The organism is Aquimarina sp. TRL1, from assembly GCF_013365535.1.
GTDB lineage: Bacteria > Bacteroidota > Bacteroidia > Flavobacteriales > Flavobacteriaceae > Aquimarina > Aquimarina hainanensis.
In genome coordinates this window covers 2,979,359-3,094,701 of record NZ_CP053590.1, presented here as the reverse complement: position 1 = coordinate 3,094,701, position 115,343 = coordinate 2,979,359, and the positions used below count along the sequence as shown (strand labels likewise).

Annotated in this window: 97 protein-coding genes and 9 tRNA genes (2 of these 106 running past the window's edge); 47 read left to right on the top strand and 59 right to left on the bottom strand. The window is 34.8% G+C overall.

The genetic code is table 11. The annotated features are described in order from the left end of the window. The 3 genes from HN014_RS12465 to HN014_RS12455 form a co-directional block, all read left to right on the top strand. On the top strand, window positions 1–1,481 hold the 3' portion of the coding sequence (locus HN014_RS12465; RefSeq protein ID WP_254883996.1) for a M3 family metallopeptidase. Its footprint begins 754 nt before the window's first position; the window shows 1,481 of its 2,235 coding nt (coding positions 755–2,235); its start codon lies beyond the left edge, outside the window; the stop codon is at window positions 1,479–1,481. Window positions 1,482–1,548: 67 nt separating this feature from the next. Continuing rightward, on the top strand, window positions 1,549–4,413 hold the full coding sequence (locus tag HN014_RS12460) for a pitrilysin family protein (RefSeq protein WP_176029188.1): 2,865 nt from the start codon (window positions 1,549–1,551) through the stop codon (window positions 4,411–4,413). 215 nt (window positions 4,414–4,628) lie between these two features. Beyond that, window positions 4,629–5,030, top strand: coding sequence for a DUF1801 domain-containing protein (locus HN014_RS12455; RefSeq protein ID WP_176029187.1), 402 nt, complete (start codon window positions 4,629–4,631; stop codon window positions 5,028–5,030). 13 nt (window positions 5,031–5,043) lie between these two features. Here HN014_RS12455 and HN014_RS12450 read toward each other — a convergent pair whose 3' ends face one another. Then, complete coding sequence (locus HN014_RS12450) at window positions 5,044–6,015, bottom strand: FKBP-type peptidyl-prolyl cis-trans isomerase (RefSeq protein ID WP_176029186.1); 972 nt, start codon at window positions 6,013–6,015, stop codon at window positions 5,044–5,046. Window positions 6,016–6,103: 88 nt separating this feature from the next. On the opposite strand from HN014_RS12450, the gene HN014_RS12445 reads away from it, so the two are divergent. From HN014_RS12445 to HN014_RS12435, 3 genes are read left to right on the top strand one after another with little or no spacing between them, the layout of a single operon-like run. Next, window positions 6,104–6,505: an RNA-binding S4 domain-containing protein gene (locus HN014_RS12445; protein WP_176029185.1), complete on the top strand. Its 402-nt coding sequence runs from the start codon at window positions 6,104–6,106 to the stop codon at window positions 6,503–6,505. Continuing rightward, a complete protein-coding gene (locus HN014_RS12440; RefSeq protein WP_176029184.1) occupies window positions 6,496–7,083 on the top strand; it encodes a methyltransferase domain-containing protein in 588 nt (195 codons plus the stop codon). Before HN014_RS12445 ends, HN014_RS12440 begins: the two co-directional genes overlap by 10 nt. Window positions 7,084–7,131: 48 nt before the next feature. Next, a complete protein-coding gene (locus HN014_RS12435) occupies window positions 7,132–7,632 on the top strand; it encodes a phosphoribosyltransferase family protein (protein WP_176029183.1) in 501 nt (166 codons plus the stop codon). Here the strand turns inward: HN014_RS12435 and HN014_RS12430 are convergent. Next, window positions 7,619–8,140: a shikimate kinase gene (locus HN014_RS12430; RefSeq protein ID WP_176029182.1), complete on the bottom strand. Its 522-nt coding sequence runs from the start codon at window positions 8,138–8,140 to the stop codon at window positions 7,619–7,621. The two genes, HN014_RS12435 and HN014_RS12430, sit on opposite strands and share 14 nt — an antisense overlap. 133 nt (window positions 8,141–8,273) lie before the next feature. Between HN014_RS12430 and HN014_RS12425 the strand changes: the two genes are divergently transcribed. The 5 genes from HN014_RS12425 to HN014_RS12405 all read left to right on the top strand — a co-directional run bounded on the left by HN014_RS12425 (window position 8,274) and on the right by HN014_RS12405 (window position 12,600). After that, window positions 8,274–8,346 (top strand) — tRNA-Lys (locus tag HN014_RS12425). A gap of 78 nt (window positions 8,347–8,424) precedes the next feature. Beyond that, window positions 8,425–8,497, top strand: a tRNA-Lys gene (locus HN014_RS12420). 63 nt (window positions 8,498–8,560) lie between these two features. Continuing rightward, window positions 8,561–8,644, top strand: a tRNA-Leu gene (locus HN014_RS12415). A gap of 919 nt (window positions 8,645–9,563) precedes the next feature. Further along, window positions 9,564–11,993 carry a TonB-dependent receptor gene (locus HN014_RS12410; RefSeq protein WP_176029181.1) on the top strand — a complete coding sequence of 810 codons (2,430 nt, stop codon included), beginning with the start codon at window positions 9,564–9,566 and terminating at the stop codon, window positions 11,991–11,993. 136 nt (window positions 11,994–12,129) lie between these two features. After that, window positions 12,130–12,600, top strand: coding sequence for a YdeI/OmpD-associated family protein (locus HN014_RS12405; protein ID WP_176029180.1), 471 nt, complete (start codon window positions 12,130–12,132; stop codon window positions 12,598–12,600). A 7-nt stretch (window positions 12,601–12,607) separates the two neighbouring features. On the opposite strand, the gene HN014_RS12400 is transcribed toward HN014_RS12405, so the two are convergent. Next, window positions 12,608–13,438, bottom strand: a complete 831-nt coding sequence (locus tag HN014_RS12400; protein WP_176029179.1) for a sugar phosphate isomerase/epimerase — start codon at window positions 13,436–13,438, stop codon at window positions 12,608–12,610. 4 nt (window positions 13,439–13,442) lie between these two features. Continuing rightward, window positions 13,443–14,168: a phytanoyl-CoA dioxygenase family protein gene (locus tag HN014_RS12395; protein ID WP_176029178.1), complete on the bottom strand. Its 726-nt coding sequence runs from the start codon at window positions 14,166–14,168 to the stop codon at window positions 13,443–13,445. A gap of 105 nt (window positions 14,169–14,273) precedes the next feature. Here HN014_RS12395 and HN014_RS12390 point away from each other — a divergent pair, with 105 nt between their 5' ends. The 3 genes from HN014_RS12390 (at window position 14,274) to HN014_RS12380 (ending at window position 17,893) form a co-directional block, all read left to right on the top strand. Next, the gene (locus HN014_RS12390; protein ID WP_176029177.1) at window positions 14,274–15,152 is read left to right on the top strand and encodes an AraC family transcriptional regulator; all 879 of its coding nucleotides are present in this window, start codon (window positions 14,274–14,276) and stop codon (window positions 15,150–15,152) included. Between the two features lie 431 nt (window positions 15,153–15,583). Next, complete coding sequence (locus HN014_RS12385; RefSeq protein WP_176029176.1) at window positions 15,584–16,270, top strand: ABC transporter ATP-binding protein; 687 nt, start codon at window positions 15,584–15,586, stop codon at window positions 16,268–16,270. 111 nt (window positions 16,271–16,381) lie between these two features. Next, entirely contained in the window at window positions 16,382–17,893 is a 1,512-nt protein-coding gene (locus HN014_RS12380; RefSeq protein ID WP_176029175.1) for a sodium:solute symporter, read from the top strand. Here the strand turns inward: HN014_RS12380 and HN014_RS12375 are convergent. Continuing rightward, window positions 17,870–18,232, bottom strand: a complete 363-nt coding sequence (locus tag HN014_RS12375) for a CoA-binding protein (RefSeq protein WP_176031105.1) — start codon at window positions 18,230–18,232, stop codon at window positions 17,870–17,872. The two genes, HN014_RS12380 and HN014_RS12375, sit on opposite strands and share 24 nt — an antisense overlap. Before the next feature lie 578 nt (window positions 18,233–18,810). On the opposite strand from HN014_RS12375, the gene HN014_RS12370 reads away from it, so the two are divergent. After that, the gene (locus HN014_RS12370; protein WP_176029174.1) at window positions 18,811–21,168 is read left to right on the top strand and encodes a TonB-dependent receptor; all 2,358 of its coding nucleotides are present in this window, start codon (window positions 18,811–18,813) and stop codon (window positions 21,166–21,168) included. 787 nt (window positions 21,169–21,955) lie between these two features. Here the strand turns inward: HN014_RS12370 and HN014_RS12365 are convergent. Beyond that, window positions 21,956–22,963: a 3-oxoacyl-ACP synthase III family protein gene (locus tag HN014_RS12365; protein ID WP_176029173.1), complete on the bottom strand. Its 1,008-nt coding sequence runs from the start codon at window positions 22,961–22,963 to the stop codon at window positions 21,956–21,958. A 331-nt stretch (window positions 22,964–23,294) separates the two neighbouring features. On the opposite strand from HN014_RS12365, the gene htpG reads away from it, so the two are divergent. Next, on the top strand, window positions 23,295–25,181 hold the full coding sequence (htpG, locus tag HN014_RS12360) for a molecular chaperone HtpG (protein ID WP_176031104.1): 1,887 nt from the start codon (window positions 23,295–23,297) through the stop codon (window positions 25,179–25,181). 129 nt (window positions 25,182–25,310) lie between these two features. Beyond that, window positions 25,311–26,162, top strand: coding sequence for a DUF6503 family protein (locus HN014_RS12355; protein WP_176029172.1), 852 nt, complete (start codon window positions 25,311–25,313; stop codon window positions 26,160–26,162). A 303-nt stretch (window positions 26,163–26,465) separates the two neighbouring features. Here the strand turns inward: HN014_RS12355 and HN014_RS22800 are convergent, their stop codons facing one another. Continuing rightward, the gene (locus HN014_RS22800; protein WP_368660057.1) at window positions 26,466–26,981 is read right to left on the bottom strand and encodes a DoxX family protein; all 516 of its coding nucleotides are present in this window, start codon (window positions 26,979–26,981) and stop codon (window positions 26,466–26,468) included. Window positions 26,982–27,079: 98 nt separating this feature from the next. Here HN014_RS22800 and HN014_RS12345 point away from each other — a divergent pair, with 98 nt between their 5' ends. Next, window positions 27,080–27,940 carry an AraC family transcriptional regulator gene (locus tag HN014_RS12345; RefSeq protein WP_176029170.1) on the top strand — a complete coding sequence of 287 codons (861 nt, stop codon included), beginning with the start codon at window positions 27,080–27,082 and terminating at the stop codon, window positions 27,938–27,940. Window positions 27,941–27,942: 2 nt separating this feature from the next. Here the strand turns inward: HN014_RS12345 and HN014_RS12340 are convergent, their stop codons facing one another. Further along, window positions 27,943–28,725: a S1/P1 nuclease gene (locus tag HN014_RS12340; protein ID WP_176029169.1), complete on the bottom strand. Its 783-nt coding sequence runs from the start codon at window positions 28,723–28,725 to the stop codon at window positions 27,943–27,945. 203 nt (window positions 28,726–28,928) lie between these two features. Here HN014_RS12340 and HN014_RS12335 point away from each other — a divergent pair, with 203 nt between their 5' ends. The 5 genes from HN014_RS12335 to HN014_RS12315 are packed head-to-tail and all read left to right on the top strand — an operon-like array spanning window position 28,929 to window position 34,777. Next, on the top strand, window positions 28,929–29,885 hold the full coding sequence (locus HN014_RS12335; protein ID WP_176029168.1) for an alpha/beta hydrolase: 957 nt from the start codon (window positions 28,929–28,931) through the stop codon (window positions 29,883–29,885). A 34-nt stretch (window positions 29,886–29,919) separates the two neighbouring features. Next, window positions 29,920–30,732, top strand: coding sequence for a Cof-type HAD-IIB family hydrolase (locus HN014_RS12330; RefSeq protein ID WP_176029167.1), 813 nt, complete (start codon window positions 29,920–29,922; stop codon window positions 30,730–30,732). A gap of 3 nt (window positions 30,733–30,735) precedes the next feature. Then, window positions 30,736–32,631: a peptidase M61 gene (locus HN014_RS12325; protein ID WP_176029166.1), complete on the top strand. Its 1,896-nt coding sequence runs from the start codon at window positions 30,736–30,738 to the stop codon at window positions 32,629–32,631. Window positions 32,632–32,691: 60 nt separating this feature from the next. After that, window positions 32,692–33,996, top strand: coding sequence for a DUF819 domain-containing protein (locus HN014_RS12320; protein ID WP_176029165.1), 1,305 nt, complete (start codon window positions 32,692–32,694; stop codon window positions 33,994–33,996). A gap of 58 nt (window positions 33,997–34,054) precedes the next feature. Next, window positions 34,055–34,777 (top strand): DUF4369 domain-containing protein, encoded by a 723-nt coding sequence (locus HN014_RS12315; protein ID WP_176029164.1) that lies wholly within the window; start codon window positions 34,055–34,057, stop codon window positions 34,775–34,777. Between the two features lie 121 nt (window positions 34,778–34,898). On the opposite strand, the gene HN014_RS12310 is transcribed toward HN014_RS12315, so the two are convergent. The 8 genes from HN014_RS12310 to HN014_RS12275 form a co-directional block, all read right to left on the bottom strand. Next, window positions 34,899–34,972, bottom strand: a tRNA-Thr gene (locus HN014_RS12310). Window positions 34,973–35,029: 57 nt separating this feature from the next. Next, window positions 35,030–35,296: a hypothetical protein gene (locus HN014_RS12305; RefSeq protein ID WP_176029163.1), complete on the bottom strand. Its 267-nt coding sequence runs from the start codon at window positions 35,294–35,296 to the stop codon at window positions 35,030–35,032. 31 nt (window positions 35,297–35,327) lie between these two features. Next, window positions 35,328–36,308, bottom strand: coding sequence for a type I phosphomannose isomerase catalytic subunit (locus HN014_RS12300; RefSeq protein WP_254883995.1), 981 nt, complete (start codon window positions 36,306–36,308; stop codon window positions 35,328–35,330). Between the two features lie 97 nt (window positions 36,309–36,405). Continuing rightward, entirely contained in the window at window positions 36,406–36,816 is a 411-nt protein-coding gene (locus HN014_RS12295; RefSeq protein WP_176029162.1) for a 6-carboxytetrahydropterin synthase, read from the bottom strand. Between the two features lie 30 nt (window positions 36,817–36,846). Next, a complete protein-coding gene (idi, locus tag HN014_RS12290) occupies window positions 36,847–37,365 on the bottom strand; it encodes an isopentenyl-diphosphate Delta-isomerase (RefSeq protein WP_176029161.1) in 519 nt (172 codons plus the stop codon). Between the two features lie 130 nt (window positions 37,366–37,495). Further along, entirely contained in the window at window positions 37,496–39,457 is a 1,962-nt protein-coding gene (locus HN014_RS12285) for an OmpA family protein (RefSeq protein ID WP_254883994.1), read from the bottom strand. 13 nt (window positions 39,458–39,470) lie between these two features. Beyond that, the gene (locus HN014_RS12280) at window positions 39,471–40,418 is read right to left on the bottom strand and encodes a type IX secretion system membrane protein PorP/SprF (RefSeq protein ID WP_176029160.1); all 948 of its coding nucleotides are present in this window, start codon (window positions 40,416–40,418) and stop codon (window positions 39,471–39,473) included. 59 nt (window positions 40,419–40,477) lie between these two features. Next, window positions 40,478–44,998 (bottom strand): Ig-like domain-containing protein, encoded by a 4,521-nt coding sequence (locus HN014_RS12275; protein WP_176029159.1) that lies wholly within the window; start codon window positions 44,996–44,998, stop codon window positions 40,478–40,480. A gap of 407 nt (window positions 44,999–45,405) precedes the next feature. Between HN014_RS12275 and HN014_RS12270 the strand changes: the two genes are divergently transcribed. Further along, the gene (locus HN014_RS12270; protein WP_176029158.1) at window positions 45,406–46,992 is read left to right on the top strand and encodes a peptide chain release factor 3; all 1,587 of its coding nucleotides are present in this window, start codon (window positions 45,406–45,408) and stop codon (window positions 46,990–46,992) included. Window positions 46,993–47,034: 42 nt separating this feature from the next. Here the strand turns inward: HN014_RS12270 and HN014_RS12265 are convergent, their stop codons facing one another. The 28 genes from HN014_RS12265 to HN014_RS12130 all read right to left on the bottom strand — a co-directional run bounded on the left by HN014_RS12265 (window position 47,035) and on the right by HN014_RS12130 (window position 73,686). After that, window positions 47,035–47,358, bottom strand: a complete 324-nt coding sequence (locus tag HN014_RS12265; RefSeq protein WP_176029157.1) for a DUF962 domain-containing protein — start codon at window positions 47,356–47,358, stop codon at window positions 47,035–47,037. Between the two features lie 38 nt (window positions 47,359–47,396). Continuing rightward, the gene (locus HN014_RS12260) at window positions 47,397–47,705 is read right to left on the bottom strand and encodes a DUF3467 domain-containing protein (protein ID WP_176029156.1); all 309 of its coding nucleotides are present in this window, start codon (window positions 47,703–47,705) and stop codon (window positions 47,397–47,399) included. Between the two features lie 59 nt (window positions 47,706–47,764). Then, the gene (rpoC, locus tag HN014_RS12255) at window positions 47,765–52,066 is read right to left on the bottom strand and encodes a DNA-directed RNA polymerase subunit beta' (protein ID WP_176029155.1); all 4,302 of its coding nucleotides are present in this window, start codon (window positions 52,064–52,066) and stop codon (window positions 47,765–47,767) included. A gap of 99 nt (window positions 52,067–52,165) precedes the next feature. Continuing rightward, a complete protein-coding gene (gene rpoB, locus HN014_RS12250) occupies window positions 52,166–55,975 on the bottom strand; it encodes a DNA-directed RNA polymerase subunit beta (RefSeq protein ID WP_176029154.1) in 3,810 nt (1,269 codons plus the stop codon). A gap of 135 nt (window positions 55,976–56,110) precedes the next feature. Beyond that, complete coding sequence (gene rplL, locus HN014_RS12245; RefSeq protein ID WP_176029153.1) at window positions 56,111–56,485, bottom strand: 50S ribosomal protein L7/L12; 375 nt, start codon at window positions 56,483–56,485, stop codon at window positions 56,111–56,113. Between the two features lie 67 nt (window positions 56,486–56,552). Then, on the bottom strand, window positions 56,553–57,074 hold the full coding sequence (rplJ, locus tag HN014_RS12240) for a 50S ribosomal protein L10 (protein ID WP_176029152.1): 522 nt from the start codon (window positions 57,072–57,074) through the stop codon (window positions 56,553–56,555). A 15-nt stretch (window positions 57,075–57,089) separates the two neighbouring features. Continuing rightward, window positions 57,090–57,785 (bottom strand): 50S ribosomal protein L1, encoded by a 696-nt coding sequence (rplA, locus tag HN014_RS12235; protein ID WP_176029151.1) that lies wholly within the window; start codon window positions 57,783–57,785, stop codon window positions 57,090–57,092. Window positions 57,786–57,803: 18 nt separating this feature from the next. Continuing rightward, window positions 57,804–58,241: a 50S ribosomal protein L11 gene (gene rplK, locus HN014_RS12230; protein WP_176029150.1), complete on the bottom strand. Its 438-nt coding sequence runs from the start codon at window positions 58,239–58,241 to the stop codon at window positions 57,804–57,806. Between the two features lie 78 nt (window positions 58,242–58,319). Further along, window positions 58,320–58,874: a transcription termination/antitermination protein NusG gene (nusG, locus tag HN014_RS12225; RefSeq protein ID WP_176029149.1), complete on the bottom strand. Its 555-nt coding sequence runs from the start codon at window positions 58,872–58,874 to the stop codon at window positions 58,320–58,322. 9 nt (window positions 58,875–58,883) lie between these two features. Beyond that, entirely contained in the window at window positions 58,884–59,081 is a 198-nt protein-coding gene (gene secE / locus HN014_RS12220; RefSeq protein ID WP_176029148.1) for a preprotein translocase subunit SecE, read from the bottom strand. Window positions 59,082–59,218: 137 nt separating this feature from the next. Beyond that, window positions 59,219–59,291: transfer RNA gene (locus HN014_RS12215), tRNA-Trp, on the bottom strand. 58 nt (window positions 59,292–59,349) lie between these two features. Beyond that, window positions 59,350–60,537 carry an elongation factor Tu gene (tuf, locus tag HN014_RS12210; RefSeq protein ID WP_176029147.1) on the bottom strand — a complete coding sequence of 396 codons (1,188 nt, stop codon included), beginning with the start codon at window positions 60,535–60,537 and terminating at the stop codon, window positions 59,350–59,352. A gap of 58 nt (window positions 60,538–60,595) precedes the next feature. Beyond that, window positions 60,596–60,667: transfer RNA gene (locus HN014_RS12205), tRNA-Thr, on the bottom strand. A 126-nt stretch (window positions 60,668–60,793) separates the two neighbouring features. Next, window positions 60,794–60,866, bottom strand: a tRNA-Gly gene (locus tag HN014_RS12200). 115 nt (window positions 60,867–60,981) lie between these two features. After that, a tRNA-Tyr gene (locus HN014_RS12195) sits at window positions 60,982–61,064 on the bottom strand. Between the two features lie 36 nt (window positions 61,065–61,100). Beyond that, a tRNA-Thr gene (locus HN014_RS12190) sits at window positions 61,101–61,174 on the bottom strand. 103 nt (window positions 61,175–61,277) lie between these two features. Continuing rightward, window positions 61,278–61,580 (bottom strand): ribosome-associated translation inhibitor RaiA, encoded by a 303-nt coding sequence (raiA, locus tag HN014_RS12185; protein WP_176029146.1) that lies wholly within the window; start codon window positions 61,578–61,580, stop codon window positions 61,278–61,280. A 69-nt stretch (window positions 61,581–61,649) separates the two neighbouring features. Next, entirely contained in the window at window positions 61,650–62,537 is an 888-nt protein-coding gene (locus tag HN014_RS12180; protein WP_176029145.1) for a tyrosine-type recombinase/integrase, read from the bottom strand. A gap of 102 nt (window positions 62,538–62,639) precedes the next feature. Beyond that, window positions 62,640–62,834: a 30S ribosomal protein S21 gene (gene rpsU, locus HN014_RS12175; protein ID WP_176029144.1), complete on the bottom strand. Its 195-nt coding sequence runs from the start codon at window positions 62,832–62,834 to the stop codon at window positions 62,640–62,642. Between the two features lie 115 nt (window positions 62,835–62,949). Next, window positions 62,950–64,116 carry an acyl-CoA dehydrogenase family protein gene (locus tag HN014_RS12170; protein WP_176029143.1) on the bottom strand — a complete coding sequence of 389 codons (1,167 nt, stop codon included), beginning with the start codon at window positions 64,114–64,116 and terminating at the stop codon, window positions 62,950–62,952. Window positions 64,117–64,260: 144 nt separating this feature from the next. Beyond that, complete coding sequence (locus HN014_RS12165) at window positions 64,261–65,109, bottom strand: helix-hairpin-helix domain-containing protein (RefSeq protein WP_176029142.1); 849 nt, start codon at window positions 65,107–65,109, stop codon at window positions 64,261–64,263. Between the two features lie 17 nt (window positions 65,110–65,126). After that, complete coding sequence (locus tag HN014_RS12160; RefSeq protein WP_176029141.1) at window positions 65,127–66,740, bottom strand: sodium:alanine symporter family protein; 1,614 nt, start codon at window positions 66,738–66,740, stop codon at window positions 65,127–65,129. Between the two features lie 99 nt (window positions 66,741–66,839). Then, complete coding sequence (locus HN014_RS12155) at window positions 66,840–67,790, bottom strand: TrkA family potassium uptake protein (protein WP_368660056.1); 951 nt, start codon at window positions 67,788–67,790, stop codon at window positions 66,840–66,842. Between the two features lie 59 nt (window positions 67,791–67,849). Further along, window positions 67,850–68,080 (bottom strand): PspC domain-containing protein, encoded by a 231-nt coding sequence (locus HN014_RS12150; protein WP_176031100.1) that lies wholly within the window; start codon window positions 68,078–68,080, stop codon window positions 67,850–67,852. A 23-nt stretch (window positions 68,081–68,103) separates the two neighbouring features. Beyond that, complete coding sequence (locus HN014_RS12145; protein WP_176029140.1) at window positions 68,104–69,384, bottom strand: DUF2851 family protein; 1,281 nt, start codon at window positions 69,382–69,384, stop codon at window positions 68,104–68,106. A gap of 369 nt (window positions 69,385–69,753) precedes the next feature. Further along, complete coding sequence (locus HN014_RS12140; protein ID WP_176029139.1) at window positions 69,754–70,728, bottom strand: AraC family transcriptional regulator; 975 nt, start codon at window positions 70,726–70,728, stop codon at window positions 69,754–69,756. 164 nt (window positions 70,729–70,892) lie between these two features. Next, a complete protein-coding gene (locus HN014_RS12135; RefSeq protein WP_176029138.1) occupies window positions 70,893–72,254 on the bottom strand; it encodes a pyridoxal-phosphate dependent enzyme in 1,362 nt (453 codons plus the stop codon). 184 nt (window positions 72,255–72,438) lie between these two features. After that, window positions 72,439–73,686: an ABC transporter permease gene (locus HN014_RS12130; RefSeq protein ID WP_176029137.1), complete on the bottom strand. Its 1,248-nt coding sequence runs from the start codon at window positions 73,684–73,686 to the stop codon at window positions 72,439–72,441. Window positions 73,687–73,694: 8 nt separating this feature from the next. Between HN014_RS12130 and HN014_RS12125 the strand changes: the two genes are divergently transcribed. The 8 genes from HN014_RS12125 to HN014_RS12090 all read left to right on the top strand — a co-directional run bounded on the left by HN014_RS12125 (window position 73,695) and on the right by HN014_RS12090 (window position 80,855). Next, the gene (locus HN014_RS12125; protein WP_176029136.1) at window positions 73,695–74,957 is read left to right on the top strand and encodes an exo-beta-N-acetylmuramidase NamZ domain-containing protein; all 1,263 of its coding nucleotides are present in this window, start codon (window positions 73,695–73,697) and stop codon (window positions 74,955–74,957) included. 69 nt (window positions 74,958–75,026) lie between these two features. After that, window positions 75,027–76,448, top strand: coding sequence for a sensor histidine kinase (locus HN014_RS12120; RefSeq protein ID WP_217704328.1), 1,422 nt, complete (start codon window positions 75,027–75,029; stop codon window positions 76,446–76,448). After that, on the top strand, window positions 76,445–77,089 hold the full coding sequence (locus HN014_RS12115; protein WP_176029134.1) for a response regulator transcription factor: 645 nt from the start codon (window positions 76,445–76,447) through the stop codon (window positions 77,087–77,089). Before HN014_RS12120 ends, HN014_RS12115 begins: the two co-directional genes overlap by 4 nt. A 424-nt stretch (window positions 77,090–77,513) precedes the next feature. Then, a complete protein-coding gene (locus tag HN014_RS12110; RefSeq protein WP_176029133.1) occupies window positions 77,514–77,933 on the top strand; it encodes a hypothetical protein in 420 nt (139 codons plus the stop codon). Window positions 77,934–77,959: 26 nt separating this feature from the next. Next, window positions 77,960–78,574, top strand: coding sequence for an SIMPL domain-containing protein (locus HN014_RS12105; RefSeq protein ID WP_176029132.1), 615 nt, complete (start codon window positions 77,960–77,962; stop codon window positions 78,572–78,574). Window positions 78,575–78,629: 55 nt separating this feature from the next. Continuing rightward, window positions 78,630–79,319 carry a Lipl32 family lipoprotein gene (locus HN014_RS12100; protein WP_176029131.1) on the top strand — a complete coding sequence of 230 codons (690 nt, stop codon included), beginning with the start codon at window positions 78,630–78,632 and terminating at the stop codon, window positions 79,317–79,319. Between the two features lie 271 nt (window positions 79,320–79,590). Continuing rightward, window positions 79,591–79,956, top strand: a complete 366-nt coding sequence (locus HN014_RS12095) for a hypothetical protein (RefSeq protein WP_176029130.1) — start codon at window positions 79,591–79,593, stop codon at window positions 79,954–79,956. Between the two features lie 185 nt (window positions 79,957–80,141). Next, the gene (locus HN014_RS12090) at window positions 80,142–80,855 is read left to right on the top strand and encodes a hypothetical protein (protein WP_176029129.1); all 714 of its coding nucleotides are present in this window, start codon (window positions 80,142–80,144) and stop codon (window positions 80,853–80,855) included. Between the two features lie 31 nt (window positions 80,856–80,886). On the opposite strand, the gene HN014_RS12085 is transcribed toward HN014_RS12090, so the two are convergent. Continuing rightward, window positions 80,887–81,384, bottom strand: a complete 498-nt coding sequence (locus tag HN014_RS12085; protein ID WP_176029128.1) for a YkgJ family cysteine cluster protein — start codon at window positions 81,382–81,384, stop codon at window positions 80,887–80,889. A gap of 76 nt (window positions 81,385–81,460) precedes the next feature. Between HN014_RS12085 and HN014_RS12080 the strand changes: the two genes are divergently transcribed. Continuing rightward, window positions 81,461–82,180 (top strand): bifunctional 2-polyprenyl-6-hydroxyphenol methylase/3-demethylubiquinol 3-O-methyltransferase UbiG, encoded by a 720-nt coding sequence (locus HN014_RS12080; protein WP_176029127.1) that lies wholly within the window; start codon window positions 81,461–81,463, stop codon window positions 82,178–82,180. Here HN014_RS12080 and HN014_RS12075 read toward each other — a convergent pair. Then, a complete protein-coding gene (locus tag HN014_RS12075) occupies window positions 82,155–82,685 on the bottom strand; it encodes a DUF2059 domain-containing protein (protein WP_176029126.1) in 531 nt (176 codons plus the stop codon). The two genes, HN014_RS12080 and HN014_RS12075, sit on opposite strands and share 26 nt — an antisense overlap. A gap of 45 nt (window positions 82,686–82,730) precedes the next feature. Between HN014_RS12075 and HN014_RS12070 the strand changes: the two genes are divergently transcribed. Together HN014_RS12070 and HN014_RS12065 are read left to right on the top strand one after the other, a co-directional pair. Continuing rightward, the gene (locus HN014_RS12070) at window positions 82,731–83,501 is read left to right on the top strand and encodes a hypothetical protein (RefSeq protein WP_176029125.1); all 771 of its coding nucleotides are present in this window, start codon (window positions 82,731–82,733) and stop codon (window positions 83,499–83,501) included. Window positions 83,502–83,709: 208 nt separating this feature from the next. Continuing rightward, window positions 83,710–84,633, top strand: coding sequence for a M43 family zinc metalloprotease (locus tag HN014_RS12065; protein ID WP_176029124.1), 924 nt, complete (start codon window positions 83,710–83,712; stop codon window positions 84,631–84,633). Window positions 84,634–84,771: 138 nt separating this feature from the next. Here the strand turns inward: HN014_RS12065 and HN014_RS12060 are convergent, their stop codons facing one another. The 3 genes from HN014_RS12060 to HN014_RS12050 form a co-directional block, all read right to left on the bottom strand. Next, a complete protein-coding gene (locus tag HN014_RS12060; protein WP_176029123.1) occupies window positions 84,772–86,397 on the bottom strand; it encodes an amidohydrolase in 1,626 nt (541 codons plus the stop codon). A gap of 173 nt (window positions 86,398–86,570) precedes the next feature. Continuing rightward, entirely contained in the window at window positions 86,571–88,313 is a 1,743-nt protein-coding gene (locus HN014_RS12055; RefSeq protein ID WP_176029122.1) for a TonB-dependent receptor, read from the bottom strand. A 33-nt stretch (window positions 88,314–88,346) separates the two neighbouring features. Continuing rightward, window positions 88,347–91,367, bottom strand: a complete 3,021-nt coding sequence (locus HN014_RS12050) for a tetratricopeptide repeat protein (protein ID WP_176029121.1) — start codon at window positions 91,365–91,367, stop codon at window positions 88,347–88,349. A 228-nt stretch (window positions 91,368–91,595) separates the two neighbouring features. Between HN014_RS12050 and HN014_RS12045 the strand changes: the two genes are divergently transcribed. Beyond that, window positions 91,596–92,279 carry a cell division ATP-binding protein FtsE gene (locus HN014_RS12045; protein ID WP_176029120.1) on the top strand — a complete coding sequence of 228 codons (684 nt, stop codon included), beginning with the start codon at window positions 91,596–91,598 and terminating at the stop codon, window positions 92,277–92,279. A gap of 30 nt (window positions 92,280–92,309) precedes the next feature. On the opposite strand, the gene HN014_RS12040 is transcribed toward HN014_RS12045, so the two are convergent. From HN014_RS12040 to typA, 4 genes are all read right to left on the bottom strand, one after another. Beyond that, window positions 92,310–93,551: an O-antigen translocase gene (locus tag HN014_RS12040; protein ID WP_217704327.1), complete on the bottom strand. Its 1,242-nt coding sequence runs from the start codon at window positions 93,549–93,551 to the stop codon at window positions 92,310–92,312. Between the two features lie 113 nt (window positions 93,552–93,664). After that, complete coding sequence (locus HN014_RS12035) at window positions 93,665–94,003, bottom strand: tRNA-binding protein (RefSeq protein WP_176029118.1); 339 nt, start codon at window positions 94,001–94,003, stop codon at window positions 93,665–93,667. Window positions 94,004–94,109: 106 nt separating this feature from the next. After that, on the bottom strand, window positions 94,110–94,334 hold the full coding sequence (locus tag HN014_RS12030) for a uroporphyrinogen decarboxylase (protein WP_176029117.1): 225 nt from the start codon (window positions 94,332–94,334) through the stop codon (window positions 94,110–94,112). Between the two features lie 99 nt (window positions 94,335–94,433). Beyond that, window positions 94,434–96,233, bottom strand: a complete 1,800-nt coding sequence (gene typA / locus HN014_RS12025) for a translational GTPase TypA (protein WP_176029116.1) — start codon at window positions 96,231–96,233, stop codon at window positions 94,434–94,436. A gap of 162 nt (window positions 96,234–96,395) precedes the next feature. Here typA and kdsA point away from each other — a divergent pair, with 162 nt between their 5' ends. From kdsA to HN014_RS11980, 9 genes are all read left to right on the top strand, one after another. Further along, window positions 96,396–97,214, top strand: coding sequence for a 3-deoxy-8-phosphooctulonate synthase (kdsA, locus tag HN014_RS12020; RefSeq protein ID WP_176029115.1), 819 nt, complete (start codon window positions 96,396–96,398; stop codon window positions 97,212–97,214). A 51-nt stretch (window positions 97,215–97,265) separates the two neighbouring features. After that, on the top strand, window positions 97,266–98,111 hold the full coding sequence (locus HN014_RS12015) for a hypothetical protein (RefSeq protein WP_254883993.1): 846 nt from the start codon (window positions 97,266–97,268) through the stop codon (window positions 98,109–98,111). 171 nt (window positions 98,112–98,282) lie between these two features. Further along, window positions 98,283–98,891, top strand: a complete 609-nt coding sequence (locus tag HN014_RS12010) for a hypothetical protein (protein WP_176029114.1) — start codon at window positions 98,283–98,285, stop codon at window positions 98,889–98,891. Between the two features lie 53 nt (window positions 98,892–98,944). Further along, on the top strand, window positions 98,945–99,238 hold the full coding sequence (locus tag HN014_RS12005; protein WP_176029113.1) for a transcriptional regulator: 294 nt from the start codon (window positions 98,945–98,947) through the stop codon (window positions 99,236–99,238). A 57-nt stretch (window positions 99,239–99,295) separates the two neighbouring features. Beyond that, window positions 99,296–99,757, top strand: coding sequence for a hypothetical protein (locus tag HN014_RS12000; RefSeq protein WP_176029112.1), 462 nt, complete (start codon window positions 99,296–99,298; stop codon window positions 99,755–99,757). Next, window positions 99,754–100,041: a hypothetical protein gene (locus tag HN014_RS11995; protein ID WP_176029111.1), complete on the top strand. Its 288-nt coding sequence runs from the start codon at window positions 99,754–99,756 to the stop codon at window positions 100,039–100,041. Before HN014_RS12000 ends, HN014_RS11995 begins: the two co-directional genes overlap by 4 nt. A gap of 12 nt (window positions 100,042–100,053) precedes the next feature. Next, window positions 100,054–100,710 carry a DUF1361 domain-containing protein gene (locus tag HN014_RS11990; RefSeq protein ID WP_176029110.1) on the top strand — a complete coding sequence of 219 codons (657 nt, stop codon included), beginning with the start codon at window positions 100,054–100,056 and terminating at the stop codon, window positions 100,708–100,710. A gap of 12 nt (window positions 100,711–100,722) precedes the next feature. Then, entirely contained in the window at window positions 100,723–102,084 is a 1,362-nt protein-coding gene (gene creD / locus HN014_RS11985; protein WP_176029109.1) for a cell envelope integrity protein CreD, read from the top strand. A 125-nt stretch (window positions 102,085–102,209) separates the two neighbouring features. Next, window positions 102,210–102,692 carry a DUF192 domain-containing protein gene (locus HN014_RS11980; protein WP_176029108.1) on the top strand — a complete coding sequence of 161 codons (483 nt, stop codon included), beginning with the start codon at window positions 102,210–102,212 and terminating at the stop codon, window positions 102,690–102,692. 112 nt (window positions 102,693–102,804) lie between these two features. Here HN014_RS11980 and secDF read toward each other — a convergent pair whose 3' ends face one another. From secDF to gyrB, 4 genes are all read right to left on the bottom strand, one after another. Then, window positions 102,805–105,831: a protein translocase subunit SecDF gene (gene secDF, locus HN014_RS11975; RefSeq protein ID WP_176029107.1), complete on the bottom strand. Its 3,027-nt coding sequence runs from the start codon at window positions 105,829–105,831 to the stop codon at window positions 102,805–102,807. A 217-nt stretch (window positions 105,832–106,048) separates the two neighbouring features. Beyond that, complete coding sequence (locus tag HN014_RS11970; protein WP_176029106.1) at window positions 106,049–106,669, bottom strand: hypothetical protein; 621 nt, start codon at window positions 106,667–106,669, stop codon at window positions 106,049–106,051. Between the two features lie 122 nt (window positions 106,670–106,791). Beyond that, window positions 106,792–107,718, bottom strand: a complete 927-nt coding sequence (mdh, locus tag HN014_RS11965; protein WP_176029105.1) for a malate dehydrogenase — start codon at window positions 107,716–107,718, stop codon at window positions 106,792–106,794. A 254-nt stretch (window positions 107,719–107,972) separates the two neighbouring features. Continuing rightward, window positions 107,973–109,910: a DNA topoisomerase (ATP-hydrolyzing) subunit B gene (gene gyrB / locus HN014_RS11960; RefSeq protein WP_176029104.1), complete on the bottom strand. Its 1,938-nt coding sequence runs from the start codon at window positions 109,908–109,910 to the stop codon at window positions 107,973–107,975. A 634-nt stretch (window positions 109,911–110,544) separates the two neighbouring features. Here gyrB and HN014_RS11955 point away from each other — a divergent pair. Further along, the gene (locus HN014_RS11955) at window positions 110,545–111,558 is read left to right on the top strand and encodes a M12 family metallopeptidase (protein WP_176029103.1); all 1,014 of its coding nucleotides are present in this window, start codon (window positions 110,545–110,547) and stop codon (window positions 111,556–111,558) included. A gap of 105 nt (window positions 111,559–111,663) precedes the next feature. Here the strand turns inward: HN014_RS11955 and asnB are convergent, their stop codons facing one another. Then, window positions 111,664–113,328, bottom strand: a complete 1,665-nt coding sequence (asnB, locus tag HN014_RS11950; RefSeq protein ID WP_176029102.1) for an asparagine synthase B — start codon at window positions 113,326–113,328, stop codon at window positions 111,664–111,666. Window positions 113,329–113,588: 260 nt separating this feature from the next. Here asnB and HN014_RS11945 point away from each other — a divergent pair, with 260 nt between their 5' ends. After that, the gene (locus HN014_RS11945) at window positions 113,589–114,122 is read left to right on the top strand and encodes a DUF2911 domain-containing protein (protein ID WP_176029101.1); all 534 of its coding nucleotides are present in this window, start codon (window positions 113,589–113,591) and stop codon (window positions 114,120–114,122) included. A gap of 1,114 nt (window positions 114,123–115,236) precedes the next feature. Here HN014_RS11945 and HN014_RS11940 read toward each other — a convergent pair. Then, window positions 115,237–115,343, bottom strand: the 3' end of a protein-coding gene (locus tag HN014_RS11940; protein ID WP_176029100.1) for a 7-carboxy-7-deazaguanine synthase QueE. 523 nt of this gene lie beyond the right edge of the window; the window shows 107 of its 630 coding nt (coding positions 524–630); the start codon falls outside the window, past its right edge — the gene reads right to left on this strand; the stop codon is at window positions 115,237–115,239.

The window sequence follows — 115,343 nt, the reverse complement described above, 5'->3', positions numbered from 1 at the left end:
TAGGGGGACTTTCTGAGAGTATGATTAAGGCTGCTGCAAAAATTGCCAGTGACAACGGAAAAGAAGGAGCATACGCTATAACTAATACTCGGTCTTCGATGTCTCCTTTTCTTACGTATTCTACCGAAAGAGAAATCCGAGAAAAAGTATGGAAAAACTATTACTCCAGAGGAGACAATGGCGATACATTCGATAACAAAGAGATTATCAAAAAAATCCTAACATTGAGAAAAGAACGGGTTCAATTACTAGGGTTTGATAATTATGCTGCATGGCGATTGCAAAACCGAATGGCAAAAACGCCGGAAAATGCCATGGAATTAATGAATGCTGTCTGGCCTGCTGCTATTGCCAGAGTAAAAGAAGAAGTACACGATATGCAAAATGTTGCTGACACCAATGGAGATAATTTAAAAATAGCCCCTTGGGATTACCGATATTATGCAGAAAAGGTTCGGAAAAAGAAATACGACTTGGATTCTGACGAAGTAAAACAATATCTACAACTCAATAAACTAACACAGGCATTATTTTATGTAGCAGGAGAACTATTCAATTATGATTTCACTCCTGTTCCAGAAGGGAGTGTTCCTGTATTCCATGAAGATGTCAAAGTATGGGATGTTACGGACCGATCTACCAAAGCACATATTGGTCTTTGGTATTTAGACCCTTTTTCCAGACCAGGGAAAAGATCAGGAGCCTGGGCGACAACCTATAGAAGTCATACTACCTTTGATGGAAAAAAAACAGTACTTGCTTCTAATAATTCCAATTTCGTAAAACCTGCTCCTGGAGAACCTGTATTAGTATCCTGGGATGATGCTACTACTTTCTTTCATGAATTTGGGCATGCATTACACTTCTTTTCCTCTAATGTAAAGTACCCTACACTAAACAGCGGAGTAAGAGACTATACTGAATTCCAATCTCAACTTTTGGAACGATGGCTATCTACCGACAACGTTATCAACAAATTCCTTGTTCATCACAAAACCGGAGAACCTATTCCTGGACATTTAGTAAACAAAATAAAGAAAGCCGCAACCTTTAATCAAGGATTTGCGACAACGGAATATCTCGCTTCTGCTTTAATGGATATGAAACTTCATCTGGCAGATCCTTCAAATATCGACATTACTACTTTTGAAAAAGAGACACTAAAAGAATTAAAAATGCCTAAGGAATTGGTAATGCGTCACAGAACACCTCACTTCGGGCATGTATTTTCTGGAGAAGGGTACGCTACAGCGTATTATGGTTATATGTGGGCTGATGTTCTTACTTCTGATGCTGCAGAAGCATTTGGAGAAGCACCTGGAGGTTTCTACGATAAAGAACTAGCTTCTAAACTCGTTACACATCTATTTTCTCCGAGAAATGCGGTGGACCCCGCAGAAGCTTATAAACAATTCCGAGGAAGAGACGCAACTATTGAAGCATTGATGAAAGACCGCGGATTTCCTATCCCTAAAAAATAATTTCAACACTCCCTTTTCAACAAAAAAAGGGAGTATCCTTTTTAAAAAATCATAAAATTTCTCAATCATGAAAACAACTCGTTATTTACTGATTGCTCTTATCTTTACAACCATCACAACAAGTTGTAAAAAGGAGATTTCTGAAGAAAAAAAACCTCCCACCAGTGAAGAATCCACCTCCAAAGATTTCCATATAGACTACGAAACTTTTTCTTTGGATAACGGGCTTCAGGTAATATTCCACATTGATCGATCTGATCCTGTTGTGGCAGTAGCATTAACCGCTCATGTAGGCTCTGCACGGGAGAAAAAAGGGAGAACTGGTTTCGCTCATCTCTTTGAACACCTTCTGTTTTTGGAGTCTGAAAACCTGGGAAAAGGAGGGCTTGATCAAATGAGCGCTCGAATTGGAGGATCAGGAGCCAATGGATCTACCAGCAGAGATCGCACCAACTATTACCAAACTGTCCCCAAAGATGCATTGGAAAAAATGATCTGGGCAGAAGCGGATAAGCTTGGATATTTTATCAATACAGTTACAGAGCCTGTTCTGGCTAAGGAAAAACAAGTAGTAAAAAATGAAAAACGCCAAAACGTTGACAACCGCCCTTACGGTCACGAATCATACGTGATTGACAAATACCTATATCCAGAAGGGCATCCGTACAACTGGCAGGTAATCGGTTCTCTAGAAGACCTGCAAAACGCCACCCTACAAGACGTAAAAGATTTTTATAACAAATGGTATACTCCTAATAATGTTACCCTGACAATTGCTGGAGATTTTGATAGTAAACAGGCAAAAGAATGGGTTCATAAATATTTCGATGAGATTAAAAGAGGTGAAGATATCGCTCCCTTAGAAAAACGTCCTGTTACATTAACAGCTACTAAAAGGTTATATTACGAGGACAACTTCGCTAAATTACCACAGCTGAGCCTAACCTGGCCATCTGTACCTCAATATCATCCAGATTCTTATCCCCTTCGGGTACTGGCCACTTACCTGTCTGAGGGGAAAAAAGCTCCTTTTTACAAAATTCTCGTCGAACAAAAACAACTCACCTCCGCGGTCAACATGTATAATGAAACTTCTGAATTAGCCGGGCAGTATTCTGTATCTGTCAGAGGTTTTAACAATATAAACCTGAATCAGGTGAATGATGCCATTACAGAAGCATTTCTTCTTTTTGAGAAAGAAGGTATCTCAGAGGAGAGTCTCAACAGAATTAAAGCTGGTCAGGAAACCACCTTTTACAATAGACTGTCTAGTGTTCTGGGGAAAGGTTTTCAATTAGCACAATACCAAATCTTTGCTAAAGATCCTGGGTTTATCAATAAAGACATTAAAAACATTTTAGCTGTCACAACAGAAGATGTCATAAGGGTTTATAATCAATACATAAAAAACAAACCTCATATTGCTACCAGTTTTGTACCTCTGAGACAACGTAATTTAGCCTTAAAAGACTCCAAACTTGCAGCAGTTACAGAAGAAAAAATAATTGCAGGAGCAGAAGATGCTTTTGACCCTACCCTTACTGCTTCTTATGAAAAAACGCCATCTTCATTTGACCGATCTATAGAACCTCCATATGGAGCTACTCCCGAAATTATTGTTCCTCAGGTATGGGAAGATAACCTAACATCTGGATTAAAGGTATACGGAATAGAAACCTCAGAGGTTCCATTGGTTGCTTTTTATATGAATATAAAAGGAGGGCTTCTATTAGAAGACAAAACAAAAACCGGAGTCTCTAATCTTCTTGCTGAACTTCTCAGTAAAGGAACAAAAAACAAAACACCTGAAGCATTAGAAAATGCCATCGAAAGCCTTGGCGCCAATATCAATATATATGCTAGAGATGAAGCAATAGTCATTAGTGGAAGTACCTTATCCCGGAATTACACAAAGACTATGAAACTTATTCAGGAAATTATTCTGGAACCCAGATGGGACGAAAAAGAATTATCACTGATTAAACAAAGTACATTGAGCGACATTCAACAGTTCAAAGCGATTCCCCGAAGTGTTGCCGCCAATCAATATGCAAAGTTAATTTATGGAGAAAATCATATCTTATCTTTTAACAATCTGGGAACTGAGGAATCTGTTTCTTTGATAACAATGGAAGATCTAAAAACGTATTACCAAAAAAACATCTCTCCTTCGATCACTACACTTCATGTAGTAGGAGATATTTCTAAAGCACAGGTAAATTCTTCTATGGTTGACCTAAATAAACAGTGGAAACCTAAAGAGGTTATATTCCCTGAAATCAAGGCTCCTAAAAAAATAGAAAAACCTGCTATCTATTTCTATGATATTCCTGGAGCCAAGCAATCGGTATTGAGATTTGGTGCTCCTGCACTGGCACAAACCGATAAGGACTACTTCCCTGCTACTATCATGAATTACCGTTTCGGAGGAGGAGGGTTTGCTTCAGAATTAACTCAGCAATTAAGAGAAGGCAAAGGATATACTTATGGAATATTTTCTCAATTCTCTGGCAGTACAATCCCAGGTCCTTTTACCATTACCAGTGGAGTACGATCTAATGTAACTTATGAGTCCAGTAAATTAATCCGAGAAATTATGAATAGCTATGGTAATAAATATAGTACAGAAGATCTTAATATCACTAAAAGCTTCTTAACAAAGAGTAATGCCAGAGCATTTGAAACGCTCACGGATAAATTAGAGATGCTTACTAATATCAGCTTATATAATTTCCCTTACGATTATGTAAAGAAGAGAGAACAGATTGTACAAAATATCACAGTAGAAGATATAAAACTATTAGCAAACACCTACCTAAATGGCGATAAAATGCTCTACCTGATAGTAGGAGATGCCAAAACACAATTAAAGCCATTGGAAAAACTTGGTTTAGGGACGCCTGTCTTGCTTAACAGAACTCCAAAGAAATAGAAATAAATTTCTAACAATAAAAAAGGTGCTATGTCAGCACCTTTTTTTATTCGTCACCCCCCTTACTATTAACTAATTTCTCTTCTGGCAGACTTCAACACTTACACACACCTCTAAGAAAATAACCATTTCTTATACGAAATACTCCTTTTTTGCAGTTTACTATAAATACCAACTTTTATAGCATTACATGTTTAATATTCATAGCATACCCAATGACATCTATTTCTCAGTATATACAAGGTATACAAGACAAAGACAGAATTGAAGACTGTAATACATTACTTTCCTTAATGGAATTTATCACTGAAGATCCCCCAAAATTATGGGAACATCATATAATTGGATTTGGAGTCACTACATATAACCACAAAGATGGTTCGGAGACCTCTCAATTCAAAACTGGTTTTTCTTATCACTCCCCTTATATTCGGATTTATATTCTTTCTGGATTACACAACTACCCAGGTTTACTTTCTGATTTAGGAAAGCACAAGAGAGGAAAACACTGCTTATACATCAAGCAAATAAGTGATATCAACATAGCTATTTTACAACAGCTCATCACCGTATCTTATCACAATAGTTTTTCTTATAAAAAAAGGCTTCCCTATTGAAGCCTTCTTAGTATTATTTATTTTTTTCTTCCCGATCGTCAAAATCAAGATGATTCTTCACTCCATCTCCGTCATCATCATAGTACGTAATTTCATCCTCACTAATCTTACCATCTCCATTCTTATCTTCTACGGTAATTTCATTCTTTGTTAATACCCCATCATTATCATCATCATTATCTAAATAGTCAAAAGCACGATCTCCATCTGTATTATCGTCAAGATCGGAAGCTAACAATCGGTCCTTATCTAAATCCTCTAAGAAAGAAGGAATTCCGTCTGCATCATGATCTGCTTGATTTACATCATATAACTGTACTGTAAACATGATAGGGGAATATACAGGTATTCCTGTTCTCGATTCTGAAAAATACGCTAAGCCCGAAGGAATAAACACCGTATAATGCCCAAAATCATTATTATAAGTTACTGTTCCATCTTGATTTTCTACAAAACCAGAAGCTCCTTTAAAGTCTACAGCTGCTTCTCTAAACCCTTCTACAACACCAGGAAGATCAAACCACAAAGGGGTTGCTGTACTATCAAATATCCTTCCTGTAGGATCATCAGGCGCTATGTCTTTTTTATAAAACAGCTCTCCTTTATAATCAATAAATGTAGAATCTGCAAAAGTTGCTTTTCCTCGTTCTCCAACACCTTCATTATAACTAAGAATATACAACGTATATTCTACATCAAATCTTTTAATCGTCTTTTTAATTAGGTTCTTAGAAGCGTATAACGATTCTTTTTCACTATTGACTCCCTGAATCGTATCAAAAAGAACCTCTTTATTATTCTCATCTATAGGATTCACCAAAAAATGAGTTTTCAGATATTCTTGTATTAACTTATCATCTTCTATCTGTTGTTCTCCTCTATCTCGTGGTGGTTGAATGGTGACTCCTCCATCATCATCTTTTTTACACGAATACAAACCACACATAGCAAGTGAAGCTACAAAAACATATTTCTTTAGATTCATCTGATTACTTTTTGAAGGCGCAAGATACAATTTTCTTGTACTTTTGCTTGACAATTATTTGATATAAAACGCATTTTAAAACAAATTTATGCGAGTTGATAAATACTTATGGTGTATTCGATACTTCAAAACACGCAGTATCGCCACAAAAGCATGTAAAGAAGGTAAAGTCAGAGTTAATGGAGACCTTATAAAACCTTCCCGGGAAGTGTATCCTATGGATAAAATATCCGTAAGAAAAAACCAAATCAATTATGAACTAATCGTTTTGGACACTCCCGACAGCAGACTCGGAGCCAAACTTGTCGATATATATCGTAAAGACGTTACTCCAGAAGAATCGTTGCAAAAATTAGACTTATTAAAATACTCGAAAGATTATTATCGCAAAAAAGGAACCGGAAGACCGACTAAAAAAGACCGAAGAGATATTGATGATTGGATGGAAGACCCTAAAGAAGAAAACACAAATAATCAGGAATGGGATTAGATCAAGAATACTGGAACAATAGGTATCAAAATAAATTGACAGGTTGGGATATCGGGCAGCCTTCTCCTCCTATCACTCAATATTTTGAACAGCTACAAAATAAAGCACTAACAATTCTTATTCCCGGAGGTGGTAATGGGTATGAAGCCGAGTTTCTTTATAAAAATGGTTTTAGAAATACTTATTTACTCGATTTTTCTGAAGAAGCACTTTCTAATTTCAAATCTAGAGTTCCAGAATTTCCTGACACACATTTAATCTGTGATAATTTCTTTAATCTAAAGGGAAAATTCGACTTACTTATTGAACAAACTTTTTTCTGTGCACTTGACCCCAAATTAAGAGAAAACTACGCCCAACAAGTCAGTAAACTACTTACTCCTACTGGAAAAATCATCGGGGTTCTTTTTTCCAGACACTTTGATCAGCCCGGACCTCCTTTTGGGGGAAACATTAATGAATACAAGGCTTTATTTTCAAAACACCTGACAATAAAAACATTAGCTCCTTGTTATAATTCTATCCTTCCGAGAAAGAATAACGAGCTCTTTTTTATCTTTACAAACTATAAGGAATAGCAATCTATAAAGTATATTTGTAGCTCACAGTATTTAATTTTTTTCAGCATGCAATCGGAAAGCAATATCATTCTTACTCATGAACAAATTCAGCACAAAATAAGACGTATCGCATATCAAATATATGAGACAAACGTCTATGAAACAGAAATTATACTTGCTGGAATCAAAGTTAATGGGTTTATTTTTGCTCAAAAACTAAAAAAGGTTCTGGAAGAAATATCTGATATCAAAGTGACCTTATGCGAGGTTACTATGGATAAAATATCTCCTCAGAATACTGTAGTAACCTCTCTATCCTCTGAAGCATACAAAAATAAATCTGTCGTCCTTGCTGACGATGTATTAAATTCAGGAACAGCATTGATATACGGAGTAAAGCATTTTTTGGATGTACCACTATCTAAATTTAAAACTGCTGTTTTGGTAAATAGAAATCATAAGAAATACCCAATAAAAGCAGATTTTAAAGGAATCTCTCTCTCAACATCCTTACACGAGCATGTAGAAGTTACTTTGGGAGACAATGACATTGCTATTTTAAAATAGCCTGAATTTCTGCTACAATATCATTCAGCGCCTTCTTATCTGTAATAATCTTATAAGCTGCCTGATTATAATAAAACGAGCGCTCGAAAAGATGTTTTCTAATAAAATCTTGTAACGCCTCTTTGGTATCCAGATGAGCTATCAGAGGGCGTTTATTCTTTTCACCAAACAACCGTTCCACCAATTCATCAACTCCTGTCTGAAGATAAATACTACGACCTTCTGCTAATTTGTTTATGATTTCAATATTTCCGGAAAAACAAGGCGTTCCCCCTCCCAGAGAAATAACCGTATTTTCGAAGGCACCTAGTACCTTTTTTAAATAAAAATGTTCTTTTTTTCGAAAATACACCTCTCCTTTCTCCTCAAAAATATTTTTTATTGTTTTTTTTTCCTCTGCCTCTATATAATCATCTAGATCCAAATACTCACTACCGATAGTTTCCGACAGACATCTACCTACCAATGACTTACCACTCCCCATATAACCGATTAACACTATATTCATACTATAATTTTTAGCCTTATTTTCTACTTAGAAAAGTACGATTTAAAAATATTTTCAAATTTATGTCATTTTTTTCTTGAAAAATAAATTAATGATAGTATATTTGCACCCGCATTCAAGGAACAGAATGAATGACCGGGTAGCTCAGTTGGTAGAGCATCTCCCTTTTAAGGAGAGGGTCCTGGGTTCGAGCCCCAGCCCGGTCACAACAAGATATTACAACATATCTTACTAAGTTCAGTAAAATATTTTTTTTGTTTTTAGATGACAACATCTAATCAAATGACCGGGTAGCTCAGTTGGTAGAGCATCTCCCTTTTAAGGAGAGGGTCCTGGGTTCGAGCCCCAGCCCGGTCACAACATATCATTATTCTATTGTAATTTTATAATTACTATCTATATTCAATAAAATGATATTCTGCCCAGGTGCTGGAACTGGTAGACAGGCATGGTTGAGGGCCATGTGTCCATTAGGGCGTATGGGTTCGACTCCCATTCTGGGCACTAAATATATTTCAATTATCTGACTTTCATTTTTCTTCAAATACTATATTTACAATACCAAACAGTTAACGTATTTGATATTGTAACAAATGAAACATCCGAAGATCTTCCTCTTTTCAAATGTTCACCTTCCCTTTATCACAAACAAAACACGATTTTTACTATCCATGAAAATATCCTATTTTTTTGATCTTAAGACATAAAGAAAAATGCTTTTTTATTTATTCCTTTTAACATTTAATTAGTTTTTCTTCATTTTTCGCATTCTTTTTTTCTTAACAAGAAACGTAGGTCAAACACACTATAATAACAACAATTTACCTAACAAACCCAACCCAACCAGTAGCTGTTAATTTTTACAAATAAAAACACTCTATTTACTAAAATAAAGTTAATAAACAAGAAACTTCCCTGTGTATGAAAATCGCTAATTAAATTTGAATCAAACAATTAACCAACAAAATCATAAAAAATAACAAACACTAGTTCTACTTACTCTATGAAACCAATTATACTTTTCTTACAATCAATATTTTCTCAATATCAAAAACAGTAGTACTCCTACTCTACGAAACCATTTCCAACTTCACCTTGATTAAACGTAATGGTTTTTATTAAATCGATATAGTATAGTTTTTTTTTAGAATTTGTAATTCGAACCAGACGTTTTTAAAATATTAAAAATAAATAGGGTCATTATTCTGTTGAATAATATCTTATTGGGTTGTAGTAGTATTTAATGAAATCACACCTCTTTACGGGGTGTGATTTTTTTTAGCACACTCTAAACCAACTCCATATAAAGATACTGTTAAGCTAGCCGTAAATTACTGTTAAACATTAACAGTATTTAATCCAAACAAACCATAAATAGTAAGTACTTTTGTCATAATTTAAAATAAGTCTAAATTTAAATAAGATGAAAAAAGTACTATTTGCATTTCTTGTTTTATGCAGTACCCCCTTTATTTATGCCCAAGAGACAGGAAGTATCGAAGGGTTAATTACTAACGAGAACAACGAACCCATTCCCTTTGCCACTATACAGCTAAAAGAAGCTGGTGTTGGAGCAGAAGCTAATGTATCCGGAGTTTTTTCTATAAACAATGTTCCGGCTTCTGAATATACTATTATAGTAAGTTCTATTGGCTATAAAACCGCACGACAAGCAATTTCTGTAACAGCGAATACTGTAACAAACATCACCATTACATTATCAGAAGACGCCTTGTTAGACGAAGTAGAAGTCTTTGGCGATCGCTATAAAAGAGCAGAAAAAATAGAAGCACTAACAAGATTACCATTGGCTCCTAATGAACAACTACAAAGTATATCTGTACTTTCTCACAAACTTATCGAACAACAAGGAGCATTAACCATAAGCGATGTAACAAAAAACGTAGCCGGGGTATACACTTTTGCCACCTATGGAAATACTAAAGAAAGTATGTCACTAAGAGGTTTTAGAGGAATTCCTATTCTAAAAAACGGGGTTAGAATCAATTCTGACTTCAGAGGAGTGGGAGTCTTAACAGATATGGCTGGAGTTGACAACATCCAAATTTTGAAAGGAATTTCTGCAATTAGTCAAGGACTAGGAACCGACCTCGGATCTGCTGGAGGGGTAATTAATATTGCTACAAAAACTCCTAAATTCCACGAAGGAGGAGAAATCAGTTTTAGAACAGGAAGTTTTGGCAGAGTCCGACCAGCTTTTGACTTCTATGGCCCCCTAAATGAAAAACAAAACATTGCTTTTAGAATCAATGGGTCCTATGACAGAGCAGATAGCTACAGAACACGGGTTAACTCTGAACGCTTATACATCAATCCATCTCTGGCATGGAAACCAGATGACAAAACAACCATAATTGTAGAAATGGATTATCTGACAGATGGAAGAACTCCTGATCAGGGAACAATCAACTTAGGAGGTTACGACACCAATAACATCTACAAATTACCTAACGACCAATTTGTAGGATTTGCTTCAGACAGGCAAAACACAAAAAACACAACTTACGCAATCCGTTTTGACAGAAAACTGACTGATAAAATTGATTTGAAAGCAGGTTATTTTTCCTCGGAACTGGATCTTTACACAGAAAGCTCATACCTTACAACAGGTACCAGACAACAATTACCTGCCCTGGATTCTAATCAACGATATAGAACGTATTATGCTGATGAAAGAGCCGATAACAATAGCGTACTTCAAATTGATGTAGTCGGAAAAAATATTAAAACCGGATTCTTATCACATACTTTCCAGGTTGGTGTAGACCACAGAACTTCCGAGTTCAACAGCACTCCATATAATGTAACATACCCGGGAGACAGGTCTTATGTAGATATCATTGATGTTTTTACAAAAATCCCAAATGAGTTACCACAAGGGGTTCTTGTTGCTGCTAATCCCGACAGAGGCTCTGGATCTCAGTTTAAATCATATGGTTTTGTCATTCAAGATAAAGTAGGAGTAACTGATTGGTTAGACGTATTTTTAGGATTGCGATATACATCCATGGAACGAACCCGGGGTAACTTTATCGGACGCCAGTTAAGTGGCTCCAAAACAGATGACGCACTAAACCCATTAGTTGGTTTTAATGTAAAACCAACAGAAAACATCACAGTATTTGGTTCTTATGCCAGCAGCTCTGACCCAAGAACCTCATTCTACACAGATAATAATGGAGAAGAATTAGGTACCGAACGTTGGGATCAATTCGAATCAGGAATCAAATCTACATGGTTGGAAGAAGCTTTGCGATTTAATGTTACCCTATTCCTAGCACAAAACAAAAACCTAAACTTACAGGTTGTTGACGATGCAGGTAATGGATTAGGATACTATCAGCAAGGAGGAGAAGATGTAAGACAAGGAGTAGAAGTAGAACTAATAGGTCGTGTACTTCCCAACCTACAACTTATCGCCGGATATTCATATCTAGATGCCAAATACAAAGATCACCAGGCATATTACTTTAACTCCAGACCATTAAACACCCCTGAACATACTGCTAATGCATGGGCACGTTATAGTTTTGAAAATAAACTTGAAGGATTATCATTAGGAGTCGGAGCATACTACTTAGGAGAACGCCCTCATAATGTATGGTCTCGAAGCTATACTCATGCCGGAGTTGAACCTGGAGTAAAACCGTTTGACTTAGAAGCATACACAACCGTTAACATACAAGCTTCTTACAGGATCAATGAACATTTTAACATCGACTTCTTAGTTGACAATATTTTTAATGAAACCGGATTTAACGCTTACAGAACCGCTTTTATCAACCGAATCAACCCAGCTACTATAAGCACAATTTTAACATACAGATTCTAACACACTCACATAGTGAGCACTATCTAGTTTATAATGAAGAAAACACCATGACATCATGGTGTTTTTTTTATTTCATTTACTATTTCTTAGAAAAAGAACCTTTATTTTTAGTGTAGAATTTCAATTCAAAACAAGGATGAATAACGAAATCCCATTAGTAGACAACACCTATTTATTGCAGAAATTCCCAGGAAAAGGAGGATGGACTTACGCACATTTACCAGAAATAAAACCTGACAAAACAACTCCATTTGGGTGGGTTATAGTAAAAGGCACTATTGACGATTATCAATTACAACACCATAAATTAATGCCTATGGGAGACACCACATTATTCCTCCCTGTTAAAGCTGTAATACGAAAAAAAATAAATAAATCCGCCGGTGACTATGTTAGAATACGTTTATTCAAAGATACTACGACACTTCTAATCCCTGATGAGATTACACAATGTTTACAAAACGAATCTAACGATATTTATCAAAAGTTTTTATCCCTAAAAGAAGGAACTAAAAAGTCTTATCTAGATTGGATTTATTCTGCAAAAAAAGACGAAACAAAAGCAGCCCGTATTTTACAAATGATGGATGAATTAGCTTGTCACTAAAACCACATCAAACACTACCAAGAACTTGTTTTCTCTTTAGCATAATTTCCTTTCGGATAAATTCATTAATCTCCCATTGATTCCCTAAAGCCTGTGTAGTATTAGGAGCATATAATGTATACGGAAAAGGACCATACTCTGGAGTAATTGTTATATAATCATCTTTTCTGGATAATGCCTTATCTATTATTTTATTCCACCACCCCATAAATACAGTAAACTCTTCTTTATAAAGTTCATCTCTCGGATCTATGATTTGTGGACTCTGAGACGAACCTACTCTAGCATGAATATGAAAGCTATGATCTATAGCTTTTTCTACAGAAACCTTCTGATTTTCTAAAAGAGATTCTGCTACACAACACCAATGCGAAAAATCTGCTGTCAGTTTCAGAAAAGGAAATTCTTTTAGAAACAGCGCTCCTATATGAGCTGCGAAACAAAACCTCGACCGATGTGTCTCATGAATAATTCGAACCCCTGTTTCATCTTCAATTTCTTCGGCTAACAACAGTAATTCTCCATTTTGCGAAAAAGAAAAGAAATCCATTCCTGTATGAGAATTAACAAATAAAGGTTCTGCTTCCACTAAGTTATACAAATGTCTTTTAAAATTCTCTTTGTGATCAGAAAACTTCACATCTTTAGTCTCCCAATGCTGTCCTACAAACTCTAACTCGTAATCTTTTAATCGATTCAGGACATCATATTTCTCGATTCCTCGCAATGGCAGGTCTATCTCGACGCCATCATACCCTGCCTCTTTTACTTTTTTAAAAAATTCAGTCCAATTTACATCTCCACTCCCCCATCTAGGATAAATAAATTTAATCTCCATTCGTTTAGTTTCCCTGTTTATTTCTAAATGCTCTTTTTCCTGTATGATCTACTCCTTGTTTTCTTTCCAGGGCGATCATGTCCGCTGGTCTAAAATTAAGGATCAATGCCCTTCTTTGATTCGGCGTTACATTTCCCTTACTATAATGAAGTACAAAACCATTATGGAACGTGCATCCGCCCGGGTTCAAAGGAATACTCTGTGCTAAATTTGTTTCCGCATCACAATACAAAGCTCCTCCATTAGGCAAAGCTTTATGTGTCAACACACCTTCATCTGGTCCCACAGGGTTAAACCACATACAACCATTATCCTCATACACATCATCCAAAGCTATCCAGCAACTTACCGCACGCTTATCCGGCATATCTATCCAATACGCTGCATCCTGATGCCATGGGGTTTCTGTATCTGTATAAGGAGCTTTGTTTATCATCATATCAAAATCCAGTTCCATATCTTCTCCTAACAGCTCCTTTGCCCATAATAAAGCTCTCTGATAAGCGATGCTTTGAGACAAAGATGCTTCGATACTACTTGGTCTCATTATTTGCGTAATTCGCTCTACCTCCTCTACTCCTTTTCCTCCTGACAAATCACTTCGTAACCCTGCCGTCCTTTTTTTATCAAGCAACAACTCATTATACGTACTTCTTAGTTCATACACCTCATCTATAGATATTAATGCATCTAAATGGGAAAAACCATAGGTCAAAAATCTATTTTTCATAACACACCAAAATTTATTTATACATTCTAAAAACAAATTTCACAAGTATCTGCTTTAAAGTCTTCTAAATTTGTACTACATTACTTTTTTATACAAACTTATCATATGCCTAACAACAAAGCAGAAAGAACCGTTATCAACCTAAACAAACTTGGATTCAATCGCTTTCTGCAATTCGGGCATTACAAATACACAGAAGCTAAACCCAAACTGGAAAATCACATTCATGAGGATAGTATTGAATTATGCTTCTTTCTAAAAGGGCAACAATTCTATCGCATCAAAAACGAGTTATTTCAATTAAAAGGGAATGACATTATCATCATTTCTCCTAATACACAACACAGTACTGGCACCTATCCAGAAGATAAAGGTGAATTATTTTGGCTACAGGTCTCTCTTAACGAACAAGAAGGATTGCTCTGCAACCTTCCCTCTCATCAAACAAACTCTCTTTTGAACCAACTCACTAAAAATTCAGATATAATTTTTAAAGGAGCTCATTCCCTTAAAACCTCACTAGAGGAGTTAATGAACGAACTACAAAATCCTACCTCCTCACTAACAGCATTAAAAATAAACCACTTATTGATTCATGTACTTCTAGAAACATTAAATCTTGCGCAAACCCCAACTCAGGAAACATCATCAGAACGCCTGGAGATCATTAATCAATACATCATGGACAATCTTCATCGTATTATTTATGTAGATGAACTAGCTAGTCTTATTCATGTATCTACCGGATATTTTAAACCCTGGTTTAGAAAAAATACAGGTATTACCCCCAAAGAATACATTAACAGAATAAAAATAGAGAAAGCAAAAATCCTTTTGTCTCAAAAAAAATCAGTCACTCAAGTTGCTTTTGACTTAGGATATAACAGCTCCCAATATTTTGCTACTTCCTTTAAAAAATTCACAGGAATCACTCCCAAATCCTTTCTTCTTTCGCACAAGTTATTCCCTAAAAGAAACAGCTAACAAAACATTAACATTTTCTATAAAAACACACAGTAGATAGAAAATCAAAAGATTAAAGAAAAACTACTCTTAGGTCAGATAAACAGAGGCGTTAAATAATTCTAAACTATTTCTTTTTCCCTTCTTTCTAGCCTATTTTAGCTATGCGATTTACCGATCTGAAAAACACAGATCACAAGTCTCAAAAAATAGAATGTGGATTGTTAAGCCATTCACCTTTTTTAAAGATTAATTTCTTATTTAGGTGAATGGTTTTTTGTTTTTTAAAAATTTATATACCATTCCCAACACGCCTCTTTTTTTCAAAAAAAAACAGAATTCCCATATTTTTATAAAACATATTTGTAACAACTTTATCGACAATGCGTCCTATGTAAAAAGATAGAAGTACTCTTATCTAACTCAATGTAAAAAATAATAGTTCTTGAATTATGAGCAATGTTATACAAATCAGAGGAATCATACGAGATTTTAAACTTGGACAAGAGACTGTTCATGTATTAAAAGGAATTGATTTAGATATTAAACATGGAGAATACATTGCTATTATGGGACCTTCTGGGTCCGGAAAATCCACCCTTATGAATATCCTTGGCTGTCTGGATACTCCTACCGATGGAACATATGAGCTAAATGGTAATGATGTCAGTAAAATGACAGATAATGAACTGGCTGACATCCGGAATAAAGAAATAGGTTTTGTATTTCAAACCTTCAATCTTCTTCCTCGTACTACAGCGCTTGATAATGTTGCCTTACCTATGGTATATGCAGGAGCTTCTAAAAAGGAAAGAGCAGAAAGAGCAGGAGAAGTATTAACCGATGTAGGATTAGCAGATCGAATGGATCACAAGCCGAATCAGTTATCAGGAGGGCAACGACAACGGGTCGCTGTTGGAAGAGCACTGGTCAATAAGCCTTCTATTATCTTAGCAGATGAACCTACTGGAAATCTTGACTCCAAAACCTCTGTAGAAATCATGCAGCTATTTGATGATATTCATGCTGCAGGGAATACAGTAATCCTTGTTACTCATGAAGAAGACATCGCTGAACATGCGCATCGGGTAATTCGCCTTCGAGATGGTATCATAGAAAGCGATATTCATCAAAAATAACATTCTACCCCCCTCCCATCTACATCAATAATCATTTATAGCATTTATACATACTAGTAGATATTAATTTGTATTTTGGTACATAATTTTTTGTTCCATTAACGAAATTGTATGCAACCCACTCACATTATTATCTTAATAGCTTCCTACTTTATAGTACTATTAATCATTTCTCATTTTACGGGAAAAAACTCGGAAAACGATACATTTTTTAATGCGAACAAACAATCTCCATGGTACATAGTTGCCTTTGGTATGATCGGAGCCTCTCTTAGTGGGGTTACTTTTATTTCTGTTCCTGGCTGGGTAGAAGCATCTCAATTCAGTTACATGCAGATGGTCCTGGGATACACACTGGGGTACCTAGTAATTGGAACTGTATTACTTCCTCTTTACTATAGACTGAATCTCACTTCGATATATACCTATCTGGAGACTCGTTTTGGGCTATACGCATACAAAACAGGCGCTTCTTTCTTCCTTATTTCCAGAGTCATAGGCGCTAGCTTCAGATTATTCCTGGTGGCAAATGTATTACAGACTATCATTTTTGACAGTCTCCATATACCATTTTGGGTTACAGTTATTATTACCATTCTTCTTATTTGGTTATATACTTTCAAATCCGGAATAAAAACAATTGTATGGACAGACACCTTACAGACACTATTTATGCTTATAGCTCTTGGAGTTGCTATTTATTACGTATCTCAAGATCTAGGGATAAACGGAACAAATATTCTTGCGTATGTAATGGATGATCCGAATTCCAAAATATTCTTTTTTGAAGACATAAAAGACAGTAAATATTTCTGGAAACAATTCCTATCAGGTGCATTCATAGCAATCGTTATGACAGGTTTGGATCAGGACATGATGCAAAAAAACCTGACCTGCAGAAGCCTAAAAGATGCACAAAAAAACATGTTTTGGTTTACAATCGTTTTAACTTTTGTCAATTTCGTTTTTCTGGCTTTAGGGCTATTACTTACACAATATGCTTCTCAAAATGGAATAGAAGCACAACGCGATAAGCTCTTTCCATATATCGCTACACAAAGTGATCTAGGAATAGGAATCGCCATATTCTTTGTCCTTGGATTAATCGCTGCCGCATATAGTAGTGCTGATAGTGCCCTCACCTCCCTAACCACCTCCTTTAGTATTGATATTATAGATATAAAGAAAAGGATAGCTCCGGATCGACAAGTTAACGTCAGAAAATTAATTCATATTCTGTTTTCCATACTGCTCATCCTGGTAATAATTATATTCAAATATGCCATAGCCGATGAAAGTGTAATTGCTAAACTCTTCAAATTTGCTGGTTTCACATACGGTCCTTTACTCGGTCTATATGCATTTGGGCTTTTCACAACATTAAAAGTTTCTGACAGACAGGTTCCTTTTATATGTATTTTTTCTGTATTATTATCTATAATAATAAACTTCTCTTTTCAGATTTTTGTTTACCTCTCTACAAAAAGCACCTGGAATGAAGCTGCTGAAGTTGCTTCCAGCACCTATTATCAATTTGGTTTTGAAATATTAATAATTAATGGAGCGATTACTTTTATTGGACTATTAGCGTCCTCAGTTTTAATACTGATCCGTAGAAAGTAACACCAAAGTACAAGCCTCTTCTATAGCAATATTTGCATTTTTTAATTTTTCGTAAAATTCTGGATTTTCAGTTCCTGGATTAAATAACACTCGTTTAGGCGAAAGTTCTAAAATATAATCATAATACGCCTTCTGATTTTCCGGATTTAGATACATTGTAACGGTATCAACTGCATCAAAAGGAAGTTTATCCGTTTCTATAGACACCCCAGCTACAGTTCCTTCTCTTGCTCCTAAGGCTACTGTATGATGATTGTAATTTATTAATTTTTTAATGGCGCGATTAGAGTACCTGTCTTCTTTTAACGAAGCTCCTAAAACAAGTGTTTTTTTCATAATTAAAAATGATTTGTTGCTATTGTTAATCTCTCTTTATTCTACAAGAATTTATCTTCTAAATACAAAGCAACATAATGGTCGTTAATCTATTCTCATCCTTACAATAATCCAGCATTTCATCTATAAAATGAGGAATTACACCTCTCAAATGTTAAAAAAACTTCTTATATGTTAAAAAACAAATATCTATGTAACGTAAGAAAGGTAATCTCGTCTTATATGGTATAAGATATGATTTTTCATAGATTTAGTTAGTTAGTTACTTAATAATCAAATTATATTCATAGTTGATGGTTAGTGTTTCGATTTGATTATTATACAAAACCGCCTCTGCAGAGGCGGTTTTTCTTTTTGCATACAACTTATCACCAAAAACACACAAATCACTAATTACCAACAACTTACTTTTTTAACCTTAAAAAAAATGTTAAAAAAAGGGGTTTTGATGTAACGGACTTTACGCATAATCGTCATATCCTATATAAATGTCTGATCAACATTTCTAAAAAGCTATGAATTTGCATTATGCAATACATAGTACAATGCATAACAAAACATCAATCAAAATACACGAACAAATGAAAGCAATCAATCAAAATGTTTTCCTGTTTTTGTTTTCTCTTTTTAGTCTGGTAGTTTTTGCCCAACCTAAAAACGAAGCAATATTAGGAACTGTAAAAGGAACAGTAATCGATAGTAATTTAAAACAACCTATCCCCTACGCTACTATTGTAGTAAACGATAGTTCAAAAAAAATAATCAGTGGAGGTATTACAACTGAAGGAGGAACCTTCGTTATAGCAGATATCCCAAAAGGTACATACACACTACAAGTACAATTTATTGGCTACACTACCTATACTCAGGAGATACAAATTACAAAACAAAACAGTCACCTCAACCTTGGAACGATTCTGTTAAAAGAGCAGGTAGAATCTCTGGATGATGTTACTATTGTAGCAGAACGAACTACTATTGAGCAAAAAATAGATAGAAAAGTAATCAATGTAGGGAAAGATCTAACCACGACAGGAGGAAGTGCTGCAGAAATAATGAATAACATTCCATCTGTCAATGTAGATCAGGATGGTAATATCGCTCTTAGAGGAAATGAAAATGTACGAATTCTTATTGATGGGAAGCCAACCAATATAAGTGCTTCTCAATTATTAAAACAGATTCCATCATCTTCTATCAAAAAAATAGAGCTAATCACTAACCCATCGGCAAAATACAATCCCGAGGGAATGAGTGGAATTATCAATATCGTTCTACACAAAAACAGTAATATTGGTTTTAACGGGAATATTAATATGGGATTAAAAGTTCGAAAAAATGCCCGTTTTAACAGTAACATTGATTTGAATTATCGATCTGGTAAAATCAACGTATATGGTAGTTATGGAGCAAATGCATCCAAGAGTAAGAATTACGGGTTTGTTTACAAGGAAAATGACAACACACGACAAGATTTCTTAATTAATGATAACAACAAGTCTCACTTGCTTAAAGTAGGAGTTGATTATTACATCAATGATAAAAACACCTTATCCGTATATACAAATCAAAATATATATGATGGAAAAACGAATGTAGATACAGAAATTAACTTCTTGTCTGCTCCAGAAAACAATATTGCTCAAATCCTACGAAATAATGGAGATAATACAAGTGCTAGTTATAACCTGGATTTCAAACACGATTTTGAAAAAGAAGGACATAATATCGAATTAGAAATAGATTATAATGATTATGAAGGAGAATCGAATGACGCCTTTAGTTTTAACAATAGAGGGGGGTATGTAGATACTATTGATAATGACCGACAAAATACTACAATCAATCTGGATTATGTCAACCCTTTATCTGAAACAACAAAACTAGAGTTAGGATACGAAGCGAGAATAAGAAGAACGGATAACCAATACGCTTCTACTTTTTTTCCAAGCTCCAAATATGAGTATGACAGAAATATTCATTTCTTATATGCTACGTATGGCAGCACATTCGAGAAATGGGCGTATCAGATTGGGGCTCGTGTAGAGAGCTATGAGGTAGAAGCAACTCTCAATGAGAATAAAGTATTCGAAGATGATTATATTACGGTATACCCTTCTGCTTTTATTTCCTATACTCCGGGAGAAAAAAACAGTTATCAAATCAGCTATAGCAGACGTGTGGACAGACCAGGGTTAAATCAAGTAAACCCAATTCGAGAATGGAGCACTCCAAGAATTACTTCTTTAGGAAACCCTTCATTAGATCCTCAATTCACGAATTCCATTGAAGCAAATTACACAAGAAGACTCAATAAAGGTTCCATCACAGGAGGAGTATTCTACAGATTGGTAAATGATGAAATTAGTCAAACATTAATAAAAAACCCTGAAGTAGAAGATGGACAAATTCTAACATTTGCTAATTTTGACAATAACAGCGCCTATGGTATAGAATTATCCTCAAACTATAGACCTGCAAAATGGTGGAACTTTAATGCCAGCTTCGATTTGTATAGCCAAACCCAAAAAGGAATCGTTGATGGAAAACAAAAAGAAGTAGATGCAGCCATATATAGTATCAGAATGAATAATAATTTCAAGGTATCAAAAGATTTAACATTTCAATTATTTGGTTTTTATCGCGGAGATCAGGAGGGAATACAATTCAAAACAAAACCTTTTTACTTTGTAAATGCAGGAGCCAGATATAATATTATGAAAGGAAAAGGAACTCTTAGTTTCAATTACAACGATGTATTTAACACCATGAGATTCAGATTTGAAGGAGAAGACCCTTATCGACAAAACGGAGCTTTTAAAGCTGAAACACAAACAATCTTTGTCGGAATGTCGTATCGATTTGGAGGTGGTAAAAACAGAAAAGTATCTAGAAAACGTAGAGATGACAATGAAAAATCAGGAGGAGGATTATTATAATTTTTCAAAAAAGTGATGTACTTTTGTAACACTTCGCATTTTCATCCGTCTTTATCCAAAGTTCCTTACATTTTGTTAGACAAAGTATATTCTTTGGATAGATATTAATCTGAATTAAAGACAAGAAGGTATATTTATACAATTGTATAAAATTCCTCTCTTAGTTCTAAGTCAAAAAATAGTTTTTCAATAATATTATATAGTCTTTATCTGTAAAAATATTAGTTATTGTTTCTGAATTAGCCTTTAGAGAAAATATACTTTTCAAAAGATAAAGACATACGAGAAGCCCCTATTTGGGGCTTCTTTTTTTTAGTCTATAATTCTATTATATCATTCAGAATACCTCGCTGTTTACCTACATCAATTTTTTTTCAAAAAAATTCAATTAAATTCTGCTTTTTTTGCAACATCTGATCCTGGGCATCGTATATATAAATGAATTGTTTGTTGTATAAATTCTGAATTAGCCTTTAGAATTATTCTTATGGATAAAAATATGCGAAGCCTTTAAAAAAGGGCTTCGCCGGACCGAAAGAAGATACTTTCCCTTTACCTAAAACACTCGCTATCAACCACCCTTTTGAGAACCTATTTTTTTTTAACAAAAAAAATAAAATTACTTGTAATGTTTTGCGTTTTTATACGTCTACTATACAACTTCAGGTTACGATTTATTTGAATTAACCGTTTATTAATAATGAATAATCTGGAACCTATATATAAAAATCGCGATGCTTAATTGCATCGCGATTTATCATTTCTATTCTAGTCTTGTTTTTTTATTCTACCATTTTATAATAGCACTTCCCCATGTAAATCCACTACCAAATGCTGCCAGTACCACTGTGTCTCCTTCTTTTATCTTTCCTTCTTCCCAGGCTTCTGTCAGAGCAATCGGGATAGAAGCAGCAGTTGTATTACCATATTTCTGAATATTATTGTAGACCTGATCATCCGACAACTGAAACTTTTTCTGCACAAATTGAGAAATCCTCAAGTTAGCTTGATGAGGAATTAACATATCAATATCAGAACTAGATAAGTTATTTGCTTGCAACCCTTCATTAATCACCTCTGAAAAACGAACTACTGCATTTTTAAACACAAATTGTCCATTCATATAAGGATAATATGGGATTTCCTCTTGCGGGTTTTCTTCGATCAATTCAGGTACCCATCTTTCTGTACTGGGACCGATCAGCGATAACTCTTTGGCATGTGCTCCTTCACTATGCAAGTGTGTCGATAACACTCCTCTCCCTGCATCTTCACTTCTTGTTAGAACAGCCGCACCTGCTCCATCTCCAAAAATAACCGAAACAGACCGACCTCTAGTGGTCATATCCAGTCCACCACTATGATTTTCACTACCAATAATAAGGATGTTTTTATACATTCCGGTCTTTATAAATTGATCCCCAACAGAAATAGCATAAACAAAACCACTACACTGATTACGAATATCCAATGCTGGAATTGTTTTCATCCCCATCATCTCCTGAACCTGCACTCCTCCCCCTGGAAAATACATATCAGGACTTAAGGTTGCAAAAATAATCATATCAATATCCCCTGGTGTTAGTTTCGCCCGTTCCAAAGCAATCTTCGCAGCTTTAACCCCCATCTTAGCCGTACTATTACCATCCCCTTTTTTAATATGACGTCTTTCTTTTATCCCTGTGCGCTCCTGAATCCACTCGTCATTCGTATCCATTAATTGAGATAAATCATCATTGGTTACAATATTTTCCGGAACATAGCTTCCTAATCCTGATATTCTTGAAGTATACATATATTTTCTTAAGTATTATTTTTCTAAAAACTACTGGCAATTCTTACATCATTTGCAAAAAATGACATCACAATATAGATATTCTTACTAGTTTGATAAAAAAAAGAGAATGTATTTTATATGCACGCATAGCAACTGAAAGATTTACAAATCATTAGCTATTTTCTCTTCTGTTTTTTAAAAACCACTCCCTATACCTCCTCTTAAAAAAATGTAAAACTGTCGCAATTACAAAAATCAGATGTCAGTTTGGCAGCAAATCAGTAATGGTATTTTTTTTGTCGTAAAAGAGTTTCAAATAGAAATTGACAATAATATAAAACCGTATAAAATGGCAACAGGGAATATTAATGTATCTGTAGAGAATATTTTTCCTTTAATTAAAAAGTTCTTGTATTCTGATCATGAGATCTTCTTAAGAGAATTAATCTCAAATGCAACTGATGCAACATTAAAACTTAAACACCTAACCAATATTGGTGAAGCTAAAATAGAATATGGAAATCCTATAATCGAAATAAAAATTGACAAGGATAAAAAACAGCTTCATATCATAGATCAGGGGCTTGGAATGACCGCTGAAGAGGTTGAAAAATATATCAATCAGGTTGCTTTTTCGGGAGCTGAAGAATTCTTGGAAAAATATAAAGATAGTGCGAAAGATTCCGGGATAATAGGTCATTTTGGTCTTGGTTTTTATTCTGCTTTTATGGTTGCAGATAAAGTAGAGATTATCACCAAGTCATATAAAGATGAACCCGCAGCTCATTGGACGTGTGATGGTTCTCCCTCTTACACATTGGAATCACATTCCAAATCAGAAAGAGGAACAGAGATTATACTACATATCAATGAAGAAGAAACTGAATTTTTAGAAGATTCTAAAATCAGTGAATTACTGGTTAAGTACAATAAGTTTATGCCTGTTCCTATCAAATTTGGAACAAAAACAGAAACATTGCCTAAACCAGAAGGGGCAAAAGAAGAAGATCCAGCTCCGACGCAAGAAGTTGACAACATCATCAACAATCCAAATCCAGCCTGGACCAAACAGCCTAGTGAATTAAAAGAAGAAGATTATAAAGGTTTTTACAGAGAATTGTACCCAATGCAATTCGAAGAACCTCTTTTTAACATTCACTTAAATGTTGATTACCCTTTTAATCTTACAGGTATCTTGTATTTCCCTAAACTGGGACAGGATATGAATATGCAGAAAGATCGTATTCAATTATACCAAAACCAAGTATTTGTTACGGATAATGTAGAAGGAATTGTTCCTGAATTTCTTACAATGCTAAGAGGAGTTATTGACTCTCCTGATATCCCGTTAAATGTTTCTCGTTCTTACCTTCAGGCAGATGGAGCTGTAAAGAAAATATCCAGCTATATCACCCGTAAGGTGGCCGACAAACTAAATTCTTTATTCAAAAACGACAGAGAAGATTTCCAGCAAAAATGGAATGATATAAAAGTAGTGATAGAATATGGAATGTTGTCTGAAGATAAGTTTTTTGAAAAAGCAGACAAGTTTGCATTATATCCAACTGTAGACGACACCTATTTTACATTTGAAGAACTACGAGAAAAGATAAAAGACAACCAGACAGATAAAGATGACAAATTAGTAATCCTTTATGCCTCTAATAAAGACGAGCAACACGCTTATATAAACACCGCTAAGGAAAAAGGATACGAAGTTCTTTTATTAGACTCTCCAATTGTATCACACCTGATACAAAAACTGGAAACCAGCAAAGAGAATGTCACTTTTGCACGTGTAGATGCTGATCATATTAACAATCTGATCAAGAAAGATGAGGAAACTATTTCTAAACTCACAGATGAAGAAAAAGAAACACTAAAAGGAGATTTAGAAAAAGTTATTCCATCTGATAAATACACCGTACAATTAGAGGCAATGGACAGCAATGCTTCTCCTTTTATGATTACTCAGCCGGAATTTATGAGACGTATGAAAGAAATGCAGCAAACCGGTGGTGGTGGAATGAACATGTTTGGTAATATGCCAGAAATGTACAACCTGGTTGTCAATACAAACCATGATCTAGTCGGAGAAATCTTTAATACCAAAACAGATAAAAAGAAAGAACGTTTAATCAAGCAGTCGCTAGACCTTGCTAAACTTTCTCAGAATTTATTAAAAGGAGAAGAATTAACAGAGTTTATAAAAAGAAGCTTTGATATGATCAAATAATCTTTATTTGTACTAACTTTTTTAAACCACCTTAATAAACAAGGTGGTTTTTTTATGCTTTTTTTTTGAAAACTCACTGTAAGATTTATCTAACTTTACCTACCTATTACACAAACAAAATTATAACACATGAAATATTTATGGATTTTTATTACACTACTAATATTAAGTAGTTGTAATCAAAATAAAAAAGAACAATCATTACCAGACACAACAAATAAAACAACTGTCGATCAAAAAGAGATTGAATCGGATAAAGGTATTGGTGATGGTGCTTTGTCGCTAGGAGAACAACTTATAAACGATGTAGAAAAGGCACATCATAAAAATACTTTTTTAACTCATAAAGCAGTTAGTTTTGATATTGCAGTTCGATTCGGAGGAAAAGTACGAATGGATGCTACTATAACTATGGCTACGAACTCCTCTAAAATTAAAATCCAAAATAAAAACGGAAGTACACATTTATATACTAATGACAGTATCTACATACATCCCGAAAATACTCCTAAGCAAGGAGTACGTTTTGGTATGTTTACATGGACCTATTTTTTTGCCTTCCCATATAAATTAAGCGACCCGGGAACCCTATGGGAATTTCAGCAAGACCGTCAGCTGAATGATACAATTTATCAAACATCAAAACTGACCTTTAAAAAGGGAACAGGAGACGCTCCCGATGACTGGTATATCACCTTTATACATCCTGAAAACAAAAAGATACAAGCAGCTTCTTATATAGTCACTTATGGTAATAATGGAGATATTTCCAAAGCAGAAGCAGATCCCCACCTGATAAAATACGAACAGTATAAAGAAATAAATGGGGTTCCATTTGCTACTCAGTGGGGTTTCTATGGCTGGTCTGAAAAAGAAGGATTGAAAGAAAAACTGGGAGATGCTTCCATATCAAATATCCGGTTTATAGAAGATGATAACTCCTTATTCACTCCTCATCCTGATGCCATCCCTTTACAATAAACAGCCTCGGGGTATTACACCCTGACGATGCCAATAAATTTAAAGCCACTCCACAAGAGTGGCTTTATTATTTTATAAACTGGAATATTGCTAAATACAGCTCCCTTTTATATTCGTTCTTTATGAAACACCTCATACACTAAAGTAGAAATAGTTTTTATCAAAAAACGCCTTCTTTACTATCAAAAGAAGGCGTGTAAACCAATAAAAAACCAACGTATGAAAGGAAACATGGGTTTGCAGCTACCTCTTTGCAAACCCATGAACATAATGCATTCTCCTCCTTATATTCTTTGTTTACCCCTACAAGGTCATGAACATATCCCTTGTATAATCCATTGAATTAAGGTTGTAATGATTCTTAAACAACAGTCCTACAGAAATTATCAAAAACATTAATTGTATTAAAGCAATATTTTCAACTCCCGTCTCCAATAAAAAAATCATAAAAAAAGCATGCAATAAAACTGCGAATATTAGAACATTTCTAGTAAAAAAACCTAGAATCAAAAACAAACCAAAACCGAATTGTATAAATGGTATTAAAGAAACAAATGCTTCGACAAAACCAAGTCCGAATACATTTGACACCCTGAAACTTTTTTCCATTAGCTCCAAAAAGGCTGTATATTTAATAACATTATAAATTCCATGAAAAACTAACAGTACACCAAACAAAACTCTTATTATAGTATACAAGTAAACTCTGATTTTCAAAAAGTAACGTTCTAAAATTTCGCGGTGCAAATGTCTATACTTATTTCTGGTATTTTCTTGTATAATTACGCATATAACTTGTACAAAAAAAGGGAATACCATAATTCTCTAAAATCCTAATTTTATTTTCAAAAAACAGCTAAAAAATCCCCTATTTCTTTTTGAATAATTTTGTACATTTGAAAGTTAAGCAACTGATAATGAACCGATACACATTACACGAAACCTTTGTAGTCCAACAATATTCCAGTGACGAATGGGAAGGAGAACCACATAAACATAATTACTTTGAAATTATATTTATAGAAAGTGGCAGTGGACACCACATCATTAATGGAACAAAAATTAACTACAAAAAAAACAACATTTTCCTTCTTGCCCCGGAAGACACTCATCATTTTGAAGTAGATCGACATTCTCGTTTTACTTATTTCAAATTCACAGAACTACTCTTCTCCTGCAAAATAAACTTACCCGACAGAAAATACTGGCTAAAACGAATCGAACAGTTACTGCATCAACCCAATATCATTCCAGGAGATGTGATTTCTCATGAAGAAGACAGAAGAGTCATCTGGGATATTCACAATCTGGTAATTAAAGAATTCAAAGAAGAAAAGATCTATTATCAGGAAATCATATCCAACGCAATCAGTACTATCCTTAGTATCATCGTTCGTAATATCTCTGAAAAATATAACTCCAATCAAAGAGATATTAATGTAGGTGATAACAAAATTGATCAAATTTTGAGTCATATACGCCAAAACGTGTACGATAACGATCTTACAAAAATTAATTATCTGGCGGATCTTTTTAATATGTCTCAAAGCTCTATCAGTACATATTTCAAAAGAAAAACAGGAGAATCAATTCATCAGTATGTAACCAAATACAAGATGAAACTAGTAGAACACAGACTCCAACACACTGATTTCACGATTGCTGAAATAGCATATCAGCTAGGATATACCGATGAAAGTCATTTGACCAAAACCTTCAAAAAACACTTCTCTATGTCTCCTAAGCAATACCGAAAAGAAATTATAGAACTCGAGTAATATTACTGAAAAATCTCGTTTAATATTTTTGCCAGCCGAATCCCTCCTTTTTGTAATTGCATCCTAACAATAGGAAAATAATCATACATATATCGGTAACTTAGTTTTTCCCCTACAGATGCAGAAGCATATACTTTTTTAGCCAAAGCTCTCGATTCATGTACCCAATCTAAAATTGTCCCTGCTTCTATCTCCTCTAATTCCCTTTTAGATAGACGATCTGCTGTAATAGAAAGTTCTGTATAACTCATTCCATAATAATCCAACATATCACTATCCCATACTCTATGTAAATTAGTCCCGGTAGTAAACCAACGTACCTGAATATCATTTCCTCCTTTATCTTCAGCTCTCCCTACATGTAATGGCTGATGCAAATCTCCTACAAAGTGCACCAACATTTTTAAGTAGAATTGCTTCTCTTTCCTAGGAACATCCGCATCTTTTAATTTACTGGAACATATCTCAATTGCCTGTATCAGATCTCCAAATTCACTGGGGGTTTCTTCTCCGTAATTTTTATCAAACGGAAAATTCACATAATGCCATGGGCCATACTTTCTATATTCCTGATCACTTTTTATATCATCTGCATAATTCGAGACATATGCCAAAGATTGCCCTTCTAATAATGCCTTTATCTTTCGCTTTGTTTTTCTTTTTAGATACGCCTCTGCAATTTCCCCTGTAGCTCGATGCCCTGTTTTCCCCCAGTCATTTGCTACTCCTTGAAACACAAAAAATAATACAAATAGCATAGTAGCTGTAAAAGATGATCGCTTCATAAATATAAGTTTGAGCAAATATAGAAAAAGCACTGTTAGAGCCTTGTTAAATTTTTATCATTTCCTCTCCCTGATCAACAAGAAAAACCAACGCTTACACAATAAAAAAACATTAAAACTATTTTATAGAGTAATCATCTTATTTTTTATATTGCTAGATAAGAGAATGTATAGTCACCAAACAATAAATTTTTACCCCACCAATGATTAAAACCGTTTTATTTTATATAAAAATCGTATCTGTAGCATCGCTATTTATTTCACCCTTATGCACTCACGCACAAGAAAACGAAAAAGAATTTAACTCTGCATATGTAAAAATCGATGATTTTATAGAAGGAACACTTGTCGCTCCATATGCTGATAAAGAAGTTCCTCTTGTTATCTTTATCATGGATGCAGGTTCCATTAACCGGGATGGAAATGACAGAATGTCTAAAAACAATACGTTTAAAAATTTGTCATATGAATTAGCAAAAAAGGGAATTGCAACCTTTCGATATGACAAAAGGCTCTTTAAAATGACACATTTAGGGATTAAGGAAAACGAAGTCTCGTTTGATGATTATATATCAGATGCCAAATCTGTTGTTACTTTTTTCTCTCAGAACGACAAATACACTAAAATTATCATTCTGGGGCATGGACAAGGTTCCCTGGTTGGTATGATCGCCGCACAAGAAAATACGGATGCCTTTATTTCTGTCGGAGGAAATGGGCAATCTATTGATCAAATCATAATCGAACAAATAGGGAAACAAGCTCCCGGATTAAGCAAAAATGTGATTCAGGCTTTTGATGAACTAAAAAAAACAGGAAGAGCCACTTCCTATGACCCCGCTTTAGAATCAATTTTTAAATTAGACTTACAACCTTTTATAAAGTCATGGATGAAATATACTCCTACAGAAGAAATCTCCAAACTCACCATTCCTATCCTAATAATACAGGGAGATAGAGATATTCATGTAGAACCCTCTGAATCATATAAATTAAGAGATGCTGTTCCTAATGCTAAATATGTTATTTTTGAAAAAATGAATCACATTTTAAAAGAGATCAATGGTAATCGGTTAGAAAATCAAAAATCATTTGATGAAGAATGGAGGGAAATCATGCCGACCGTTATCGATACAATCTCTGATTTTGTGAATCAATAACCTCTTTTTAGTACTAATAAAAAATCAAACAATAATGCCAGATCGCATTGTATTCTCTGATATAGACGGAACACTCCTAAACAAAGAAAGAGAATTATCAGAAGCTACTATTACCGAAATAAAAAGAATAAAAGATAACATTCCTGTTGTATTAATATCTTCTAGAATGCCTAGTGCTATGACACACTTACAGGAAGAATTAGGCATTACTAATCAACCCCTTATATGTTATAACGGAGGACTTGTTATTATCAATAATCAAATCGTTCATTCTACTACCATTCCTGTTAATGCGCTGGAGAAAATAAACCATTTCAACAAGACATTGAATAACAATGTACACCTCAGTCTCTACAACAATGATTCCTGGTACGTTCCTGCTATGGATTTCTGGGCGAATCGAGAAGCTAATAATACTAAAGTAACTCCTGTTGTAAAATCTACTCAAGAAGTTATTACCGAATGGACACAATCCAATCTGGGGGCTCATAAAATAATGTGCATGGGAGAAGAGTCATATATTGATAAAATGTATGATTTTCTTCAAAATAACTTCGGAGATTCACTACATTTATATAGATCAAAACCAACGTATATTGAGATTGCTCATAAAACAATTTCTAAACTAACGGCGATTAAACTATTACTAAATTCTCATTTTAACATCCCGTTATCTGACGCTATTGCTTTTGGAGACAATTACAATGATATAGAAATGATAGAAGCGGTTGGAACCGGTGTAGCAGTCGCAAATGCTAAAAAAGAAACCTTAGCTATTGCCAACGAAGTTACATTATCCGGGAAAGAAGATGGTGTGGCAGTATTTATTAAAAAAAACATCCTATAAACTGTGTTAAAACAAATCAAACTCATTAGAAATACTATTTACCTATGTACCCTGAGCATCTGCCTTTATAACTGTAAAACCTCTATAGAACCCGTAAAAATAGATACAACTCCTATTGCTGTATCTCTTGATTTGGTAAATGTTATTAATGACAAAGTAAAGGTAGAAGTAAAAACAGCGAATATTACTTCTGACACCATTAGTTATTTTCTCCCTAAAATAGTACCGGGAACCTATCAAAACAACAATTATGGCAAGTTTATAGATAACTTCGAAGCATTTGACGCTAATGGAAACCCTCTTCTTGTTCAAAAGTTTGGAGACAATAGATGGAAAATAAACAATGCTCAACAACTAAAAAAAATCACTTATTGGGTTAATGACACATTTGATACTGAAGACACACATGATATCTTTTCCCCCACCGGATCTAATATCAAAAGAGATAAAAACTTCGTATTAAACCTCTATGCTTTTGTAGGATACTTCAGAGGGATGAAAGAAAAAAAATACAATTTATTCATTAAACACCCCCTTGCATTAGAAGCATCTACGTCTCTCTCCAAGGTAATACTTGATGAATCAAATCAGAACCTGAGATATGAGGTCGATCTATTCTCATTCAAGAGGTATGCTGAGGTGGCAGATTCTCCTATTATGTATTCAATACCTAACAAAGTTATCTTCTCTGTCAATGGCATTGAGGTTTTGTTAAGTGTATACTCCCCCAGTGGGACCTATAGAGCTGCACAACTAATGCCGGAAATGGAACGAATGATTCGAGCCCAAAAAAACTTTTTAGGGACTATTAATTCTACAAAAAAATATAGTGTATTACTATACTTGGCTTCATCAAAACAACAAGACGCTGAAGGATTTGGTGCTTTGGAACACAACACTTCCACCGTAGTAGTTCTCCCTGAATCAATCCCCCTTAAGACCTTAAACGAATCTCTTAAAAATATTGTATCTCATGAGTTTTTTCATATCATTACACCACTAAGTATTCACTCTGAAGAAATTCATAATTTTAATTACAACAACCCCAAAATGTCCCGTCATCTATGGCTATATGAAGGAACTACTGAATACTTTTCTGTATTATTCCAGATCAATCAGGGATTAATTTCTAAAGAGGAATTTTTTGAGCAAATTCTGGAAAAAACAAATACTGCAAAATTATATGACGATCATATTCCTTTTACAAAGATGAGTCAAAACATTCTTAAAGAACCTTATCATAGTAATTACCGAAATGTATATGAAAAAGGGGCACTTATTTCCATGTGTATTGATCTTATCATACGAGAGAAAACCGAAGGAGCCCTAGGACTTATTGATCTTGTCCAGGAACTATCGCAAGAGTTTGGTAATGACACTCCTTTTGAGGATGACAAACTGTTCGAAATTATCAAGAAATTAGAATATCCTGAAGTTAGTAGCTTTCTCGAAAAATATGTTGAAACCAATACACCAATTCCATACGACTACTTCCTGAATAAAGCAGGAATTACATACGGAACTACCAAAACAGCTGCTTCTTATTTTATATATGAACAGGAGCCCTACATCAAAGGAGAAGAAACGACTAATGAAGTCGTCTTTACACAAGATTGCTCTCATAATAATTTCCTGAGAAAAATAGGCATTAAAGGAGGAGATGTACTCTTAGCTATTAATGATAAGAAATATAGCTTAAAAAACATATATGATCTCTTTAGTGATTCTAAAAAATGGAAAAACGGGCAGGATATTACTTTTGTTATTAAAAGGAATAATGAAATAATCACCTTAGAATCTATTGTCACACCGCCTTCTATCGAAAAAGCTACAATAAAAGCAATCTCTAACCCAACTGAAAAACAAATTAAGGTTTTAAAAGGATGGATCAATGAGTAACTAATTAGTAATCTGAAGGAAACAACTCAAAAGATTATATAAAGGAAATAAATTTTAATTATGGAAACTGTTCCCTTATTTACCAATGATACTATTGTTTTTGGTATCCTGATGCTTTGTTTAGGTATCGTTTTTTACACCTCTTCATTACAAAACAAGTTTTGGAAATCTTTTTATACCTATGTCCCTTCCCTATTGCTCTGTTACTTACTCCCAGCTATTTTTCACTCTTTGGGAATAATTGCTCCCGAATGGAAAGCATTCAATGCAGAAGGAGTATTAACGCCTCAACAATCTAATGTTTATTATATAGCCAGCAGGTATTTATTACCCGCTTCATTGGTATTAATGACACTGAGTATTGACCTAAAAGGTATTTTTAGTTTAGGTCCCAAAGCCCTAATCATGTTTATTACAGGAACCATTGGCATCATTATCGGAGGACCTATTGCTGTTTTATTTATCTCCTGGATTTCTCCTGAAATTGTCGGAGGTATTGGTCCAGATGCTGTATGGAGAGGCTTATCAACCATTGCAGGAAGCTGGATTGGAGGAGGTGCAAATCAAGCCGCTATGCTAGAGATTTATCAATTTAACCCTGATCGATATGGAGCCATGGTGCTTGTCGACATTGTCGTAGCCAATGTATGGATGGCTTTACTGCTTATAGGAATAGGCAAAAACAAAGCAATAAACAACTGGCTAAAAGCCGATACAAGCGCTATTGAATCCCTAAAACAAAGAGTAGCTACCTATACGGAAAATATATCTCGAAAAGCATCTCTGACAGACTTAATGATCATTCTATCGATTGCTTTTACTGCGGTAGGAGTATCGCACTGGGGAGCAAATAACATTTCTCAATTTTTATCCGATAATTTTGAAGTGTTTAATGATAAAAGCTCATCCTTATCATCATTTACCTCTACTTTTTTCTGGATGGTTACGCTGGCAACACTCATTGGTATTTTATTATCATTTACAAAAGCAAAAAACTATGAAGGAGCTGGTGCCAGTAAAATAGGAAGCGTATGTATTCATATATTGGTCGCTACCATCGGAATGAAGATGGACTTAGGGAGTATTTTTAAAGACCCCGGATTAATCGCTGTAGGGTTTATATGGATGACAATTCATGCAATTTTATTAATTGGGGTTGCCAAACTTATAAAAGCTCCTTATTTCTTTCTTGCTGTAGGAAGTCAGGCAAATGTTGGAGCTGCCGCATCCGCACCGGTTGTCGCTGCCGCATTTCACCCCTCATTAGCTGTAGTAGGAGTTCTTTTAGCTGTTTTTGGATATGCCATAGGAACTTATGGAGCCTTGCTTTGTACAATCTTAATGCAAATTGCTTCTGGAGGGTGATAATTAATTCAAATTATGCATCTTTGTACTTTTACATTTTTAAATTAAAGAATTACTAATGAAACAACTTTATTCCTTACTTCTGCTTATTTTTATTATTGGCTGTAATTCCCCAAAAAAGGGAAATGTAACGATCACAGGTAATATTAAAGGCCTAAAAAAGGGAACTATTTATCTTCAGAAAATACAGGACACCGTACTTATTAATGTAGATTCTGTTATCGTAGCCAGTGGAGACAATGCGATGTTTACGATGATTACAAGTGTCGATGAACCTGAAATTCACTATTTATATCTGGATAAAAATGATGGTATCATCCATAATGACAGAGTCGATTTTTTTGTTGAACCAGGAGAGATCAATATCACTACGAATGTTCGCAATTTTGAAGAGGATATTAAAATAATCGGAGGTAAAAATGAAACCAAGTTTCAGGAATTCAAGAAAATCAACAAACGATTTAATGATAGAAATCTGAGGCTGATCAAAGATAATTTTGAAGCGAGCAAACAAAATGATGACGAAAAGTTGATCAAGAATGATAAAATGTATAAAAACCTCATCAAGCAACGATATTTATACACGATTAACTTTGCATTAAATAATAAAGACAAAGAAGTTGCTCCTTATATCATTCTTAGCGAAGTATTCGATGCAAATATTAAATACCTTGACACTGTAGCCAATTCTTTGACTCCTTCTGTAAAGAAATCATTATACGGGAAGCAGCTCGTCGAATTTATCCAGAAAAGAAAAAAAGAAGATCCATCCAAGAAATAATTCTAAAAGTGAGCTTTCTCACTTTTAGCTAAACAAAAAAAACGCTCAGATATTCTCTGAGCGTTTTTTTAAGCATAATTTTTACACAAAAAAATTCCTTAATCAACAAGGAATTTTCAAGAGCCGATAGAGGGACTCGAACCCACGACCTGCTGATTACAAATCAGCTGCTCTAGCCAGCTGAGCTATATCGGCAAAGCGGTTGCAAATATAATTTTTGTTCTTATATCTGCAAATACTTTTCTTAAAAAATTACAGGGAATTTAATTTTTCTATCAAACTCACTGCCGCAGTTTCTAATTCTCCTTTAACAGCTTTAAAATGCGCTGAAGGATTTTCTATTTTTCTAGCATTTACTTTAGGGATCAAAGAATCAAATACGTCTATAGCCTCATCAATAATAGCTTCCCCTGCTTCCGTATTTTTTCCAGGATTATTTCTTTCCCATTCTTCGACATGATAGATAATTTCTCCTAATGCATCATTAATATTCTTCTTAAGCTCTCTTTTATTTGCCATAATTATATTTTTGAGCAAAATTACTATTTTATTATATATAAGTCTGTAATAACTTTACTCCTTTTGTTAAAACTTCTATTTCTTTTACTGTAGCAGGAACCAATAGAGTCTCTCCGGATCTTACTGTAAGTGATATATCCAGCCCTTTAATCATTGCTTCTCCTTCTACGCACATATATACCACAAAAGAATCCAGTTGTTCATGAGATAATTTCTGTTTCTCTTCTATAGCAACAACATTGGTTATAAAATGAGGACAGGAAACTAAATCAGTTATTCCTTTCTGGTTTTTATCGTACGATACTTTATATTCTTTATTTGTCGAATAATCAATCGCTTCTAAGGCTTCTTCCTGATGAAGTTCCCTATAATTACCATTGGCATCTGCCCGGTCCCAGTCATAAATTCGATATGTAATATCAGAGGTCTGTTGAATCTCTGCTAATAACACTCCTTTTCCTATGGCATGAATCAAACCTGCGTATACAAAAAAAGTGTCCCCAGGAGTTACTATTTCATAATTGAGTATTTCCTTTATAGACTTATTATCTACATGTTTCTTATACAATGCCTGGTCTACATCCTGATTAAACCCTACAATTACATTCGATTGCTCATCTGCCTGCATCACATACCACATTTCTGTCTTTCCTAAAGAATTGTGTTTCTTCAGTGCTATACTATCATCTGGATGTAATTGCACAGAAAGAGCTTCCTTGGCATCTATGAACTTAATCAGCAGTGGAAACTTAGTCTTAAATCGCTTGAAGTTCTTTTCTCCAACTAACTGTTCTTTATATTGTTCTTGTAATTCCCGTAGATTTTTCCCTTTGAAAGGACCTTCTGCTACTATAGAATAATTCCCTTCTACATCGCTAATCTCCCAACTTTCTCCTAATGAACTACTTTTCGAGTCTTTGTGCAATAAGTTTCCTAGCTTCTCTCCTCCCCAAATTTTTTCTTTGAGTATCGGAGTAAACTTCAATATATCCAGTTGGTCTTTTTGTTCCATTTTTTTAATTTACATATATTAGTTACGTGCAATTTGAAATAAATTCAGGTAAAAGTTATTTTTTTTCGACTAAAGTCTTTTAAAAAACGATCAGTAATTACTTCCCGTCATAAATCACAAAGTTTCTGGGAGTTTCATAAAGCGTTATTTCGAGATCACATGAAGCATTTATCTTTCCTCTTAATCGATTCCAGATCACAACTGCTATATTCTCTACTGTGGGGTTTAATTCTTTAAACTCTTCCACTTCTTTATTTAAATTTTTATGATCAAAAGGAGCCTCTATCTCTGTTTTGATATAGTCTTTTAATGTTTTTAGGTCAATCACAAATCCGGTTTCCGGATCTATTTCCCCTGTCACTGCTACTATAAGTTCATAATTATGCCCATGATAATTAGGGTTGTTACATTTCCCAAATACTTCATTATTTTTAGCATCACTCCAATCTTTTCTATAAAGTCGATGTGCTGCATTAAAATGGGCTTTTCTACAAACTTTTACTCTCATGTTTATCTTTCTTTGTTTCCTCTTTTTATACTATAAGGTAATATGTTCATAAAACTTATCAAAAATAATTTTGAACCAAGCTGTATATAAATCTGGAGATTCCTGCAGATCTTTTTTCACCTCTTCAAGGGGCATCCATTTCCAGGCTGCCACTTCTTCCGGGTTAATTACCGGATCTTTATCGTATTGACCTATCAAAACATGATCGTATTCATGTTCTGTCAATCCATTATCAAAGTTTGCTTTATAGATAAAGGAGATAGTATCTTTTAATGAAGTAGTAAACCCCATTTCTTCTTCCAATCGTCTAACACCAGCTTCTATATTACTCTCTCCTTCTCTCTGGTGACTACAACAAGTATTGGTCCATAAGCCTGGAGAATGATATTTATGAAGTGCTCTTTGCTGGAGCATTAACTCTTTATTATCATTCAAGATAAAAACAGAAAATGCCCTGTGGAGTACCGCTTTTTCATGTGCTTCCATTTTTGGCATTAATCCTATTTGCTTGTTATTTGTATCTACTAAAATTACCTTTTCTTCTTCCATCCTAATTAGTTCTATTAAAGTCCTCCTGCGCTTTCTCTACTCATAAACAGCAAAAGTGAGAAGTTCCTTTACAAAATGCAAAAAACACCTTAATAATTAAGGTGTTTTTTAAAAAAATAATATTCTTTTTTTATTTCACTAGAATAAATTCACTTCTTCTATTCAATTGATGCTCTTCCTTACTACATGGAGTTCCATTAGTACATGAATTAATCAAGGCTGTTTCTCCATATCCTCTACCAGTTATTCTAGAAGGATCTATCCCTCCTTTTTTGATAATATAAGCGATGGTGCTCTTGGCTCGTCTATCACTTAAGTATAGGTTGTATGCATCAGTCCCTCTACTATCTGTATGAGATCTGACATCGATTTTTAATTGAGGATATTCTTTTAATGCAGCTATAATTTTTTGTAATTCTACCTCTGCATCTCTTCTTATTTTTGATTTATCAAGATCAAAATAAATTGGAGACAACGCTAATAATTTTGCTAAATCATCTCCTTCCACAGCTTCTTTTTCACTTAAGCCTCCTTTTTCAATTGTTATAGGGAGATCATGGGTAAATTCTAACACCTTATCTGTAGTAAGCCTTTTCTCTGATGGTTTATATGTATCTTTTAATGCTCTTACAATGTACAGAGTTTCACATTCGATATCAAATCGGTATTCTCCAAAAGTATTTGATACTGTTCGTTGTATTTCTTGATTATTCTCGTCTAACAATACTACTTCTGCATCTGGTATTACAGCCCCATCTGCTGCATCCAGAATAGTTCCTTTGACATATTGTTTACAGCTGGTTATCAATTCTTCTATTTGTTTAAAACTATAGATATCATCATTTCCTTGTCCCCCATCTCTGTTACTAGCAAAATATCCAATCTTCGTCCCTTCATCCAATACAAAAGAGAAGTCATCTTCCGGTCCGTTAACAGGGCGTCCTACATTATAAGGGACAGAGAAACCATTCCCTTCTGGAACTGCTATAAAAACATCCAGTCCTCCCAATCCGACATGACCATCACTAGCAAAATACAATCTTCCCGAGTCACTGATATAAGGAAATGTTTCACGACCTTCTGTATTAATAAGATCTCCTAAACTCTCTGGAGTACCATAACTCCCATCTTCATGTACTGCTACTTTATAAAGATCCGATAATCCTTTACTTCCTGGCATATCACTGGCAAAATACAGAACTGTACCATCAGCACTTAAAGCAGGGTGAGCTACTGAATACTCATCACCATTAAAGGGTAACTCTTCTATATTAGTCCACTTATCTCCTTCTAATGTTGCTTTATAAAGTTTTAACAATGTAGTTCCTGCTGCATTTGTTTTTAACTTTCTTTTCGTATAATTATTTCTGGTAAAATACATTGTCTTACCATCTTTACTAAAAGTAGTTGAAGATTCGTGAAATTTAGTATTGATGCGTCCTTTCAATTTTGTAGGTTTTGTCAATTCATTTTCTTCTCCTATTTCAGAAGAAAATAAATCAAGAAAACGCATTTCATTCCACTCGTGCAATGTTTTAACCATAGGATTACCAAATCGAGAAGAGGCAAATACCAAAGTCCCCTGGTTTGTAAAACTGGGGGCATAGTCAGAATCTTTAGAGTTAATTCCCAGTTTGATCAAATCAAATTTACCGGATTGCAACTCTATAAAATTCAGATAATCTTTGGAGCTCATATAATGTGAAGCTCTTGTATCGGCATTAGTCAATGCGTTAAATTTTTCCATTATACGGTCAGATTCATCATATCGTTGCACACTTTTTAAACTCTGTGCATAACGAAACAAATACTCTGTACCTACTTCCTGCTCATATTCTGACAATAAGCGTTCATACCACTTTGAAGCATCTTCCAGCTCTCCATTAAAATAATAGGAATCTCCTAACTTCTTATATAAATCAGAAGAAGAATATCCACTTTCTGCAACATCTAAATAAATTTTTCTTGCGTCTATAAAAGCATATCTTTTAAATTTTAAATCTGCTTTTTCTAATTGTCGTTCCTGTGCCATAAAAAACTTAGGAACTAATACTAATATTACTAAAACCAAATACTTATTTAAATTCATCATCTTCCACTTTTTTTTAAAAGAAACGAGGGGTTAACATTCTGTTGTATTTCTTAAAGAGTTCAAATCGAAGCAATACTTCATAACTACCATCATTAAACACTGCCTTACCTAGTTCAGTAGTCTCTCGATCATAAGCAAAACCAACCATCAAACCATCTGAGACCTGAAAGCCAACCATACCACTCAATGCTGCATCCCAACGGTAACCAACTCCAAAACTCAATCGCTCATACAATAAAAAACTTGCGGATAAATCTACCTGTAAAGGAGCTCCCAAGACCAATTTTGTCAGCAAAGCTGGTTTAAATTTAACATCACTACTGAGATCAAACGTATGACCTGTAATTAAATAATAATTAATACGCTCCTTAGCTACAAAGGCTGAAGAATCATTACCCCCAACCGTAGCACTCTCATCAAAATGCTCCGTCTCCAATAAGTTTGGAGCACTCAATCCTAAATAAAAACGAGGGGTATGATAATACAAACCAATCCCAACATTAGGACTAAATTTATTGTCTATATTATTTTCGAAACTCGGATCATTAACATCAAATTTGCTCAATCGCTGAAAATCTACATTCAGTAAATGACCTCCTGCTTTTAATCCAAAACTTAACTTCCCAACATCTGAAGTAGGTATTGTATATGAAAAATCAATATCAAAATAGGTCTCCTGAGTAGGTCCTATCTCATCATTGACGATAGAAACTCCCAAACCTACCCGGTTACTCTCTCCTATAGGCGTATTCATCGATAAGGTCTGAGTACGGGGTGCTCCATCCAATCCTACCCATTGACTCCGGTGAAGACCACTGATGCTCATCACTCCCCGACTACCAGCATATGCAGGGTTGACACTTATCGTATTATACATATATTGTGTATACTGAGCATCTTGCTGTGCTGATGCTGACCATACACTAGTTACAAAAACAATTAAAAGTATAAGTCTATTCATTTATACAGTTTTTAATTTTTCAATAAAAAGAGGAGAGGAAACTCTCCCCTTTCACATAATTATCTATTTAAGTATAAGAATCCTGATTTAAATTTTCTTTCTCCTGCTGCATCTTCATACTCTACAGTATAAAAATAAGTTCCTACCGGTAGCGGTTCATTTTCATCAATAGTAGCTCTCCCGTCACTATACCCTTTGAACATCTTATTATTTTCTTGCTCATATCCTTCTTCTTCAAAAACTTTTACTCCCCATCTATTATAGATTGCTACTGTATTATTAGGAAAGTTTTTAAGACCTACAATTCTGAACTCATCATTGATCTGATCACCATTAGGGCTTACTCCAGTAAAAACCGTAAAATCGTCTACCATATCAATATGTGTTATTGTGATATCTTCTCCATCTCCATCATTATCATCATCAACATCAGTATCATTATCAGGATCATCAGAAAGATCTATTACATCTTCTCCATCAGGGTTTTGCCCTGTAATTGTAGCTTGATTTTCAACATTCCCTTGATTGATATCCTTTGCGGTCAAGGTATACACTCCTGAAAAAGTACTTCCATCCACCTCTCCTGGTTCTAACGTTATCGGACCTCCGGTAATTTCTATACCTATTAATGGATCTGTTAACACAATGTTCTCTATAACTACATTTCCAGTATTTGCCACTGTGAAAAAATAAGTTATTTGATCTCCAACATTAGGCACTCCATCATTGTTCGCATCTACATATACTCCTTTTTTGGTCAATGCCAGATTAGATACTGTATCTAAAGAAGTAATTGTCGGATCATTCCCTGGATCTCCATCTCCATCATCATCTATAGTCTCATCTCCATTATCAGAAATATCCATAATATCATTTCCTTCTGGATCGACTCCAATAACAGTCGCACTATTGATCACCTCCTGATCTCTTATATCTTCATCTGTAATTGGATAAATTGCTGTCACGGTTCCTACTTCTCCTGGCAATAATGTACTGGGAACTAATACTAAATCACTAGCATTTAATCTCGCATCATCAATAACAATATTATCAATTTCGGTATCTCCAATATTAGTCACTGTAAAAGTATAATGTACTTCTCTGTTAATTAGCTCTCCTGTTTTTACCAGACGTAATAATGGGTCTGGAACATTTGTTACCACTATGGTTATATCTCCCTGATCAGTCAACATCCCATCAGATACTGTATATGTTATCACCGGTAATGTCCCATGATAATCTTTTATTGGAGTAAAACTCAGCGTTCCATCCGAATGAATAACAACAGTTCCTATTCCATCCAAGATTACCTCATTACTTCCTCCATCCGGCACTACATAATTAGTTCCTTCTACAGTAAATTCAGTCACTGTTAATACAGCAGAATCAATATCATTATCTATTCCATTTCCATTATCAGCTGTAATAATATTTCCTGTTATTTCTGTTTCTTCTGCTCCAGTAAATAAGTCATCAGTTGCTATAGGAGGATCATTTACAGGTACCACAGTTACTTCGACTGTAGTTGTATCACAATTTTGAGGTGAAGCTGTATCACATACCGTATATGTAAACGAATCCATACCATTGAAGTCCGGATCAGGAATATAGGTTAATACATCATCTGAAGGATCATCTGGGGTTCCATTATCATCTATTTCGACTGTTCCATTTGATGGGTCACTTGCTGCGATAGTCCCTTCTGTTGGAATTCCGCTATCATTATTCAATATATCTACCTGAACTGAAGTATCTTCATTAGTGATTACGGTATCAGATTGCAACAATAAAATTGGACAAAAGTTGAAATCATAAATTCCAAAACCAGGAATACTCCCCGGATTAATAACTGCTCCCGCATCAATAGAGAATCGTATCTCTACCTTATCTACAGCAGAAGGGAATCCTATATATACGGTTCCTTCTTCCGAGGTAGCTCCATTAGGTTCTGAAGGGTCCACTCCTAAAATTGTATTTGCCGTTACAAGCTGGCTTCCTGATGCATTAATCACCGGAAGCACGGTAGCGCCATTCAGAAATCCTGTAATTACATATTTTTCTTGTCTGAAGAAAGCTCCTAGTTCTCCATCCACATCAAATAATTCAAAATTAAGACTATTAACTCCTATTCCTGAAATCCCTAAATCTACCTCGACAACAACTTCATTAGTGGTTCCTAATACTGTAAGGTCTGAAGCTAACAATAATGTTTCCTGAATTCCAGCTTGGCTTCCTCTGTAAAAAGCTCCAGACACTGGTAATTGTACAGGAGCAGCGATCAAAGAATTTGATGCATCTGTCACCGAAAAATTAAGTTCTGTATTACTAACTGTATAGGTTGCAGACGCGTCTCCAGGTCCCCATGTCACACCAGACCAATCTAAAGTTTTTTGTGTATCACACTCAATCGCTGGGATAACAGTAATACGCACAGTAGCTGTATTACAACTTGCTACAGGTGCATCGTCATCGCATAAAGTATAGGTAAATGTATCTATTCCTGTGAATCCTGAAACTGGTGTATATGTAAACGTTCCATCTCCATTATTAACAACTGTACCTCCATTAGTACTTGTCGCATCAAAAGCAGTAATACTTGCGCCATCAATAACAGTATCATTAAGCAACACATCTGTTGTTGTCACCGGTGTATCTTCTACGGTATCAAAAGCATCATCTACTGCTATTGGGTTTCCTTCATCAGTAATGGTAATCGTTACAGTCGCGGTATCACAACTAGCTGTAGGTGTATCATTATCACATATTGTATATGTGAATGTATCAGTTCCTGTATACCCTGAAACCGGAGTATAAGTAAATGTTCCGTCTCCATTATTAATAATGGTTCCTCCATTAGTTCCTGTAGCATCAAAAGCAGTAATGCTCGCTCCATCAACAATTGCATCGTTAAGCAAAACATCAGGAGTCGTCAGAGCAACATCTTCAATAGTTGTATACGCATCATCTTCTGCTACCGGATTTAAATCTAACACTGCTTCATCAGACAGTTGATTGCTACATACATAAGAAGTACTTGTTATCCGAACTCTATATGTATTATCATGATCCGCAACAGGAATATTCGTTAAAGATAAGGTCGCTGAATCACTCCCTGTGTATATATCAGTCATATCAGCTGGATCGATATCCATAAACCCACTTCCTGTATCCACCTGCCACTGATATACGATTCCTGTACCAGAAACACTTACTTCAAATATTATATCCCCTCCAGCATTTATTGTTTGATCTACTGGCTGGGTTGTTATAACTGGAGCATTTCCTGCTGTTGTGACATTGGTATTCGTCCCTAAACTATAATCTATCCCTGCTTCAGTTACTAATCCATTCGCATCTACTGTCGATGGGTCTACTGTTCCATATTGTCCTCCATCACCTCCGTCGGCACTCTCATCATTATATGCTTCGTTTGCATCAGAACAACCATCTCCATCACTATCCAAAGTAATATAATCTAATGAACCGTCATTTCCGGTATCAATCACTGTAGCAGATTCTATAGTATCTTCTTGTCCGTTATTATTTACATCAACATAAGTTCCATCTGCAAGATTCAGTCTCCCATCTTTATTTGTGTCTTTTGCATCAAAACCTGCTTCTACCACATCATAGATTCCATCATTATCTGCATCTAAATCTAAGTAATCAGGAATCATATCTGAATCCGTATCCAATGCGATACATGCATCTATAATAATTTCAATCCCATCTCTATTTAAGTGAGGTACGGCATTTCCTAATTCAATAAACTGAAACGTAACCGTAGATACTACCTCATTAATCATTACGGATCCCGCTGCAGATCCATCCGCATCATCCATTGTACTTTCTGAACCTACTCTTCCTGGTGCGGGTAATGTTCCTGCCCCTCCATCAAAAACAGTAGTAGGAGTTACTTCAAAATCAGTCGTACCTGCTAACTTTGTCCATGTGACACCATCTTGCAAGGTAATGACTGCTGAGTTTTGTCCTGTAGCAATATACCCTCCTACTCTATCAAAATGAAAAATCGGATTAGCTACTAAGACTGGATTTCCTAATGCATCCTCAAAGTTAATAGTCAAAAAAGAATCCCAATCATACTCATTTTGAAGAGAAACATTCCCTTCCAGAGGTTTTGACCAAAAGCCAGTTCCTGACGGATTAAAATTTCCTGAAGAAAAAGCAAATGAAGTTGTAGTAGTAACTCTGGCGATAATTCCGTTTCCAAAATCATATGAAAATTCAGTTCCTGTACCTGTTGCTGACCAGGTTCCTGATTGTGCTACATTACACCTTCCTTCTGCAATATCAGAGATTCCATCTCCATCATTATCTGCATCACAAAAGTTGTTAATCCCATCCCCATCTGCATCAGAAACTGTAATCTCTCCTGATACACTGGCTCCATCTGTACACGGATCGACAGCCTGTCCATACGCTCCTAGTCCTATAACCAAGAAAACTATTAAAAATAATCCATTTACCCTTACCGGTACTCTAATGTGTCTGTAACTCGTTTGAAAATATTCAAAAGCCCCTAGAGTTAATAACCTTTTAACAAAGTGAAAAACTACCATATTGAATGATTTTGTTAGTTATGTAATACTTGTAACGTAATTTTTATCTACTAATAATCGTGCCCCCAATACACAAATCACTAATTAAAAATCACTTACAATGTTGTTCTCAATCAATTAATGGTTTTTATAATATTAATTTTAAAAAAAGCCCCTAAAATCATTGATTTATAAAACCTTAACAAATATACGGTTTTCCCGTAATTAATTTTAAGGGTACAATTTACAAAGAGCGTGGTATTAAACACATACAGAAATTGGTGAAATTTTAACATTTTAGATCAAACACTACTTTACTCGACAAAAAACACTGCTAAACGTTTAAATTGGTAAGTAACTTACACCTTCTTTATGCTTTACATTCTTTATTTAATAATAGTATATTTGCTCCTTCATTAAATAGTAGCATGAAATTCACAGAAGAAATACAACGAAGAAGGACATTTGGTATTATTTCTCATCCAGATGCAGGAAAAACCACACTTACTGAAAAACTATTACTTTTTGGAGGAGCTATTCAAGAAGCCGGAGCTGTAAAATCGAATAAAATTAAAAAAGGAGCCACTAGTGATTTTATGGAAATCGAAAGGCAAAGAGGTATATCTGTTGCTACTTCTGTTCTTGCTTTCGAATATAAATCATACAAAATAAACATACTAGATACTCCTGGGCATAAAGATTTTGCTGAAGACACTTTTAGAACTTTAACCGCTGTTGATAGTGTTATTGTAGTAATAGATGTTGCCAAAGGGGTAGAGGAGCAAACAGAAAAGCTGGTCTCCGTATGTAGAATGCGTAATATCCCTATGATTGTTTTTATAAACAAATTAGATAGAGAAGGAAAAGATGCATTTGAGCTACTTGATGAAATCGAACAAAAACTAGGACTTACAATCACTCCTTTGAGTTTCCCTATCGGTATGGGCTATGATTTCAAAGGAATCTATAATATATGGGAGAAAAACATTAATTTATTTAGCGGGGATAGTCGAAAAAACATTGAAGAAACCATAGAAGTTTCGGATTTGTCATCTCCTGAGTTAAGTGATCTTATAGGTGACACTGCTGCTGACACCCTCCGTGAGGAAATAGAGTTAGTAGAAGGAATCTATCCTTCTTTCGATCAGGAAGCATATAAAAACGGAGAACTTCAACCTGTTTTTTTTGGTTCTGCCTTAAACAATTTTGGAGTTAGAGAACTATTAGACTGTTTTATATCTATTGCTCCTCCTCCAAGACCAAAGGAAAGTGATCTTAGGGTTGTACACCCGGAAGAAAAAGACTTTACTGGCTTTGTTTTTAAGATCCATGCGAACATGGATCCCAAACACAGGGATCGTTTGGCTTTTATAAAAATTGTATCCGGGACTTTTGAAAGAAATGCTCCCTATTTACACACCAGGCTTAATAAAAAGATGAAGTTCAGTAGTCCCAATGCTTTTTTTGCCGAACGAAAAGAGATTGTAGATATTTCATACCCTGGAGACATCGTAGGACTACATGATACCGGAAACTTCAAAATCGGAGACACACTGACTACCGGAGAAAAACTGAATTATAAAGGGGTCCCTAGTTTCTCACCTGAATTCTTCAGATATATTAACAACGCAGATCCGCTAAAGTCAAAACAACTGGCTAAAGGAATTGACCAGTTAATGGATGAAGGAGTTGCTCAACTTTTTACCTTGGAAATGAACGGACGAAAAGTAATCGGAACAGTTGGGGCTCTTCAATACGAAGTAATTCAATATAGGCTGGAGCATGAATATGGAGCCAAATGTACTTATGAAAACCTCAATGTACACAAAGCTTGCTGGGTAGATCCCGAAGATGAAAATGGAGAAGAGTTTAAAGAATTTAAACGAGTAAAGAACAAATTCTTAGCCAAAGACAAACATGGACAACTTGTCTTCTTTGCAGACTCATCTTTTTCACTACAAATGACAGAACAAAAATATCCTGCTATAAAATTCCATTACACTTCGGAATTTTAGAAAAGAAAAAAGCCGAATAATTATATAATTATTCGGCTTTTTTTAATCTTCTTCACTATTAAATGATCTTTTCCAAAAAAGGATTTCAAAAAATAGTTTAAAATCTGACAATAGGCTCCATACAGGATATTGAAATGTAGCCGGTTTATTTTTTTCAAAAAAAGCATGTCCTACCCATGCAAATCCATATCCGACAAGAGGAACAAACACCCAATGCCATGTCCATTGAGAAATAACTCCTAAAACGACTAGAATAAACACGAGTAAAGTCCCTACAAAATGTAATATCCTACTTACTTTATTCTTATGTTCTTTTAAATAAAACTGATAAAATTCCTGATATGTTTTTATAGTATTATCTGACATCGTACTATAAAAATACTAATTATCAGCAAAATAAACTATTACGCTTGTCCTGTAGGTCCAAAGTTCATTGGAATTGGAGGTTGTTCGTAGTCTTTTATCTCTCCATGTGCCTCTTCAAACCTTTGTACATTATCAGCCAATGCTTTTAGAAAACGTTTCGCGTGTTGCGGTGTCAAAATAATTCGACTCTTCACTTTACTTTTAGGTCTCCCTGGCATTATATTCACAAAATCGACTACAAACTCAGAAATCGAATGATTAATTATAGCTAAGTTACTATACGTACCATCTGCTACATTTTCATCCAATTCGATATTTAATTGGTGTTGATTTTTATTATCTGACATATATCTTTTTTTTAGGCAAAGCAAAAAAAAGCCTGCCGTCTGGCAGGCTTTTCGCTCTATTAGTTAAAATTTACTTCTTGTTTTTGTTCCATTCTATCTTCGAACTCTTCTTTAGATCCTACTATGATGCTTTCATAATCTCTCATTCCTGTACCTGCTGGTATTCTATGTCCAACAATTACATTTTCTTTAAGACCTTCTAAGCTATCTACTTTTCCACTTACGGCTGCTTCATTCAGTACTTTTGTAGTTTCCTGGAATGAGGCTGCTGATATAAATGATTTTGTTTGTAGAGACGCTCTGGTAATTCCTTGTAAGATAGGTGTTGCTGTTGCAGGGGTTACATCTCTAGCAGTTGCTAAATTCTTATCCTCTCTTCTCAACACAGAATTCTCATCTCTTAATTCTCTAGGAGTAACGATCTGACCAGGTTTTAATAACTCACTATCTCCTGCATCTTCTACCACCTTCATTCCGAAGATTTGATCGTTTTCTTCTATAAAATCAGATTTGTGAACTAATTGATTCTCTAGGAATATAGTATCTCCCGGATCTACAATTCTAACCTTACGCATCATCTGACGTACCACTACCTCAAAGTGTTTATCATTGATCTTCACTCCTTGTAATCGGTATACTTCCTGTACTTCGTTTACAAGGTACTGCTGTACAGCAGAAGGTCCTTTGATCTTAAGGATATCCTCTGGAGTAACTGATCCATCTGATAACGGCATTCCTGCTCTTACGAAATCATTCTCTTGTACCAGAATCTGATTCGATAACTTAACAAGGTATTTCTTTATTTCTCCTATTTTAGATTCTACGATAATCTCTCGGTTACCACGTTTTATCTTTCCAAAAGAAACAACTCCATCGATTTCACTTACTACTGCTGGGTTTGAAGGATTACGTGCTTCGAATAATTCTGTTACTCTTGGCAGACCTCCTGTAATATCCCCTGCCTTAGCAGACTTTCTAGGAATCTTCACTAGGATCTTTCCTACTCTGATCTTCTCATTATCTTCTACCATAAGGTGGGCACCTACAGGTAAGTTGTACGATCGTAGTACTTCATCTCCTTTCCCTAAAATCTGTAACGTTGGGATTTTCTTCTTATCTCTTGATTCTGAAATTACTTTTTCCTGGAAACCTGTTTGTTCATCTATTTCTACCTGATAAGTAATTCCTTGCTCGATATTTTCATAACGAACTTTCCCTGCAAATTCAGAAATAACCACTCCATTATATGGATCCCACTGGCAAATCACCTGATCTTTGGTAATTGTATCTCCATTCTGAATCATTAATTGAGAACCGTAAGGAATAAGGTTCGTACTTAACGTAATTTTAGTTTTAGGGTCTATTATCTTAATTTCTGAAGTACGAGAAATTACTACATCAATTTCATTTCCTTCTGGATCTTCTCCTTTTACCAATTTCAATTCTTCTATTTCCACCTTACCAGCGAACTTAGATTTTAATTGGTTTTCTTCGGAAATGTTTCCTGCAATACCTCCTACGTGGAAAGTACGAAGTGTAAGCTGTGTTCCTGGTTCTCCAATGGATTGTGCAGCAACAACTCCTACCGCTTCTCCTCGCTGAACTGTTTTTCCGGTAGCAAGGTTACGCCCATAACATTTCACACATATTCCGCGTTTTGCCTCACATGTCAATGCTGATCGTACTTCTACTGATTCTACAGGAGATTCTTCTATTCTCTTAGCGATCTTATCATCGATTTCTTCTCCTCCTTCAACGATAACTTCCTGTGTCAACGGATTAATTACATCCACTAATGAAGTACGTCCGACAATACGTGCGCCTAATGGTTCAATTATTTCTTCATTTTTCTTCAATGCTGATACTTCAACTCCTCGTAATGTACCACAATCTTCAATGTTAATAATTACATCTTGTGCTACATCTACCAAACGTCTTGTAAGGTATCCTGCATCGGCAGTTTTCAATGCCGTATCCGCTAGTCCTTTACGAGCTCCGTGAGTAGAGATAAAGTATTCTAAGATCGATAACCCTTCTTTAAAGTTAGAAAGAATCGGGTTTTCAATAATTTCACCTCCGGCAGAGTTAGATTTCTTAGGCTTAGCCATCAATCCACGCATTCCGGTTAACTGACGAATCTGCTCTTTAGACCCCCTCGCTCCGGAGTCAAGCATCATATACACAGAATTGAATCCTTGTTGATCTTCTCGAATTCTCTTCATCGATAACTCTGTCAACTGAGCATTTGTCGATGTCCATATATCAATAACCTGATTATAACGTTCGTTATTGGTTATTAATCCCATGTTATAGTTTGCTACGATATCATCTACTTTACCATTAGCATCTGCAATCATCGTATGCTTCTCTTTTGGGATAATAATATCTCCCAAACTAAAGGATAACCCTCCTCTAAATGCGAAATTAAATCCTAATGTTTTAATTTCATCTAAGAATGCCGCTGTTTCAGGAACACTAGTTAAACTAAGAATACGTCCGATAATATCTCTAAGTGACTTCTTAGTTAATACCTCATTGATGAAACCTGCTTTCTTAGGTACTTTCATATTAAACAGTACCCTACCAGTAGTCGTTTCAATTATCTGAGGAACTAATTCTCCTTCTTCATTAAAATCAAGAGCCTTGATTTTAATGTTGGCATTAATATTTAATTTTTTCTCATTATAAGCAATAATCACTTCTTCTGGAGAGTAGAAGGTTAACCCTTCTCCTTTTATTTCCAATTCGTCGGTTGACTTACGAGGTTTTGTCATATAGTACAACCCAAGCACCATATCCTGTGAAGGTACTGTTACCGGAGAACCATTTGCCGGATTCAGAATATTATGAGAAGCTAACATTAACAATTGTGCTTCCAGAATAGCTTCTGGTCCTAATGGTAAGTGAACCGCCATCTGATCCCCATCAAAATCGGCATTAAATGCCGTACATACTAATGGGTGTAACTGAATAGCTTTACCTTCTATTAGTTTTGGCTGGAATGCTTGAATACCTAAACGGTGAAGTGTCGGAGCACGGTTTAGTAATACCGGATGTCCTTTTAGTACATTTTCTAGAATATCCCATACTACCGGCTCTTTTTTATCAATAATCTTTTTAGCAGATTTTACAGTCTTTACAATTCCTCTTTCTATCAGCTTTCTGATAACAAAAGGCTTGTATAACTCTGCTGCCATATTTTTAGGCAATCCACATTCGAATAGCTTTAATTCCGGTCCTACAACAATTACAGAACGAGCAGAATAATCCACACGTTTACCTAATAAGTTCTGGCGGAAACGTCCTTGTTTTCCTTTTAAAGAATCTGAAAGTGACTTTAAAGGTCTGTTCGAATCTGTTTTTACTGCTGAAGCTTTTCTTGTGTTATCGAATAACGAATCTACAGATTCCTGTAACATACGCTTTTCATTACGCAAGATAACCTCTGGAGCTTTTATCTCCATCAATCGCTTCAAACGGTTGTTTCGTATAATTACTCTACGATATAAATCATTCAAATCAGAAGTAGCGAACCTTCCTCCATCCAATGGTACCAACGGACGTAATTCTGGCGGAATTACAGGAATCACTTTGAGAATCATCCATTCTGGTCTATTCTCTCTATTCTTATTTGCTTCTCGTAATGATTCTACAACCTGAAGTCTTTTTAGTGCTTCAGTCTTACGTTGCTTTGATGTTTCATTATTTGCTTTGTGTCTCAGCTCATACGAAAGCGCATCCAAATCGATTCGCTTTAATATCTCTATAAGACATTCAGCTCCCATTTTTGCAATAAATTTATTTGGATCAGTATCATCCAGGTATAAATTTTCTTGCGGTAAGCTGTCTAATATATTTAGATATTCTTCTTCTGTTAAGAAGTCCATCTTTTGTACAGGCTCCCCTTCTTCATTCTTAGCAATTCCTGGCTGGATAACTACATAACGTTCGTAGTAGATTATCATATCCAGTTTCTTAGAAGGAAGTCCTAACAAGTATCCAATTTTGTTTGGTAATGAACGGAAATACCAAATATGAGCTACAGGGACTACTAAGTTAATATGTCCTACTCTATCTCTTCTTACTTTTTTCTCCGTTACTTCTACTCCACATCGGTCACAAACAATCCCTTTGTAACGAATTCTTTTATATTTACCGCAAGCACATTCGAAGTCCTTTACAGGACCAAAAATACGCTCACAAAATAAACCATCACGTTCTGGTTTATGTGTACGATAATTAATAGTTTCAGGCTTTAAAACTTCTCCATTTGATTGTGCCAATATAGATTCTGGAGAGGCTAATCCTATAGAGATTTTATTAAATCTCTTTACTGCATTCTTATCATTATTTCTTGCCATAATATATGGTACCTTAAGAATTATTGTATTTTAAATATTGAATAGTACGATGAATACAGTCTTACTTATTACTTCTATAAGTAAGACTGTTATTTTTCACTATTCTTCTAATCTGATATCCAGTCCCAGTCCTTTTAATTCATGCATTAATACATTAAAGGATTCTGGTAATCCAGGTTCTGGCATTGGTTCCCCTTTCACAATACTTTCGTATGTTTTTGCTCTTCCAATTACATCATCAGATTTTACCGTCAATATTTCACGAAGTGTACTAGAAGCTCCGTATGCTTCTAATGCCCAAACTTCCATTTCTCCAAAACGCTGTCCTCCAAACTGAGCTTTACCTCCTAATGGTTGCTGCGTAATCAATGAGTATGGTCCAATAGAACGTGCATGCATCTTATCATCAACCATGTGTCCTAGTTTCAGCATGTAGATTACTCCTACCGTTGCTGGCTGATCGAAACGATCTCCTGTACCTCCATCGAAAAGATAGGTATGACCGAATCTTGGAATTCCAGCTTCATCAGTAAATTTATTAATCTCATCCAGAGAAGCTCCATCAAAAATAGGTGTACCATATGTTCTACCTAATTTTTGTCCAGCCCAACCTAATACTGTTTCATAAATCTGACCGATATTCATACGTGATGGTACCCCTAATGGATTCAATACAATATCCACTGGTGTCCCGTCTTCCAAGAATGGCATATCTTCTTCTCTAACAATACGTGCCACAATACCTTTGTTACCGTGACGTCCTGCCATTTTATCTCCCACTTTCAGTTTACGCTTCTTCGCGATATAAACTTTAGCAAGCTTTATAATTCCTGAAGGAAGTTCATCTCCTACTGAAATTGTAAATTTCTCTCTTCTTAAGTTCCCTTGTAAATCGTTTTCTTTGATCTTATAGTTATGCAACAGATCTGCAACTAATGAATTTAACTCATCATCAGTAGTCCATGTCCCTTTTGTCAAGTGTGTATAATCATCAATACTATTCAGCATTTTCTGAGTATACTTCTTTCCTTTTGGCAACACTTCTTCTCCAAGATCATTCATAACTCCCTGAGAAGTTTTTCCTCCTATGATAAGGAATAACTTTTCTACAAGTTCGTCTTTTAGCAATGCAAATTTTGCATCATACGATCGTTCTAAGATAGAAATATCTTCTTTATCCTGAGAACGTTTACGCTTATCTTTAATTACTCTGGCGAATAACTTCTTATCAATTACTACTCCGTGTAAAGAAGGAGAAGCTTTTAATGAAGCATCTTTAACGTCTCCAGCCTTATCCCCGAATATAGCTCTAAGTAGTTTTTCTTCTGGTGTCGGATCACTTTCTCCTTTTGGTGTAATTTTACCAATCAGAATGTCTCCAGGTTTTACTTCTGCACCCACTCTGATCATTCCATTTTCATCCAGATCCTTAGTTGCATCTTCGGATACGTTTGGAATATCATTGGTTAATTCTTCGTTACCAAGTTTCGTATCTCTAACTTCCAGTGAGTATTCGTCAATATGAATAGAAGTAAAAATATCTTCTCTTACTACTTTTTCAGAAATCACAATCGCATCCTCAAAGTTATACCCTTTCCAAGGCATAAAGGCTACTTTCATGTTTCTACCTAAAGCAAGTTCTCCATTTTCTGTAGCATACCCCTGACACAATACCTGTCCTTTGTTTACTCTGTCACCTACTCTTACGATAGGTTTAAGGTTAATACAAGTTCCCTGGTTAGTCTTACGGAATTTGATAAGATTATATGTTTTAGAATCTCCATCAAAGCTTACCATTCGCTGTTGATCAGTTCTATCATACTTAATCGTTATCTTATTAGCATCTACATACTCTACTTCTCCGTTTCCTTCTGCATTAATCAATACACGGGAATCGGAAGCCACCTGTCTTTCTAATCCTGTTCCTACAATTGGTGCCTGTACTCTTAATAATGGTACTGCCTGACGCATCATGTTTGATCCCATCAAGGCACGGTTCGCATCATCATGCTCCAAGAAAGGAATTAGAGACGCTGAAATAGAAGCAATCTGATTTGGTGCTACATCGGCATAGTTTACACTTTCCGGATCAACTACCGGGAAGTCACCTTCCATACGTGCAATTACCTTATCAGAAGCAATTGTTCCATCTTCTTCTAATGGTATATTGGCTTGCGCTATTAATTTTTCTTCTTCTTCTTCAGCACTTAGGTATCTAAACTCTTTTAGATCCACTTTCCCTTCAGTTACCTTTCTATAAGGGGTTTCCAGGAATCCCATCGAATTCACCTTTGCAAATACTGATAATGAAGATATCAATCCAATATTTGGTCCTTCTGGCGTTTCAATAGGACATAAACGACCATAGTGTGTATAGTGAACGTCACGAACCTCAAATCCTGCTCGTTCTCTTGATAATCCACCAGGTCCTAACGCTGATAATCGACGTTTATGTGTGATCTCTGCTAATGGATTTGTTTGATCCATAAACTGAGACAGCTGATTTGTTCCGAAGAAAGAGTTAATTACAGATGATAATGTTTTGGCATTAATCAAATCGATTGGAGTAAAGACTTCGTTATCACGAACGTTCATACGCTCTCGGATAGTACGCGCCATTCTTGCCAATCCAACTCCGAATTGCTGAGACAACTGCTCTCCTACTGTTCTAACACGACGGTTAGAAAGGTGATCAATATCATCAATCTCTGCTTTAGAGTTAATTAACTCAATCAAGTATTTTATAATAGTTATGATATCTTCTTTGGTAAGTACCTGCTTATCCATTTCGATATCCAACCCTAATTTTTTATTCATTCTGTAACGACCTACCTCTCCTAGGTTATATCGCTGATCAGAGAAGAACAACTTATCGATGATCCCTCTTGCGGTTTCCTCATCAGGCGGTTCAGCGTTACGTAATTGTCTATATATGTGTTCTACTGCTTCTTTTTCAGAATTGGTAGGATCTTTCTGAAGGGTATTATGAATAATTGCATAATCTCCTTTTTGATTATCTTCTTTATGTAATAAGATTGTTTTAGCACCAGAGTCTACAATCTCATCCAAATGATCCTTGTCTAAGATCGTATCACGATCCAATACAATTTCATTTCTTTCGATTGATACTACCTCTCCGGTATCTTCATCTACGAAATCTTCATGCCATGTATTCAATACACGTGCGGCTAATTTACGTCCTAAAACTTTCTTCAATCCGGATTTAGAAACTTTCACCTCTTCTGCAAGATCAAAAATTTCTAAAATATCTTTATCGCGCTCGAATCCAATAGCACGGAAAAGTGTTGTTACCGGTAATTTTTTCTTTCTATCAATATATGCATACATCACACTATTGATATCTGTAGCGAATTCTATCCAGGATCCTTTAAAAGGAATTACTCTGGCAGAATACAGCTTTGTTCCATTGGCGTGGAATGATTGTCCAAAGAATACACCAGGAGATCGGTGTAACTGTGACACTACAACACGCTCGGCTCCATTGATACAGAAAGTACCACTTGGTGTCATATAGGGGATCGTTCCCAAATATACATCCTGCACTATGGTTTCAAAATCTTCGTGTTCCGGGTCGGTACAAAAAAGCTTTAATCTCGCTTTTAGGGGAACACTATATGTTAACCCTCTTTCTATACATTCTTGAAGATCATATCTTGGAGGATCTACGAAGTAATCTATAAACTCTAATACAAATTGATTACGTGTATCTGTAATCGGAAAATTCTCCATGAAGGTATTATACAGACCTTCGCTTCCTCTTTCTTCAGACTTCGTTTCTAGTTGAAAGAAATCCTGAAATGATTTTATCTGAATATCAAGAAAGTCTGGATATTCAGGTCTATTCTTTACAGAAGAGAAATTCAATCTTTCAGTTTGTGTTGCTAACATCAATGGACGGAATTTAAATTAAAACTTTAAAAAATGATGCGATTTAATAAGACTTATTACTTATATACGCAAAATGGTTTAGACCTTAGAGAAATAATCTCCAGGTCTAAACCTATATTTTGAACTATGGTAAGCTTACTTAAGCTCAACTTCAGCTCCAGCCTCTTCTAATTGAGTTTTAAGAGCTTCTGCTTCGTCTTTAGCTACTCCTTCTTTTACTGCTTTAGGAGCACCATCTACTAATTCTTTAGCATCTTTAAGACCTAATCCTGTTAAATCTTTTACAAGTTTTACAACAGCTAATTTAGATCCACCTGCAGCTTTAAGGATAACATCAAATTCTGTTTTCTCCTCAGCAGCTTCTCCACCACCAGCAGCTCCTCCAGCTACAGCTACAGCAGCAGCAGCAGGCTCGATACCATATTCTTCTTTTAATATATCAGCTAATTCATTAACTTCTTTTACTGTTAAGTTAACTAATTGTTCTGCGAATTCTTTTAAATCTGCCATTTTCTATCGTTTTAAATAATAATTTTAATTTGAAATATAATTTGTTAAAAGTGCGTACACATTATGATTATCCTTCTTTCTCGGATAATGTTTTAAGGATACCAGCTATTTTTCCTCCTCCTGACTTCAACGCAGATACTACGTTCTTAGCAGGTGACTGTAGTAAGCCAATAATATCTCCGATAACTTCTTCTTTAGACTTAATGTTAACTAAGGTCTCTAAGCTTTCGTCACCTACAAATATTGCTTCTTCTACAAAGGCTCCTTTTAATAAAGGCTTTTCTGATTTCTTACGAAATTCTTTAATTACCTTGGCTGGTGCATTCCCAGTTTCTGAGAACATAATTGAAGTATTACCTTTTAATACATTTGGTAATTCTCCGAAATCCTTATCTGAATTCTCCATAGCTTTTGCTAATAGAGTATTCTTTACCACTGCTAGTGATACATTTGCTTTAAAACAAGCTCTACGTAAGTTTGAAGTTGTTCCTGCATCAAGACCTGATATATCAGCTAAATAGATGTTAGAATTATCAGCTAACTGAGCAGTTAAGTCTTCAATAACTTGTGATTTTTCTTCTCTAGTCATAATCGTTTATCTTAATTACCCAGCAAAGTTTTTAGAATCTACTTCTACTCCAGGACTCATTGTAGAAGACATATATATAGACTTAATATATACTCCTTTTGCTGCCTGAGGCTTTAACTTTACTAATGTTGTTAATAATTCCTTAGCATTTCCAGCTAATTTATTCGAATCAAAAGATGCTTTTCCGATAGAAGCGTGAACGATTCCTGTTTTATCAACTTTAAAATCGATCTTACCAGCTTTTACGTCAGAAACAGCTTTTGCTACATCCATTGTTACTGTTCCAGTCTTTGGGTTAGGCATCAATCCTCTAGGTCCTAAGATTCTTCCTAAAGGTCCTAATTTACCCATAACACTAGGCATTGTGATAATTACATCAACATCAGTCCATCCTCCTTTGATCTTATCTAAGTACTCATCAAGCCCTACAAAGTCAGCTCCTGCCTCTTTTGCTTCAGCTTCTTTATCAGGAGTAACTAATGCTAATACTTTAACATCCTTACCTGTTCCATGTGGTAATGTTACTACCCCACGTACCATTTGATTCGCTTTACGTGGATCAACGTTCAAACGAACAGCTAGATCTACAGAAGCATCAAAATTTACATTTGTTATTTCTTTTACTAAAGAAGAAGCTTCCTCTAACGTGTAAGCTTTATTCTTATCAACCTTAGCACGTGCTTCTTTTTGTTTTTTAGTTACTTTAGCCATTTTATAAACGTTTAATGATTAAAATGGTGCGTCACCTTTAACAGTTACACCCATAGAGCGAGCTGTTCCGGCAATCATTTTCATTGCAGACTCTATAGTAAATGCATTAAGATCCTGCATTTTATCTTCTGCAATCGCACGAACTTGATCCCAAGTAACACTAGCTACTTTTTTACGATTAGGCTCTCCTGAACCTTTTTTCTGTTTAGCTGCTTCCAATATTTGAACAGCTGCTGGTGGAGTCTTTATAACAAAGTCAAACGACTTATCCTTATAAACACTAATAACCACTGGCAATACTTTTCCAGCTTTATCCTGTGTTCTACCATTGAATTGCTTACAGAATTCCATGATATTTACTCCGGCAGCACCTAAAGCAGGTCCAACAGGAGGAGAAGGATTAGCAGCACCTCCACGAACTTGTAGTTTTACTACCTTACTTAATTCTTTAGCCATTTCTCTAATTTTAAATTAGAATTGTCCTACAGTTTTGGAAGCGTTAAGAACAATTCAGGATATATAATGTAACAATTATTATACTTTTTCTACTTGCATATAGCTTAGTTCTAATGGTGTTTTTCTTCCAAAAATCTTAACCATTACTTCTAGCTTACGCTTTTCTTCATTTACTTTTTCTACTGTCCCATTAAATCCATTGAATGGTCCATCGATCACCTTCACCGTCTCTCCTACAGTATATGGTATAGCAACGTTATCTGTTTTTACAGCTAACTCATCTACTTTACCTAGCATTCTATTTATTTCTGATTTCCTTAAAGGAACAGGATCTCCTCCTTTTACTTCTCCTAGAAAACCAATAACTCCATTTATTGATTTTATAATATGCGGAATTTCCCCAGATAAATTTGCTTCTATCATTACATAACCAGGAAAATAAACTCTTTCTTTATTTATTTTCTTCCCGTTACGTATCTGAACAACTTTTTCTGTAGGAACTAATATCTTAGAAATATAATCTTCTAATCCCATATGAGCGATTTCACGCTCTATATAATCTTTTACCTTATTCTCCTGACCACTAACTGCTCGAACAACGTACCACTTCTTTGTATTATCTACCTCGGCCATGCTATAAATTTAAGATTTAACTAAAGAAAAATAATACTCTATAACGTTACTAAATACAGTATCAACACCCCAAATAGCTAAAGAGAATAACACTGAAAAAACAATCACTACTACAGTTAATCTTTGTGCTTCTGCCCAAGGAGTCCATGTAACATGATTTCTTAATTCGTTATACGATTCTGTAATGTAATTTGAAAATCCAGCCATCTTATTTTATCTTTTGAACGGATTAAGAAAGTCTCTTTTTAGTTTCTAACTAAAAAATTAATTCTTATCTCATTATAAAATTCTTAGTTAAAAAACAGAAGTAGTACAAGACTACTTTCTATTTATTTTTTATGTTGCACGGGTTGCGAGACTCGAACTCACGACACCTGGTTTTGGAGACCAGTGCTCTACCAACTGAGCTAAACCCGTATTTAGATAAAGTAAGGTATCTTAATAAAGACACCTCACTTTTATATCTTTATTCTAATTAGTCTAGAATCTCAGTTACCTGACCAGCTCCTACTGTTCTACCTCCTTCACGGATAGCGAAACGTAGTCCAACATTCATTGCGATTGGCTGAATAAGCTCAACAGTGATTGTTAAGTTATCTCCAGGCATTACCATCTCTACTCCATCAGGAAGAGAAATATTTCCTGTTACGTCAGTTGTACGTACATAGAACTGTGGACGGTAGTTATTGTGGAATGGAGTGTGACGTCCACCTTCTTCTTTCTTAAGGATATACACCTCAGCTTTGAAGTTTTTATGTGGAGTTACAGAACCAGGCTTAACGATTACCATACCTCTAGAGATTTCAGTTTTCTCGATACCTCTTAATAGGATTCCTACGTTATCTCCTGCTTCTCCTCTATCTAATATCTTACGGAACATTTCAACTCCAGTAATTGTAGAAGTTAATTTCTCTGCTCCCATTCCGATGATTTCTACTGCATCACCAGTGTTAGCAACTCCAGTCTCAATACGACCAGTAGCAACTGTTCCACGTCCAGTAATAGAGAATACATCTTCGATTGGCATTAAGAAATCCTTATCTACATCACGCTTTGGTAACTCAATCCATGTATCAACAGCTTCCATAAGAGCTAATACTGTATCAACCCATTTTTGCTCACCGTTAAGAGCTCCTAATGCAGATCCAGAAACAACAGGTCCATTATCTCCATCATACTCGTAGAAAGAAAGAAGATCTCTTACTTCCATCTCAACAAGCTCTAATAATTCCTCATCATCAACCATATCCACTTTGTTAAGGAATACAACGATTCTAGGAATACCTACCTGACGTCCTAAAAGGATGTGCTCACGTGTTTGAGGCATAGGTCCATCAGTAGCAGCAACTACTAAGATCGCACCATCCATCTGCGCAGCACCAGTTACCATGTTCTTTACGTAATCCGCGTGACCTGGACAGTCAACGTGTGCATAGTGACGGTTAGCCGTTTGATACTCTACATGAGAAGTATTAATAGTGATCCCTCTTTCTTTTTCTTCAGGAGCATTATCGATAGTATCAAAATCTCTTGCTTCAGAAAGTCCAGCCTCTGCTAATACTTTTGTAATTGCAGCAGTTAACGTTGTTTTCCCGTGATCTACGTGTCCAATAGTACCAATATTTAAGTGCGGTTTGGAACGATCAAAAGTTTCCTTTGCCATAATTAATTTATTTAATCTTAGTTATATATTAGTGTTCATTTTATGCTTCTGAACTAAGAGCCAATGACGAGATTTGAACTCGTGACCTCTTCCTTACCAAGGAAACGCTCTACCCCTGAGCTACACCGGCTTTTTAAAAAGTACGATGACAAACCCGAGCACTTTCATTTTTATTTCGAAAGAAATCCGATTCGTCATTTTCTTTATATTAAAAAACCAACCTTAAAAACTCATTAAGATTAGTTCTGCGCTTTAGAGCGGGAGACCGGGTTCGAACCGGCGACATTCAGCTTGGAAGGCTGACGCTCTACCAACTGAGCTACTCCCGCATTATTTTCTTAGACAATCTAAACTTTTAAAAAGTTTTGCAAAGATAATCCTTATTATTTTACTGCCAAAAAAAACAAGCCAATAAATTACTAAAGACTTGTATTTTTCTTTTTGTGGGGAGAGCAGGATTCGAACCTGCGAAGGTAAAAACCAACAGATTTACAGTCTGTCCTCGTTGGCCGCTTGAGTATCTCCCCAATGGTATTTTATATCATAATTATTCTAAGAACTTGAGCCGATAGAGGGACTCGAACCCACGACCTGCTGATTACAAATCAGCTGCTCTAGCCAGCTGAGCTATATCGGCTTTTGCCTTCCTTTTAACTTGTAAAAGGCTGCGTTATCTCTAACGCGGTGCAAATGTAAGAAAACATTTTAATTCTCAAAAACTTTTTCTGAAAAAAAATTCGCTAAGCATGCGCTTTTAATTTTTCCTTTCTTTTCCTCAATTGACGCTCTAAAGAACTAACACACTCATCCACACCTTCTTCAAACGTCCTATTGATCTTTTTAACCATAAATTCATCCCCTGGAACACTCAATAAAATTTCTGTAAATTTATTTTCTTTCCCACTTGTATTTTGAACTCTCAAGAACACATCGGCATAAATTATACGATTAAAATGCACTTCTAACTTATCCAATTTACCCTGAATAAAATCAACTAATTTCTTATCTACATTAAAATTTACGGACTGCAAGTTTACTTTCATAACTAAAAGGTTTAATAAATTGAACAAAAAATAACTTAAAATGCGCGATAATGATTCCTCAATCACGAATCACTTTTTATTCCGAGGATGGGACTTTTTATACACTTTTGACAATTCAGCCACGCTATGATGTGTATAAACCTGTGTAGCCGCTAAACTGGAATGCCCAAGTAATTCTTTTACCGCATTTAAATTTGCTCCTTCATTGAGCAAATGAGTTGCAAAGGAATGCCTTAGAATATGCGGACTCTTTTTTAACTTTGAAGAAGCCTTACTAAAATAGCCATTTATTACTCGATACACAAGCATTTCATAAATTTTAATTCCCTTTTCAGTCAAGAACAACGCCTTTTCATCTTTCCCCTCTAACAATTCATTTCTCACCTCCAAATACATGTTTAGTGTTTTCAAAACCGAGGTTAAAAGCGGCACGAATCGCTCCTTCCCTCTTTTCCCCAACACCTTAAGTAATTTTCGCCCCCTATCCACATCTGATAAGCTCAAATTAACCAATTCAATTCTTCTTATTCCTGTAGAATAAAAAAGCTCTACAATCAAACGATCCCGCACACTGACAAAATCACCAGCATCCGCCAACACCCCCAGCACATCTTCCACTTCTTTTTCAGAAAAAGGAACCTGAAGCTTCTTTGACACCTTCAAAGCCTTATGTTTCGCCAGAGGATTCTTATCAACCACCCCTGTTTTCAACAAAAACTTATAATATGATCGCAAGGAAGAAATCTTTCTATTCACCGTTCTATTGGTCAGTCCGGTTTCCACCAAAAAAACAATCCAGGATCTAATTTGCGCATAGTGAACCGATACCACATCCCCTCCTTCTTCTTTTTTTAAAAACTCAGAAAAAGCCAACACATCTTTCTCATAAGCCAACACAGTGTGAGACGAATATTTTTTTTCTAACTGTAAGTAGCCAATAAATTCATTTAAAAACATAAAAAAACCGTTATAAAACAAAAGTATAAACTTTTGCCATAACGGTTTTATTTATTTTGAGACGGTTTTCTTATCAAACAGAAAACCTTAACGAATCACTTCTTAGATCTCTTCCTGATCTCTTAAGCCCTGAATATATTGAGCTTTTTGAATTTGCGCTCTGCGCAATACAGAAGGTTTTGTAAATTGCTGACGTTTACGTAGCTGACGCATAGTACCTGTTCGGTCAAATTTACGCTTGAAACGTTTTAAAGCTCTATCTATATTTTCTCCGTCTTTAACTGGTATAATTAACATAATGCACCTCCTTTCTTTAAAAATTTTAGGTTGCAAAGATAACAGAAAAGTATTACCTACAAAGTTTTCTGCTCTTTTTATTCTAAAAAGATTTCAATCCTCTTTACCTTCCCTGCTATGTAGCTGGTTTATATTCTTTCTTATCTATAATAATTTTTGCAATAATCTCTTTGAGAATCTCTGATGTTCCTCCTCCAATAGGACCAAGTCTACTATCTCTCATCAATCGCGCCAATGGGTAATCCTCCATATATCCATAGCCTCCTAACATTTGCAAACACTTATAAGCAACCTCATCAGCAATCTTAGTGGAAAGCAATTTAGACATCGTTGCCTCCTTTACCACATATTCTCCTTTATCCAACCTTCTTGCTACTGAATAATTAAACTCCTTACTCATTTCTATTTCACTTGCCATTTCCGCTATAGAATGCCTCAATGCCTGAAACTTGTCCAGTGTCTTTCCAAAAGCTTCTCTTTCTGACATATATTGAATCGTATATTCTACTGCATATTCGGATCTAGCATGAGCATTAATCCCCATTATCAATCGCTCTAGTGAAAAATGCTGCATAATATAAGAAAAGCCTTTGTTTTCTTCTCCCATCAAATTTTCCTTAGGTATGCGCACTCCATCAAAAGCAATCTCTCCGGTATCGGAAGCTCTCCACCCTAATTTATCTAATTTTACAGAGGACACCCCTGGAGTATCTCTATCTATAACAAAAATACTAATCCCTTTATTTCCCAATTCCGGAGATGTTTTTGCCGCAACCACCAAATAGTCACTATACACTCCATTGGTAATAAATGTTTTTGATCCGTTTATCACATAATGATCTCCATCCTTAACTGCAGTAGTTCTCATTCCAGCAACATCAGACCCTCCAAAAGGCTCTGTCACACATAAGCACCCTATTTTATCTCCTGTTATACTAGGAGACAAATATTCTTCTTTTATTCGCTGGTCTCCTTCTTTGTTAATATGGGTCATCGCCAAATATGCATGTGCCCATATTGCCGCCGCAAAACCTCCAGAATTAATTTTTTGTAATTCTTCTAAAAGTATTACTGTATAAAAAAGATCTAAATCCAAGCCTCCAAACTCCTCAGGGTAAGCAATTCCGAAATACCCCATATCTCCAAATTTTTTCCAGATAAAACGATCGATCGTCCCTGTTTCCTCCCATTTTTCTATATGAGGAACCACCTCTTTCTTTAAAAAGTCTTGAAGACTCTTTCTAAAAAGTTCATGCTCTTCAGTAAAATACATTTTACTCATATGATAACTTACCTTTATTTTTCACAACTATTCTAAACTTTATATAAAAAAAGACCAGAAACTACATAAACATTAAAAAACAACCATTTTAAAGGCTATTTTTTAACTATTACTTAATATACACTATTGTTTTTTGAATAATCCCTAATCTGCATACAAATATAATGCTATTCTATTAATTTTAAAGCGATCAAACCCTTCAATTCCTCTTAATTCACCTAATTCTGAAATAGATTTATTTTCTTCTATAAATTCTCTTATCTGAATTGCTGTTTCAAAATCAAAATAAGGAACGGTTAACAACTCTTCTACCGTAGCTTTATTGACATTAATTTTCTGTACTGTCTTTTTTTGTTTTACAGTATACAGTTTCAGGATATTTTCTCGTTGCCATTTATACAATCCATATACCTCTTCCAATTGCTCATCTGCTAAAAAACCTTGCAACTTATCCCTGTACTTAATAATTCTTTCAGCGATAAAATCAGGTATCTTACACGTCCCTATTAATTCTTCCGCAGATACAGAATTCAGATCTTTCTTTATTCTATGTGTACTAACTGTACGGAGGTTTCTTGATTTAACACTCCATTCCGGAAACAAAAACAAAGGAGTCATCGCATTTAACAACGAATCAGAAACCTGTGTTACTTTTTGAAAATCTTTAGCAGAAGTAATCCACAAACCTTTTTTGCGATATGCGTGCAAACGATCCAACTCTTCTACCGACATTCCAAGAATATATCCTTTATAATCAGAAATAAAATTAGGATTAAAAGATACCTTCTTTCTTTCCTGTCGTTTTATTTCTTCTTCTAATTTTAGAGAATCAATTTCTTTTTGATAGTTCTCTAGCTCTGTCAAATGATATTCTTTTTCTTCTACTGGATAAAAAAAGAAAGCGAGACCTCCTAAAAACAATATTACTAATAAAAGGAAAATCCCATTTCGAAAACGCTCATGCATTTCGAAATGGGATTTTATATTTTTCATTTCAGAAAAAAGTTTTTCTACGATTTGGCGGCTTTTATTGCATCAAAATATCGCACCAATTGTTTTTTAACTACCGGAAACAAAAAGAACAACCCAACCATATTAGGGAACACCATGGCAAATATCATTGCATCAGAAAATGCCCAGATAGACCCCATACTAGCAGCTGCTCCAATAATCACAAAGGTCAAAAATAATATCTTATACGTTAAATCCGCTGCTTTTCCTCTTCCAAACAAAAACTTCCATGATTGTAATCCATAATACGACCATGAGATCATTGTAGAAACAGCAAACAACACTACTGCTATTGTTAAGAACACATTAGAATATGGTATATATTGAGCAAAAGCTTTAGAAGTAATACCTGCTCCTTGAACCACATCACCATCAATCATTACTGCTCCACTTCCATCAGCACTAACATCTACTCCATATTCAAAAGCCCCTCCAAAATTAAAGATAATAATTACCAAAGCGGTCATCGTACAGATCACTACAGTATCAATGAATGGTTCCAGTAAAGCTACCAAACCTTCACTAGCAGAATACTTAGTTTTCACTGCAGAATGCGCTATCGACGCAGAACCTGCACCTGCCTCATTCGAAAAAGCAGCTCTTTTAAATCCTACTAATAAAACCCCTATAATACTTCCTACTCCAGCAGCTTTAGGAGTAAATGCTTCTGTTATGATCAACCCTATAGCATCATCTACTAAAGAGAAGTTCCCAAAAATTATATACAAACAAGCCAAAATATACATAACAGCCATAAAAGGAACAACCTTCTCTGTCACTGATGCAATACGCTTAATTCCTCCTATAATAATAATACCTACCAACACTGCCAGAATAACTCCTATCCAAAAGCCAGCTCCAGTATTATCTAATTCCAAAAGCTCTTTTAACACTACAGTTGCCTGATTAGACTGCGCAGCATTTCCGCCTCCAAAGGATCCTCCAATACAAAAAACAGCAAAAAGCGCCGCAACTACTTTTCCTAACGTCGCAAATCCTCTTTCTTTTAATCCTTTACTTAAATAATACATCGGTCCTCCATAGACTGTTCCATCTTCTCCCACATCGCGATACTGAACTCCCAACGTACATTCTACAAATTTGGTAGACATCCCTAATAATCCACAAACAATCATCCAAAAGGTTGCTCCGGGACCTCCCAAAGCAATTGCCAAAGCTACCCCTGCAATATTACCATTACCAACTGTTCCTGAAACCGCGGTTGCCAATGCCTGAAAATGCGATACTTCTCCTTCTTTTGACTCATCTCTGATTGTATCTGGAATATCTCCATCCACCGCTGCTGATGGGTCTCCTACTCCATGCCCTTCTAGATCATCATACTTTCCTCTTACCACATTAATTGCTTTCCCAAAATATCGAATATTTGGAAATCCAAAATACAGTGTAAAAAACAAAGCACTAAATACTAATAGAATGATAACAAATGGAGCATCTTTAAAAACTTGAAAAAAAACGATGCCGGAAACAGCGTCTGAAAAAGGTTTAAATGCTTCGTCTATTTTCTGATCAAGCCCTTTTTCTGATGCTTCTTGCGCAAATGTCAGTAACGGTATAGTGAGTGCTAAAATTGAAAGAAGAAATCTCTTCATGATTTTATGAATTATAAATTTTATTGTTTAGTAAAGTGAGCAATATGCAAAAAAAAGCCTTTGTTTACAATTTTTTCACAATTAAATATATTGTAACCGCTAAATTCCGAACTCCTTATTTAGGAGGTTAATTTGCTCTGGTCTCCCTAAAACAACGACTTTACAACCAGGTCTTAAAACTGTATCTGCTTCCGGGTTTACTATGTATTCCCCTTCCGGAGATTTATACCCTATAATAGTACATCCGGTTCTTGCTCTCATATCTATAGTTCTGATCGTTCGTTTTTCCCCATCCGTAAACATATCTTCGAAAGTAATCTCTTCTATATTAATGAGTCCTTTTCCTACAATTGATAAATTATCTAAAAACTCGATTAAATCCGGCACAACGACCAATGATGCCATATGATCTCCTCCGATTCGATCCGGCATAATTACATTATCCGCTCCTGCTAATCGTATTTTCTTATAGGAAGCATCCTGAGAAGCCCTACTTATTATTTTTAGGCGTCTGTTGATCTGTCTTGCTGACAATACAATAAAGAGGTTATCTGCATCATCTGGCAAAGTACATATCAAGCAAGAAGCTCTCTTTATACCTGCATCAATCAGCACCTCATCTTCTGTTGCATTGCCTTCCATAAAAAAAAACTTATCATTCTGATGTTTATCAATGATATCTTTATCTTTTTCTATGATAACAAACTTCTTGTCGTAAGCTAATAATTTATCGGCAGCCTGCTTCCCGTTTCTTCCATATCCCACTATAATAATATGGTTTTCCAATTTTTCTATCATATTTTTTATCCTCTTATAATATAATCTTTCGGGATCATTTTTACTCACAATATATTCTGTAATTACGGAGACTGAATAGGCAAATACGACTGCATTAATCGCAATGAGGAAAATAGTAAATAATTTTGCCATCTCATTTAAAGGACCAACTTCTCCAAAACCAACTGTAGACAGTGTAATTACGGTCATATATAATGCATCTATCCAGGAATAGCCTGCAAACAGATGAAACCCCAATACACCAATTAACACTGATATAATTAAAAAAAACAGTGCTATATATATTTTAGATCTTAACCAGTTCAACATCATTAAAGATCAAATACCGAAGTTCTCTTGGTATACACCAAGTCTTTTAATTTTAACCAAAATGCCATTACCAGGTACAATACGAATCCCAGTCCTACCGTAGCAAACGTTATATAGATAAAAAACAATCGTACATTTTTAGCTCTGATACCAAGTCTGTCTGCTAACCTGGATGATACATAAAATCCATTCCTTTCCAAAAAGTGTCGTAAATCATAAATCATACTGCAAATTAATTATAATCTAATTAATTTTATTATCTATTGAGTAAATAATTCCCAACATCGCATTTCAGACATGCCTTCTTATCGCAATACTTATTCTTTAATTCGATCATTGCTTGAGAATGAATTGCATTCTTCATGGTTATTTTCATGGATTCGAATTGCCTGATTATAGCGTTTTTCTCTAGAGAAACCTCTGACATCAAATCAAATATATTTTTCTCTGCATCCACCCCCTGCATTGTATCAAACAAAAACTTTAAAGGAATTATCGTATTTATTACAATTAGATCAATAAACGATTTAGAGATTCTTTTTTCCACGTTTTTTGAGGATTCTTTAGAAAAAACGTAATGGTTATTCCAAAAATCACTTGCAGAAACAGAAAACAAGCCATACACTTCCTTAATATTTTTCACATGTATTAACCTATGGAATAATTTATTATTTTGATTGTACAAATTGGCTAATTGAGATAATCGTATTGTTGGAAAATTCCCCGGGCGTAATCTAAAAAAAAGTGGAGACAGCACTCCTGTAGTAGTTAACGAAAACTTTTTTTTCAGGAACTGATACTCTTTGTTTAGGTTTTTCTCATATTTCGAATCTGGATTTTCCGGAAGCATCTTAGCCTGACCAAAAAACAATGCTTCTAGTTGACAGAGAGATTCTTGACATTTTTTAAACACTGAAAAATCAAAAGACATCCCAATACTAAGAAATGCATCACTATTAATTCTCAATCCAAAACTCTTACAAATTAATAAAAACAACACTTGTTCCCAATCATTTTTTGTCTTTTGTAGCAGTCTATGAATTTCTACTGTTTTCCTTTCCAGCCTTTCTATAAATAATCGTTCCTGCCAATGGTACATTCTAAAATCAGAAACACTAGAAATTAGCCCTTCACAAATAATTGTTTTTCGTTTCATATTTTCGAAAAAGATCTGATACCTCGCCAACAAGGCTGGTTTAATAAAGTCTTTTAACTGTACAACAGGTATCTGGCTTTTATCCTTTCTATAAACAGGCATATCATTTTCCCAAACCACGTGAAGTATAACTTTATCATACGCCTCATTATCTTGATGCGCATGTGCATACCAATCACTGGCCTTTATATGAACTTCTACATTTCCTACCCATAGCTGATCTCCTATTTTTAGTTTGGCATTAAAAAAGTCAGGACCAGAAGTATTTTTATTGTGGATCCCTGATGAATAAATAGAAACCAGCTCCCCTGCTGATGTTTTCAGATTAAAAACATCAAACTTTTTATGATTCCATATATATTGAACAAAATGCTCTTCCACAAACACAACACATTAAAGAACAACAAGATAACTATAAAATATGGGTTATTAAGCTCTCTGGCATTTTTTCTTAAAAACGATCATTTTTCTGAAAAAAAGTTTGTTTTTCATTATTAAAAAAACTTATTAAGCTTAAAATTTTTATAAAAAAATGTTAATAATCAAACAGTTGGACTATTGGTAATATATTTTGTATTAATGGAAACGAATCTACGTCTTCTTTTAGTTATTTTGGTCATGAAGCAATTGGGAAAACGTCTTTCAAAATATATACTTAAAATTTTAAAACCCTAAACGAAGTTGAGTTTGTGTTAGGTTATAGATGGTTGTCATTTTTTGATGACCATCTTTATTTTATATCATATTTTCTCAATCAGGATAAATATTAAATCGATCAAAAAATGCTTTTCTAAACTTAGAAGAGTTAGAATAGTTCAAATTACTCATTACCTCTTTTACAGATAATTGTTTTGTAAAAATCATATTATACGACCTTTCTAACTTCTTATTATTAAAAAATTCTAAAGGGGTCTGGTTATGAATCTCTTTAAAAGTATTAAAAAAGCTTGTCCTGCTCATATATGCCATTGTAGCTAGCTGATCAACTCCGATAAAAGGTTCATTTAAGTTATTTTCCAAATAATCAGTTACTTTATAAATTCCGCCAATCTGAGAGCTATTAATACTAAATGGGTTTTCCTCTGTTGTCCACTTGAGTACATCTTTCCAAAATGTTTCTAATAGTAACACCGCTCTGGCCAGATAAAACAAGTAACTTTCCACCTTATCTTCAAAAGGTTCTACGATCTGATCAAATAACTTAGACTGCCTATAGGAAAGATAAAACTTATTAATGTGTTTATGGGATTGTTTTATATAATGATCTACTTTATCAACAAGAGCCTCATTTCCTTTCATCAAATACGATTTCGTAAATGATTTTTTTAAAACAATCATAGTAGACTTCACAACACCTCCTTTGGCTATAAATACCCGCTCTCCGGTTCTGGCATCTATACAGCGCATATTTCCTGGCGTATAACCATTAGAATACCTGCTGATAATCTCATCTGAGGTCACTTCATGATCTAAAGCATATTTTCTAAAATGTAAAATCAGGTCTCTTTCTTCAGCAGGTTTCCTTATATATTCAATATCAGCATTTGCTGTATAATTATTTATCAATAAAAAAACCTCTGGAGAAATTTTATAATACTGAAGATACCCATCCCCAATCTCAGGAGGAAAAAAAATTCTATCTGTAGTTCCTTTGGGGTCTAATTCTGAATGGAAATAGTCCCTTAAGCGATCTATATCAGAAAAATCAAACGTATATTTATACATAGGCAATGATTTTAATGATGCCCCACTATGTGTATCTTCTGGATACACCATAAACTCCTATCATCCAACTAAACAAAAAAATTAGACATAGAAACACGAATCCTACTAAAAAAAGATCACATTATTAAATAGAGGGGGTAATTCATCCCTCTAAAGATAATAAATTATTTTATATGACTTATAACGTCATACTTGGTAATGATATGGTGCTTATTATTTCCTAAATTTACCAGAACAGCAGAGTTCCCTTTTTTAATGAGTCCTGATATTTCATCTAATGAAGTGTTTTTTTCCACGATAGGAAATGGTGGATTCATAATTTCTTTTATGGGAGTATCTGCCAGGTTTTTATCATCCAGAAAAGCTGTAAAAAGAGCACTTTCATCCACTGAACCAACAAACCCCTCGCTATCTACAACAGGTATTTGGGATATTTGAAACTTTCGGATTCGCTCAATCGCATGTGACACTAATTCTTCTGTTTTCACAGTTACCAGCTGTTTATCTTCATGCGCTTTTATAAGATCAGAGGCTGTATATGCTTCCTCTTCTACAAACCCTCTTTCTTTCATCCAATCATCATTAAACATCTTCCCTACGTACCTGCTTCCATGATCGTGAAAAAGGATAACAACAACATCTTCAGGTTTGAATTCTTTTTTTAATTGCAATAACCCTTTGATCGCTGCCCCTGCGCTATTCCCTAAGAACATTCCTTCTTCTCTTGCCAATTTTTGCGTATAAATGGCAGCATCTTTATCAGTTACTTTGGTAAAACCATCAATAACCGAAAAATCTACGTTTTTAGGCAAAATATCTTCTCCAATACCTTCTGTGATATAAGGGTAGATTTCATTTTCATCAAAAATTCCCGTTTCATGATATTTTTTAAAAACAGAGCCATACGTATCTACTCCCCATATCTTTACATTTGGATTTTTTTCTTTTAAATACTTCCCTACTCCAGAGATTGTCCCTCCTGTACCAACGCCTACAATAAAATGAGTAACCTTTCCATCTGTTTGCTCCCATATCTCTGGTCCTGTACTTTCGTAATGAGCTAACGTATTAGAAGGGTTATCATATTGATTAACATACCATGAATTAGGTGTCTCTTCAGACAATCGTTTGGAAACAGAATAATACGATCTCGGATCCTCAGGATCTACATTAGTAGGGCACACCATAACTTTTGCTCCCACTGCTCTCAAAATATCCATTTTTTCTTTGGATTGTTTATCTGCCATCACACAGATCAACTTATACCCTTTCACAACTGCTGCAAGAGCCAATCCCATTCCTGTATTTCCAGAAGTTCCTTCTATGATCGTCCCTCCTGGTTGTAATCTACCATCAGATTCAGCATCCTCAATCATCTTTAATGCCATCCGATCTTTTACAGAATTCCCGGGGTTAAATGTTTCATATTTTGCCAACACCAACGCATCAACATCTTTCACCAATGCGTTCATTTTTACTAATGGAGTATTTCCTATCGTTTCTAAAATATTCTCTGCGTATTCCAAGACCCTATAATTATTTAGTTAAACAAAAACCGAATGACAGTACCAAACCTTTATTCTTTTTACAAAAAAACACATCCCTACAGAATAATCTTCTAAGAATTATCTTTAGAAATGATATTTTATTCTAAGCACAAAGATAACAAGATGTGTCATCAACCTCCACTTTTTTTAGCAAATAATCTTTTTATTCAAAACGTATTGCCTTAACCGGAGATACTTTTGATACGATATAGGATGGAATTAATAACATAATAAGACATAATAACAAGGTCCCCAGGTTTAACAATAATACATATCCTATATCAATATGTACCGGAGCTGTACTCACATAATAGGTCTCTGGGTTCAGTTTAATTACACCGTATAATTTCTGAATCCACAACAATCCCAACCCAATAAGATTCCCCCAAAAAAGCCCAATCATGATCAAATAGGCTGCATTATACAGGAATACCTTTCTAATGCTCCAATCTGAACTTCCTAATGCTTTCAGAATACCAATCATAGGTGTACGTTCCAAAATCAAAACTAACAAAGCAGTAATCATATTAATCCCGGCTACCAAAATAATAATCGCTATAATCCCTATAATATTGAGGTCGAATAATTTTAACCATTCGAATATCGTTTCGTATTTACTAGCAATTGTTTCCTGATATAATACGGGGTAAATAGTTTCATTGACTTCAACGCCTTTTTCTTCCAAATGCTCAAAATTGTCTATAAAGATTTCAAAATTCCCAATTTCATTTTCTTTCCATTTATTCAAACGTTGAATATGTCTTATATCACAAAGAACAAAAACCTCATCAAACTCCTGAAATCCTGAAGAATAAATTCCTGTCACTACAAAAGATCTAATATTTGGCACTGGATTAGAAGATTTTCCTTTTTTTAGGAAGTATGTATTGGCTTTGTCTCCAATACTTAGCTGTAACCTATCTGCAATATGTTTAGAAATTAGAATTTCGGTATTTACCGGGTGACTTGTATCATAATCAGGAATTTTCCCTTCTACCAAATACTCTTCGAAAGTAGACCAATCATAGTCTGCCCCTACGCCTTTTACTACAATCCCTTCAAAATCCGAAGCTGTCCTTATAATCCCAGCTTTTGTAGCCACTCCCTGTACATGTGCTATCCCTTCTAATGATGAAAACTCAGGATAGAAAGACTCATTTTTATCTATAGGCACTAATGATTCTATACTCTGATTATTATCATAACTGGAGACTACAATATGCCCATTAAATGCTGCTACTTTTTCCCGTATTTTTTTCTGAAGACCTACTCCTGTTGCTATAGTAATCAACATCATCACCATTCCCAAAGCAATTGCAAAAATCGCAATTTTTATTATTGGTGTCGATATGCTACTTTTATGCTCTTTACCTTTGATAAGGCGTTTAGCTATAAAATATTCGAAATTCAAACTTATTTATGGTTTTTATAAAACATACATTCAAAAATACATTTTTATTCTTCTTTCTCCTTTTTATTTCTTGTAGAAATAATGCTTCTTCTAATTTTGCAACAGCAAAAATAGATTCTCAAACGGTTTCTAAGGTAAATAAAACAGCTACTTCCGTATCTCAACCTCCTGTTGTAGGAGCAAATCAGTTAGACGCATACCTCCCGTTACTCAAAAATAAAAATGTAGCATTTGTGGGGAATCAAACCAGTGTAATTTTCAGAAACGATACCAAAACTACTCACCTGGTAGATTCACTTATCGCCCATTCGATAAAAATAAAAAAAGTCTTTTCTCCCGAACATGGCTTTAGAGGTAAAGCAGACGCGGCAGAACACGTTGCTGATGGAAGAGATAAAAAAACTGGTATTCCGATTATATCACTATATGGCAAAAATAAAAAGCCTACTTCTGATATGTTAAAAAACATAGACATAATCGTATTCGATATTCAGGATGTAGGAGTTCGCTTTTATACCTACATTTCTACATTACATTATGTGATGCAATCTTGTGCAGAAAACCAGATTCCTGTTATTATATTAGATCGACCCAACCCAAACGGGCATTATATAGACGGTCCTGTTTTAGACACCAGACATAGTAGTTTTGTAGGAATGCATCCAGTTCCTTTAGTACATGGAATGACTATTGGAGAATATGCACAAATGATTAATGGAGAAGGTTGGTTACAGACCGATCAGAAATGCAATCTCACCATAATCCCTGTAAAAAACTATACTCACACAACTCCTTATCACCTTCCCATCAGACCTTCTCCCAATCTCCCTAATGATATTGCTATTAATCTATATCCCAGTTTAGGTTTATTCGAAGGTACAACTATCAATGCAGGTCGAGGAACCGAAATGCAATTTCAGCTAATTGGAGCTCCGGAATTACCTAAAGACAAATACCCTTTTAGCTATACTCCTGCTCCTAATTTTGGAGCTAAAAACCCTAAACACAAAGGAAATCTCTGCAACGGTATTGATCTTAGAAACACCGAAAAAATGAATAGAATTAACTTAAGCTGGATTATAAATGCCTATAAACTTTCTAGTAAAAAAGCTGTTTTTTTCAAAAACAAATCATTTACCATACACGCAGGAAATACTTTATTACAAAAACAAATAGAGCAAGGAGTTTCTATACAAAAAATCCGAGATTCATGGAACTCAGACCTAAACATTTATAAGAAAACACGCGCTAAGTACCTCTTGTACAAATAACAAATACCGTATAACAAAAAACCCCATTTTCAGGGATATACAGACATATAGGATTTGATACATTTGCTTATGCTCAAATCTTTGCAAAAAAACATATTAATTATCCTATTAGGCTGTTTTCCTTTTATTTATGCTCAAAAAGCAGTAGAAGAAATTTCTGCTTTTCCTGCAAAAAAAATAGCGCCCGAAGTACAAAAAAAGGAACTAGCCAAGCTTAGAATTACCACAGAATTAGGGATTGCCGATCGGTTATTTGTTCAAAAAGACATTAATGCCGCCGCTGCCATTTATAAAAAAATCTTAAAAGAAGCTATTCCTTCTAATTTATTAAAAGAGCAGGCAGAAATTTATCATAAACTAAAGCTTATCGCCTTACAAAAAGACGATTATAAAAGTGCCTTTGCACTTTCTTCTCAATATTTTGTGATAAAAGATTCTATCAATGCGTTAGAGCGTTTGAAAAAGATAACTTTTCTTGAAAACAAGTATCAAAAACTTCAGAAAGAAAAAGAAAAACTGACCTTATTAAACAAAGAAGATGAACTCAGGCATATTGACCTTCAAAAAGACATTCAGCGAAAGGAAAATGAAAATCAAATCTTGTTTTTAAAAAATACTGCTGAAAGAAGAAGAAATGAAATCATTCTTTTAAAAAAAGACAAGCAGCTCAAAGAATTAGAAATCAACCGTCAAAAAGAAATAAAGAAAATCACCTTTATTTCATTTATTATTACATTAATTCCTATCATAGGGTTGCTCATTTTATATTATCAAAAATTAAAAACACAAAGCCTGCTCAACAAAAAACTAAAAGAGATCGGTCAACAACGAATTTCTACCATATTAAAAGATCAGGAATTAAAATTAATTCGGGCTTCCATTGAAGGACAAGACAGAGAACGAAAAAGAATAGCTCAGGAGCTACATGATAGTATTGGAGGTAATCTTGCCGCCATAAAATTACAATTCAGCAATTTATCCAAAGACAGAGGCAAATTCAAAACATTATACCATCAGTTAGATGACACATACCAACAAGTAAGAACTTTATCACATAATTTAATTCCAACCAAATTTCGTCAAAACGATTTTGTACCTTTGATCACAGAATATATGAAAAACATTGAGGAAGCAAGCAAATTAAAGGTGATGCTTTCTATATACCCGGAAGATGATATCAATAATGAAATAGACGAAAAGTTACAAAATGAAATTTTCATAATTCTACAGGAATTAATTACTAATACAATAAAACATAGCGGAGCAACTCGGTTAGATATTCAAATAGACCTTATTCACGACACCATTCATTTAATTTTTGAAGATAATGGAATAGGGTTCAGTTGTGCTCTGATTACACCAGGAGTAGGACTAACCAGCCTCAAAAGGCGTCTAAAGGCGTTGGACGGGGTCTATACCATTGATTCCAGACACAAAAGAGGAACTATCATTAATATCGAAATCCCTAATAAAAAACATATTATATTATGAAATACAACCTTATCATTGCAGACGATCATAAAATGTTTTTGGACGGTTTACTTAGTATTCTTAATGAAGAACAAGACTACAATATCTTATTAACTGCAAAAAACGGAAGTAACATCATAAAATATGTAGAGATCAACCCAAAAGAAAAAATTGACCTGATCATTACTGATATCAGCATGCCAGAAGTAGATGGCATCACATTAAACAAGATGCTGAAAGAAAAAAACAGAAATATAAAAACACTGGTTGTCAGTATGCATAACAATGCAGAAATGATTGACAATCTGATTGAGCATGATGTTGATGGGTATGTTCCTAAAAATGCTGAAAAAGAAGAATTACTTTTAGCTATAAAAACAATTTTAGGAGGTGAAAAATATTTCTCAAAAGAGATTAAAGATATTTATATTGAAAATAAGTTTTCTAAAAAGAAACAAAACGAAATTAAACTAACTCAAAGAGAAATTGATGTTATCACTCTGATCGCACAAGAATATACAACTCAAGAAATTGCAGATCAGTTATTTTTAAGCAAGCACACTATAGAAAGTTATCGAAAAAACCTCATCGCCAAACTCAATGTCAGAAATTTGGCTGGACTTACTAAGTACGCACTAAAAATGAAATATATAGAACCTTAAGCGAATATCCCTCATTAATATTTCTATCCCACTTCCTTTTTTTTATCTAGGAGAACTCACAAGTTAATTCCTTATGCTATTTTGCATCTTTTTTTAGAATTTTTATAAAAATTCTTATCAAACAAAAAAAGCGTTGCTTTCTTACTGTTTCTATACATATACGCTCTTCTTTCACCCAACACTTTCCTCTCTGCTTTTCTTCTTTTTTTATTAAAACTCACGCTATTTCCTCGTTTTCTATAGAAAAGTCAACAAACAGATAAGACCAGCAATAATTTATCAAAAAAAACACCCCCTGTTTTCAGGGTAGTTATTTTCACTACAAAGAGTGTTTATCCCCCAGGAGATATCCCCCATCTTTGCATTGTTCTTATAACACAGAGCGAGTTAAAACTATTACTAACCCTATAAATCTTATAAAATCATGACTTGGGGAATCACATTAATTATACTAAGTATTTTAGCAGTACCATCATTATTACTATCTAAAAAACCAAACGCAAAAGAATTACTGGATAAAATCGAACCATATCAAGGTTGGATTGGGCTTGTATTTTGTTTCTGGGGAGTATGGGGAGTTATCTCTGCAATTTTAAATATTGGATGGCTTACAACACACCCTATCTGGTGGGTAACATTATTAGCTGGTAACCTTGTAGAAGCAGTATTAGGGTTTTTATTAGGATTCGGAATGATTAACAAACTTGTACTTTCTAAAAATGAAGCAGCAAAAGAGAAAGCACTACAATTAAGAGCAAAATTAGCTCCTATGCAAGGAAAACTAGGGATGCTTGGTCTTATCGTTGGAGTTTGGATGATCGTTGCATACATCTTATTCTTCTAAAAAAAACAGTCATATATCATACAATCATGAAATACACAATCTACCTGCTGTTTTTAATTTGTAGCTCTCCGATCTTTTCTCAGGAGACACAAAATGCTATCGAAGTTGTCGGAGAAACTGAGGCAACCATTACTATAGACCGATATAATATGCTCATAAATATCAAAGAAGTTTTAGCCGATGGATATAGAAATTTAGAAGCTAAAAGCCTTGATGAAGTAACAAACACTTATAAAAGTAAATTAAAAACAGCAGGAATAGATTTTGCTAAATTTCAGAAAAATACCTCCTATAAACTCTATGCGGGAACTTCAGAAATAAACGAAGTAATGTATTACAACTACACTTCTAACTCCTCTGAAGAAGTCGAAAAAATAATGGCCTTAAAAACCCCTGGAGTAAGAGTTACAAATGTTGAAATCATAGCAAAAGAAAAAAGCGCAGAAGAGCTTGCTACGATTAGCCATAAAGCAATTCTAAATGCCAAAAGTATTGCGCAAAAAATGGCAGAAAAACTCAACAAAAACATTGGAGATATTATCGCTATTAGAAGTTCAAATACATCCAGCCAATACATAGATATTAACAAGATAACATCTACTCAAAAATACTATGTAACGGTTTCTTTTAAACTATTATAAATACAAACAGACCGTGTGTCTAACCTATACAATCAACACTAATAAATATTCAATAATGAAAACAAAAATTTTAGTACTACTCAGTATTTTCGCACTTGGAAGTTCTGTAACCTTACAAGCACAAAAACTTAAAAAATTCGGAAGTTCTATCGAAAAAAAGATCGGACCTAAAACCATCAAAGTTCCTTATACAGATGTTGTATCTTACCTAGGATATGCAACTCCAGGAAATGAAGATCAAGTAAAAGATGGGAAAAAATTCTACTACATATATGTATGGATTCCTGCAGTAGCTCCTGAATTAGGAGTAAGAATGATGTCTCCTGTAGGAAAAAACAAAATAAAGAATGCAACTGTATCTAAAGCATATGCTGATAACAGCAAATCGAATGACTACTTTGATACATACATTACATTAGAGCGTTCCGATATTATCAGTAAAAATAACATTACAGAAGATGCTGTAAAAAATGCCAACTGGGTAACACTTGCTAGCAATGATGACAGTGGAGAAATGCCTAAACAGCCTAGTGGGAGCAGCTACAACTCTCTTTTGAGATACAAGAGTGAAATCAGCAGCCCTACAAAAGCACTTACTGTAGGTTTATACAGAGTTGGGTTTACTACATATAAAAGAGGTGAAGTAAAAGGAACATTTGTAGCTCAGGTTGCTGCTCCTATAAAACTTCCTGGAGTAGCAATGGCAAAAACTATTGCTGACCTTAAAAAAGAGTTAAGTAAATAATTAACACTGATTTCAGACACACAAAACTACTGTCTTTTATGGCAACCATAAGAGACGGTAGTTCTCACAACAGATCATCTCAGGTTTCCTGTACTTTCAATAACACAACATAGCGACCTTAAAATAACTAACACCATCTGGTCTTGTAATTTTATCAGGAGATCTACAGAAAAAACTTGTTCATAAAATAAAACACAATACTCCCTAATCAAAAAAACATAGCTTTTGCAAAATGTTTTTTGATTACATGCATTACTACTAAACACATTTTATGTCTTTATCAAAAATCAGAAATTACCGGGAGTTTTTTTGGTCTAAAACAACAGCTGTATCCCAGCAACTTTTAGACATTATAAAGACAACATCTTCTTTATTATATCTGAATAAAGATACAAGATCTTTCACACTATCTGATGCTTATGATGGTATAAACCAACAACGATTACGCCCTACTTATAAAATTGATTACATCAGGATCCTCCAAGTTTATATTTCCCATAGCAAAACATCAGAAAGAGACCAAAAAACAATCCCATATCTAGGTATAGCACACCTTATGCTAAGTACCGCTGTACAACACAAAAACGTATATCAGACAATAAAAAAATATCCCTTCTACTGTAGATGGGAGAAGTGACAAAAACGTATAACCAAATTTAACAAGGCAAACATTAGAAATGAGAGTAATGTTCAATTAAGAGTTCTAAAATTTCAAAATGTCGTAGCTGTTATAGATGCCCCCCAATCATCCTATAGCTTCCAATCCACCTTTACGGCATTTTGAAATTGCCTTTAGGAATTAAACAATAAATTGAAACGATCATGATGAGTTCCACAATAACAACAGATATCAATAAAGCTTTTAAGCTGGATACCATAGGAAATACTACCTATACAATACAAGAGTTAAAAAAATTAGGAAAAAATGAATTAATTGACATTGCAATCAATATCATTAAACAGAAAAAACATCTAGGAAAAATTATTTACAGAGAGGATTTTGACTTTATCAAGGTAGTTACTGATAACAGAAAAATTATTGTTTCTTTTGAGCGGAATGTACTTTATGTGCCTTTATATGCAAAATTCTATTATAATCTCGAGGTCGAATTACCTAGTGGAAAAGTAAAACAGAAAAGTAATCGGAATAATTGCTATGGGAAAAATGGTCATTTTCATAAGGACAGCGGAGTTGATTTTTATTCCAAAACAAAGTTTTATATCCCTACAAAGGAACATACAAAATATATCAACCTCGTAGTAAAAGCTATTTATGGAAGTTCTATAGAAATCAACACTAGAGCATGGGATCTAAAGATGACGATTTTTGAAGAGAATGATCACTTTTACGTAGAAGAAAAAGCAGAAAACCCAAATAGCAAAAGTAGCGGTTCTTATTACAAAATACATAAAGAAACCGGAGAGATTATCGGAACTCCTAAAATTGAAACTCATTTTACCTCTGCTCCAAAAATCCCTGGAGTATCAAAAGATCAAAACAGATTAGAAGCATTAGGATTCAGAGAGATTTTTTAATACAATAAAAGCCCCCTTTATTTTATTGCTTTTATCCTCCCTGAAATAACATCTTCATTTTTTCTACTATTCTAAATGCTGCAGGACATATAGCCACATTGTGCATGGTCAGGTGAGCAATCTGATGAAACTTTTTTCGATCTGTATGTGGATACTCCCTACATGCTTTTGGTCGGACATCATAAATCAAACAGTAGTTATCAGAAGCTAAAAAACGACAAGGTGTTTCTTGTAAAACCATATCCCCTTCTTCATCTTTTCGAAGGTATTTCTGCTCAAAATCATATGGTTTCATTTTCATGTATTTAGCAATTCGCTCGATGTCCTTATCAGTAAACAAAGGACCAGTTGTTTTACAGCAATTAGCACATGTCAGACAGTCCGTCTCGGCAAACTCTTCATCATGCAGTTGCTGCATTGTTATATCAAACCGTTTGGGCTGCTTCTTTTTTAATTTGGAAAAGAACTTTTTATTCTCGTTATGTTTATCTTTGGCGAGTGTCGGTAATTGATCTAAAAAATCCTGCATACAGCAAAAGTAACCTATTAATTACCGTTTATAAAGAGATTGCATTTCTTATTTAGAAATCATAGCATAATATAGAATGAATACAGATATTTTTGGCTTAGCAATACAGGATTATTACACCAGTAATTCCCCGGAAGATATCACTGTAATTGCGCCCGATTTTGATGATGATCTAATTCCTATTGCTTATTTATTCAGAGAGTACTCACTCATGCCTGCAATAGAACAAAAAGCACTTGAACTTTCTTATGGAACAGTTTTGGATGTTGGTTGCGGAGCCGGAAGTCACAGTCTATATCTGCAAAAAGAGAAAAAACTAAACGTAAAAGCGATCGATATCTCTGCCGGAGCAATTCGCATTGCACATAAAAGAGGCGTGTCCAATGCCGCATGCGAAAATTTCTTTGATCAGGAAGGGAGCTATGACACCCTTCTTTTTTTAATGAATGGTAGCGGCATCATCGGAAGGCTTCCTAATATTGACTATTTTTTTACTCAAGTAAAAAAGCTTCTTCATCCTAAGGGACAAATCCTCATAGATTCTTCGGACATCTCTTATTTATTCGAAGATGAAGATGGTGGTTTTTGGGTGGATGCTAATGCTGACTACTACGGAGAGATGAAATACAAACTCCGGTACAAGGGCGATGAATCTGAATGGTTTGATTGGTTGTACATAGACTACAATACGCTAGTCAATGCCGCAAATGCTCACGGGTTCATTTGCGAGTGTATTATCAAAGGAGAAAACAACGATTATCTGGCGAGAATCACTGCGAAAAAGAATACCCTTTAGCTTTAAGCTTTTTTACGGTTTCCCGGTATAGATCACGACTCCATAATTCACTAGCTTCTCCTACAGCCTTCTTTAGTGATTGACTTTGTGCTTTTACTTTCTGCCCCACATCCGAAGCTAAAAACCGTTCATATCGTTTGTTTTGCTTTCTGGATAAGCCATCGGGATTCTTCCTGAATTGCTTTCCTGTTTCGGATTTATAAAATGCTAACAACTCCTTTATCTCCTGATGACTAAAGTGTTCTTTATACACCTGAGTCAATAACGATTTTACATTTCCTAAAGTCGTATTTTTCTCTCTTTGCAACTCTTCCCATATGGCGGCGGGGACCTGATGCTGTAATTGATTTCGAAGCAACTCATACATTTGATCTACTGCATTGCTATATTGCTGTGTAGTCCCGTTCAAATCAAAATACTCTTTAACATCTTCATGGTATGATCTTTGCTGCGAAAAAACAGTATATGTCAAAAAGATAAAAAGACTAACGATTACTTTTTTCATAAATTTTAATTTTACTAACGCTCGTTTATCTGGAAAACTCATTTTATGCAAATTACAAAATTATTAAGTCTTTTACTGATAAGTTCAATCTTGTTTACTGCATGTAGTACAGAAGATGATTCCCCAGCATTCAGCGAAGCGCAAATGGCAAATAAAAAAGGGGTAGGAACCTCTGCTAATGATCTCCTAAGTGATATAAATTACAAAGGAATCACATTGGAAATTGTATCTGTCAAAGGAGCGGAACCTACAATAGAAGCTATCAATGGTTTAAGAAAATTCTTAACTGATCGGCTTCATAAACCTGATGGCATCACCATTAAACAACGTACAGTAGCCTCTTCTAACCTTGCTCCTTTTACAATTGAAGAAATTGCTCAAATAGAAAACAACACCCGCACCTCCTATAATACAGGAGACGAAATATCAGTCTATATTTATTTTGCAGATGGCAAAAACGAAAAAGATACAGCTACTAAAAAGACCCTTGGAACTGCCTACCTCAATACATCTATAGTTATCTATGAAGACACCTTAAAAGAATTGAGTAATACCATCAATGCTCCGACCTTACCTATTATAGAGACAGCAGCACTTCATCATGAATTTGCGCACTTATTAGGATTGGTAAATGTAGGAACGCCTCCCGTAACACCTCATGAAGACCTCACTGCTAAAGGTCATTGTAATATTTCAGGATGTTTGATGGGAGCAACCATTGAATTCGGAAATTCAATGATGAGTATCTTAGGGAATGGGATTCCTTCATTAGACCCTCAATGCATTGCCGACTTACAAGCTAACGGTGGAAAATGAACTGTTTTTTCCACATTGATCCTGGCTTTATTCACCCTCTTTTTTTAACACTCTCTGACTGTTAAACTTATATTAAGGCAGGATTCGAGATATAAAAGCTTTTATATCTTCGCTGTAAGGGGAAAACATATGATATCCAGATTGTCAGTATGGTATACATTATACACAATCTCTCCTCTTAGCAATGTAATAAACCTATCCTAATCCTATGAAAAAAAAGATAACTATTGTCTTTTTTAGCCTTAGTTGTATTCTCATTTCTTGTTCTGGCGATGATAGCACCATCCCTGAAGAAGACAACAATACATCTGTGGGGCAAGATGAAATAATTACCATTCCAGTAGTGGTACATGTAGTTAACTACGCTCCGGAACCTTTTGAAATAAGCGATGATAAAATCAAATCGCAAATCAAGGTTTTGAATCAGGATTTCAGAATGAAAAATGAAGATCTTTCTAAAACACCTGATGAATTCAAACCTTTTATTGCAGACATTAAAATAGAATTCAAATTGGCAACAACATCCCCGGAAGGACAACCTACTAAAGGAATCATCAGAACCATGGGAAATGTTACCGGCTTTGATGGAAAAAGAGATGAAGGGGAATCTATAGAAGATCTGGCACTTTTTTTTACGGATAAAGGAGGGCAAGATGCCTGGCCAAACGATCAGTACCTAAATATATGGATTGCTTATTTCAGGGATATAGATAATCAAGTAGTATATGCCTTCTCCAGTGCTCCTGGAGATGATCCGAGAATTGACGGAATTGCCATTGACCCCAATGCGTTTGGAACATTAGCTCCACTACAAAATGGTGTGCATAAAGGTCGAACTGCTACGCATGAAATCGGGCATTGGTTGGGACTTAAACACACTTATGGGACTGCATTCAACTGCTCATCTTCTGACGATGTCAAAGATACCCCACAACAATCCAGAATTTATTACGGTAAACCAAAACACCCTCAAACATCCTGTGGAAGCAATGATATGTTTATGAATTTCATGAATCATGCTGATGACGATGTCATGCATATGTTTACCAAAGGACAAAAAGAAAAAATGAGAGCTATTTTTAATCCGGGAAGCCCAAGAAGAGCACTGTATATTAATATCAAAAATAATTAGATCACGATATCAGTAAAACTATAGATAATCAGATTTTGGATTTTGAAAATAGTTGCCAAAAAAACGCTTTTTTTAGTTTTAGTGAAAAGACTCCTGCCATCAAAAAAATTCGATCAGGAGTCTTTTTTATGTTATTTATCAATACACTTTCTCCCCTCCTAAATATGTTGACATCACCTTTGTATCAGGGATTTCATCTTCAGTTATCGACATAATATCCTGATTGAGAATTACAAAATCAGCAAATTTCCCTTGCGTAATACTTCCTTTTTCGTATTCTTCAAAATTGCTATACGCTGCCCATAATGTCATGCCCTTCAAGGCTTCTTCTCTGGTCAAGGCTTCATTTTTATAAAACCCTTCTTTTGGATATTGTTGCAAATCTTTTCTTGCTACCGCTGCATAAAAAGTATAAAATGGATTCACCTGTTCTACCGGGTAATCGGTTCCTAAGGCTAGTTTTCCCGTTTTATTAAGAAGTGTTTTATAAGCATATGCTCCTTTAATTCTATGCGTCCCCAACCTATGCTCTGCCCAGTACATATCACTGGTAGCATGAGTTGGCTGTACACTCATAATTAAATTATCATCTAATATATCAAACTCTAATGAATCAACTACCTGTGCATGCTCTACTCTCCATCGGCGATTTTTCTTCCCTTTCAGTACTTCATAATAGGTATTCATTACCACTGCATTTGCTGAGTCTCCAATAGCATGAGTATTCATCTGAAAAGGAGAAGCAGCTAATTTCCGAGCTAATTTTTTGAACTCGGCAACTCCGATTACCATAGCTCCATAATGGTTTTCCTGATCAGTATATGGTTTCTTAAGTACTGCTCCTCTCGATCCCAAAGCACCATCTCCATATACTTTAAAAGACGATACGTTTAGGACATCCGTCCGATAAGGTCCTTTTTTTAGATAAGTTGCCACATATTCCGGAGTATTACTAATCATTGCATAGATTCGTATCTTCAATTCTTTTGTTTTTTGCAAGCTATCTATTAGCTGAATAACTTCAGGTGCCAGCCCTGCATCATCTACGGTAGTTAAGCCATAACTAAAGTTAATTGCTTCTGCTTCTTTTAACCCTTGAGCTTGTTCCTTACTACTGGGTTTGGGAATAATTGCTTCTATAAGACTCATTGGATTATCGATCAATACTCCTGTTAGCGCTCCGTCTTTCAAAACTATTTCACCTCCTGACACCTTGGTGTCTTTTGTGATTTTTGCCAAATCGAGAGCCGCCTGATTGACTAGCATAGCATGACCATCCACTCTAGTGATAACTACTGGGATATTTGGAAACAAGCTATCAAAAATTGCTTTGGTCGGATACTCCTTCACTTCCCAATCATTCTGATCCCATCCTCTTCCCCTAATAAATTTTACTTGTTTTTTCTTTTGAAAAGCTACTACCCGCTCAACCACCTCATCAAAACTTTTGGTTCCCACCAAATCGACATTTTGCTGCTGCATCCCCAATCCATAAAAATGACAATGTGCATCTATTAGCCCTGGAACAATCGTTTTTCCTTTGACATCTAATTGCTGTATCCCATGGTATTTTTCCTGAATATCATGACTTGCGCCAACAGCAATAAACTTACCTTCTTTTACTGCAAAAGCTGTTGCTTTGGGAAGCAATGAATCAACTGTATGGATATTGGCATTATAAACTAGTAAATCAACTTTTTCTTTCTCTTGTTTGCATGCTACCAGTGATAAACCTCCCAAAAGAAGCCCCATTATTTTTTTCATATTAGCGTATTTTTAAGTTAGAGTTTGTTTATAGATATGCTAAAAATAACCATATCCTATTATTCTAAAAACAAAAAACTACGCTTCTACAAAAGATTTTGCTTCTTTATAGGGTTCCACCCCCTATATTTTTCTTTGAAGTGATTTAGACTTTTTTCAATTTGCTAAAAAAATTAAAAGTCAAATTTATAGGTTGCCCCTCCTAGTACTTGAATTCCCTGAACTGGATAATTAATCCACTTTTCATATGTTTCTCCCAAAAGATTGTTCCCTTTGGCAAATACCGATAATCTATCATTGAATCTATACCCTATATTAATATTTGCATCTATAAAGCTATCCAGTTCTACTACAGATTGTGCCACTGAAGGAATTGTCAAAGTTGCATGATCCAACTCTTTTCTCTCTCCTACATAAAAAACTTGCGCTCCAAAAGACCATTGATCTGTAATTTGATAATCCATCGTTAACGAAGATTCAATTTCCGGAAGGTTCCATGCTTCTTGTTCTCTGTCCATAGAATAATTAAAATACGTTACAGATGCTCCCAATTTAAATCTATTACTGATAGCAAATCCTATTTCTCCAAATGCCTTTATTGTCTTCATATCATCATATCGGTATGAGAAGGAGTTTCCGTAATCATACCCTTCTAGTAACAACGTTGTTCTGGGATTATTTACCAAAAGGGCTTTATCCATTTCTGATATATAACTTCCTCTAAAGTTATAAGTAACCATATCTGACAATTTTCCTTTAAGACCAATATATCCATCGAATTGATTACTTGTCGGAGATAAAAACAACGTAGGTGATACAAATGGGTTTTTTATAACAGCATCTCTATATGAGTTTTGAGATAAGCCTCCTTCGATTCCTCCATATGCAATAACGGCGTCTTCTAACACCCTATAGGACGCCGTAATATTAGGATAAATAAAGAAATCATTATCACTGTTTTCTATGTCCATACTATAGAATACTGATGCTCCTAATTGCACAGACAGATGATCTCTCAATATAATTAAACTTGGAGCTACTCCAATATTAAAAACACTATACTCATTCGGTATTTGTGACAATGAACCTCTATTCCTTTCGAAACTTCCTCCTAAATAATCAGCTATTACTTTGGTGGTGATTACTTCATCTGCTACCTCAAATTCGAATGTTGGTTTTATCTGTAAACGATGTTCCGAAGTATTAAATGCATCTCCAAAAAAACGATACTCTAGTTGTCCTTTTTTCAGCATGGCATCTTCTATTTCCAGTTGAGCCCCTATTTTTACTCCATAATAGCTTTGTTGTTCTTCTATTCCATCTATTTGTGCTGTTGTTAGAATAGAATTTGCAGGAAGTCCGTACCAGTTTATTAATTTATGCTCTCCTCCTGCTTCAATTCCATAAACCACATCTCTGGTTCTGGAAGTATAATTCAGATCGAGAAAGGTATTGTAAAACTTATCATCCAACACCAAGTCATCAATTCCTCCCTGAGAGGAATTATGATGCAGATACACCCCCATATTATCAGAACGATTTAACTGGAAATTACTATAAAATTCTGCCAATACTGATGTATAATTTCCAAAACCAAGGGTTGCGTAATTATCATACAACTTGGCTTGTTTTGGTTTTTCTATCGCGGCAGCTTTTCCTTTTACCGGTGTAAAAGTAGAAGCGACAGGTACTGAAAAAATACTATAGTTAAGTTCTTTTTTTTGCTGTGTTACCGAATCCTTTACAGAGGGTATTGATTTTATTTTAAAAGCATCACTGATTGTAGGAGTATATGCCTTCACGATCACGACCCGCTCTGTACCTATGGTTTCTTCTTCTTTTTCTTGTGCCATCCCAACAGAACTCATAAGCCCTATCCCTACTAATGCTATTATTTTATGGATATTCTTAATCATAAAACTCTTTTCTATTTACTTTTTTTGAAGGTATTATTGGTCAGTTTGTATAGATGAATTCGTTTTGGATTCTTCTGCTTTAATTTTTTGGAGGGTTGTTTTAGCTTCTGCTACCACATCCTGAAGTTCTGAAAAATTAGTAATTACACTTTCTAAGATATATGTTGCCTGATATGCATCTTTTAATGCGTAAAAATTCTTTGCCATGAGTACTAATCCCTTTGCCCCATATAAACGGTAACCGGAATATTCTTTTGCCAGTTTCTGAATGACTTCATTCGATGCTTTGTACTCCCCTGACTCATGTATAAAATACGCATTGTAATACAATGCTTCTGCGGCTAATTCTCCGGTTGCACTCTTTTCTACTTCTTTATAAGCTGCTCTGGCTCTCGACACATCTGCTGTTTGCAAAGCTGCTCTTGCTATAAATAAATGGGCATCATTTTTTACATCTTTTTCTATTTTGGGGTTAGACAACACTTTTTCTGCATACAAAATGGTCTTTCTGTAGTTCACTAATTGATAATAGGATTTCATCAGATTTGATTGTGCAAAAATGATATTCTGGGGATAGTCTCCTGTATTTTCCAATCGTTCTAGAACCGGAATGGCTTCTTCATATTTTCTATCTTCTAGATAAACCTGCGAAAGCCTGGCTAAAGACTGCTCTGTAAATTCACCTCTAGGCTGATTTAGCACGTATAGGTAATGAGGAATGGTTGCCTCTTTTTCTTTTTTCTTAAAAAGTAACTCTGCCAGATGATAATGGCTTTTAGTAGCGTGTAGTCCTTTTGGAAACTGTGCTAAATATTTCTCAAATCCATGAATAGCAGCAGACTCATTATTCTCTAGAAACTGTTTTTCTGCTGCTTCAAATACAGTATTATCCAGATCTTCATCACTTACATTCACAAACCCCAAACCTTTTACCCAGGAAGCATATTCATCTGTTCTTCCCATATCAACATAAATTAATCTAGCTGTATTAACTGCCTGGACTGCTTCTTCTGTTCCCGGATATTTTGCTACCACTTTTTTAAATTTAGACAGCGCATTGTCTCCCTGATTCTCATTATAGTATACCAATCCCTGTTTTAGCATTGCTTTTGCCACATATGAACTTTTGGGGGTTTCTGATATAATCCTGTTATAAGCTGCAATTCCTTTGTTAATCTTTTGCTCCGAGATATACACATTCCCTAAAGAATACAAAGCATCATCTTTATACACTGAATTCGGATAGTTATTCAGAAACGCCAGCAGGTCTTCAATTTTACGATCATTCTTATTGACAAAACCATAACTAATCGCTTTCTGATAATGTGCATAATCTGCATCAGCTCCTCCTTTTTTAATTGCCATATTATAGGCTTCCATAGCGGGCCAGTATTTTCTGGATATAAAATGACAATCTGCCATTCTCAAATAACTATCTGCTTCTTTTACACTATCTGCATTTCCTTGTTTCAGAAATACATCAAAATAAAAAGCCGCTTGTTCGTATTTTTTTAATTTAAAATAGGTATATGCCAGATTATAATCTATATCTCTGAATTCCTCCAATTGAGAAGCGCTGCTATTGGACTTAAACTCTTTATATCCCAGTAATGCTTCTTCAAAATCATTTAGAACATACTGACACTCCGTTTTCCAATACATCGCTCTGGCTGTAAATACAGGATCCCGTTGTTCTGATAATGATTTATCAAAATAACGTATCGCCATTGGATAGTCGCCTTCATTGAATAGCTCAACAGCTCTGTAAAATGCTACTTTTTGGTATACTTTCTTATCCTCAAAGTTTCGGCTTCTTTCTAACAGATCCATTGCTTCTTTATAATTTTTGGATGTTAGATAAGAGCTTATCAACAGCTCATTGATTTCATCTTTATATTCTGAATTCGGGTATTCTTTTAAATATCCTAATAGTACTTGTGGAGTCGTTTTATAAGAGTTTCCTATCTCATAACTCAATTTAGCATAATTATAAGCAGCATCTTCCTTTATTTGTTGCTCAAAATTCATTTCTGATGCATTCTTAAAAGCATGTAATGCCTGCTGTTTCTTATCCGTTCTCAGATATGATTCTGCCAAATGATAATATGCATTTTGTGAAATGGCATTGCGTCCATCGACAATTTTATTAAACTCTGAGATTGCTTCTTCATATGATTTTTGCTTGTAAAATGCATATCCCAACTGATAATAATCGGTATTACTCCATTTTCCTTTTCTTCCTTTATAAGCTTTGAGATAAGGAATAGCTTTCTCATATTCTTCCAAATTAAAATAACTCTCGCCAATGATTTTGTTAAGCTCCGATTTTTCAGCTGCTTTTGAGGTCGGTAATTGAGCGATTCCTTCTCTGATTGCACCTCTAAAATCTCCCGATTTAAAATTCATATCACTCTGGAAATATGAAAGATTCTTATTGTATTCTTTTAAATCTTTCACCTCATCAAAAAGTTCGTTTGCCTCCTTATAGTTATCTCCTTCATAAGCTATAAATCCCAGATAATATTTTGCCTGTGCTCCATACTTTTCAGAATCCTGAACTTTATTCAGGTATTTTTTTGCTTCATTAAATCGTTGAATTTTGAAATATGCATATCCATTATTGAAATTATATTTTTCCAATTCGGATCTACTCATATTCTTGGTATCTACTTTATCATACCACTTTCTGGCATAGGCATATTTTCCATGGTCAAAATAATAACTAGCTACGTCTAGATATGCTGCATTTCGCTTAACACTGGTAGGGTACTCTTCTACAAAATCCTCCATTAATGTATCAGCTCCTTTTTGATTCAACCACACTGAACAATTGGCTATATAGTATGCACAATCTGCCTGAATATTTTCGTCTTTTACTTCACTTTTCACCTTATCAAACAGGTTTTGAGCTGCCAGAAACTGCTTATTATTGTACAGTTCCATTGCCTGGTGAAATAAAACTAAATCATTGGTATAAATGGCAGATTGTTGTGCTGAAGAAGTAGTAGTAAACAGGACTACCACAAAAAGCACCAAAGTGATGTATTTGTTCATTTAGTTATGTATTACAATCCAAAAGTAACTATTGTATCCCTTGAGTGGTTTTTGCGTTAAAGATAGCGTAATCTTCATTTTAATAACGAAATATTTTAGAGATAATTACATTTGACATTTTTTTAACAGGGCTACACAATAAAAAGTAAAAAAAACAATTTTCATAACTATACTATTTTCATTAAACTTTTTACTTTTACTGATACTTATTAAACATTATAAAAAACTATGCCAGATTCGGTTCTTTATTTAAAAAATGCTTCTATATACCAACGAGAGAATTTAATCCTTTCTGAAATTAACGTGACAATTAACAAAGGGGATTTTGTGTATCTCATCGGAAAAACCGGAACTGGTAAAAGTAGTTTTATGAAAACTTTGTATGGGGATATTCCTCTACGGGAAGGAGAAGGAAGTATTGTTGATTTTGATCTGAGAGCATTAAAAGAAAAACAAATTCCTTTTTTGAGAAGAAAACTAGGGATTGTTTTTCAGGATTTCAAACTCCTGAATGATCGTACCGTAAAAGAGAATCTTTTGTTTATTCTCAAAGCTACTGGATGGGTGGATCAAAAAGCGATGAATAGTAAAATAGATGAAGTCTTAAGCAAAGTAGACATGAAGGACTCAGGAAACAAGTTCACTTATCAATTATCCGGAGGGGAGCAACAACGCGTAGCTATTGCAAGAGCTTTGCTAAACGATCCCGAATTAATTCTTGCGGATGAACCCACCGGGAATTTAGATCCTCAAACCTCTGTAGAAGTAATGGAGGTATTGCAGGACATCAATAAACAGGGGAATACAATATTGATGGCCACCCATGATTATGCTTTGCTGTTAAAATACCCTTCCAAAACATTAAAATGCGATGGAAATAAGGTATTTGAAGTAGTTCAAAGAAAAGGTTAGTCGTCTCGGTAATCCTCGATCTTGTTAGTTTTAGTTTTTTCGAATGATAAATACATCTTTAAACAGTAATACTGTGAAAAGAAAGGTACACGCTGCATACAGTGTATACGCCATTGCCCCTCCTACAAAACTATATTCGTTTATTAAGAATACACTACTCCCATAAAATATAGCTACAGAAATCAGTTCAATTACAACATACTGCATAAACCATCCTCTAGCAACCAATTGATATGAAAAAACAAGAGTTATCATTTTTAAGAAATCCCCTATTAACTGCCATTTAAAAACAGCTTCCATCGGCATAAAATCAACAGATAGTACGAATGAGATAATTTCTTTTTTGAACACAAAAATAATTAGAAAACAACCTGCGACAAAAGGCATAATTTCTTTTAGATACGCCTCTACTACATCTCTAAAAGTATCTTTTGCATAACGCACTCTCAGCTTTGTAGAGATATACACTGTGAGACTTCCTATAAAAAACAACCAATAGTGATCACTTATTTGCTGCATTGCTTCCCAATACCCTGCGGTTTTCATTCCGTATAAGGATGCAATCTGATTTCTGATATTAATCTTCACAAAAGGAAAGATAGCTCCTGACAGAATCCCAATGATTGCATAAGGAGCTAATTGCTTGATATATTTTTTAGAAATTCTGTTCGCCCAAAGGAGCTTTGCAAAATTCTTTTGATTCGATATAATTACGATGGTTACAAATAATGAGATTGCAGGATTTAACACTATCGCTATAAAAGCTCCTTCTAATCGAAATTCCCAAACCAATATAAGCGTAATAAACAGTCCTAAAAGACTCCCTACCATGTTGAGTAATATATATACTTTGTATTTAGAAAACCCTTTAACAATAGAAGTACACAAGACATTAACCCCATAGAATGATAATGCGATACCAAGCTGTTTAAAAATATAAGAGAAATCGTATGGCTTCCCAAAAATTACATCATTCCAAAAAACAGGATCAAAGTACAACCAGGCAGATAATACCATCGTAACTACAAAACAAATGAAGTATGCACTGGATAACAGTGCTTTCATTTCTTCTTTATCATCTTTAACTACTAATACTTTTTGGACCACCCCATCAAACAATCCCAAAGTAGCTATGGTCTTCATAGAGGTCACCGCATTCTTTAGGTTTCCTAACAGAGCCATTCCTTCTGTTCCAAGCAAAAGAGCTATTACTTTAGTGACGATCATATCTGCAACGAACCTTACAGAAGTACCAATCCCACTAAAAGACATAAAATGTCTTCTTATCTTTCTTATCAGAAATTCCAATCTTCCGGTATTATTTTTTTGACCTCTATCCCCCTTGAGTTCATTTTATTTATTATCAGTCTATTAAAAAAATACGTTCATCCAATCCTTTCTCCATTTTTTACCTTCATATCCGGATGTAATAATGTTACTTCTTTACGCTCATTTACAGCGCCCAAGACGAGGCATTCGCTCATCATATTGGCAATTTGTTTTGGCGGAAAATTAATAACTGCCACCACCTGCCTTCCTATTAATTGATCCGGCGAATAAAAATCAGTAATCTGTGCAGATGTTTTCCTTGTCCCATAATCCCCAAAATCGATAATCAGTTTATAAGCAGGATTTCTTGCTTCCTTAAATTCTTCTGCACTGATAATAGTTCCTACTCTCATTTCCACATGTATAAACTCTTTCCAGCTCAAATTATTTTCCATCTTATTTGTTTTTATTTAGTTACTCATGAGCAGGTATCTTTCCTGTTTATTTTTGATCCATGAACCTTCTTTTATTATAAAATAAAACTATTCTTCTTCAAATTTCTTATGCTTTCTTAACAAAAAGGTAATAAATATTAATCAGCACAATTGCAGCATTGGTTATTATAATAGGCAATGACCAATTCAACAAAACCCCATAGACAATAAACGCTATACAGCCAATAGAATTAACCAATCGTAAGGTTTTTATGTTTTTCATCAAAAATGATATTAAGACCATAAATGAAGCAAAATACCCCACAATATCAACCAACATAGTTTCTTCCATATTTAATAATTTTATTTTCAACATAATTAGTAAAAAAAGCTTATAAAGCAAAAAACTCACGACTTATCGTGAGTTTTTTTTCGATGTATTACTTATATTTTAGACGATTTTGTTTCGTTTTCTTTCTACTTCTGTCAGAAAGATTTTTCGCAACCTTAAATGATTTGGAGTTACTTCTACATATTCATCTTTCTGGATATATTCCAGCGCTTCTTCTAAAGAAAATTTAATAGCAGGAACAATTTTAGCTTTATCATCAGCTCCTGCCGAACGAACGTTACTTAACTTTTTAGTTTTTGTAACATTAACAGTCATATCATCTCCTCTGGAATTTTCTCCAATTACCTGTCCTTCATAAATATCTTCTCCCGGATCGATAAAGAACTTTCCTCTTTCCTGTAGTTTATCTATTGAATAAGGTATGGCTGTTCCTTTTTCCATCGATACTAATGACCCATTGATGCGACCTGGGATATCTCCCTTTAACGGTTGATATTCTTTGAAACGGTGTGCCATAATAGCTTCTCCAGCTGTTGCTGTAAGCAACTGATTACGAAGTCCTATAATCCCTCTAGAAGGAATCAAAAACTCACAGATCATTCGCTCTCCCTTTGCTTCCATACTCAGCATCTCTCCTTTTCTCAGTGTCACCATTTCTACAGCTTTACCTGAAACCGTTTCCGGAAGGTCAATGGTTAATTCTTCTACAGGCTCACATTTGACTCCGTCTATTTCCCTGATAATTACTTGTGGTTGTCCTATCTGTAGTTCATAACCTTCTCGTCTCATCGTTTCTATCAATACAGACAAGTGCAGTACTCCTCTACCATAGACCATAAATTTATCAGCACTATCTGTTTCTTCTACTTTTAATGCCAGGTTTTTTTCTAATTCTTTTTCTAACCTTTCTTTGATATGTCTAGAAGTAACAAACTTTCCATCTTTTCCAAAAAACGGAGAATCGTTAATCGTAAACAACATACTCATAGTTGGCTCATCAATGGCAATAGTTTGTAATCCTTCCGGGTTTTCTAAATCCGCTACTGTATCACCGATCTCAAAACCTTCCAATCCTACTAATGCACAAATATCTCCTGCTTCAACCTTTTCTACTTTCATTCTTCCCAGTCCCTGGAATGTATGAAGCTCTTTAATCCTTGTCTTTTTAATAGCCCCATCTCTTTTTACAAGCGATACTTGCATTCCCTCGGTAAGTGCACCTCTTTGTAAACGTCCAATAGCAATCCTTCCTGTAAATGATGAGAAATCCAAGGAGGTGATTAACATTTGAGGAGTTCCTTCTTCCACTTTTGGAGATGGAATGTGTTCAATCACCATCTCTAATAATGGTTCTATGGAATCCGTTGGTTTTTTCCAGTCATTACTCATCCAGTTATTCTTCGCTGAACCATATACTGTTGGGAATTCCAATTGCCATTCTTCTGCTCCTAATTCGAACATTAAGTCGAAAACTTTTTCATATACCTCATCAGGGGTACAGTTTTCTTTATCAACTTTATTTACAACAACGCAGGGTTTTAGCCCTAAATCAATCGCTTTTTGTAATACAAAACGGGTTTGCGGCATGGGACCTTCAAAAGCATCAACTAATAGTAATACCCCATCTGCCATGTTTAAAACACGTTCTACTTCTCCACCAAAATCGGCGTGACCTGGAGTATCAATAATATTAATTTTAGTTCCTTTATAAGTAACCGATACGTTTTTAGAGGTAATAGTGATTCCTCTTTCTCGTTCTAAGTCATTATTATCTAATATAAGATCACCCGTATTCTCATTCTCTCTGAATAATTGACAGTGATACATAATTTTGTCTACCAATGTCGTTTTACCATGGTCTACGTGAGCAATTATCGCAATGTTTTTTATAGCAGTCATATACGCCAGAATTTAAGGCTGCAAATGTACGAGATATTTCGACACAATCTACAATATTTACTGCATATTTAAAATGGACTTAATACAAGTAGTTAAACTCTTGGGAATCTAGGATTATAAACAAGAAAAACTCCTATCTTTGCGGCTTAAAATTTACCTGTCATGGATCTTAAAAACATTCCAAATTTAAAAAATCTGGATTCTAATAACTTCTTCCTTCTTGCAGGACCTTGTGCTATCGAAGGGGAAGAAATGGCATTAAAAATTGCCGAAAAAGTAGTCGAAATCACTTCCAAACTTAAGATACCTTATGTATTCAAAGGGTCTTTCAAAAAGGCAAATCGCAGCAGAATTGATAGCTTTACCGGTATTGGAAATGAAAAAGCCTTAAAAATCCTTCGAAAAGTAGGTGAAACTTTTCAAATTCCAACGGTAACCGATATTCATGAAAATGAAGATGCTGTAATCGCTGCGGAATATGTTGATATCTTACAGATCCCTGCTTTTCTAGTTCGCCAAACCGACCTTGTGGTAGCCGCTGCTAAAACCGGTAAAACAGTAAACCTAAAAAAAGGGCAGTTCATGAGTCCTGAAGCAATGCAGCATGCTGTAAAAAAAGTTGAAGATAGCGGGAATACCAATGCCATGATTACTGATCGGGGAACAATGTTTGGGTATCAGGATATGATTGTTGATTTCAGAGGAATTCCTACTATGAAATCATTTGGTACTACTGTATTAGATGTAACACATTCTTTACAACAACCTAACCAATCAAGTGGTGTTACAGGAGGAAGACCTGACATGATCGAAACTATTGCCAGAGCCGGGATTGCTACTGGAGTTGACGGTCTCTTTATGGAAACTCACTTCGACCCTGCCAATGCCAAAAGTGATGGAGCAAATATGCTTCACTTAGATCACCTGGAAAAACTACTTTATAACCTCGTACAAATTCGACAAACTATTAATTCACTATAAAAAGTTAATACTACTACATTGAAAAAAGCTCCATTTCTTTATCTATTGCTTTTGACTACATGTTATACAGCAATAGGACAAACGGGTACAGCCCAAACACAAGTACGAAGCAAACGATTACGAACAAAAAACAAAGGCAAATTTTATTTTTATTGGGGTTGGAACGTTTCCCAATACAGTAAATCAAATATTCATTTTGAAGGTGAAAATTATGATTTCACTATTCACAATGCCAAAGCACATGACAAAGTAACCAAGCCTATTGGTTATGACAAATACCTAAACCCTGCTAACCTCACCATTCCACAAACAAATGCCAGAATCGGATATTATTTCCATGATAACTGGAATGCATCTATTGGTCTTGATCATATGAAATATGTAATGGAACAATATCAGACAGCAAGAATATCTGGAGATATCTACCTAACGGAAGATAATGAAGGTACAACCTACTTCAATGGGACTTACAACCAGCAGGAACAAGTTCTATATGAAGATTTCGTCGCCTTTGAACATACAGACGGTTTGAATTATGTCAACCTGGAGATCGCTAGAGTTGATAATCTGGGAGACTTTTTTGGCTGGAACCCCGATAAAATACAATTAAATATCACTGAAGGATTTAGTGCAGGAGTGCTCATTCCTAAAACCAATGCCAAAGTTCTTAACAAAGATCGATATGATCAATTCCATTTATCAGGTTATGGAGTCTCTCTAAAAGCTGGTATCAATGTTACTTTCTTTAAATATTTCTTCCTGCAAGCCGAATTAAAAGGAGGGTTTATTGATATGCCGAATATTCGTACCACTAGCAGTAAAGCCGATAGTGCAAAACAACACTTTAATTTCTTGCAACAGAATATAACTTTTGGAGGAATTTTTAAAGTTTTCTAGAACAGTATCACCCATATATAACGAAGGTATTTCTTTTAAAAAGAAATACCTTTTTTTTCTTCTTAAATGTATATTTCATTCTTATATCCCCCTTCTCTCCTCTCTATTTTTTTTTAAAAGTTTGGTTTCTAATAAATATTTATGTTACTTTGTTTTTCAAAGTACTTTATAATGAGTAAGGAAAATTATTTAAAAGACTTATCAGAGATTAAAGATTTGATGAATAAATCATCTCGTTTTTTCTCCCTTAGCGGATTATCCGGAATTTTAGCTGGAATTTACGCATTAATCGGGGCTACAATTGCCTATTACCTGGTTCAGAGCAGTGGTCGAAAGCAACTTATCTTAGATGGAAAGATATTTACATATGTATTAATCGATCTTGCTGCCGTAGCAATTCTAAGTATTATCACGGCTGTAATCCTAAGTCATAAGAAAGCAAAAAGAAACAATGAATCGCTATGGAATGGTACCTCCAGGAGGTTACTAACTGCATTTTTGGTTCCTTTAGTCACAGGAGGCATCTATATCTTGATAAAGATATCCAGTAATCACTACGGTTTAACAGGCTCCTTAATGCTTATTTTTTATGGCCTGGCACTAGTAAATGCTTCTAAATACACTATTGGCAATGTAAAATTTTTAGGATATACTGAGATTGTATTAGGTCTTATATGCGCTATGTTTCCCGGATATGGTTTTTGGTTCTGGATCATAGGCTTTGGCTTTATGCATATAATTTATGGAAGCATTGTTTATCTTAAAGATGATAAGAATTAAATAAAACTTTTGTAACCTTTGCAACTGATCAATTATTTTGAAATCATATATTCATGAGCAGCATCATCAATAATATAAATAAAGCTTTTGACCATAGAATTCGATTGGGAATCATGTCTATTCTGATGGTTAATGAATATGCTGATTTTAAAACTCTAAAAGAGCTTCTCGGAGTCACCGATGGTAATTTGGCAAGCCACACTAAAGCACTGGAAAAAGAAAACTATATCAATGTCGAAAAATCTTTTATCGGGCGTAAACCTAACACGAGATACAGCACTACTAAAGAGGGGCGTATCGCATTCAGAAAACACGTAGAAGCAATAGAGAAACTATTAAAACAATAAAAGGAAGAAGGTATATTTTTTTATACATAAACTTTGAAATTCAAAGTACTTTAAAACATGAGAGCAAAATTATTAGAAATACTATACAACTACAGTAAAATCCCTTATCAAAAGTGGTTTAAAACAAATAAAGCCTGGAATTTATCTATAACAAACTTATTGACCTATCCCAAAAAAACACTTGGTTACGAATTAGGTCTTTTCTTAAAAAGCAATAACTTCTCTCCTCAGGAAAAGTTAGAAAATCACGATGTATTCCATGTATTAACTAACATTGGCACTTCGGTACCAGAGGAGATTGCTATGCAATATTATTTGCTTGGCAATGGAAAAAGAAGCGCATATCTCTATGCGGTACTATTACTAGGCACTCCTTTATATCTGGATAAAATTCAGCTATTCAATACCGCATATCACTACGGGAAAAGAGCTTTCTCTTTTCATCAATTAAACTACCGCCCTCTACTAAACAAAAACACACAAGAATTACAAACTATTTTTTCAATAACACCTTTATGAAATTTAATGAACCTATAAACAGAAATGCGTTATTACTCGCTTTTGTCAGCTTTTTAATAGGCAGCTGCTTATTACTAACCTATATAATCTATCCAAGAGGATTTTTTATAACTACCGGATACACTTACCTGATTATCGCCTTTGCCATTAATAGCGCCATGCTTGTAGCTCTATTGATTAACGCTTTTTACAAGTATAAAAACTACAAAGAAAATTTACTAACAATTAGTCTATTTCTATTAAATATCCCTATTTGTCTGGGATACCTCTCTTTTATAATCTAAAACATCGCCATTATGATAACAATACAAAACAAAGACATTTCTTTTATTCGTTTATTCACTATTACCAGCTGCTTTAGCTTTGCATTACTCATGCTACGAATTGTAAAAACCAGTTCTCCATTTTTTCTATTTCTCGTTTGGAATCTATTTTTAGCCAGTATTCCATATTTCATTACTTTACTACTAAAAACAGAACGCCTTAGAAAAAACAAACTATTCTTAATCATTGGTTTTACCATCTGGCTAGCATTTCTCCCTAATGCTCCCTATATCGTCACGGATTTACAACACATCAGAATTAGCTCTCTTGATTCAATATGGTTTGACGTTTTATTACTTCTTTCTTTTGCAATCAACGGTCTAATCATCGGGTTTGCTGCTTTAAAAAACATGCAGGAGATTCTCCGCCATCACCTTCCTAAAAAGATCATTACCATAGCTACTTATATAATCTTTTTATTATGTGGGTTCGGCGTATATCTCGGACGTGTTTTGCGATGGAATAGCTGGGATATTATGACTAACCCTTTAGCCATTGTTACTGATATTAGCAGAAGAATTATCTATCCTATTTCATATATAAACACCTGGGGCTTTACGATCTGCTTCGGAACATTTCTAATTCTTTTATACCACATCACATCATTTCTCAATAACAAACAACAATAAAAAAAACACATAATGGAACATCAAAAACAAAAAAAGTCTTTTGGTCAATGGATAAAAACGTCATTAACTATTCGAATGCTCATGATGGGTTTTCTAATTCTTATTCTATTAATCCCTTTAGCTTATATCAAAGACCTTATCCAGGAACGTGCCTACAGACAAGAAGAAGTCGTCAAAGAAATCAACCAGAAATGGGGTAACCAGGTACTCCTTTACGGACCAATACTAAAAGTTCCGTATCTGACACATCATATCAGTAAAGTCTGGAACGAAAAATTAAAGACTTACGAAACAAAAGACGATATTACACAACACAACGCATACTTCTTTCCCGATCAATTAGATATTGATGCCACCATCGAGTCAGAAACACTCGGTAGAAGTATTTACGAATCTGTAGTATACACTTCTGACATACAGCTAAAAGGAACCTTCAAAGCTCCTGATTTTAAAACCAATGACATCAAGGAAGAAGATATCTTATGGAACAAAGCAACCATCATTCTTAACTCTACCAATCTAAAAGGAATCAAGAGCAATCTAAACCTACAAATCGGAAACAACACGTACCCCCTGCGATCCAAATTCAAGAAAAATGCATACATGTATACATTGGAAACAAAGTTTCTAAACGAAACAGACCTTCCTAACTCTGAAAAAAACACGTCTTTCAGCCTGGGAATAAAAATCAACGGAAGTGAAGAATTGAGTTTTATCCCTATCGGAAGTGAGACCAATGTATCCATGTCTTCTAATTGGGCGTCTCCCAGTTTTAACGGAGAATACCTTCCCAACCCCAAAACAAAAGAAATATCCAAAGACGGATTTAAAGCTTCCTGGAAAATTTTAGAAACCAACAGAGAATTTGAACAGGATTTTTTCGGAGAACTTCCTCATATTTCTTCATCTGCATTTGGGGTCAAATTGCTAATTCCTGTAGATGAGTACCAAAAAAGTGAGCGCGCAGCAAAATATGGTTATCTGGTCATCTCATTAACCTTTTTAATTTTCTTCCTAATTCAGTCCATCAGCAACATAACCATTCACCCTTTTCAATATTTAATGATCGGATTGGCATTATCCATGTTTTACACTCTTCTAATATCTATCTCAGAACACTCCAGCTTTTTGCAAGCGTATGTTATTGCCGGTGCCGCTGTAGTCTTATTGATTGCTATATACTCCAAAACTATACTAAAAAGCACTAAGTTCATGTTATTTATTGCCGTATCGCTAATCGCATTATACACCTTTATATTTGTTATCATACAATTAGAAAGTTATGCACTGCTCGTAGGGAGCATAGGATTATTCCTCATCTTAGGAACTATCATGATGGTCTCCAGGCGTATCGAATGGAATAAAGAAGCATAGTATAAACCACTTCTTTAGTTCAAAAAAAAGCCTGATGTATAGCACCGGAATACATCAGGCTTTTTTTAATTATTTTAGCACTTATATAAAGTATGATCCGGCTAACAATACAAATCTGTTTTTCCATGAAAAAAATACATCAACTCCTCATTTTATTAATTTGTATATCCTCCTGCAAGGATACCCCTACATCAAACTCCCCAATTAAAACTTCTGAAATACGTTTCACTAAAGAAGGAGAACTATATCTCACAAAACCATCTGGAGATACCATACAAAAACTGGATATCGAATTCGCTATCTCAGATTACGAACAAGAAACCGGACTGATGTATCGAAAATCTATGAAAAATTCGGAAGGAATGTTATTCATCTACCCAGAGAGTCAACCGCTTAGTTTTTATATGAAAAACACCTTAATTCCTCTTGATATTATTTTTATAGATGAACACCAGTCTATTATAAATTTTCAAAAAAATGCAAAACCTCTGGACGAATCCTCTCTTCCTGCTACTGCTCCAGCACAATATGTACTGGAGATAAATGCCGGTCTATCTGATCAATGGAAGTTACAGCCTGGAGACAAAATTAGTTTTACAAAAAAATAGCTTTTCATTTCCTAAAGAAACTAAATACAATCTTCAGAAAATATCAACATAAAAGAGCGCCGTTACAAAGATTGTAACGGCGCTCTTTTATTAAGCTATAGATGCATATTTATTATGCTTCTACTAAATCTTCTTTTGGTTTTTCTTCTTTCTCTTTTAAACCTACTTTACTCACCGTATCAAACATTACAGGAGTAGCAATAAATAATGAAGAATACGTACCTACCAACACCCCGATAATCAGAGAGAACATGAATCCTCTCAACGGAACTGCAAAAATAAATATCGTCACCAATACTAATAAAGTTGTTAGTGAAGTATTCAAGGTACGGCTCAATGTACTATTCAATGCAGCATTCACTGTTTTTCTCAATGGCCATCCTGTATGTTCTCCTAAAAATTCTCGGATTCTATCGAATACAACCACGGTATCATTCAGAGAGTATCCGATCACTGTCAGAATTGCCGCAATAAACGCCTGATCAATTTCCATATTGAAAGGCATAAATTTCCATGTCAAAGAGAATACTCCCAATACAACTAATACATCATGGAATACAGCAGTAACAGCACCTAAACTAAACTGCCATCTTCTAAATCTAAGTAGGATATATAAAAATACCACTATCAAAGACCCTAATACAGACCAAAACGCAGCTTGCTTAATATCATCTGCGATAGTAGGTCCTACCTTCATAGATGACATAATTCCAACTTGTTTATCTTCATCTCCATTTGAGAATTCTTCATAACTCAATCCTTCTGTCAAATATGGTTTTAATGCACTAAATAACTTGTTAGAGATTTCGCTATCTACTTCTTCTCCAGTTTCATTAACCTTGTACTTAGTTGTTATTTTTAACTGGTTATCTGCCCCTAATGTTTTTGCCTGAGCACTTTCGAAAACAGCTATCAAGTCTTTTTCTACTTCTGTAGGAACAACATCCTTAGCAAAACGTACAGTATATGTTCTTCCTCCTACGAAATCTACTCCCTGATCTAATCCCTGCGTAAACAAAGACCCTAATCCTGCTAAAACAATGATAGCAGAGAAAATATACGCCACTTTTCTTTTTACTATAAAATCGATGTTTACATTCTTGAACAGATTTTTTGTCATACTGGTAGAAAAAGCTAATTCTTTTCCATTTTTACCATATCCATCAATAAACAATCTCGTAATAAATATTGCAGTAAATAAAGATGTAGCAATACCAATCAATAAAGTGGTAGCAAACCCTTTAATAGGTCCTGTTCCAAATACTAATAAGATAAGCCCTGTTAATCCTGTAGTAATATTAGCATCTAAAATAGAAGACAATGCATTACTAAATCCGTCTTTTATCGCTTCTTTCTGAGATTTCCCTTTTGTAAGTTCTTCTCGAATTCTTTCAAAAATAAGCACATTCGCATCAACCGACATACCAATTGTCAATACAATACCGGCAATACCAGGTAATGTCAACACTGCTTTTAACCCTGCTAATACTCCGAATATAAATAAGATATTTACCACCAAAGCAACATCTGCAAAAGCTCCTGCTTTTCCATAATAGAAAATCATCCATATCAGAATCAACACTAAAGCAATTATAAAAGACATAATTCCACTGTCAATTGCTTCCTGACCTAAAGATGGTCCAACAACTTCACTTTGGATAATATCTGCAGAAGCAGGCAGTTTTCCTGCTCTCAATACGTTTGCTAAATCTTGCCCTTCTGTAATATCAAAGTCTCCGGTAATTTCACTTCTTCCTCCACCAATAGGGCCACTTGTTACTCCTGGTGCTGAATATACTACATCATCAAGTACAATTGCTATCTGGCTTCTTTGACTAAAGGCTCTACCCGTCATTTCTTCCCATTTCTTAGCTCCTTTACCATCCATCTGCATGGTTACAGTTACCTGTCCAACCTGATTATACTCCTGTCTTGCATCAGTAATTACTCCCCCACTTAGTTCTGCTACATTATCTCTATTTCCTTTTAATGCATATAGATCTAAGAATGGAACGTCTTTTACTTGTTTTCCCCAAACGAACTTAGCATATCGCTGCTCTACAGGCAATAATGCTCGCACCTGAGGGTCTCTTAAATACGCACTGAATTGTGCTGTATCTTTAATTGCTACACTAACAACAACTGGTCCTGATTGTCTTCCTGGCCCAGCAATTAAATCAAATAACGGGTTTACAGCTTTTTCTAAATTTGTAGAATCTTCTGCATCTTCCAAAAGATCTGCAATTGCTGCATCTTCTTTTGATGCTGTCGAATCTACTTTTGTAGAGTCAGATGCAATCTCGCTTGTTTCTGCAACCTTATCAGCTGTCTTCTTTTGCTGCTCTTCTCTTTCTTTTAGCAAATTGTTTGCGGCAGATAAAAAAGGAAAAACTTCTTCCATTTTATATACATCCCAGAATTCTAACTGTGCTGTACTTTGCAATAGTTTCTTAACTCTATCTACATCTTTTGCTCCTGGCAACTCTACCAGAATACGTCCTGATTCTCCTAAACGCTGAATATTTGGTTGTGTTACCCCAAACTTATCAATACGTTTACGCAATACTTCAAAAGCAGATGTTACCGACTCATTTATTTTCTTTTTCAAAACAGGTTTTACCTGCTCATTCGTCATATCATATGTGATATCATCACTCAGGTTTTTATTAGCGAAAATATCAGGAGATGCAAATTTAGCGTCTGGAATTTTCTCAAATTCTTTGAAGAAATCATCAATATAATCGTTTTGACTATTTTTTTGTGTTTCATCAGTAGCAAGTAACGCTTTATTAAAAGAAGGATCTTTAGAATAATTCGCTAATCCTTTTAAAATATCTTTTACCGAAATCTGAAGAATCACATTAATTCCTCCTTTAAGGTCAAGTCCTTTATTAAGTTCTTTATCCTTTGCATCATTATAACTGATTCCCGCGAAAATTTCTTCTTTTCCTATAGAATCCAAATATTGACGCTGAGCGATTTCTCTTAATTTAGAAGCATCTTCTGCAGGGTATTTCTGCTGCGCATACGTTTCTGCTTCTTTTTCTTTTGTGTAGGTCAAATATGTATACGATAATTGGTAAATACACACCAATCCAAATAAAATCGCAAACACCCTAACAATACCTTTGTTTTGCATTATTGTTTGTTTTTTGGCCAAAATTCCCATAAACTCTCCCTAAAAAAAGGGTTATTTCTGGGCTGACGATTAGTTTTAATTATTAATTTTTATAGTAAGTAAGTTTCTAAAAAAAGTTCAACGATTTTCCTTCATTATGAAAATGTTGTTCTTTTTAACTTTTAGAATTTGTGATTTGTTTTTTTAGGAATTCTTTCTGAAGAATCTGAATTCCTGGTTAGGAAGCAGGACCGGCTCTAACCTCAGGTATGATACGTGATGTGCAGTCAATAGCCATTACAACGGCTCTATTTACTTTTTGAGCTACTTTGTTTTGCAGCTCTATCGTATCAAAAGTTTTTGTTATAACAGATACAGAACAATCTCTATCAGTATTTTCCCCCTGCTTATCTGTTAACTCTACAATATATTTAGCATTAATATCTCCATCCAAATCTGTACTTTGCTGGATTTCATATATTTTAATATTGTATTCTTTATCGCTTTTATGTAGCGGAAACTGTTCTCCTTCATTATCTTGATCATATAATACATGATCAAATACGATCCGCTGTTCTTTGGAAAGTTCTTTTTTAATAAAGGCTACATCTGCTTCACTATAGTAAGTTATCTTCAGCTTTCCATTTTCGAGTTCTTCGGACACCTTTGCATTCTCTACTCCAATAGTTTCCAGCTGTCTTTTAATAGTGGCAATTGCTTTTTTTGCCTCTTGAGAAGTTACTTCTACATCAGTAAATTCAAGTACGATTTCCTGATTAGGTACTACAGTTTGTTGCTGGGTAACCATCAGCAACCCAAACACAGCAATTAAAATTCTGAAGTACCATTTTTTCTCCATCCTGCAAATATAAAAAAATTAAAACTGCATAAAAAGACTTCTAAAAAATATCTATAACATTCTTCCAGAAACAACAAAAGCTGCCTTATGGCAGCTTTCATCATTTTTTATCAGATTTAGAATTATAATTCCAACAATCCGTTTGTTTTCTTAACTCCTTCTGCGCTCTCAGCAAGTTTTGCTTTTTCTGCATCAGAAAGTGCTATTTCTACAACTTTTTCGATTCCGTTTTTACCTAAAACAACAGGAACTCCAATACAAATATCATTTAATCCATATTCTCCTTCTAAGTATGTAGAACAAGGGAATATTTTTTTCTGGTCACAAGCGATTGCTTGTACTAATCCAGATACTGCTGCTCCCGGAGCGTACCAAGCAGAAGTTCCTAACAACTTCGTTAATGTAGCTCCTCCCACCTTAGTATCTGCAGAAACTTGCTCTAAACGCTCTTCAGTAATAAATTCTGAAACTGGCACACTATTTCTGGTAGCTAATCTAGTAAGCGGAACCATCCCTTTATCACTATGACCTCCGATTACCATACCGTCTACATCAGAAATTGGCGCTTCTAATGCTTCTGCTAATCGATACTTAAAACGTGCACTATCCAGAGCTCCCCCCATTCCTATAATTCTATTCTTAGGAATATCGGTTGTTTTATGCGCTAAATAAGTCATCGTATCCATTGGATTACTCACTACTATGATAATTGCATTAGGAGAGTGCTCTACCAAACTGGCTACCACAGATTTTACAATCCCGGCATTAATTCCTATCAATTCTTCTCTGGTCATTCCCGGCTTACGAGGAATCCCCGAAGTAATTACAGCTATATCGCTATTAGCAGTTTTAGAATAGTCATTTGTACTTCCTGTAATTTTAGTATCGAATCCATTTAAAGAGGCTGTCTGCATCAAGTCCATTGCTTTTCCTTCTGCGTATCCTTCTTTGATATCCAACAACACTACTTCCGAAGCAAAATCTTTAATTGCAATATATTCGGCACAACTCGCGCCTACTGCACCAGCTCCTACAACTGTAACTTTCATTATATTTATTTTTTTTTGATTAAAACTTTAAAAACTATGCGAAAATACAAATTATAAGCCAAATTCCTCATGGATAAAACGGTTAAATACCAAACTATTCAGAATCTAAAAAAATCGCAACTTTCCCCCTCAAGAATTACTAAATTCGTATTGAACCTCTTTTCTTTTTCTAAAAAAACACTCATTTCTTCATATCGTCTCACAAAAAAAGCCGAAGAGATTTTCTTCGGCTTTTCCAGTATTTTCAGTATTGTTTAAGCATCAATATTAGCATATACTGCATTCTTTTCTATAAATTCTCGTCTTGGTGGAACTTCATCTCCCATCAACATTGAGAATACCCTGTCTGCTTCTGTCAGATTATCAATAGTAACCTGATGCAATGTTCTGTATTCAGGATTCATTGTTGTTTCCCACAACTGTTCTGCATTCATCTCTCCAAGACCTTTATAACGCTGAATCTTCGAATTATCTCCGTATTCTTTCATAATCTGATCTCGTTGTGTATCATTCCACGCATATTGCTTTTTAGCTCCTTTTTTCACTAAATAAAGCGGTGGAGCGGCAATATAAACATGTCCGTTCTCTATCAATTCTTTCATGTATCGGAAAAAGAAAGTTAAAATAAGCGTAGAGATATGGCTACCATCGACATCGGCATCACACATGATTACAATTTTATGATACCTTAATTTCGAAATATTAAGCGCTTTACTATCTTCTTCCGTTCCTATTGTCACCCCTAAGGCTGTAAAGATATTTTTAATCTCTTCGTTTTCAAACACCTTGTGATGCATTGCTTTTTCTACGTTCAGAATTTTTCCTCTCAATGGCAGAATCGCCTGGAAATTTCTATCACGCCCTTGTTTGGCTGTTCCACCTGCCGAATCTCCCTCGACTAAGAATACCTCACACAAAGCAGGATCTTGTTCTGAACAGTCAGATAACTTCCCTGGCAAACCTCCAATACTCATTACCGTTTTTCTCTGAACCATCTCACGCGCTTTTTTCGCAGCGTGCCTGGCTTGAGCAGCAAGAATTACTTTCTCGATAATAGTTTTTGCATCATTTGGATTTTCTTCCAGATAGTTTTCTAACATCTCAGACACTGCCTGAGACACAGCAGAAGTTACCTCCCTATTTCCTAATTTGGTTTTTGTCTGCCCTTCGAATTGCGGTTCTCCTACTTTAACAGATACAATTGCTGTTAGTCCTTCTCTAAAATCATCTCCCGCTATTTCGAACTTTAACTTATCTAACATTCCTGAAGCATCCGCATATTTTTTTAGTGTAGAAGTCAATCCTCTTCTAAACCCAGAAAGATGTGTCCCTCCTTCATGCGTATTAATATTATTCACATACGAATGTAGATTCTCTGCATAAGAGTCATTATAAATCATTGCTACCTCAACAGGAATATCATTCTTTTCTCCCTCCATGGCAATTACATGCCCTATAATCGGGTTACGACTCCCATCCAGAAATCTCACAAATTCTTTTAATCCTTCTTCTGAATAAAAAACCTCTGAAATATCATTCCCTTCTTCGTCTTTATGTCTCTTATCTGTCAGTGTTATCGTAATCCCCTTATTGAGGTAAGCGAGCTCTCGCATTCTACTTGCCAGCGTATCATAACTATACTCTGTTGTTTGCTGAAAAATACTCTTATCAGGTTTGAATGTCACTACTGTTCCTGACTGATCTGTATCTCCAGTACTTTTTACAGGATATAAAGTTTTTCCTCTTTCATACTCCTGCTCCCAAATCTTTCCATCTTTATATACAATAGCATGCAAATGATCCGATAATGCATTCACACAGGAAACTCCAACTCCATGCAGTCCACCGGATACCTTATATGAATCTTTATCAAACTTTCCTCCTGCACCTATCTTTGTCATTACAACTTCCAATGCTGAGACTCCTTCTTTCTTATGAATTCCTACAGGAATTCCTCGCCCATTATCTTTGGTTGTAATAGAATTATCTTCATTAATGGTGACTTCTATTCGATCACAATATCCTGCTAATGCTTCATCAATTGAATTATCAACTACCTCATACACTAAGTGATGCAATCCTCTTACTCCTACATCTCCAATATACATTGAAGGACGCATACGCACATGCTCCATTCCTTCAAGCGCCTGAATGCTATCCGCCGAATAATTGTGTTTTTTTTCTTCACTCATATATTAACGCGTTTGTTAAATTACATTTTCATAACCCAACAAAGATAAAATAATGAAAATCGTTTTTAAGATAGTTTTAAGCCTGTTTTTAAATAGTTATTAACAATTGTCTTCAAAAACAACAAAAATCGCTTAAAACAGCTAAAAACAGCATCAAAATAAAACCCCTCCCTTAATCATCTTAAAACTACTGAATTCCTTCTGCGAAAACCTCCCTCCCATTTTTTATAACAACTTCTATTCAACTTCACATTTTTTTTGTCTACCCCCCTAAAATGAAACAGTAGTCTGAAAACCAACAACAAAAGAAACAAAATCCATGCATTTTCTTAAAAATTATACAATTAATACATTAAAACAAACAGTTTATGTAATGCTATTTTTATGTAGAAAGGCATTCTGGTACTTTTAGAAAAAATTAGTAAATAAAACCAATTATAGAAAAATTAAAACAGGTATTTACGTATCACCTAATAACCGTATAAATACCATCAAAACATTCCTTTTCAATATTCTTGCCTATTCATAAAAATTACTTGTACAAATCATTCTGAAAATAATAACTGAATTAAATGTTTATTCCCATAATCATTTAATATCACACATTTTTTTTAACACAAACTCAAGTAATATTATGAAAACTAAACAAAGAATCAGAACATTAGCAACCGCATCTTTAGGAGTGATGCTTCTTTTTTCATCCTGTCAAAATGAAAAAATAGAAGACAACATCACAGACGATCCAACTATTAATGGAAAATTCATTGAAAAATATTTTAGAGGAGACCTGGTAGAGGTTGAGGAAATTGGCAATGGAGAATACCTTTACAATTCCGATATTATTCTTTCTGAAGAAATGTTATCCGACAAAGCAGAAAAATATGATCCCGAAAAGGCACCAGTTGTCGGAATGAACGAAAAACTAGCTTTATACGGTTCTGTTAGAAAATGGCCTAATAATACTGTTATCTACAGATTAGGAAATCTAAACAACACTCTTCGATCTAATCTCAGAGAAGCTTTTAAAAGATGGTCAAGCAAAACTAATATTAGATTTAAGGAAAGAACCAATGAATCATACTATGTAACCATCTATCAATCTAATAATGTTTGTTCTGGTTGCGGTAGAGCTTCTTTTGGTGTACAAGGTACCCGAGGAACCATACAATTAGGACACAGTGCAAGCATTAGCCTTATTGTTCATGAGATAGGACATACATTAGGTTTTGTTCATGAGCAAACAAGAGCTGACAGAGACAACTATGTAAGAATACGATGGGAAAATATCCAGCCAGGAATGGAAGGTAACTTCAGAAAAAGCAATAATGCCAGGTTACTAACGGATCAATTTGACATTAATTCTATTATGATGTACCATCCGTATGGTTTTTCTAAAAACAGACAACCAACCATCACCTTATTAAACGGACAAATTTATCACGGAGCTCAAAGCACGATTTCTCGCTTGGATATTGCAGGAACAAATAGCGCTTACCCTATTAACAATCCAGGAGATATCTGTAAAGGGATTAGCGAATGGGTTCGTGGCAGACAATATTTTGTAGGAGACCAGGTTACCTACCGAGGTTACTTATACACCTTATTGAGCAATTATAATTGGAAACAGGAAGGACGTTGCGGAAACTAAATCCGTATATCTATGTATCTCGAAGTAAGCCTCGTAATACTAAAAAAAGGCTGCAATTTGGTTTGCAGCCTTTCTTTCTCTAAATCTCACAACTCACAAAGTAATTTAATACGCTTCTTCGTGCACATTCGCAACTGCACGACCAGAAGGATCGTTCATATTCTTAAACGCTTCATCCCATTCCAAGGCAATCTTAGTACTACATGCTACTGATGGCTCCTGCGGAACACTTAGGGCTGCTGTATCCGACGGGAAATGATCTGCAAAAATTGAACGGTAATAAAACTCTTCTTTAGACGTGGGTGTCTGAATTGGAAATTTATATTGAGCATTGGCTAATTGCTCATCTGTAACCTCTTGTTCTACGACCTCTTTTAGTGTATCAATCCAGCTATATCCTACTCCATCAGAAAACTGCTCTTTTTGTCTCCATGCTACGCTTTCCGGCAAATACGACTCAAAAGCTTTTCTTACTACCCACTTTTCCATTCGTTCCCCATTGATCATTTTATCCTGTGGATTAATACGCATTGCTACATCCATAAATTCTTTATCCAGAAAAGGAACGCGTCCTTCTATCCCCCATGCTGCCAAAGATTTGTTCGCTCGTAAGCAATCATACATATGAAGCTTATTTAACTTTCTTACGGTTTCATCATGAAACTCTTGTGCATTTGGGGCTTTATGAAAATATAGATATCCTCCAAACAACTCATCTGCTCCTTCTCCTGATAATACCATTTTCACTCCCATTGACTTAATTACTCGTGCCATAAGATACATCGGAGTCGATGCTCTAACCGTGGTGATATCATATGTTTCTAAATTGTAGATAACATCTTTAATAGCATCCAATCCTTCCTGAATTGTAAATTTTATCTCGTGATGCACCGTTCCTATATGATCTGCAACTTTTTGTGCAGCTGCCAGATCCGGAGAACCTTCCAAGCCTACCGAAAACGAATGCAACTGCGGCCACCAAGCCCCTGTCTTATCACCAGATTCAATACGTTTTTCCGAGTATTTTTTAGCTATTGCAGAAGTTACAGAAGAATCCAACCCTCCAGACAACAATACTCCGTATGGAACATCAGACATCAATTGTCTATGCACCGCTGCTTCTAAAGCTTCTCTAACTTCTTCTATACTTGTCTGGTTTTCTTTAACCGTTTCATAATCCTGCCAGTCTCTGACATACCATCGTACTAATTCTCCTTTAGTACTATCTAAATAATGTCCTGGAGGAAACAATTCGATCTTTGTACAAACACCTTCTAGCGCCTTCAACTCTGAAGCAACATAAAAAGTTCCGTTCTCATCCCATCCCATATACAAAGGAATGATTCCCATATGGTCTCTTGCTACGAAATAAGAATCTTTTTCTGCATCGTATAGTGCGAAAGCAAAAATCCCATTCAATTCATCAAGAAACCTTGTCCCTTTTTTCTTATACAGTGATAAGATGACTTCACAATCAGATTCCGTTTGATAATTATATGTTCCTTTAAACTGTTCTCTTAATTCTCTGTGGTTATAAATCTCTCCATTAGCTGCCAATATTAATTTTTTATCTTCACTAAACAATGGCTGCTTTCCTGATGCAGGATCAACAATTGCTAATCGCTCATGTGCTAAAATTGCATTTTCATCAGCGTATATACCACTCCAATCCGGACCTCTATGACGAATTTTTTTTGACATTTCCAATAACTGAGGTCTTAACTTCTCTGCTTTTTCCTTTAAATCAAAGGCACATACTATTCCACACATATTTTATTGTTTCTAATAGTTAACACTGCAAATATTCAACATAGATTACATTATAAAAACAAAAAACATAAAATTGATTACACATTTAAATAAAAATAAACAAAATCATATCATTAAAAAACACAACCTGTCTAAAAATGAGACTTCACCTTTTAATTCATTACTTTCATATTTTATCAAATGATTAACATACACCAACTAAGTACACTCCTATCTTTACGACTAATCAGTTTAGTATAAAAAAGTAAAAAAACAGTACAATGAAAAAAAGTTTAGTATTAGCAGTAATGGTGTTTATTGGTTCATTGACCTCTATGAATGCACAGCGGTTTTCGGATTTACAAAAAAGTCCTACAGACATCTCGTATGCAAAAGCTGACCGAAATGCAAAACCTGAAGTAAAAGTAATTTATAGCCGTCCTCAGAAAAAGGGGAGAAAAATATTCGGGAATCTTGTTCCTTTTGACAAAGTATGGAGAACAGGAGCTGATGAAGCTACTGAAATTAAATTTTTTAAGGATGTAACTTTTGGAGGCAAAACTGTAAAAGCAGGAACTTATTCTCTTTTTACTATTCCAGGAGAAAAAGAATGGACTATTATTCTTAATTCGGACTTAGACAGCTGGGGAGCATATTCTTATAACGAAGAAAAAGATATTGCCAGAATAACCACCTCACCTACTACAGGAGATTCCTTAGAGGCATTTTCGATTGCTTTCAAAAAAGCTGACAAAGGATACGACATGGTATTAGCTTGGGATACTACTCGTGTTTCTATACCTGTTTCCTTATAGAAACGAAAAAAAACAGTGCTATTTTGAATAAAACTAAAATAGCACTGCTTCCTTCAAATTTCGCATTTTTTTGTTTCCCCCAACAAATAATGCTACATTCCAATATTTTACTTTAGTAAAAGATATTCCCTGTGGTCTTAATCCCCTAATTAAAGACCGATAACACCTCTTTTTGTCTTGTTTGTTTCTAAGTGTAAAGTCTCACCATATACTACTAATTTAATTTGTTTATTACCTATGAATAGCATTGCTTGATGCAGCAGGTAATTGCTTAATAAATTCAATTAAAGCTTTAACGTTAATTGTAAAAATACCGTAAAAAAATTTCATAACCCCTTGTGTTTTAAATTACTACACAAAGATAAATCAGAATCTTCTGTAGCAAAAAAAAATTAACACTTCGTGTAGTAGATTTTAGACAGAAAACACCTTAAAAAGGTCATAATACTCAAAAACAACCTAAACAAAAAAAAACAAACAAGAAAATTCTTACGCAAAAAACATGTTTTTATGGGGTTTTATCCCCCCTTTCTTTTTCTTTTTTACGGAAAATACATACCCCACCAGAAAACAAACCCTAATAAAAACTACTATTTTTAGAAGATAACCTATTCAGGGCACTCCAGCTTAAAAATCAACACAAAAAAACGTCTAATATATATTAGACGTTTTTTTTATTCGATTCTGTTCTTTATTCAAACAATTTAAATGATACTACTACCAGAGCTAATTATCTGCGAATAGCATAGCTAGATGCTCCTGGGAGATCCTTTAAAAAGTTAATGAATACACGAAAATTTAATCCGAAAATAGTGTACAGATATCTCATAGCCCCTTGATTTTAAATTACTTATATAAAAATAACTAATAAGCATCCATAAGTCAAGAAAAACATTAATTAAAAATTAACTTTTCGACATAACTATATAAAAAAGAAGATAAAAGGCAATACTGTAAGACAAAACTCATACAATAAGAAAGAAAAAACCTACATATTTGTTTGATTTTCAAAAAAAACACCCTTAAAACGATACGTTATAACCGTAATTAACACACAATCCTTATTCAGGAACAATAAAAAACGGTCAACAATCTGTTATCTCAATGTAAAAAACTAAGGAATATTGAGATATTTATGAGTTTGTAAGGACACTTTCCATTTTGGATTATCCATAACATAATCAACTATGTACGGAATCATTTGCTCCCTTTTACTCCATT

Excerpts from the sequence above, each read along its gene's own strand:
- HN014_RS12460 (WP_176029188.1), top strand. The coding sequence starts at position 1,549 with ATGAAAACAACTCGTTATTTACTGATTGCTCTTATCTTTACAACCATC.
- HN014_RS12455 (WP_176029187.1), top strand. The coding sequence starts at position 4,629 with ATGACATCTATTTCTCAGTATATACAAGGTATACAAGACAAAGACAGA.
- HN014_RS12450 (WP_176029186.1), bottom strand. The coding sequence starts at position 6,015 with ATGAATCTAAAGAAATATGTTTTTGTAGCTTCACTTGCTATGTGTGGT.
- HN014_RS12445 (WP_176029185.1), top strand. The coding sequence starts at position 6,104 with ATGCGAGTTGATAAATACTTATGGTGTATTCGATACTTCAAAACACGC.
- HN014_RS12440 (WP_176029184.1), top strand. The coding sequence starts at position 6,496 with ATGGGATTAGATCAAGAATACTGGAACAATAGGTATCAAAATAAATTG.
- HN014_RS12435 (WP_176029183.1), top strand. The coding sequence starts at position 7,132 with ATGCAATCGGAAAGCAATATCATTCTTACTCATGAACAAATTCAGCAC.
- HN014_RS12430 (WP_176029182.1), bottom strand. The coding sequence starts at position 8,140 with ATGAATATAGTGTTAATCGGTTATATGGGGAGTGGTAAGTCATTGGTA.
- HN014_RS12410 (WP_176029181.1), top strand. The coding sequence starts at position 9,564 with ATGAAAAAAGTACTATTTGCATTTCTTGTTTTATGCAGTACCCCCTTT.
- HN014_RS12405 (WP_176029180.1), top strand. The coding sequence starts at position 12,130 with ATGAATAACGAAATCCCATTAGTAGACAACACCTATTTATTGCAGAAA.
- HN014_RS12400 (WP_176029179.1), bottom strand. The coding sequence starts at position 13,438 with ATGGAGATTAAATTTATTTATCCTAGATGGGGGAGTGGAGATGTAAAT.
- HN014_RS12395 (WP_176029178.1), bottom strand. The coding sequence starts at position 14,168 with ATGAAAAATAGATTTTTGACCTATGGTTTTTCCCATTTAGATGCATTA.
- HN014_RS12390 (WP_176029177.1), top strand. The coding sequence starts at position 14,274 with ATGCCTAACAACAAAGCAGAAAGAACCGTTATCAACCTAAACAAACTT.
- HN014_RS12385 (WP_176029176.1), top strand. The coding sequence starts at position 15,584 with ATGAGCAATGTTATACAAATCAGAGGAATCATACGAGATTTTAAACTT.
- HN014_RS12380 (WP_176029175.1), top strand. The coding sequence starts at position 16,382 with ATGCAACCCACTCACATTATTATCTTAATAGCTTCCTACTTTATAGTA.
- HN014_RS12370 (WP_176029174.1), top strand. The coding sequence starts at position 18,811 with ATGAAAGCAATCAATCAAAATGTTTTCCTGTTTTTGTTTTCTCTTTTT.
- HN014_RS12365 (WP_176029173.1), bottom strand. The coding sequence starts at position 22,963 with ATGTATACTTCAAGAATATCAGGATTAGGAAGCTATGTTCCGGAAAAT.
- htpG (WP_176031104.1), top strand. The coding sequence starts at position 23,295 with ATGGCAACAGGGAATATTAATGTATCTGTAGAGAATATTTTTCCTTTA.
- HN014_RS12355 (WP_176029172.1), top strand. The coding sequence starts at position 25,311 with ATGAAATATTTATGGATTTTTATTACACTACTAATATTAAGTAGTTGT.
- HN014_RS22800 (WP_368660057.1), bottom strand. The coding sequence starts at position 26,981 with ATGGTATTCCCTTTTTTTGTACAAGTTATATGCGTAATTATACAAGAA.
- HN014_RS12345 (WP_176029170.1), top strand. The coding sequence starts at position 27,080 with ATGAACCGATACACATTACACGAAACCTTTGTAGTCCAACAATATTCC.
- HN014_RS12340 (WP_176029169.1), bottom strand. The coding sequence starts at position 28,725 with ATGAAGCGATCATCTTTTACAGCTACTATGCTATTTGTATTATTTTTT.
- HN014_RS12335 (WP_176029168.1), top strand. The coding sequence starts at position 28,929 with ATGATTAAAACCGTTTTATTTTATATAAAAATCGTATCTGTAGCATCG.
- HN014_RS12330 (WP_176029167.1), top strand. The coding sequence starts at position 29,920 with ATGCCAGATCGCATTGTATTCTCTGATATAGACGGAACACTCCTAAAC.
- HN014_RS12320 (WP_176029165.1), top strand. The coding sequence starts at position 32,692 with ATGGAAACTGTTCCCTTATTTACCAATGATACTATTGTTTTTGGTATC.
- HN014_RS12315 (WP_176029164.1), top strand. The coding sequence starts at position 34,055 with ATGAAACAACTTTATTCCTTACTTCTGCTTATTTTTATTATTGGCTGT.
- HN014_RS12305 (WP_176029163.1), bottom strand. The coding sequence starts at position 35,296 with ATGGCAAATAAAAGAGAGCTTAAGAAGAATATTAATGATGCATTAGGA.
- HN014_RS12300 (WP_254883995.1), bottom strand. The coding sequence starts at position 36,308 with ATGGAACAAAAAGACCAACTGGATATATTGAAGTTTACTCCGATACTC.
- HN014_RS12295 (WP_176029162.1), bottom strand. The coding sequence starts at position 36,816 with ATGAGAGTAAAAGTTTGTAGAAAAGCCCATTTTAATGCAGCACATCGA.
- idi (WP_176029161.1), bottom strand. The coding sequence starts at position 37,365 with ATGGAAGAAGAAAAGGTAATTTTAGTAGATACAAATAACAAGCAAATA.
- HN014_RS12285 (WP_254883994.1), bottom strand. The coding sequence starts at position 39,457 with ATGATGAATTTAAATAAGTATTTGGTTTTAGTAATATTAGTATTAGTT.
- HN014_RS12280 (WP_176029160.1), bottom strand. The coding sequence starts at position 40,418 with ATGAATAGACTTATACTTTTAATTGTTTTTGTAACTAGTGTATGGTCA.
- HN014_RS12275 (WP_176029159.1), bottom strand. The coding sequence starts at position 44,998 with ATGGTAGTTTTTCACTTTGTTAAAAGGTTATTAACTCTAGGGGCTTTT.
- HN014_RS12270 (WP_176029158.1), top strand. The coding sequence starts at position 45,406 with ATGAAATTCACAGAAGAAATACAACGAAGAAGGACATTTGGTATTATT.
- HN014_RS12265 (WP_176029157.1), bottom strand. The coding sequence starts at position 47,358 with ATGTCAGATAATACTATAAAAACATATCAGGAATTTTATCAGTTTTAT.
- HN014_RS12260 (WP_176029156.1), bottom strand. The coding sequence starts at position 47,705 with ATGTCAGATAATAAAAATCAACACCAATTAAATATCGAATTGGATGAA.
- rpoC (WP_176029155.1), bottom strand. The coding sequence starts at position 52,066 with ATGGCAAGAAATAATGATAAGAATGCAGTAAAGAGATTTAATAAAATC.
- rpoB (WP_176029154.1), bottom strand. The coding sequence starts at position 55,975 with ATGTTAGCAACACAAACTGAAAGATTGAATTTCTCTTCTGTAAAGAAT.
- rplL (WP_176029153.1), bottom strand. The coding sequence starts at position 56,485 with ATGGCAGATTTAAAAGAATTCGCAGAACAATTAGTTAACTTAACAGTA.
- rplJ (WP_176029152.1), bottom strand. The coding sequence starts at position 57,074 with ATGACTAGAGAAGAAAAATCACAAGTTATTGAAGACTTAACTGCTCAG.
- rplA (WP_176029151.1), bottom strand. The coding sequence starts at position 57,785 with ATGGCTAAAGTAACTAAAAAACAAAAAGAAGCACGTGCTAAGGTTGAT.
- rplK (WP_176029150.1), bottom strand. The coding sequence starts at position 58,241 with ATGGCTAAAGAATTAAGTAAGGTAGTAAAACTACAAGTTCGTGGAGGT.
- nusG (WP_176029149.1), bottom strand. The coding sequence starts at position 58,874 with ATGGCCGAGGTAGATAATACAAAGAAGTGGTACGTTGTTCGAGCAGTT.
- secE (WP_176029148.1), bottom strand. The coding sequence starts at position 59,081 with ATGGCTGGATTTTCAAATTACATTACAGAATCGTATAACGAATTAAGA.
- tuf (WP_176029147.1), bottom strand. The coding sequence starts at position 60,537 with ATGGCAAAGGAAACTTTTGATCGTTCCAAACCGCACTTAAATATTGGT.
- raiA (WP_176029146.1), bottom strand. The coding sequence starts at position 61,580 with ATGAAAGTAAACTTGCAGTCCGTAAATTTTAATGTAGATAAGAAATTA.
- HN014_RS12180 (WP_176029145.1), bottom strand. The coding sequence starts at position 62,537 with ATGTTTTTAAATGAATTTATTGGCTACTTACAGTTAGAAAAAAAATAT.
- rpsU (WP_176029144.1), bottom strand. The coding sequence starts at position 62,834 with ATGTTAATTATACCAGTTAAAGACGGAGAAAATATAGATAGAGCTTTA.
- HN014_RS12170 (WP_176029143.1), bottom strand. The coding sequence starts at position 64,116 with ATGAGTAAAATGTATTTTACTGAAGAGCATGAACTTTTTAGAAAGAGT.
- HN014_RS12165 (WP_176029142.1), bottom strand. The coding sequence starts at position 65,109 with ATGAAAAATATAAAATCCCATTTCGAAATGCATGAGCGTTTTCGAAAT.
- HN014_RS12160 (WP_176029141.1), bottom strand. The coding sequence starts at position 66,740 with ATGAAGAGATTTCTTCTTTCAATTTTAGCACTCACTATACCGTTACTG.
- HN014_RS12140 (WP_176029139.1), bottom strand. The coding sequence starts at position 70,728 with ATGTATAAATATACGTTTGATTTTTCTGATATAGATCGCTTAAGGGAC.
- HN014_RS12125 (WP_176029136.1), top strand. The coding sequence starts at position 73,695 with ATGGTTTTTATAAAACATACATTCAAAAATACATTTTTATTCTTCTTT.
- HN014_RS12120 (WP_217704328.1), top strand. The coding sequence starts at position 75,027 with ATGCTCAAATCTTTGCAAAAAAACATATTAATTATCCTATTAGGCTGT.
- HN014_RS12115 (WP_176029134.1), top strand. The coding sequence starts at position 76,445 with ATGAAATACAACCTTATCATTGCAGACGATCATAAAATGTTTTTGGAC.
- HN014_RS12110 (WP_176029133.1), top strand. The coding sequence starts at position 77,514 with ATGACTTGGGGAATCACATTAATTATACTAAGTATTTTAGCAGTACCA.
- HN014_RS12105 (WP_176029132.1), top strand. The coding sequence starts at position 77,960 with ATGAAATACACAATCTACCTGCTGTTTTTAATTTGTAGCTCTCCGATC.
- HN014_RS12100 (WP_176029131.1), top strand. The coding sequence starts at position 78,630 with ATGAAAACAAAAATTTTAGTACTACTCAGTATTTTCGCACTTGGAAGT.
- HN014_RS12095 (WP_176029130.1), top strand. The coding sequence starts at position 79,591 with ATGTCTTTATCAAAAATCAGAAATTACCGGGAGTTTTTTTGGTCTAAA.
- HN014_RS12090 (WP_176029129.1), top strand. The coding sequence starts at position 80,142 with ATGATGAGTTCCACAATAACAACAGATATCAATAAAGCTTTTAAGCTG.
- HN014_RS12085 (WP_176029128.1), bottom strand. The coding sequence starts at position 81,384 with ATGCAGGATTTTTTAGATCAATTACCGACACTCGCCAAAGATAAACAT.
- HN014_RS12080 (WP_176029127.1), top strand. The coding sequence starts at position 81,461 with ATGAATACAGATATTTTTGGCTTAGCAATACAGGATTATTACACCAGT.
- HN014_RS12075 (WP_176029126.1), bottom strand. The coding sequence starts at position 82,685 with ATGAAAAAAGTAATCGTTAGTCTTTTTATCTTTTTGACATATACTGTT.
- HN014_RS12070 (WP_176029125.1), top strand. The coding sequence starts at position 82,731 with ATGCAAATTACAAAATTATTAAGTCTTTTACTGATAAGTTCAATCTTG.
- HN014_RS12065 (WP_176029124.1), top strand. The coding sequence starts at position 83,710 with ATGAAAAAAAAGATAACTATTGTCTTTTTTAGCCTTAGTTGTATTCTC.
- HN014_RS12060 (WP_176029123.1), bottom strand. The coding sequence starts at position 86,397 with ATGAAAAAAATAATGGGGCTTCTTTTGGGAGGTTTATCACTGGTAGCA.
- HN014_RS12055 (WP_176029122.1), bottom strand. The coding sequence starts at position 88,313 with ATGATTAAGAATATCCATAAAATAATAGCATTAGTAGGGATAGGGCTT.
- HN014_RS12050 (WP_176029121.1), bottom strand. The coding sequence starts at position 91,367 with ATGAACAAATACATCACTTTGGTGCTTTTTGTGGTAGTCCTGTTTACT.
- HN014_RS12045 (WP_176029120.1), top strand. The coding sequence starts at position 91,596 with ATGCCAGATTCGGTTCTTTATTTAAAAAATGCTTCTATATACCAACGA.
- HN014_RS12040 (WP_217704327.1), bottom strand. The coding sequence starts at position 93,551 with ATGTCTTTTAGTGGGATTGGTACTTCTGTAAGGTTCGTTGCAGATATG.
- HN014_RS12035 (WP_176029118.1), bottom strand. The coding sequence starts at position 94,003 with ATGGAAAATAATTTGAGCTGGAAAGAGTTTATACATGTGGAAATGAGA.
- HN014_RS12030 (WP_176029117.1), bottom strand. The coding sequence starts at position 94,334 with ATGGAAGAAACTATGTTGGTTGATATTGTGGGGTATTTTGCTTCATTT.
- typA (WP_176029116.1), bottom strand. The coding sequence starts at position 96,233 with ATGACTGCTATAAAAAACATTGCGATAATTGCTCACGTAGACCATGGT.
- kdsA (WP_176029115.1), top strand. The coding sequence starts at position 96,396 with ATGGATCTTAAAAACATTCCAAATTTAAAAAATCTGGATTCTAATAAC.
- HN014_RS12010 (WP_176029114.1), top strand. The coding sequence starts at position 98,283 with ATGAGTAAGGAAAATTATTTAAAAGACTTATCAGAGATTAAAGATTTG.
- HN014_RS12005 (WP_176029113.1), top strand. The coding sequence starts at position 98,945 with ATGAGCAGCATCATCAATAATATAAATAAAGCTTTTGACCATAGAATT.
- HN014_RS12000 (WP_176029112.1), top strand. The coding sequence starts at position 99,296 with ATGAGAGCAAAATTATTAGAAATACTATACAACTACAGTAAAATCCCT.
- HN014_RS11995 (WP_176029111.1), top strand. The coding sequence starts at position 99,754 with ATGAAATTTAATGAACCTATAAACAGAAATGCGTTATTACTCGCTTTT.
- HN014_RS11990 (WP_176029110.1), top strand. The coding sequence starts at position 100,054 with ATGATAACAATACAAAACAAAGACATTTCTTTTATTCGTTTATTCACT.
- creD (WP_176029109.1), top strand. The coding sequence starts at position 100,723 with ATGGAACATCAAAAACAAAAAAAGTCTTTTGGTCAATGGATAAAAACG.
- HN014_RS11980 (WP_176029108.1), top strand. The coding sequence starts at position 102,210 with ATGAAAAAAATACATCAACTCCTCATTTTATTAATTTGTATATCCTCC.
- secDF (WP_176029107.1), bottom strand. The coding sequence starts at position 105,831 with ATGCAAAACAAAGGTATTGTTAGGGTGTTTGCGATTTTATTTGGATTG.
- HN014_RS11970 (WP_176029106.1), bottom strand. The coding sequence starts at position 106,669 with ATGGAGAAAAAATGGTACTTCAGAATTTTAATTGCTGTGTTTGGGTTG.
- mdh (WP_176029105.1), bottom strand. The coding sequence starts at position 107,718 with ATGAAAGTTACAGTTGTAGGAGCTGGTGCAGTAGGCGCGAGTTGTGCC.
- gyrB (WP_176029104.1), bottom strand. The coding sequence starts at position 109,910 with ATGAGTGAAGAAAAAAAACACAATTATTCGGCGGATAGCATTCAGGCG.
- HN014_RS11955 (WP_176029103.1), top strand. The coding sequence starts at position 110,545 with ATGAAAACTAAACAAAGAATCAGAACATTAGCAACCGCATCTTTAGGA.
- asnB (WP_176029102.1), bottom strand. The coding sequence starts at position 113,328 with ATGTGTGGAATAGTATGTGCCTTTGATTTAAAGGAAAAAGCAGAGAAG.
- HN014_RS11945 (WP_176029101.1), top strand. The coding sequence starts at position 113,589 with ATGAAAAAAAGTTTAGTATTAGCAGTAATGGTGTTTATTGGTTCATTG.